The 115,343-nt window shown below is 57.6% G+C and carries 91 protein-coding genes, 2 tRNA genes and 15 pseudogenes (1 of these 108 only partly in view); 65 read left to right on the forward strand and 43 right to left on the reverse strand.

What is annotated here, in order from left to right:
• Window positions 1-2,367, reverse strand: partial view of a glycosyl hydrolase family 18 protein gene (locus QY76_RS17425; RefSeq protein ID WP_158409692.1) — the 5' portion only. 861 nt of this gene lie to the left of the window's left edge; only the first 2,367 of its 3,228 coding nucleotides appear in the window; its start codon is at window positions 2,365-2,367; its stop codon lies beyond the left edge, outside the window.
• A gap of 869 nt (window positions 2,368-3,236) precedes the next feature.
• Here QY76_RS17425 and QY76_RS11830 point away from each other — a divergent pair.
• Window positions 3,237-4,082, forward strand: a complete 846-nt coding sequence (locus QY76_RS11830; protein ID WP_034165868.1) for a MurR/RpiR family transcriptional regulator — start codon at window positions 3,237-3,239, stop codon at window positions 4,080-4,082.
• A 204-nt stretch (window positions 4,083-4,286) separates the two neighbouring features.
• On the opposite strand, the gene QY76_RS18975 is transcribed toward QY76_RS11830, so the two are convergent.
• The 4 genes from QY76_RS18975 to QY76_RS11845 all read right to left on the reverse strand — a co-directional run bounded on the left by QY76_RS18975 (window position 4,287) and on the right by QY76_RS11845 (window position 7,814).
• Window positions 4,287-4,430, reverse strand: a complete 144-nt coding sequence (locus QY76_RS18975) for a hypothetical protein (RefSeq protein ID WP_156119379.1) — start codon at window positions 4,428-4,430, stop codon at window positions 4,287-4,289.
• A gap of 24 nt (window positions 4,431-4,454) precedes the next feature.
• Window positions 4,455-6,497 carry a carboxy terminal-processing peptidase gene (gene prc, locus QY76_RS11835; RefSeq protein WP_034165867.1) on the reverse strand — a complete coding sequence of 681 codons (2,043 nt, stop codon included), beginning with the start codon at window positions 6,495-6,497 and terminating at the stop codon, window positions 4,455-4,457.
• A gap of 19 nt (window positions 6,498-6,516) precedes the next feature.
• On the reverse strand, window positions 6,517-7,221 hold the full coding sequence (gene proQ, locus QY76_RS11840) for an RNA chaperone ProQ (protein WP_034165866.1): 705 nt from the start codon (window positions 7,219-7,221) through the stop codon (window positions 6,517-6,519).
• Window positions 7,222-7,322: 101 nt separating this feature from the next.
• On the reverse strand, window positions 7,323-7,814 hold the full coding sequence (locus tag QY76_RS11845) for a GAF domain-containing protein (RefSeq protein WP_034165865.1): 492 nt from the start codon (window positions 7,812-7,814) through the stop codon (window positions 7,323-7,325).
• A gap of 298 nt (window positions 7,815-8,112) precedes the next feature.
• Here QY76_RS11845 and yebS point away from each other — a divergent pair.
• Together yebS and QY76_RS11855 are read left to right on the forward strand one after the other, a co-directional pair.
• Window positions 8,113-9,356: pseudogene (yebS, locus tag QY76_RS11850) on the forward strand (membrane integrity lipid transport subunit YebS).
• Window positions 9,316-11,954 (forward strand): annotated as a pseudogene (locus tag QY76_RS11855) (MlaD family protein). Before yebS ends, QY76_RS11855 begins: the two co-directional pseudogenes overlap by 41 nt.
• A 16-nt stretch (window positions 11,955-11,970) precedes the next feature.
• Here the strand turns inward: QY76_RS11855 and QY76_RS19710 are convergent.
• From QY76_RS19710 to dsrO, 3 genes and pseudogenes are all read right to left on the reverse strand, one after another.
• Window positions 11,971-14,885 (reverse strand): annotated as a pseudogene (locus tag QY76_RS19710) (molybdopterin dinucleotide binding domain-containing protein); the annotation flags it as partial.
• Window positions 14,886-14,923: 38 nt separating this feature from the next.
• Window positions 14,924-15,886, reverse strand: a complete 963-nt coding sequence (gene nrfD, locus QY76_RS11865) for an NrfD/PsrC family molybdoenzyme membrane anchor subunit (RefSeq protein WP_235439393.1) — start codon at window positions 15,884-15,886, stop codon at window positions 14,924-14,926.
• Window positions 15,883-16,533: pseudogene (gene dsrO, locus QY76_RS11870) on the reverse strand (sulfate reduction electron transfer complex DsrMKJOP subunit DsrO); the annotation flags it as partial. The pseudogene dsrO and the gene nrfD, both read right to left, overlap by 4 nt.
• Window positions 16,534-16,754: 221 nt before the next feature.
• Here dsrO and QY76_RS11875 point away from each other — a divergent pair.
• The 6 genes and pseudogenes from QY76_RS11875 (at window position 16,755) to QY76_RS11905 (ending at window position 21,914) form a co-directional block, all read left to right on the forward strand.
• Window positions 16,755-17,549, forward strand: coding sequence for a PhnD/SsuA/transferrin family substrate-binding protein (locus QY76_RS11875; RefSeq protein WP_045427637.1), 795 nt, complete (start codon window positions 16,755-16,757; stop codon window positions 17,547-17,549).
• A gap of 249 nt (window positions 17,550-17,798) precedes the next feature.
• Window positions 17,799-18,974: a hypothetical protein gene (locus QY76_RS11880; protein ID WP_144418111.1), complete on the forward strand. Its 1,176-nt coding sequence runs from the start codon at window positions 17,799-17,801 to the stop codon at window positions 18,972-18,974.
• Window positions 18,975-19,095: 121 nt separating this feature from the next.
• A pseudogene (locus QY76_RS19715) lies at window positions 19,096-20,123 on the forward strand (transposase); the annotation flags it as partial.
• 144 nt (window positions 20,124-20,267) lie between these two features.
• The gene (locus tag QY76_RS11895) at window positions 20,268-20,546 is read left to right on the forward strand and encodes a DUF134 domain-containing protein (RefSeq protein ID WP_015461422.1); all 279 of its coding nucleotides are present in this window, start codon (window positions 20,268-20,270) and stop codon (window positions 20,544-20,546) included.
• Between the two features lie 10 nt (window positions 20,547-20,556).
• Window positions 20,557-21,033: a NifB/NifX family molybdenum-iron cluster-binding protein gene (locus tag QY76_RS11900; RefSeq protein ID WP_045427630.1), complete on the forward strand. Its 477-nt coding sequence runs from the start codon at window positions 20,557-20,559 to the stop codon at window positions 21,031-21,033.
• Between the two features lie 146 nt (window positions 21,034-21,179).
• Window positions 21,180-21,914: a hypothetical protein gene (locus tag QY76_RS11905; protein WP_045427627.1), complete on the forward strand. Its 735-nt coding sequence runs from the start codon at window positions 21,180-21,182 to the stop codon at window positions 21,912-21,914.
• A gap of 27 nt (window positions 21,915-21,941) precedes the next feature.
• Here QY76_RS11905 and QY76_RS11910 read toward each other — a convergent pair whose 3' ends face one another.
• From QY76_RS11910 to QY76_RS11925, 4 genes are all read right to left on the reverse strand, one after another.
• Window positions 21,942-22,298 carry a YcgJ family protein gene (locus QY76_RS11910; protein WP_034165828.1) on the reverse strand — a complete coding sequence of 119 codons (357 nt, stop codon included), beginning with the start codon at window positions 22,296-22,298 and terminating at the stop codon, window positions 21,942-21,944.
• Between the two features lie 116 nt (window positions 22,299-22,414).
• Window positions 22,415-22,714, reverse strand: coding sequence for a hypothetical protein (locus tag QY76_RS18780; protein ID WP_144418112.1), 300 nt, complete (start codon window positions 22,712-22,714; stop codon window positions 22,415-22,417).
• A gap of 1,233 nt (window positions 22,715-23,947) precedes the next feature.
• A complete protein-coding gene (locus tag QY76_RS11920; RefSeq protein WP_158409693.1) occupies window positions 23,948-27,112 on the reverse strand; it encodes an autotransporter outer membrane beta-barrel domain-containing protein in 3,165 nt (1,054 codons plus the stop codon).
• Window positions 27,113-28,548: 1,436 nt separating this feature from the next.
• Window positions 28,549-30,423 carry a PhoX family phosphatase gene (locus QY76_RS11925; RefSeq protein ID WP_045427621.1) on the reverse strand — a complete coding sequence of 625 codons (1,875 nt, stop codon included), beginning with the start codon at window positions 30,421-30,423 and terminating at the stop codon, window positions 28,549-28,551.
• 849 nt (window positions 30,424-31,272) lie between these two features.
• Here QY76_RS11925 and QY76_RS19365 point away from each other — a divergent pair.
• The 7 genes from QY76_RS19365 to QY76_RS11945 all read left to right on the forward strand — a co-directional run bounded on the left by QY76_RS19365 (window position 31,273) and on the right by QY76_RS11945 (window position 36,099).
• Window positions 31,273-31,881 (forward strand): tyrosine-type recombinase/integrase, encoded by a 609-nt coding sequence (locus QY76_RS19365; protein WP_235439394.1) that lies wholly within the window; start codon window positions 31,273-31,275, stop codon window positions 31,879-31,881.
• 20 nt (window positions 31,882-31,901) lie between these two features.
• Window positions 31,902-32,105, forward strand: coding sequence for a tyrosine-type recombinase/integrase (locus QY76_RS19370; RefSeq protein ID WP_235439395.1), 204 nt, complete (start codon window positions 31,902-31,904; stop codon window positions 32,103-32,105).
• A gap of 579 nt (window positions 32,106-32,684) precedes the next feature.
• Window positions 32,685-33,008 carry an NUDIX domain-containing protein gene (locus QY76_RS19375; RefSeq protein ID WP_235439396.1) on the forward strand — a complete coding sequence of 108 codons (324 nt, stop codon included), beginning with the start codon at window positions 32,685-32,687 and terminating at the stop codon, window positions 33,006-33,008.
• A 575-nt stretch (window positions 33,009-33,583) separates the two neighbouring features.
• Complete coding sequence (locus tag QY76_RS19595) at window positions 33,584-33,775, forward strand: hypothetical protein (RefSeq protein ID WP_371201633.1); 192 nt, start codon at window positions 33,584-33,586, stop codon at window positions 33,773-33,775.
• Window positions 33,754-33,957 (forward strand): hypothetical protein, encoded by a 204-nt coding sequence (locus tag QY76_RS19600; protein ID WP_071844168.1) that lies wholly within the window; start codon window positions 33,754-33,756, stop codon window positions 33,955-33,957. The genes QY76_RS19595 and QY76_RS19600 overlap by 22 nt, the downstream gene beginning before the upstream one ends.
• A gap of 343 nt (window positions 33,958-34,300) precedes the next feature.
• The gene (locus QY76_RS11940; RefSeq protein WP_034165098.1) at window positions 34,301-35,221 is read left to right on the forward strand and encodes a LysR family transcriptional regulator; all 921 of its coding nucleotides are present in this window, start codon (window positions 34,301-34,303) and stop codon (window positions 35,219-35,221) included.
• On the forward strand, window positions 35,218-36,099 hold the full coding sequence (locus QY76_RS11945) for a dihydrodipicolinate synthase family protein (protein WP_181937498.1): 882 nt from the start codon (window positions 35,218-35,220) through the stop codon (window positions 36,097-36,099). The genes QY76_RS11940 and QY76_RS11945 overlap by 4 nt, the downstream gene beginning before the upstream one ends.
• Before the next feature lie 87 nt (window positions 36,100-36,186).
• Here the strand turns inward: QY76_RS11945 and QY76_RS11950 are convergent, their stop codons facing one another.
• Both QY76_RS11950 and purB read right to left on the reverse strand, forming a co-directional pair.
• On the reverse strand, window positions 36,187-37,590 hold the full coding sequence (locus tag QY76_RS11950) for an MmgE/PrpD family protein (RefSeq protein WP_235439397.1): 1,404 nt from the start codon (window positions 37,588-37,590) through the stop codon (window positions 36,187-36,189).
• 109 nt (window positions 37,591-37,699) lie between these two features.
• On the reverse strand, window positions 37,700-39,064 hold the full coding sequence (purB, locus tag QY76_RS11955; protein WP_045427611.1) for an adenylosuccinate lyase: 1,365 nt from the start codon (window positions 39,062-39,064) through the stop codon (window positions 37,700-37,702).
• Between the two features lie 504 nt (window positions 39,065-39,568).
• Here purB and metC point away from each other — a divergent pair.
• The 3 genes and pseudogenes from metC to fumC all read left to right on the forward strand — a co-directional run bounded on the left by metC (window position 39,569) and on the right by fumC (window position 43,992).
• Window positions 39,569-40,737, forward strand: a pseudogene (gene metC, locus QY76_RS11960) (cystathionine beta-lyase).
• A gap of 36 nt (window positions 40,738-40,773) precedes the next feature.
• Complete coding sequence (gene dcuC / locus QY76_RS11965; protein WP_045427608.1) at window positions 40,774-42,138, forward strand: C4-dicarboxylate transporter DcuC; 1,365 nt, start codon at window positions 40,774-40,776, stop codon at window positions 42,136-42,138.
• 442 nt (window positions 42,139-42,580) lie between these two features.
• Window positions 42,581-43,992: pseudogene (gene fumC, locus QY76_RS11970) on the forward strand (class II fumarate hydratase).
• Window positions 43,993-44,123: 131 nt separating this feature from the next.
• Here fumC and QY76_RS18500 read toward each other — a convergent pair.
• The 3 genes and pseudogenes from QY76_RS18500 to QY76_RS19720 all read right to left on the reverse strand — a co-directional run.
• Window positions 44,124-47,008, reverse strand: a pseudogene (locus QY76_RS18500) (autotransporter outer membrane beta-barrel domain-containing protein).
• 149 nt (window positions 47,009-47,157) lie between these two features.
• Complete coding sequence (locus QY76_RS18795; RefSeq protein WP_235439399.1) at window positions 47,158-48,270, reverse strand: hypothetical protein; 1,113 nt, start codon at window positions 48,268-48,270, stop codon at window positions 47,158-47,160.
• 80 nt (window positions 48,271-48,350) lie between these two features.
• A pseudogene (locus QY76_RS19720) lies at window positions 48,351-48,431 on the reverse strand (ESPR-type extended signal peptide-containing protein); the annotation flags it as partial.
• A 213-nt stretch (window positions 48,432-48,644) separates the two neighbouring features.
• On the opposite strand from QY76_RS19720, the pseudogene QY76_RS19385 reads away from it, so the two are divergent.
• A pseudogene (locus tag QY76_RS19385) lies at window positions 48,645-48,999 on the forward strand (IS5/IS1182 family transposase); the annotation flags it as partial.
• A 143-nt stretch (window positions 49,000-49,142) separates the two neighbouring features.
• Here QY76_RS19385 and QY76_RS18040 read toward each other — a convergent pair.
• On the reverse strand, window positions 49,143-49,796 hold the full coding sequence (locus QY76_RS18040) for a LuxR family transcriptional regulator (protein ID WP_034165065.1): 654 nt from the start codon (window positions 49,794-49,796) through the stop codon (window positions 49,143-49,145).
• 302 nt (window positions 49,797-50,098) lie between these two features.
• Here QY76_RS18040 and QY76_RS18045 point away from each other — a divergent pair, with 302 nt between their 5' ends.
• From QY76_RS18045 to QY76_RS11990, 4 genes are all read left to right on the forward strand, one after another.
• The gene (locus QY76_RS18045) at window positions 50,099-50,281 is read left to right on the forward strand and encodes a hypothetical protein (RefSeq protein ID WP_049648823.1); all 183 of its coding nucleotides are present in this window, start codon (window positions 50,099-50,101) and stop codon (window positions 50,279-50,281) included.
• A gap of 310 nt (window positions 50,282-50,591) precedes the next feature.
• Window positions 50,592-50,873, forward strand: coding sequence for a ribbon-helix-helix domain-containing protein (locus QY76_RS18050; protein ID WP_049703772.1), 282 nt, complete (start codon window positions 50,592-50,594; stop codon window positions 50,871-50,873).
• Window positions 50,874-51,436: 563 nt separating this feature from the next.
• The gene (locus QY76_RS11985) at window positions 51,437-51,832 is read left to right on the forward strand and encodes a VOC family protein (RefSeq protein ID WP_034165064.1); all 396 of its coding nucleotides are present in this window, start codon (window positions 51,437-51,439) and stop codon (window positions 51,830-51,832) included.
• Window positions 51,833-51,873: 41 nt separating this feature from the next.
• Window positions 51,874-52,170 carry a putative quinol monooxygenase gene (locus QY76_RS11990; protein WP_034165063.1) on the forward strand — a complete coding sequence of 99 codons (297 nt, stop codon included), beginning with the start codon at window positions 51,874-51,876 and terminating at the stop codon, window positions 52,168-52,170.
• A gap of 609 nt (window positions 52,171-52,779) precedes the next feature.
• On the opposite strand, the gene QY76_RS11995 is transcribed toward QY76_RS11990, so the two are convergent.
• Window positions 52,780-53,091, reverse strand: coding sequence for a hypothetical protein (locus QY76_RS11995; RefSeq protein WP_049648824.1), 312 nt, complete (start codon window positions 53,089-53,091; stop codon window positions 52,780-52,782).
• A gap of 621 nt (window positions 53,092-53,712) precedes the next feature.
• Here QY76_RS11995 and QY76_RS12000 point away from each other — a divergent pair.
• The gene (locus tag QY76_RS12000) at window positions 53,713-53,964 is read left to right on the forward strand and encodes a hypothetical protein (protein WP_045427603.1); all 252 of its coding nucleotides are present in this window, start codon (window positions 53,713-53,715) and stop codon (window positions 53,962-53,964) included.
• A gap of 104 nt (window positions 53,965-54,068) precedes the next feature.
• Here QY76_RS12000 and QY76_RS12005 read toward each other — a convergent pair whose 3' ends face one another.
• On the reverse strand, window positions 54,069-54,263 hold the full coding sequence (locus QY76_RS12005; RefSeq protein ID WP_015461414.1) for a DUF2767 family protein: 195 nt from the start codon (window positions 54,261-54,263) through the stop codon (window positions 54,069-54,071).
• Between the two features lie 293 nt (window positions 54,264-54,556).
• Between QY76_RS12005 and QY76_RS12010 the strand changes: the two genes are divergently transcribed.
• On the forward strand, window positions 54,557-54,991 hold the full coding sequence (locus QY76_RS12010) for a universal stress protein (protein WP_034165061.1): 435 nt from the start codon (window positions 54,557-54,559) through the stop codon (window positions 54,989-54,991).
• 206 nt (window positions 54,992-55,197) lie between these two features.
• A complete protein-coding gene (locus QY76_RS12015; protein WP_034165060.1) occupies window positions 55,198-55,383 on the forward strand; it encodes a GhoT/OrtT family toxin in 186 nt (61 codons plus the stop codon).
• Window positions 55,384-55,389: 6 nt separating this feature from the next.
• Here the strand turns inward: QY76_RS12015 and mrdA are convergent, their stop codons facing one another.
• Both mrdA and QY76_RS12025 read right to left on the reverse strand, forming a co-directional pair.
• The gene (mrdA, locus tag QY76_RS12020; protein WP_034165059.1) at window positions 55,390-57,303 is read right to left on the reverse strand and encodes a penicillin-binding protein 2; all 1,914 of its coding nucleotides are present in this window, start codon (window positions 57,301-57,303) and stop codon (window positions 55,390-55,392) included.
• 220 nt (window positions 57,304-57,523) lie between these two features.
• Window positions 57,524-57,889, reverse strand: coding sequence for a DUF805 domain-containing protein (locus QY76_RS12025; protein WP_034165058.1), 366 nt, complete (start codon window positions 57,887-57,889; stop codon window positions 57,524-57,526).
• 338 nt (window positions 57,890-58,227) lie between these two features.
• Here QY76_RS12025 and QY76_RS12030 point away from each other — a divergent pair, with 338 nt between their 5' ends.
• Genes QY76_RS12030 through QY76_RS12050 form a run of 5 tightly spaced genes read left to right on the forward strand, consistent with a single transcriptional unit; the run spans window position 58,228 to window position 62,989 of the window.
• Window positions 58,228-59,817, forward strand: a complete 1,590-nt coding sequence (locus QY76_RS12030) for an ABC transporter substrate-binding protein (RefSeq protein ID WP_071844170.1) — start codon at window positions 58,228-58,230, stop codon at window positions 59,815-59,817.
• Window positions 59,817-60,791 (forward strand): ABC transporter permease, encoded by a 975-nt coding sequence (locus QY76_RS12035; RefSeq protein ID WP_045427597.1) that lies wholly within the window; start codon window positions 59,817-59,819, stop codon window positions 60,789-60,791. Before QY76_RS12030 ends, QY76_RS12035 begins: the two co-directional genes overlap by 1 nt.
• The gene (locus tag QY76_RS12040) at window positions 60,781-61,593 is read left to right on the forward strand and encodes an ABC transporter permease (RefSeq protein ID WP_045427594.1); all 813 of its coding nucleotides are present in this window, start codon (window positions 60,781-60,783) and stop codon (window positions 61,591-61,593) included. Before QY76_RS12035 ends, QY76_RS12040 begins: the two co-directional genes overlap by 11 nt.
• Complete coding sequence (locus tag QY76_RS12045) at window positions 61,587-62,384, forward strand: ATP-binding cassette domain-containing protein (RefSeq protein WP_034165054.1); 798 nt, start codon at window positions 61,587-61,589, stop codon at window positions 62,382-62,384. Before QY76_RS12040 ends, QY76_RS12045 begins: the two co-directional genes overlap by 7 nt.
• Window positions 62,378-62,989 (forward strand): ATP-binding cassette domain-containing protein, encoded by a 612-nt coding sequence (locus QY76_RS12050; RefSeq protein ID WP_045427591.1) that lies wholly within the window; start codon window positions 62,378-62,380, stop codon window positions 62,987-62,989. Before QY76_RS12045 ends, QY76_RS12050 begins: the two co-directional genes overlap by 7 nt.
• A gap of 82 nt (window positions 62,990-63,071) precedes the next feature.
• Here the strand turns inward: QY76_RS12050 and QY76_RS12055 are convergent, their stop codons facing one another.
• Both QY76_RS12055 and QY76_RS12060 read right to left on the reverse strand, forming a co-directional pair.
• Entirely contained in the window at window positions 63,072-64,355 is a 1,284-nt protein-coding gene (locus tag QY76_RS12055) for a serine/threonine protein kinase (RefSeq protein ID WP_045427588.1), read from the reverse strand.
• A 348-nt stretch (window positions 64,356-64,703) separates the two neighbouring features.
• Window positions 64,704-65,359, reverse strand: a pseudogene (locus QY76_RS12060) (transglycosylase SLT domain-containing protein).
• A gap of 165 nt (window positions 65,360-65,524) precedes the next feature.
• Here QY76_RS12060 and ghoS point away from each other — a divergent pair.
• Both ghoS and QY76_RS12070 read left to right on the forward strand, forming a co-directional pair.
• Entirely contained in the window at window positions 65,525-65,854 is a 330-nt protein-coding gene (gene ghoS / locus QY76_RS12065) for a type V toxin-antitoxin system endoribonuclease antitoxin GhoS (RefSeq protein WP_034165051.1), read from the forward strand.
• Window positions 65,855-65,940: 86 nt separating this feature from the next.
• A complete protein-coding gene (locus QY76_RS12070) occupies window positions 65,941-66,819 on the forward strand; it encodes a fructosamine kinase family protein (protein WP_034165050.1) in 879 nt (292 codons plus the stop codon).
• A 34-nt stretch (window positions 66,820-66,853) separates the two neighbouring features.
• On the opposite strand, the gene QY76_RS12075 is transcribed toward QY76_RS12070, so the two are convergent.
• The gene (locus QY76_RS12075) at window positions 66,854-67,399 is read right to left on the reverse strand and encodes a YniB family protein (protein ID WP_045427541.1); all 546 of its coding nucleotides are present in this window, start codon (window positions 67,397-67,399) and stop codon (window positions 66,854-66,856) included.
• A gap of 189 nt (window positions 67,400-67,588) precedes the next feature.
• Between QY76_RS12075 and hxpB the strand changes: the two genes are divergently transcribed.
• The 3 genes from hxpB (at window position 67,589) to QY76_RS12090 (ending at window position 70,601) form a co-directional block, all read left to right on the forward strand.
• Window positions 67,589-68,248 (forward strand): hexitol phosphatase HxpB, encoded by a 660-nt coding sequence (gene hxpB, locus QY76_RS12080; protein ID WP_045427538.1) that lies wholly within the window; start codon window positions 67,589-67,591, stop codon window positions 68,246-68,248.
• A 157-nt stretch (window positions 68,249-68,405) separates the two neighbouring features.
• The gene (locus tag QY76_RS12085) at window positions 68,406-68,951 is read left to right on the forward strand and encodes a metal-dependent hydrolase (protein ID WP_034165047.1); all 546 of its coding nucleotides are present in this window, start codon (window positions 68,406-68,408) and stop codon (window positions 68,949-68,951) included.
• Window positions 68,952-69,209: 258 nt separating this feature from the next.
• Window positions 69,210-70,601 (forward strand): L-cystine transporter, encoded by a 1,392-nt coding sequence (locus tag QY76_RS12090; protein ID WP_034165046.1) that lies wholly within the window; start codon window positions 69,210-69,212, stop codon window positions 70,599-70,601.
• A gap of 95 nt (window positions 70,602-70,696) precedes the next feature.
• On the opposite strand, the gene kdgR is transcribed toward QY76_RS12090, so the two are convergent.
• Entirely contained in the window at window positions 70,697-71,485 is a 789-nt protein-coding gene (kdgR, locus tag QY76_RS12095) for a DNA-binding transcriptional regulator KdgR (protein ID WP_034165045.1), read from the reverse strand.
• Between the two features lie 191 nt (window positions 71,486-71,676).
• On the opposite strand from kdgR, the gene QY76_RS12100 reads away from it, so the two are divergent.
• Window positions 71,677-73,056 (forward strand): MFS transporter, encoded by a 1,380-nt coding sequence (locus QY76_RS12100; RefSeq protein ID WP_034165044.1) that lies wholly within the window; start codon window positions 71,677-71,679, stop codon window positions 73,054-73,056.
• Between the two features lie 10 nt (window positions 73,057-73,066).
• On the opposite strand, the gene QY76_RS12105 is transcribed toward QY76_RS12100, so the two are convergent.
• Window positions 73,067-73,702 carry a riboflavin synthase gene (locus QY76_RS12105; RefSeq protein WP_034165043.1) on the reverse strand — a complete coding sequence of 212 codons (636 nt, stop codon included), beginning with the start codon at window positions 73,700-73,702 and terminating at the stop codon, window positions 73,067-73,069.
• A gap of 259 nt (window positions 73,703-73,961) precedes the next feature.
• Here QY76_RS12105 and QY76_RS12110 point away from each other — a divergent pair, with 259 nt between their 5' ends.
• The 3 genes from QY76_RS12110 to QY76_RS12120 all read left to right on the forward strand — a co-directional run bounded on the left by QY76_RS12110 (window position 73,962) and on the right by QY76_RS12120 (window position 75,679).
• Window positions 73,962-75,335, forward strand: coding sequence for an MATE family efflux transporter (locus QY76_RS12110; RefSeq protein WP_045427535.1), 1,374 nt, complete (start codon window positions 73,962-73,964; stop codon window positions 75,333-75,335).
• A 170-nt stretch (window positions 75,336-75,505) separates the two neighbouring features.
• Window positions 75,506-75,582: transfer RNA gene (locus tag QY76_RS12115), tRNA-Val, on the forward strand.
• 20 nt (window positions 75,583-75,602) lie between these two features.
• Window positions 75,603-75,679: transfer RNA gene (locus QY76_RS12120), tRNA-Val, on the forward strand.
• A 124-nt stretch (window positions 75,680-75,803) separates the two neighbouring features.
• Here the strand turns inward: QY76_RS12120 and QY76_RS12125 are convergent.
• A complete protein-coding gene (locus QY76_RS12125) occupies window positions 75,804-76,181 on the reverse strand; it encodes a YgiW/YdeI family stress tolerance OB fold protein (RefSeq protein WP_034165041.1) in 378 nt (125 codons plus the stop codon).
• A gap of 630 nt (window positions 76,182-76,811) precedes the next feature.
• Here QY76_RS12125 and QY76_RS12130 point away from each other — a divergent pair.
• Window positions 76,812-78,401: an EAL domain-containing protein gene (locus QY76_RS12130; RefSeq protein WP_235439400.1), complete on the forward strand. Its 1,590-nt coding sequence runs from the start codon at window positions 76,812-76,814 to the stop codon at window positions 78,399-78,401.
• Here the strand turns inward: QY76_RS12130 and QY76_RS12135 are convergent.
• Window positions 78,398-79,953 (reverse strand): annotated as a pseudogene (locus tag QY76_RS12135) (transporter associated domain-containing protein). The gene QY76_RS12130 and the pseudogene QY76_RS12135 overlap by 4 nt on opposite strands.
• 635 nt (window positions 79,954-80,588) lie before the next feature.
• Between QY76_RS12135 and manX the strand changes: the two are divergent.
• The 4 genes from manX to QY76_RS12155 all read left to right on the forward strand — a co-directional run bounded on the left by manX (window position 80,589) and on the right by QY76_RS12155 (window position 83,828).
• Window positions 80,589-81,554, forward strand: coding sequence for a PTS mannose transporter subunit IIAB (gene manX / locus QY76_RS12140; protein ID WP_034165040.1), 966 nt, complete (start codon window positions 80,589-80,591; stop codon window positions 81,552-81,554).
• 56 nt (window positions 81,555-81,610) lie between these two features.
• Window positions 81,611-82,411: a PTS mannose/fructose/sorbose transporter subunit IIC gene (locus tag QY76_RS12145; RefSeq protein WP_012848409.1), complete on the forward strand. Its 801-nt coding sequence runs from the start codon at window positions 81,611-81,613 to the stop codon at window positions 82,409-82,411.
• Window positions 82,412-82,428: 17 nt separating this feature from the next.
• On the forward strand, window positions 82,429-83,292 hold the full coding sequence (locus QY76_RS12150) for a PTS mannose transporter subunit IID (protein ID WP_034165156.1): 864 nt from the start codon (window positions 82,429-82,431) through the stop codon (window positions 83,290-83,292).
• 65 nt (window positions 83,293-83,357) lie between these two features.
• Window positions 83,358-83,828: a DUF986 family protein gene (locus tag QY76_RS12155; RefSeq protein ID WP_034165155.1), complete on the forward strand. Its 471-nt coding sequence runs from the start codon at window positions 83,358-83,360 to the stop codon at window positions 83,826-83,828.
• A gap of 28 nt (window positions 83,829-83,856) precedes the next feature.
• Here the strand turns inward: QY76_RS12155 and rlmA are convergent, their stop codons facing one another.
• The 5 genes and pseudogenes from rlmA to topA form a co-directional block, all read right to left on the reverse strand.
• Window positions 83,857-84,660, reverse strand: a complete 804-nt coding sequence (rlmA, locus tag QY76_RS12160; protein ID WP_045427532.1) for a 23S rRNA (guanine(745)-N(1))-methyltransferase — start codon at window positions 84,658-84,660, stop codon at window positions 83,857-83,859.
• A gap of 186 nt (window positions 84,661-84,846) precedes the next feature.
• Entirely contained in the window at window positions 84,847-85,056 is a 210-nt protein-coding gene (gene cspE, locus QY76_RS12165) for a transcription antiterminator/RNA stability regulator CspE (RefSeq protein ID WP_004094893.1), read from the reverse strand.
• Window positions 85,057-85,097: 41 nt separating this feature from the next.
• On the reverse strand, window positions 85,098-85,214 hold the full coding sequence (locus tag QY76_RS18055) for a DUF2627 domain-containing protein (RefSeq protein ID WP_071818514.1): 117 nt from the start codon (window positions 85,212-85,214) through the stop codon (window positions 85,098-85,100).
• A 778-nt stretch (window positions 85,215-85,992) separates the two neighbouring features.
• Window positions 85,993-86,967 carry an HTH-type transcriptional regulator CysB gene (gene cysB, locus QY76_RS12170; RefSeq protein WP_034165153.1) on the reverse strand — a complete coding sequence of 325 codons (975 nt, stop codon included), beginning with the start codon at window positions 86,965-86,967 and terminating at the stop codon, window positions 85,993-85,995.
• A gap of 214 nt (window positions 86,968-87,181) precedes the next feature.
• Window positions 87,182-89,781 (reverse strand): annotated as a pseudogene (topA, locus tag QY76_RS12175) (type I DNA topoisomerase).
• Window positions 89,782-90,180: 399 nt separating this feature from the next.
• Between topA and QY76_RS12180 the strand changes: the two are divergent.
• On the forward strand, window positions 90,181-90,432 hold the full coding sequence (locus QY76_RS12180; protein WP_034165151.1) for a YciN family protein: 252 nt from the start codon (window positions 90,181-90,183) through the stop codon (window positions 90,430-90,432).
• Between the two features lie 66 nt (window positions 90,433-90,498).
• On the opposite strand, the gene sohB is transcribed toward QY76_RS12180, so the two are convergent.
• Entirely contained in the window at window positions 90,499-91,545 is a 1,047-nt protein-coding gene (gene sohB / locus QY76_RS12185) for a protease SohB (RefSeq protein ID WP_034165164.1), read from the reverse strand.
• A 248-nt stretch (window positions 91,546-91,793) separates the two neighbouring features.
• Here sohB and QY76_RS12190 point away from each other — a divergent pair, with 248 nt between their 5' ends.
• Both QY76_RS12190 and cobO read left to right on the forward strand, forming a co-directional pair.
• Window positions 91,794-92,555 carry a YciK family oxidoreductase gene (locus QY76_RS12190; protein ID WP_371201636.1) on the forward strand — a complete coding sequence of 254 codons (762 nt, stop codon included), beginning with the start codon at window positions 91,794-91,796 and terminating at the stop codon, window positions 92,553-92,555.
• A 50-nt stretch (window positions 92,556-92,605) separates the two neighbouring features.
• The gene (cobO, locus tag QY76_RS12195; protein WP_034165149.1) at window positions 92,606-93,196 is read left to right on the forward strand and encodes a cob(I)yrinic acid a,c-diamide adenosyltransferase; all 591 of its coding nucleotides are present in this window, start codon (window positions 92,606-92,608) and stop codon (window positions 93,194-93,196) included.
• A 15-nt stretch (window positions 93,197-93,211) separates the two neighbouring features.
• On the opposite strand, the gene QY76_RS12200 is transcribed toward cobO, so the two are convergent.
• The 3 genes from QY76_RS12200 to rluB all read right to left on the reverse strand — a co-directional run bounded on the left by QY76_RS12200 (window position 93,212) and on the right by rluB (window position 96,404).
• The gene (locus tag QY76_RS12200; RefSeq protein ID WP_034165148.1) at window positions 93,212-93,811 is read right to left on the reverse strand and encodes an adenosylcobalamin/alpha-ribazole phosphatase; all 600 of its coding nucleotides are present in this window, start codon (window positions 93,809-93,811) and stop codon (window positions 93,212-93,214) included.
• A 9-nt stretch (window positions 93,812-93,820) separates the two neighbouring features.
• Entirely contained in the window at window positions 93,821-94,558 is a 738-nt protein-coding gene (cobS, locus tag QY76_RS12205) for an adenosylcobinamide-GDP ribazoletransferase (RefSeq protein WP_049648826.1), read from the reverse strand.
• Between the two features lie 970 nt (window positions 94,559-95,528).
• Window positions 95,529-96,404, reverse strand: coding sequence for a 23S rRNA pseudouridine(2605) synthase RluB (rluB, locus tag QY76_RS12210; protein ID WP_045427024.1), 876 nt, complete (start codon window positions 96,402-96,404; stop codon window positions 95,529-95,531).
• 346 nt (window positions 96,405-96,750) lie between these two features.
• On the opposite strand from rluB, the gene QY76_RS12215 reads away from it, so the two are divergent.
• The 6 genes from QY76_RS12215 to QY76_RS12240 all read left to right on the forward strand — a co-directional run bounded on the left by QY76_RS12215 (window position 96,751) and on the right by QY76_RS12240 (window position 100,616).
• Entirely contained in the window at window positions 96,751-97,047 is a 297-nt protein-coding gene (locus QY76_RS12215) for a hypothetical protein (RefSeq protein ID WP_034165145.1), read from the forward strand.
• A gap of 105 nt (window positions 97,048-97,152) precedes the next feature.
• The gene (locus QY76_RS12220) at window positions 97,153-97,380 is read left to right on the forward strand and encodes a DNA polymerase III subunit theta (RefSeq protein ID WP_034165144.1); all 228 of its coding nucleotides are present in this window, start codon (window positions 97,153-97,155) and stop codon (window positions 97,378-97,380) included.
• A gap of 33 nt (window positions 97,381-97,413) precedes the next feature.
• The gene (locus tag QY76_RS12225) at window positions 97,414-97,812 is read left to right on the forward strand and encodes a helix-turn-helix domain-containing protein (protein WP_012848395.1); all 399 of its coding nucleotides are present in this window, start codon (window positions 97,414-97,416) and stop codon (window positions 97,810-97,812) included.
• A 5-nt stretch (window positions 97,813-97,817) separates the two neighbouring features.
• A complete protein-coding gene (locus tag QY76_RS12230; RefSeq protein WP_049648827.1) occupies window positions 97,818-98,936 on the forward strand; it encodes an SLC13 family permease in 1,119 nt (372 codons plus the stop codon).
• 142 nt (window positions 98,937-99,078) lie between these two features.
• On the forward strand, window positions 99,079-99,849 hold the full coding sequence (locus QY76_RS12235; protein WP_034165163.1) for an amino acid ABC transporter substrate-binding protein: 771 nt from the start codon (window positions 99,079-99,081) through the stop codon (window positions 99,847-99,849).
• A gap of 164 nt (window positions 99,850-100,013) precedes the next feature.
• A complete protein-coding gene (locus QY76_RS12240; RefSeq protein ID WP_235439489.1) occupies window positions 100,014-100,616 on the forward strand; it encodes an amino acid ABC transporter permease in 603 nt (200 codons plus the stop codon).
• 179 nt (window positions 100,617-100,795) lie between these two features.
• Here QY76_RS12240 and QY76_RS12245 read toward each other — a convergent pair whose 3' ends face one another.
• From QY76_RS12245 to QY76_RS12255, 3 genes are read right to left on the reverse strand one after another with little or no spacing between them, the layout of a single operon-like run.
• Window positions 100,796-101,047 carry a DUF2766 family protein gene (locus QY76_RS12245; protein ID WP_034165142.1) on the reverse strand — a complete coding sequence of 84 codons (252 nt, stop codon included), beginning with the start codon at window positions 101,045-101,047 and terminating at the stop codon, window positions 100,796-100,798.
• A gap of 56 nt (window positions 101,048-101,103) precedes the next feature.
• A complete protein-coding gene (locus QY76_RS12250) occupies window positions 101,104-101,724 on the reverse strand; it encodes an L-threonylcarbamoyladenylate synthase (RefSeq protein ID WP_034165141.1) in 621 nt (206 codons plus the stop codon).
• Window positions 101,721-102,632: a PHP domain-containing protein gene (locus QY76_RS12255; protein ID WP_081854116.1), complete on the reverse strand. Its 912-nt coding sequence runs from the start codon at window positions 102,630-102,632 to the stop codon at window positions 101,721-101,723. The genes QY76_RS12250 and QY76_RS12255 overlap by 4 nt, the downstream gene beginning before the upstream one ends.
• 347 nt (window positions 102,633-102,979) lie before the next feature.
• On the opposite strand from QY76_RS12255, the gene QY76_RS12260 reads away from it, so the two are divergent.
• The 7 genes from QY76_RS12260 (at window position 102,980) to QY76_RS12290 (ending at window position 110,083) form a co-directional block, all read left to right on the forward strand.
• The gene (locus tag QY76_RS12260) at window positions 102,980-104,554 is read left to right on the forward strand and encodes an anthranilate synthase component 1 (protein ID WP_045427021.1); all 1,575 of its coding nucleotides are present in this window, start codon (window positions 102,980-102,982) and stop codon (window positions 104,552-104,554) included.
• Window positions 104,554-105,189, forward strand: coding sequence for a gamma-glutamyl-gamma-aminobutyrate hydrolase family protein (locus QY76_RS12265; protein WP_034165139.1), 636 nt, complete (start codon window positions 104,554-104,556; stop codon window positions 105,187-105,189). Before QY76_RS12260 ends, QY76_RS12265 begins: the two co-directional genes overlap by 1 nt.
• Window positions 105,180-106,196 carry an anthranilate phosphoribosyltransferase gene (trpD, locus tag QY76_RS12270; RefSeq protein ID WP_034165138.1) on the forward strand — a complete coding sequence of 339 codons (1,017 nt, stop codon included), beginning with the start codon at window positions 105,180-105,182 and terminating at the stop codon, window positions 106,194-106,196. The genes QY76_RS12265 and trpD overlap by 10 nt, the downstream gene beginning before the upstream one ends.
• Window positions 106,197-106,221: 25 nt before the next feature.
• A complete protein-coding gene (trpCF, locus tag QY76_RS12275; protein ID WP_034165137.1) occupies window positions 106,222-107,598 on the forward strand; it encodes a bifunctional indole-3-glycerol-phosphate synthase TrpC/phosphoribosylanthranilate isomerase TrpF in 1,377 nt (458 codons plus the stop codon).
• Between the two features lie 38 nt (window positions 107,599-107,636).
• Complete coding sequence (trpB, locus tag QY76_RS12280; protein ID WP_034165136.1) at window positions 107,637-108,830, forward strand: tryptophan synthase subunit beta; 1,194 nt, start codon at window positions 107,637-107,639, stop codon at window positions 108,828-108,830.
• Entirely contained in the window at window positions 108,827-109,633 is an 807-nt protein-coding gene (gene trpA / locus QY76_RS12285; protein WP_045427018.1) for a tryptophan synthase subunit alpha, read from the forward strand. The genes trpB and trpA overlap by 4 nt, the downstream gene beginning before the upstream one ends.
• 135 nt (window positions 109,634-109,768) lie before the next feature.
• Window positions 109,769-110,083: a BON domain-containing protein gene (locus QY76_RS12290; RefSeq protein ID WP_034165134.1), complete on the forward strand. Its 315-nt coding sequence runs from the start codon at window positions 109,769-109,771 to the stop codon at window positions 110,081-110,083.
• 48 nt (window positions 110,084-110,131) lie between these two features.
• Here QY76_RS12290 and ompW read toward each other — a convergent pair whose 3' ends face one another.
• Complete coding sequence (gene ompW, locus QY76_RS12295; protein ID WP_034165160.1) at window positions 110,132-110,770, reverse strand: outer membrane protein OmpW; 639 nt, start codon at window positions 110,768-110,770, stop codon at window positions 110,132-110,134.
• Window positions 110,771-111,308: 538 nt separating this feature from the next.
• Between ompW and QY76_RS12300 the strand changes: the two are divergent.
• Window positions 111,309-112,057 (forward strand): annotated as a pseudogene (locus tag QY76_RS12300) (YciC family protein).
• A 95-nt stretch (window positions 112,058-112,152) separates the two neighbouring features.
• On the forward strand, window positions 112,153-112,743 hold the full coding sequence (locus tag QY76_RS12305) for a DUF1919 domain-containing protein (protein ID WP_045427017.1): 591 nt from the start codon (window positions 112,153-112,155) through the stop codon (window positions 112,741-112,743).
• Between the two features lie 16 nt (window positions 112,744-112,759).
• On the opposite strand, the pseudogene QY76_RS12310 reads toward QY76_RS12305, so the two are convergent.
• Window positions 112,760-114,507 (reverse strand): annotated as a pseudogene (locus QY76_RS12310) (SulP family inorganic anion transporter).
• 245 nt (window positions 114,508-114,752) lie between these two features.
• On the opposite strand from QY76_RS12310, the gene QY76_RS12315 reads away from it, so the two are divergent.
• Window positions 114,753-115,295: a septation protein A gene (locus QY76_RS12315; protein ID WP_034165130.1), complete on the forward strand. Its 543-nt coding sequence runs from the start codon at window positions 114,753-114,755 to the stop codon at window positions 115,293-115,295.
• Window positions 115,296-115,343: the final 48 nt, after the last annotated feature.

The raw sequence follows: 115,343 nt of genomic DNA on the forward strand, positions 1-115,343 counted from the left end.
CGGCGTGATGCCGACCTTGCTGTCCACCAGACCCACACTGCGCATCTGTGACAGGGTGGCATTGGCCGCAGAAATGGCCGCATCCCCCATATCCGGGCGGTTGTTATGCAGGCGGTCGTAGGCGCCGCCGTAATCCATGGCCATTACGTTGACAATATCAATACGGGCATGGTTATCAACGGCGCTCTGCAGCAGATTCAGCCCATCCAGAGTCAGCCCATCCGGCAACACCGGCAGCGTATAGGAGACTTCCAGATTCGGGTTGTTGGCCCCCAGAATGGCAATCGCCTGATTGCGCATATCGACGGATTTTTTGTCATTCAGGGCTGCCCCCTCGATGTCAAAATCGATGGAGTCCACCTGATACTTATCGATGGCACTCTGATAAAGCGCTGCCAGCTCTTCGGCGCTGGAAGCCCCTATCGCAGCCTCAGTGCCGTTGGCGCTGTCCACCAGACCCACACTGCGCATCTGTGACAGGGTGGCATTGGCCGCAGAAATGGCCGCATCCCCCATATCCGGGCGGTTGTTATGCAGGCGGTCGTAGGCGCCGCCGTAATCCATGGCCATTACGTTGACAATATCAATACGGGCATGGTTATCAACGGCGCTCTGCAGCAGATTCATCCCATCCAGAGTCAGCCCATCCGGCAACACCGGCAGCGTATAGGAGACTTCCAGATTCGGGTTGTTGGCCCCCAGAATGGCAATCGCCTGATTGCGCATATCGACGGATTTTTTGTCATTCAGGGCTGCCCCCTCGATGTCAAAATCGATGGAGTCCACCTGATACTTATCGATGGCACTCTGATAAAGCGCTGCCAGCTCTTCGGCGCTGGAAGCCCCTATCGCAGCCTCAGTGCCGTTGGCGCCACCGAAGGAGAGGGTCACCCGGCCACCGGCCTTTCTGAAGGCGGCAATGCCACCGGCAAAGTCGGTCTCGGTTGCCACCGGCACCACCCCGCCCCATGACAGACCACCCACGCCATCAGACACCATAAAGGCCAGGGTAAATTCGCTGGCACCGGACTGCTGGCTGATGGCGAGCAGATCCGGGGTCGGCCAGGCCGTCATGTCCACGTAAGGGGTAAACTCATAAGAACTGCCATCACGGGGCATCACGGTATAATCGCTGGGCACCGTTGAGGCCGGGCTGCCTGACGAGCTCCCCGCCGGGGCGGACGATACCGGGATGATCTCCCCGTTGCCACCGGCGTTGAAGATGGCCGCAGACCATGCGCTGATCGCCGAGCTGTCCAGGGCAGAAATGTCTGACATGTCCATGTCGGCCAGGGAGACGCCATCCAGAATATAGGATTGCTGATTACCATCAATGGCAATGACAACAGAGCCGTTCTCCTCGCTGATGGAAAACTCGCCGCCCTGCATCCAGCCAAAATCCAGACGATCCGTTGCCGGGTTAAACTGAAGGTGCGTGGTGGAGCCCCAATTGTAGGCAATCTGGATTACCGTGCTTTCGCCGCTGACCGCCGGGGCAGGATCACTGCTCCCTACGCTCTCAGGCTGCGGAGCCGGTACGGCCTCTGGCACGGTGACCGGTGCCGGGACACTATCTGCAGCCGGAACAGCAGCGATATCTGCCACGGGAGGCGCGACCACCGGAGCAACCGGTGCGGCGGGTTCGCTGCTGCCACCGGCGTTGAAGATGGCCGCAGACCATGCGCTGATCGCCGAGCTGTCCAGGGCAGAAATGTCTGACATGTCCATGTCGGCCAGGGAGACGCCATCCAGAATATAGGATTGCTGATTGCCATTGATGGCAATGACAACAGAGCCGTTCTCCTCGCTGATGGAGAACTCGCTGCCCTGCATCCAGCCAAAATCCAGGCGATCCGTTGCCGGATTAAACTGAAGGTGCGTGGTGGCGCCCCAATTGTAGGCGATCTGGGTGACCGTGCTTTCACCGCTGACCGCCGGGGCAGGACCACCGCTCTCTGCGCTCTCAGGCTGCGGAGCCGGTACTGCCTCTGGCTCGGTGATCGGTGCCGGGACACTATCTGCAGCCGGAGCCGCCGGAACAACAGCGACGTCTGACATGGGAGGCGCGACCACCGGGGCAACAGATGCGGCGGGTTCGCTGCTGCCACCGGCGTTGGTAATGGCCTCCGACCACACCGCCACAGCAGAGTCGTCCAGCGCAGAGATCCCGGAGATCTGCATATCCGCCAGCGATACGCCGTCCAATATATAGTATTGCTCGTTGCCACTAATCGAAATGACCACCGAGCCATCAGATTCACTGATAGAGAACTCACTGCTCTGCATCCAGCCGAAATCCAGCCGATCGGTTGCAGGATCAAACTGGATATGCGTTGTGACTCCCCAGTTATAATTTATTTTTTGCACTGACATAACGTCCTCAACTATATAAGATATCGTATTGTATTTTTCACACATTTCATTTGGCATCGCTATGCAATAAACGCCACATAAATAATTTAATTAATAATTCAAATACAAACACCGTATAGCATATGTAAATTATTTGAATGATGGCTTTAATTACACGCTATGACATTATTAGCAAACAGAAAAAAGAAACCTAATCTAATAAATGAAGCAAAAAATTTCAAAGATAAAGAGTGCATGATTAAATCAAGCCAGATCATCACGTTACGTGGTGTTTTCTCTAACGTCATAATTTTATCCCCTTTGAAAACATAGATACCTCCATTTTAAATGGAATACAGCAAAAATATTAATGCCCGTGTGGATACAAACCAGATAATCTGGCAACTTTAATGCAAACAGCCAAAACAATGCCCTGCCAAGGTGCAATATCATTACAATGAGCAAAGAGGAATAAGAGCCTAATGGGATAGGTTCTAAAACTGTCATTCAATATTAATATATATAACGCCCACTGCCGTCATGCCCGGGAACAGGCTCACCGGCGCACAATACAGGCAGGGGAAATTCACAACTGAAAGGAAAAACGACGATCACCGCCTCCTACCGACATGGAGAGTCCCCCTGGTTTGGCGGCGTATGGGCCCGCAATGGCAGGAAAAGCCATACTGACCTGCTCCCCGCTGATTAACACACCGCAATGTGAGTAATGTCGTCATCAGTCACATGAGCGCATCCCCATGAAGAGGCGATTTTGGGCGAATCACGACTGAAGTCACTGTTTCATTTTGATCTGTTCTGGATGAGCAATATTTAAAAAATACGCTGTAGCGTTTAGAATCAGAGAACTACGCTATGGGGGTAAAATGACGACAGCATCCAGCCTGAATGAGCTACAGCAACAGATCCGCGACCGCTACGATAGCCTAAGTAAAAGACTGCAGCAGGTATCCCACTATGTGCTGGACAATACCAACAGCGTGGCCTTCGATACGGTTGCCGTCATCGCTGAACGCGCCGGGGTGCCGCCGTCAACGCTTATCCGCTTCGCCAATGCCTTTGATTTCACAGGATTCAATGAAATGAAACAGCTGTTTCGAATGAACCTGATGGAGGAGACCGCCAGCTACAGCGACCGCGCGCGGATGTTCCGTGAAATGGAGAGCGAGGCCGTACCGGAAACGCCGCTGGATATCCTGCAGGAGTTTGCCCGCTCCAACGCCCAGGCGCTGCAGCATTTAGCCGCCCGCGCCGAGCCGGAGATGCTACAGCGAGCAGTGGCGCTGCTGGCAGAGGCCGACACCATCTACATCGTCGGATTACGCCGTTCATTCAGCGTTGCCGCCTATTTAACCTACGCGCTGAGCCACCTCGACTGTCGTCCGATCCTGCTCGACGGCATGGGCGGGATGCTGCGCGAGCAGATCAATCGCATCAAGTCACGCGATATTGTGGTATCCATTAGCTTCTCCCCCTATGCAGAAGAAACCGTGTTAGTCAGCGAGACCGCCGCCAGCGTGGGCGCTCAACAGATAGTCATTACGGACAGCCAGATTAGTCCGCTCGCAACCTTTAGCGATCTCTGTTTTGTGGTGAAAGAGGCGCAGGTGGATGCGTTTCGCTCCCAATCCGCCACGCTGTGCCTGGTGCAGTCGCTGATAGTGGCCCTGGCGTATCAGCTGGGAGGCTCGCAAAACCGGCGCTCTGTATAAAGCCGGACATTTGCATGCGCTACGCTCGCAGAGTCGACATGTCCTTATAAACGTATCATGACGTGATGAGGCTTATTCTGCACATTTTGGAAGCGACATCCTAAGGGATTGTTATCGGCAATACCGTGTTTATTTCGCGAACGATATCAAGAAATCTGGCCGTGAAAAATCAGCGGCGCTGAATTCCATATGATGATATATCGATCAGAAAAAAGCTGTCTTACGCAGAACTACGCCCTCAAAGAAATAGCTTTCAATATATTGCCGCCAGCCTTCCGTTGATTTGGCGAAAGCGACGGTCGATCGCAAGACAAAAAAAGGCGCGACCTGCGGCGCGCCTTTTTCCATCAGACCTTTCAGCCCGGCTTACCCCTACTCCTGAGCCTGCTGTGCGCTTTTCTGCTCCAGCAGGGCCAGGTCTTCGGCGATTTTCACCGTCTCATTCAGGTAGGGATCCGGTTCCTGATAATCCTTAGGAATATCATCCAGCGAGGCGATCGGCTTCTTGCCCTCCAGCTTCAGCCGGGCGTTGATCCGCTGCAGGCGAATAGCGTCGTCGTCCTTGTTCTCCTTTTCACGCTGTGCGTAGTTCAGAGAGACAATGTTACGACGCGCCTTCAGCGCCTTGTAGTGCGCGATATCCTGTTCGATGTACTGGAACTCGGGATCTTTAGCGATACGCGCATCGTGCAGCACAATCAGCTGCGGATCAAAGCGCTGTACATCGCCGGCCTTATTATAGGCGGCGGCGTTGATGCTATCCCACGGCAACGCGTTATCCTCAAAGCTCTCGCCGGTGTCCGCCGGATCGACGCCGGTCGGCATCACGATGTCCGGCGTCACCCCTTTCCGCTGGGTGCTGCCACCGTTGATGCGGTAAAACTTCTGGATGGTGTACTGCACTGACCCCAGATCCGGCCACTCTGGACGCAGCATCTGATCGTAAATGCGGTTCACTGACCGGTACTGCTGTACCGTCCCTTTTCCGAAGGTGGGCTCACCCACGATCAGGGCGCGATCGTAGTCCTGCATTGCGGCGGCGAAAATCTCGGAGGCCGAGGCGCTGAAGCGATCGACCAGCACCACCAGCGGCCCTTTGTAGTAGACGACGCCGTCGGTATCGTCGTCCTCACGCACCTTGCCGACGTTATCGCGCACCTGCACCACCGGCCCGCTGGGGATAAACAGACCCGACAGAGACACGGCCTCCGTCAGGGCGCCGCCCCCGTTGCCGCGCAGATCGATAACGATGGCGCTCACGTGCTGTTTCTCCAGCTTCTGCAGCTGAACCTTGACGTCCTCCGTCAGGCCGACGTAGAAGCCGGGAATATCCAGCACGCCGATTTTATGACCGTCCACCGTTTTGACACTCATCTTCACGGCGCGATCTTCCAGGCGGATGCGTTCGCGGGTCAGGGTGACGATACGGGTTTTGGTGCCTTTCCCCGCCGGCAGGATCTCCAGGCGCACCTTGCTGCCCTTCGGCCCTTTGATCAGGGCGACCACGTCATCCAGACGCCAGCCGATCACATCGACCATCGGTTTGCCCGGCTGGGCGACCGCCACGATGCGATCGCCCACCTTCAGCACCTTGCTCTTGGCCGCCGGACCGCCGGCCACCAGAGAGTTAATCTGGGTATAGTCATCCTCTGTCTGCTGCAGCACCGCGCCGATGCCCTCCAGCGACAGACTCATGTCCGTATTGAACTGCTCGGTATTGCGCGGCGACAGATAGCTGGTATGGGGATCGATCTCACGGGCAAACGCATTCATAAACAGCTGGAAGACATCCTCGCTGTTGCCCTGGGTCAGTCGCTTAATGGCGAACTGATAGCGTTTGGTCAGGATCTTCTGGATCTCCGGCCAGTCCTTACCGGCCAGCTTCAGGTTCAGCGCGTCATACTTCACCTTGGCGTACCAGAGCTTGTCCAGCTCGGCGACGCTGGTCGGCCACGGCGCCTTGCTGCGATCGACGTCGATGGTGTCGCTGCCGTCAAAGTTCATCGGCTTTTTCAGCAGCGTCAGGGCATACTCATAACGCTCCAGGCGGCGCTGCTGAGACAGGTTGAACAGCGCATAGGCCGTATCCAGCTGACCGCTGCGCAGCTCATCGCCCAGCTTGCTTTCGCGATCGCGGAAGCGGGCGATATCCGATGCCAGAAACACGTTGTGGTTATAGTCCAGCATGTTCAGGTAGCGGTTGAAGATTTTCTTCGAGAAGTCTGCGTTGAGGTCAAACTGGCGGTAATGGGAGCGGGTGAAACGTGCGGTAACACGTTCACTGACCGTTGCATGCTGAGGTTCCTGATGCAACTGGGGCAGCTGAACGGCGCCGCTGACGGCGTCATCCGCTGCAAAAACGGTACCTGCAAACAGCGACAGGGCGATTGCCGATACCCGGAAAAAATTGTTCATGCCTGGGTTGGCCTCCGTATCAGAACTGCAAGTGTTCTGTGCGTACAATCATTGCCAGACCGTTAGACAGCTGGACACGTACACCGTCTTTGGTGATCTCGAGTACGGATGCCTCCATGGCATGCTTACCGGCGCTGACCTTCACGGTTTGCCCCAGATGCAGCTGTTCCAGCGAGGTCACCGGGGTGCTGCGCTGTTCCGTGGTCTCGCTCTTGGCGCGCGGTTTGCGCTCCTGCGTAGCCTTGGCGGCACGCGGTTTACGCACTTCTTTACTGCCCTGCTCAGCGTCACGGCGCACGGTGGGCTTTTTACCCGCCGGACGCGGACGGCGCGGCTCGCGCTTTTCGCCGTTTTCGGCGGCTTCGCGCCTGCGGGCGTCACGCTGTGCCTGGACCCGGGCCTTGGCCTCTTCCAGCTGCTGACGGGCATGCTCTACGTGCTGCTCGTCCAGCACGCCGCAGGCGTTGCCATCCAGATCGACACGCTCTGCACCCAGTTTTACCCCGTGCAGGTAGCGCCAGCTGGATGTGTAAAGGCGGAGTGCTGAACGTAGCTGAGTCTTGCTCAGGCCGTTTTCTTCCCCCTGCATCCGCGCAACCAGATCCTGAAAGATGCCGATCTTTAACGGGCGGGCTTCACCCTCGGTGCTGAAGCACTGAGGGAAACGTTGGGCCAAAAAGGCGATGACTTCTTTACTACTGTTCAACTTTGGTTGATTTTCCATGAAATTTCCTGATTACAACGGGTTTGCCAACCAGCGATGGCATGAACAGGCGACATTATAATGAGGCTACCGCCAAATGCCATGCCATCAGCACCACAACCTTAAGCAAAAGTCACAAATTTTGCCCAGTCGCAGTGCTCCAAGTGCTGGCAGAGCGCGTCCACTACGCTTTTCAGGCCTTTTTCATCGTCCTCGTCGAAGCGCTCAAACTGTGTGCTATCGATATCCAGCACCCCGATCGTCCGTCCTCCGACCACCAGCGGCAGCACGATCTCCGCATTGCTCTCGGCGTCACAGGCGATGTGGCCATCGAAACGGTGCACATCCCCAACGCGCTGTATCTGCCCCGTGGCGCACGCCGTACCGCAGACCCCTTTTCCCACGGGAATGCGTACGCAGGCCAGCTTGCCCTGGAACGGCCCCAGCACCAGCGTCTGCCCATCCAGAAAATAAAAACCGGCCCAGTTCACCGCAGGCAGGCGCTCATACAGCAAGGCGCTCACGTTAGACAGCGTGGCAACCGCGTTGAACTCACCGCTGCAAAGCGCGCTCAGATCGCGAGCCATATCAGTATAAAACGTATCTTTACTCATGATTCTCTCAATGACGATAGGATCCCATTAGCCTGCGCGGGCATGCCTCCCATAAAATAAGCATTAAATGCGACAACACACAAGCAAAAAGCCGAATAGCGTCGTCTTATGCGCTAACACCATGTATATTTACGCTCGGGACATGTCCCGTAACGGGCCGTGAGCGTCGTCACCGCGCACCGTTACGGGACACGCCCTAGCCCGCGCTACTGTTGTACACAGCTTCTCAGCCAACCATGGGACGATAGATGCGCTATCCGCTTACCCGGCAACGCCACCCATTTCCGGTATTAATGGCATGACTCGCCGAGCCGGCGTCCTGACGCATCGCCTGCGCTGCCCGGAGTGCGATGCGCTGTGTCGCCTCCCGGCGATCGGTGCGCACCAGTCCGCCTTCTGTCCGCGCTGCGACGCCCGCCTGTATGATGGCCGGGACTGGCCGCTGCCCCGCCTTGCAGCGCTGGCACTCACCCTGCTGGTGCTCTTGCCGCTGGCCCTGTTTCAGCCGCTGCTACAGATCCATCTGCTGGGCGTCACGGTGCAGGCCAGCGTCTGGCAGGGCATCGGACAGATGGCCATGCAGGGCGAGATCCTCACCGCCGGCATGGTCGCCTTCTGCGCCATCGTGGCGCCGCTGCTGCTGCCCGCGCTGCTGCTGGCGCTGTATCTCGGCCAGCGGCTGCGCCTGAACCTGCGTCCGCTGCTGCTGCTGCTCTCCCTGCTGCGCCCGTGGATCATGTTGGATATCTATCTGATCGCGCTGGCCGTCGCCGCCATTAAGGTCCGCGAATATGCCGCCGTCGATCCCGGCCCCGCGCTGTTGGCCTATATCGTCGCCACCCTGCTGACCCTGCTGCTGCTGATCCATCTGAACATCGAACAGCTGTGGCGACGCCTGTACCCGCAGCCGCCCCAAAGCGCGCCGGACAGCGCGCTGCTGCTGTGCCACGCCTGTCGCCATACGGCTCCGCCGGATGCCCACGGACACTGCCGGCGCTGCCGCCTACCGCTGCACCGCCGTCAGCCCCACAGCCTGCAAAAAACCTGGGCCACCCTGATCGCCGCCGTGATCATCCTGCTGCCGGCCAACCTGCTGCCCATCTCGATCCTATACGTCAACGGCGTGCGCATCGAGGACACCCTGCTCTCGGGAACCCTCGCCCTGGCCAAGGGGGGAATCTGCCGATCGCCGCTATCGTCTTTATCGCCAGTATCCTGGTGCCCTTTATCAAGGTGGCGGTCATGCTGTTCCTGCTGCTGGGCATACACCTGCGCCGCGGGGGCAGCCTGGTGCGGCGCATGCGCATGCTGCGGCTGATCACCTGGATCGGCCGCTGGTCGATGCTGGATCTATTTGTCATTGCGCTGATGATGTCGCTGATCGATCGCGACCAGCTGTTCTCGTTTACCATGGGCGCGGCGGCCTTTTATTTCGGCGCCGCGGTATTTCTGACGCTGCTGGCCGTGGAATGGCTGGACAGTCGACTGATATGGGATGCACATGCCACAACCGACGCCAACGACACAGAATACGCCCAATAACGCGATCGTCAGGCACAAACGCCGCCTGTCGCCCTTCTGGCTGCTGCCGCTGGTCGCGCTGCTGACCGCAGGCTGGATGGGCTATACCACCCTGCAAGGGCGCGGTGAAACGGTGCTGATCACCTTTCAATCCGCGCCCGGTCTGGTGGCCGGACGCACGCCGGTGCGCTTTCAAGGGGTCGAGGTGGGCACGGTCAGCAAGGTCAGCGTCACCCCGGATCTGAAGCGCATCGAGGTCTCCGTAAACATCCAGCGCAGCATGAGCAATGCCCTGCGCCAGGGGACCCAGTTCTGGCTGGTCACGCCCAAGGCCTCTCTGGCGGGGGTCTCCGGGCTGGACGCGCTGGTCGGCGGCAACTACATCGCCATGCAGCCGGGCGACGGCGCGCCGCGCCAGCGCTTTATCGCCCGCGATGAGCAGCCCAGCCTCCATCCGGGGACCGATGAGCTGCTGCTGCACCTCCGCGCGCCGGACTTAGGCGCGCTCAGCAACGGCTCGCCGGTCTATTACCGCAAGATACCGGTCGGCAGCGTCTATAATTATGCCCTCGACGACGCGCGGCAGGGGGTGCGTATCGATGTGCTGATCGAGCGGCGCTTTGCCCCGCTGGTCAAGGAGGAAAGCCGCTTTTGGAATGTCTCAGGGATCCGCGGCGACGTCAGCCTGTCCGGCATATCGCTGCAGGTAGAGGGTCTCGCCGCGCTGGTCAACGGCGCCATCGCATTCGACTCCCCGCCGGCATCCTCCCCGGTACGCCCCGGCGCCAGCTTTCCCCTCTACTCTAACCTGGCCAGCAGTCAGCGCGGCGTCAGCGTCACGCTGGCGCTGCCCGGCGGCGAGGGACTGCAGGCCAACCGTACGCCGCTGCTGTACCAGGGCGTACAGGTCGGCATGCTCACCGAGCTGGATCTCAACGCCGATGGGCGAGTCAGCGGCACCCTGGCCGTCGATCCCAGCGTCAGCGACCTGCTGCGCAGCCAGAGCCGCATCAGCCTCAGCGCGCCCGGCCTCACGCTCAGCCGGCTTAATCTAAGCCAGCTGTTCAACGGCAGCGTCCTCGAGCTTCACCCCGGCGACGGCGAGCCGCTGCGCCACTTTACCGTCCTCCCCGCCGCCGACGCGCTGCTGCAGGAACCGGGCGCGCTGCGCCTGACCCTGAACGCCCCCCAGAGCTACGGTATCGACGTCGGCCAGCCGCTGCGCCTCAAGGGGATCCGCGTTGGGCAGGTCACCGGGCGCGAACTGCGCGACGACGGCGTACAGTTTGAGGCCGTCATCGCCCCGCCGTACCGACACGCTATCCATGCCGACAGTCGCTTTGTGGTCAACAGCCGCCTCGGCCTGCAGCTGGGCGTCGATGGCCTGGCGGTGACCGGCGCCGCCCCGCAGGAGTGGCTCGAGGGGGGATCGCGATCCTGCCCGGCCAGCGCGGTAAGGCGCTGAGCCACTATCCGCTGTTCCGCGACGCCGCCGCCGCCCGCGATGATATCCGCGGCGAGCAGCCTCCGACGACCTTGACTCTGCACGCCGCCGCCCTGCCGGATATCCAGCCCGGGTCGCCGGTGCTATATCGCAAATTCCGCATCGGCGAAATCGCCGCCATCGCCCCGCGGCGCGACGGTTTCGATATCGCCCTGTATATCCAGCCCGCCTATCGCCACCTGGTGGGAGGACAAAGCGTATTCTGGGCCGAGGGCGGCGCGCGGGTGCAGCTCAACGGCGGCGGTCTGACGGTCGAGGCCGCCCCCCTTGAACGCGCCCTGAAAGGCGCCATCAGCCTCGATAACCTCAGCGGCGTAACGCCCCCCGCGGGCGACCGGCGCCCCCTCTACCCGAATGAAACCGCCGCCCGCGCCGTCGGCGGCCAGATCGTTCTCTCAACCTATGACGGCACCCGCCTCTCGCCGGGCATGCCGATCCGCTACCTGGGGCTCGACATCGGTCAGCTGGCCTCGCTCAGCCTCAGCGCCGATCGCCGACAGGTATTGGCACAGGCGGTGCTCTACCCGGAGTATGTCGATGCCTTCGCCCGTGCGGGAACCCGCTTTTCGCTGGTGACACCGCATATTTCAGCCGCCGGCGTGAGCAACCTAGAGGCGCTGCTGCAGCCGTTCATCAACCTGGAGCCAGGCAGCGGCAACGCGGCCCGACGCTTTGAACTGCAGGATGCGACGCTGAGCGATGCGCGCTATCTGGACGGGATCAGCATCGCGGTCGATACCCCGGACGCCGGTTCACTGCAGATCGGCACGCCGGTGCTGTACCGCGGCATGGAGGTGGGAACCGTCACCGGCCTGACCCTGGGCAACTTGGGCGATCGGGTGCAGGTGGCGCTGCGCATTGGCCGCGCCTATCAGCGGCTGGTGCGCACCAATAGCGTCTTCTGGCAGGCCTCTGGCTATAATCTGGCGTTCGGCCTGACCGGCGGCGTGGTCAAGACTGGAACGTTCCAGCAGTTCATCCGCGGCGGCATCGCCTTCGCCACGCCGCCCTCAACGCCGCTGGCGCCGGCCGCGCCGGCGGGAACCCACTTTTTACTGCACGAGAATCCCCCCGATGATTGGCAGCGCTGGGGAACCGCCATTCCCCTGCGCTGAGGCGGCCGACCGCCTTAGCCCGCCGGATGCGGGCGGGCAGCCCCTGGCGGGCGGCCGAACCGACCACCCAGTCCAGCAGCAGTCCCGGGCTCTGGCGGGTCGGGTCAACCAGCCCCAGTTGGTTCAGGCTGACGCCCGCCAGCGTCACCGACGGCGCGGGCTGCGCCCGTCCGTCGATGATATGCGACCGGACGCCCAGCTCCCAGTGACCATAGCCGTGCTCCCAGTGACCATAGCCGTGCTCAACGGCGATGACGCCGGGCATCACGCTGTCCAAGATCATCGCCTGCGCCCGCAGTGTGCCGCCCGGCGTCGTCACCTCGACGGCGTCGCCGTTGCCGATCCCCATCCGCTCGGCGTCCGCCGGATGCAGGTAGATCGGGTTATCGCGCTTCACGGCGCACAGACGCGGCGACAGCGCAGACACGGCGCTGTGGATATTGGACTTGTAGCTGGTCAGCTCGAAGGGCCACGCCTCCAGCGGCCAGCGCTCGCGCAGCGGCGTACCGTCCGCTAGACGCGGCGCCATCCAGGTTGGGCAGCCGCAGTAGCGCTCGCCGGTCATGCTGTTGCGCGCCGCCGCCACCTGCGCATTCCACACGGCGAACGGACGGCGGTAGCGGTGAGCCATCATCTCCCCCTGATAACGGTGCGCGGCGTCCTCAAAACGACCGCCGCGCGCCAGTACGCTGGCCACCGCGCCCACCTCGGCCGCCGGCAGCGTCGTCTGCAGCCGCGGCAGCAGACGATCGACCCCGCTCAGCGCCACGTCCTGCGCCGTCGCGGGCGCCACCGGCGTCTCCAGCTGCGCCAGGTTGGCCGCGGCGCGCAGGTAGTACTGCTCTCCGCTGTCGATCGCCAGCCACTCCCCCTGCGCATTCTGCTGCGCCCGGGCGCCAAAGCCAGGCAGCGCCAGCCGCTTGGCCAGATCGATCAGGAAATTCTCCAGGCTGATCGGACGGCCGTCCGCCGTCCGCGCGCTCAGCGGCGTCACCGCCGGCCAGCGCACCGTCGCCGCCCGCATCGGCACTCCTTGCCAGACCCCGGCGATCCCCCAGCTCTCATAGGTGACCGTATCCGGCACCAGATAGTCGGCCAGCGCCGAGGTCTCGTTGATAAAGGCATCGACCGCCACGATCAGCGGCAGCTGTGCCGGGGAGCGCAGGCACGCCTCCAGCAGGGCACGCAGCCCCGGCACCCCGTACAGCGGGTTCGCCATGTGGCTAATCCACGCCTTCAGCCGGTAGGGATAGGGCGAGACACCCGCGGCGACCTTCTCACGGTACTCGCTACTCTGCTCATAGTGCGCCTTGCTGCGCGACAGCATCAGGCCGCGGGGCTTGACCTTGCCCGGAAAGCGCTCGAAGTCATAGCACGGCCCGCGGCCAAAGACGGGATAGGCCGGCGGCTTGGCCATCATTCCTCTCTTCAGATTAATATTCCCGATCAGCACATTCAGCATCAGGATGGCATAGGCGGTATAGAAACCGTTGGCATGCATGGTTCCGCCGTGGGTATCCACCGCCGCGCGGGTGCCGTGGGCGGTAAACTCCCGCGCCAGCGCAACGATATCCGCCTCGGGCACCCCGCAGATTTCGCTGTACTGCGCCAGGGTCAGCTTTTGCGCCTCATCGCGCAGGCAGCTCAACGCGCTTTTTACCCGCAGAGGGCCCTGTGCGCCGCGGCCAGCACCAGCGCCGGAGGATCCTGCGCCTCCACGAGGCCCCCCAGCAGATCCGAGCGGCGCAAAAACTGCCTCTCGCGCGGATGCCCAGGCTGACAAATCACCAGATGCGTCGCATTGCACCAGTGGGCCTGGCCGGCCTGCATCATGGCCGCCTCGCCCGGCTGGCTGAGGTAAGCGGCGTTATAGCGCTGCTGCGCCAGGATCCAGCGGATCACGGATCGGCAGCCAGCGGTTATTCTCCCCGGCCGCCAGGCTGGTGCTCACCGGCTGCGAGGGTGCCACCACCACGTAGCTGAACCCCGTCTGGGTTCGCGCGGCGGCCAACTGGCGTGCCTGGCGCTTAAAGGGGTTTCCCGACTGCGCCGGTGAGGTGCCGATATACAGCACAAACTCCACCGCCTCCAGATCCGGCTTCATGTGCGCGTTCTTGTCCAAGTCGTGCATCAACGCGCCGGAGCCGGCGCGAAACGAATAGTCGCAGTACGAACCGTGATGGCCAAAGTTGCGGGTGCCAAAGCTGTTCAAGGCGAAGCGTTTAATGATGTGGTCGCACCCCTCATCGCTGGCGTTGGTCACCAGCAGCTGGTTGGCCCGCGGCCCGAACTCCGGGTGCGCCGCATCCAGCGGCGTGGTCAGGTTTCGCAGCAAACGCAGCCCCTCCACCGCCCCTTCGCCGAACAGATCGCCGCCGTCGCAGATCTCCTGCAGCAGCTGCTCATAGCTGATGGTTTGCCAGCGTCCCTCGCCGCGTTTCCCCACCCGCTTCATCGGCTGCGTGATACGGTAAGGACTCTCGCGGATCTCCAACATGGCGTTACCGCGCGCGCAGGCGGTCGAACGGCCCGCCAGGGAGCGCCAGGCCTGCGCCAGGCCTGCGCCAGCGGCGTGACATAGGGGATCTGCTGCTGCTGGGAAAGCGGATGGTAGGGATTCCCACCGATGCGCAGGATCCGCTTGCTGTTATTATCGATACCCAGGCGCACCCCACACAGGGTCCAGCAGCCAAAGCACATCCCATTGGCCAGACGCTGCTGCGGATTGATCGTCAGTCGCCCTACGCCGTCGATACGCAGCTCCGGCTGCAGCGCGTTGCCAAACTGAGCGCTGCGCGTCGGCTCACCGGCGCTGCCCTGCGTCACCCCGCGCGCCGCATGGCGTACCGTCGAGGCATAGCCGGCGGCGAACACGGCGCCGCCGCCCGCGGCCAGCCCCAGCTTCAGTAAATGACGTCTGCGTTTATCCATTTTGTTGCTCCACCGCGTCAGCGCGCACCTCAATCAGTTCAGTCAGGATCGCCGCCAGGCAAACCCACAGTCCCACCATGGCCAGGATCCCCAGCCACCCCCTCGCTGCCGATCGCCAGCGTGTAAGGGTAAATCCCCGCGTCATAGCGGGGGACCCGCTGTACGTCGATCAGGGTCAACCAGCGCAGCGAGGCCGCTGCGCCGATGGCCAACAGGGCGACCGGCCAGCGCCGCGACGTCAGCCACTGCGACGCCGCGAGCGTCAGCAGCGCGGCGGGCCACGCCTGCGCGCGCATGAACGAGAGTCCCTCCGCCCCGACCCGCCCCGTGGGCCAGAATAGCCAGCAGGCCAGCAGCAGCAGGCGCCGATCGGTCGCCGTGACCGGCCGATCCAGCAGGCCGCGCACCAGCGCCCACAGCCCCACGCAGACCAACGGCGCGCTGCACAGCCACAGCCACGGCAGCCCCCACTGGTGCCACAGCGGACGCGCCGCTACGATCCCGACCTCGCTGCCGGTATACAGGGCGATGCTGGCGCCGGACAATACGGTCAGCAGGGCGCAGAGACGCACCAGCGCCGGCGGCGCAGACCAGCGCCCGGCGGCCAACAGGATCAGCAGGGGGCTCCAGCGCGTCCGCGCCGCCTCCTGCAGCGCGGGACGCAGGCAGAGCCACCCGGTCGCCACGCCCAGCAGGGAGAACAGCGGCAGCAGCAGCGCGCCGCGCGACATCCAGGAGCCGGGCGTCAGATAGGCAAAAAAGTGCCAGGCACGACCGGGCTGATGCAGATCGGCCGTCAGCGCCAGCGGCCCGACCACGCAGGAGATCAGCAGCACCAACGCCATCGCACGAATAAACGTGACACTGTAACTATCGCTGCGCCGCAGCGCCAGCCACAGCAGCAGCGCCGCGCCATAGGCGCTGCCGATATAAAAAAAGTACTGCACCGCCCACGGCAGCCAGGCAACCGGCTGCGGCGCCACCAGGATCGCTCTTATCATTGGTCAATCTCCTCCTCACCGTACAGCGCCGCCTGCCCGCTGACCTGGCTGACAAACGCGGCGTCGAGCCCCAGGTAGAACACCCGCGGCGCCGTATGCTGCTCCGGTTTCAGTACATAAACCGACGTCCGATGCTGCGCCAGCAGGCGGCTCAGGGTGCTGTCGGGATCGTGCATATCGCCGATGATGCGCGCCCCGCCGACGCAGGACTCGACGCAGGCGGGCAGCAGCCCTGCCTCCAGACGGTGGGCGCAGAAGGTGCATTTATCGGCGGTCAGCGTCTGCTGATTGATAAAACGGGCATCGTACGGGCAGGCCTGAACACAGTAGGCGCAGCCGACGCAGCGCCGGTTATCCACCATCACGATGCCATCGTCGCGCTGATAGGTCGCCTGCACCGGACAGACCGCGACGCAGGGCGGATTTTCACAGTGATTACACAGGCGCGGCAGCATGAACATCTGGCTGACGCCGTTTGCCGCGGCGCCGCTGACCTCATACTGCTTTACCGTGGTGCGAAACTGGCCGAGGGGCGGCAGGTTCTCCATGCAGCAGGCAACCGTGCAGTCCTGACAGCCGACGCACTTACGCAGGTCGATAATCATCGCCCAGCGCTTACCGCGCATCCCCTGTCGCGACGCCGGCGCCGCCGTTGTTGTTGTTTATCATCCGGCATCACACTCTCCCCGCGCAGCGCATCTGCCCCGAAATGTCACAGTTCCGCATATCTTCGCTCGCTTATCGATTGGCGTGATTTATTATGGGCGGCAGGGAACAGGCCTTCCTATTGTGGAAAACCACAATAGCGCTTGATTGCTGACCTATATCAAAATTAACCATCGACTGAATATCTGAGCCTGAACACCCGATGAACCCGCTGATGCGCTACGGCAGCCCATGGCTGGCCCTGCTTTTGCTGCTCCCCGCCCGGGCGGCGCCCACGCCGTCGCAGACGGTGACCATTGGCGTGCTGACCACCCGCGGAACCCAGATGGCCGAGCGTCAGTGGCAGCCGCTGGCCGACTGGCTCAGTCAACGGCTGCCCGCCTACCGTTTCCGTCTGCAGCCCTATGACATCAGCGCGCTGGACAGCGCCGTGCGTCAGCGGCGACTGGATTTCGTGATTACCAATCCTGGGCAGGCGGTCACGCTGGGACGGCACTCCCCGCTCTCCTGGCTGGCGACCCTGAAGAGCCCGCAGCGCCACGGCAATACCAACGTCATCGGATCTGCGCTGATCGTGCGCAGCGACAGCCGCCTGCGTCACCTGGCCGATCTGCGCGGCAAAAATATCAGCGCCGTCTCGCCCCAGGCCTTTGGCGGCTACCAGACGCTGCTCTACCGCCTGGCGCGCGAAGGCTATGACTACCGCCGCTTTTTCGCCCAGACCCGCTTTGCCGGCTTTCCGCTGGATGCGCTGATCTACCGCCTGCGCGACGGTGAAACCGACGCCGCGATCGTGCCGGTCTGCCAGCTGGAGCAGGTCACGCTGGCGCGCGATGAGTTTGAAGCCCTGCGGCTGGTCGATCGCGAGGGGCTACAACAGCAGCAGGCCGCCGCAGAGATGGGCGTCTCTCGCCAAACGCTGGTCAATATTCTAAACATAGCGCCCTTACAGGACGAGCCTCTCGGCTTCGCCGTTCCGATGCTTTGCATGTTCTAAGTCCTACTTTATACTCAGCACCATGTCTATCCCACACCCCACCAAACGGTTGGATTTTGTCACCCGATAAATCCGACGACAGCATAACCCTTTGTCCGCCTCTACGTTGAGCGATTGCCCGCATGGGCGTTCGTCGATACTAATGTTCCCCTCTTCATGGCGCTTTAAACCGCGAAACAAGTACATACTGTGATCGCTTTCGGAGTAAACTCACAGCTTTCTATTAATGACTATAAGGACCTATATTTAATGTTACCCATTAACTCATCTCACTCAGCATATTTTCCTTCAATTACCTTGCCCGATCAGTTACCTCAAGAAAAAATAGTCGCCTCAGATAAAAGGGCCTTCAAAGAAAACATGATGCGCGATATTGCGACACTCGAAATAAATGGCATAAATATTAATGAAAAACTAAACCAGCTACTGAATAGTGACACATTAATGAATATTGACCCGGCTAAGCTGACAAGTATGCAGGACATTGTCACTCCAGGTGAAGAGTATATTTTTGAGGATTTAATAACTGGAAATAAAACAATGGTGGATATTGCTCGGTGTATCATGCTAGCTGAAGAAATCACCACTCAAAAAGGAACCAAAAATATTAATTTTGAATGTAGTACAGTATCATCAGGAAATCTCACAACTTCCCTTCTCACCGCCGAAAATTATCAACAGGGCGAGCCTTTCCTACTGAGTTGCAAGACCAAACATTGCGACTTCCTGGGTGCTGCAGGAGGAAACTACCCGCTAGCAGAATACTTATCAAATGATGGAGTTTCTCTTAAAGTAAACGATAAACATAACAATTACATTGGGCATTTTAATATCTGGAAGCTAGATTCTGGCGATTTTTGCATCGGCACCGTTGCCATGAAAAATAATAGCGGAAACAGCGATTATAGTCCTAAAAACCTTAAACATCTTTTGTTAAATCAGGCGGTTAATCTGCTTGAAAATAATCAAACAGCACAAAGAGTATTAATTGGTATGGGAGGACATAATATGAAAAATATTTTTCCTGACAGCTTTAACCAAAACGGGAAGGGTTATGAGATTTTGGGACGATTACGTCATGCTGAAAACCACAGTTTCCTACAAAGAGACGTAGAAAAATTAGAGAAAATCACAAGTATGACAGTTTACAACAAGGAAATAAAAATTAACAATCAAGAAAATATTGGCATGCAAGGAGATCAAAGGAAAGATTTCAAAAACGCTCTTATTATCCTAGACAGAAAAAATGAAAAGGCCAGTGATGGTGATGGTATCGCACAGGCAAAGCGCATTCTTCAAAATTACGAAAAAAATAATAACATGAGCGACGATCAGAAGTGGTACCGCGAATTAAGAATGATGGAAACAATAGTTCAGAAGCAGGTTCGAGCTCAATTTTGGGCGACTCAGAAAAAATCAGATTAAATATATTATCTCGATGACTATTAATCTCAAGCGCATTTTTTTTGAGCTTCCTAAGAGCGTAACACGCCTGTGGAGCTTCGGGCATTTGCATGACCGAAGCTTCGCTTTATACTCCGCCCCCATGTACATCCCACGCCCCGCCAAACTCCTTTTCACCTTCGATAACGGTTGGAACCGCTACCTCGAAAAACACGGCGACAACGTCAGCCAGTGGACCCTACTCTCCGTTGAGCGCATGCTTGCTTGTGGCACCTGCGTCATGTGCGCTCGCCATTACTGCTGCGGCTCGCCGGACTGCACTCACTCCCGCTTCTTCTGCCAGAGCTGCAAGTCAAAAGCCTGCAGCTCATGCGGCATGCAAGCCACCGAGCAGTGGATTGCCGAACAGCAGCACATCCTGCCCGACTGCGACTGGCAGCACATCACCTTTACGATGCCCCCCGCACATTCACCTGTCCGTCACCTGCGGAGGGCTCGATATCAGGCATGACGTCTGGCGAGACCGAAGCATGCCGTGGAGAAAATCTGGCGTGGTTCATTCGCCTGCTGCGTCACAGCTATAATCTGATCAATCACGGCTTCCTGCCGGGGCTGGAGTATATGCGCGATAACAAGCAGCGGCAGCGATATCTGCAGGCGCAGTACGGACACAACTTGAAGGTCCACTTTGCGAAGAAGACCCAGGGAGCCTGGCACAGCGTCAAATACCTCAGCCGGTACCTGAAACGACCACCGGTGTCAGCAGCGAAGCTCAGGCACTACAGCGGCGGCGCGGAGGTGCATCACTATTACGACCATCGTACACAGCAGCACCGACAACAGACGCTGATGCAGGAAGATATGATCGGCGCTATATCAGTCATATCCCGGCAAAGCATTTTAAGATAGTGCGTTACTACGGTTTTTTATCCAACCGTGAACGGGGCGAACTGCTGCCGAAGGTGTATGAAGCCCTGGAGATTAGAAGCGCGGAAAAAACCGAAGCAGCCGAGATTCGCCGCTCTGACCCGACGACGCCTGGCGCGTCTGACACAGCGGGAGCGGCAGACCTTCGACCTGCTGTGTCAGGGATTAAAAAACCAGGCCGTCGCCGACCGTATGCACGTCTCTCTGCGCACGGTGGAGGTACACCGCGCCAACATCAGCCGGAAGCTGGAAACCGCCTCACTGATCGCCTTTATCTGTCAGCTGAACGCCGAACCGGCGGATGATATCTGTCCATCCGCCTCAAAATGAATATTGCATATGCTAATTACAGGGTGTATATATTGCATATGCCATTTAGGAGAACCTATGCCCAGACCCAAAATCCCGCGCCGGATCTGCAGCCATCCGCAGCACCGCTGTTTTAAACCCAACGGCATGCCGCTGCAGCAGCTGGAGCAGGTCACGCTGGCGCGCGATGAGTTTGAAGCCCTGCGGCTGGTCGATCGCGAGGGGCTACAACAGCAGCAGGCCGCCGCAGAGATGGGCGTCTCTCGCCAGACGCTGGCCAATATTCTCAAGCGGGCGCGTTTTAAGCTGCTGGACTGCCTCAGTAATGGCAAGGCACTGATGATTGATGAGCTGTAAGGAGAAAACGATGCTAACGGCCATTCCCATGCACGGTAACCGTATCGCGGGCCACCTGGCCCGAGCGCCTCAGGTGGCGATCTTTGACCAACGGGGCAGCGAAATCGCCCGCTATGATAATCCCGCCGCCGCCGAACACTGCGCCGGGAAGAAACAGCTGCTGGCCCTGCTGCGCCAGCAGCGGGTACAACGCCTGGTGGTGCGCAACGTCGGCCAGCATATGGCGCAGCGTCTGCTGGCAATGGGTCTGGAGATCCGCCTGGTCAAGGGGGGCGATCTCCAGAGCGCCTGCTGCCAGGATCCCTGCCCGCTACCGGCGCTCACCGATCCGGCGCAGGCCCGTCCGTCGCGCAAGGCGCACGATGGCGCACACGGCTGCGGCGGCGGATGCCACGGGCACAGCGCGACGCCGGCGGCGCCCTCGCTGCTGCAGCCGCGTCACAGCCAGAACGGCGCGCCGCACATCGTGCGCTGCCAGCGTATCTAGCGCCTCACCGCCGGACGCGTCTGCGCCCGGCGGCCCCATGCGGATCTGGCTGCGACAAAAAGTAATTAAATTTGCGCAAGATCACTTTTATCGCGGCCTTACTATAATTAGCCATGCCGTTTCCCCACGATATTCCGAGGCCGATCATGAAACATCACGCACTGTTTGCACTTTGTCTGCTGGGCTGCAGTACCTTCGCGCCGACGTATGCCGTATACGCCGCGGATGCCAGTGGCATCACCCAGCACGCGGTGCAGTTCCCCAAAGGCGGATCCGAGGCGACGATAAAAAGCCGTATTAAAGGCGAAAACGTCCTGGATTACACGCTCATTGCCGCAAAGGGACAGCATATCAGCATCACGCTTAACGGCGCTTCGACGACCTACTTCAACCTGATGGCGCCCGGCAGCACAGGCGAGGCCCTCTTTAACGGCGCGCAGGATGGCGATAGCTATCAGGGCATACTGCCGGCGAAGGGACGCTACACCGTACGGATCTACCAGATGGGCGCTGCCAAGCAATCCAGCGCAGCGCACCCCTTTACCCTGAAGGTCGGTATTACGGGCACCGCGGCACCGCAGACAGAAAAGGCGAGCGCGGCCAGCGGTAAGCTGCCCTGCGCACAGCAGAGCGGCCAGCCGATGGGACAATGCCCCTTTAGCGTCACCCGCACCGCTCCGGGGGAGGCCACCGTCACCATCACCATGCCGGATCATCGGCAGCGCACCCTGTTTTTCGCCCACGGCAAACCGTTAACGGCCGACCTGAGCCAAGCCGATGGCGACATGACCTTTACTTGGCATCGAGAGAGCGATCTGTTCCTGATCCGCGCGGGTCATGAGCGCTATGAGATCCCCGAGGCCATCATCAGCGGTGGGTAACGGGCCGTCGGGCCACCCTGCATAAACTCAGCGGGGAAACAGCAGCGCCGTATATTTTACTGAGACGGCGCCGCTGTGCTTACCGTCGGGGCCATAGTAGCGATCCGCCCGGCACAGGCGCTCGCGGGTATCGCAGAAGATCCCGTTGGCAAAGGTAAACTGGGTCAGGTCGAAATCCCCCTGCGCGAAGAGCCCCTGCGCCACCGCACGCCCCAGATATTGCTCCGTTAGCGTGCGGGAAATCCCCTGACTGTCCGCGCAGAGGTAGCGATCGCACAGCACGCCGACCCGCGGCGATCGCAGCGCCTCCGGGGACGCGGCATAGGCCGCCGCCGGCAACGCCAGCAGCAGCGCGGTAGAAAACCATCGACAGACGCGTCTCATCTCATCCTCCTCACCTTATCAAACGGCGCCCGGCGCTGAGGTAGCCGGTGCGACACCGGCCGCCCGGCGGCCCGGCCTAAAAATGATAGTCGATACCGGCGTTAACCCCCTTCACACTACGGCGCGGCCCCTGCACGCGGGTTTGCGCCCCCCTCATAGCCGAGGTTCGCCGTAACGTGCACGCTCAGGCCGACCAGTACACCGCCACCGCCGGCCAACACATTGAGCATATCGGCATAGTGAATCGGCGCCGCTCCTTCGCAGCTGACGTAGTCCCACGCCATGTGACGCGGGGAGATTCCCGCCGCAACATACCGGCTGACGACCTCATTCAGCCGCCAGGCCGGCCCTATCAGCAGGGAATTATAGCGCGCCCTCACGCGATCCTGCGAGGAGATCCCCCGCCCGTCAGCCATCGCATCCATATCCTTTTGCAATATGCACCGCGCAGCACAGAGTCCCGCGCATCGCGATACTGCAGATTCACGCCGGGCATATTCTTAACACCTTGTCCTTACTCCGCGCATGGCCGGGCGACAGCGTGCTGCGCCCAGCCTGCGCCGCCGGCTGGGGAAATCCCCCTCCGCCAAAGCAGTCCGGGCAGATCACCGCCATAATAGAGCCCTTTCCCTATCGCTCAGGGATATCACCCAGAAGTATCAACCGCTGTGAATATGACATCATACCGGCGAAAATCACGTCTCACCGCGACACGCCCTCGTTATCCGCTGGCGTCACAGCACAAGGTGGGCGGCTAACGTTTAACCGCGGAGCAAAAGATGAAACGGAAATAGAGCGTGATAAGCCGTAAAACGTCGCCCTTCTCCCCCATCGTTTCAACTACGAATACAACGCTATACTGTCTCTCTTTTCTCGTTGCCACGTTTCCTGAATGATTAAAAAACGTCATAATTGCCATTAACATCGCCGGAGTACCTACTCGCGAGGGCCGAGTGAACGAGGATTTAGCGTATTCGAAAAAAGATCGGTAAATAACCAAACAAGGTACAGATAAGCTCTAAAAATATAATCACACCCATGCCAAGCATCGAATAAAAGCCATGCGAGCGCCGCAATGCGATAGATATCCAACATCAGCGCATTGCGTTCATCAATGACAGCATACAGCATCCCGGTGCGTGTTTTTTATCTTCAACGGGCAGCTCAGCGCAGATAAGAAACATTATTGATCATATGTCATCAATAATGTTTTTAACTGTTATAAAAGCGCCTCATGTTTTATGGCCGCGCCCCACCAGATACGGTTAAATGCAGGCGCTACGGCGACAATAACCCATGATGCACGATGTCGCTTAGGTCAGTGGCGCCACAGTAAAGAGAGCGACAAATTTAACAATTCGCTCGGTGCTAAAGAGACCGAGGAGCCGCACAAAACGCGGCATATCTCAGGATGATAGCCATAGAAAAAGTCACCCATGACAATATACCAGGCATCAGCCTCACGTTAGGCCGCATGGAGCTGGTCAATAACGCTGGCTATTTGCCATATCATGCTCACCCCGACTACGCGCCATAGGCGTTACAGCGTAACTGTCTATGCCTATACACGCCGCTGACCGACGATGTAGATCCCGGGTAAGGCGCTCTCCTCGCCCCTGCACTACGCGGCACTACGCGGCAATAAACGACTAAAAACGCAGCGTCCCGTTCACATACCCAATATGATCGGTCATGTTGTTGCCATATTCGCCACGATAGTTAATGCCCATATCGAAACGCGCATTAAGCGCACTACTGATACCCACATCGACCACGCCGCGGGTACGGTCACGGGGCAAGGTCGCCGAAAAGCGCTGACCATTAAATGTCATGGTAGTGTTGATATCCGCACCGCCGATGGCATGTTTGACACCGCCCATGAGCGTCGGCTGATACACGATCCCCCCGATATCCAGCTGACCACGCCAGCGTACTCCGGCGCTGGCATACCAAAACTGATCGTACTGAGTCGCATAGGCATGGTTCAAATCGGCACTGCGATCGTAATTGACCGCCAAGGATGGTCGATATGTCCATAGCGTCGCCACCCCCAACTCGGGCGTGATCGTATTGTGCCGAGCCACACGGTAGTCATAGCCCGCGTACAACGCGCCATATAGCCCCAGGTTGGTCGCCGATGCGCTAGCCCGGCTACCGTCAAACGCCGAGAAGTGATTCTGGTCATGGGACAGAATGCCGCTGATCTGGCTACGCAGATACGCCGCCTCATCGAGGTTATAGCGCCCTTGAACCCCCATAACCGCTGATACCGCGCGGGTGCGCAGCGTATTGCTTTGCGCTTTGAGCCAAGCATGCTCTATACCGCCATGCCACCCCAGGGTAGCATCTGGGGAGAGAGAGTAGTCGGCATAGGCTACCGTACCGACGCTATCGGTATCAGCCGCCCCGACGCCCCGACGCTGCAGATGACCATAGTAGACCTTCATCTGCACCTCGTTCTCCCCGTTCCCCATGCGATGCGAACCGTCCAGCAGAATATGGCCGATACGCTCAACTTGGTTCTCCATGCTGTCGATCACGCCAGCCCCCAGGGCAGAATCATCACTCTTGCCCGCATCTACATCCAGCGATACCCACTGATTATCCCACGTACGGCTGCCAGCCGGATCGCGATAACCATAGTGGGCCACCAGCATCGGTAGCGGTGTGCTGACGCTGCCAATCTTGCCCGATACTTGAGCACCATTGCCATAGTTATAGACCATTTCACTGAGATTAAAGCGCTTATTATCGGCATATCCCTGGGTACTGTCCCCTGGGCGCAGGATCAGATGGCTGCCGTTACCCACCTCATCGCCGAAGTGCAGCCTCGCCCCCTCGGCCACCGCGAAGAGACTCTGTTGACCCGACGAGCGATCCTGCAACGCCACGCTCCAGGTAGCTACCCGCGCCGTCCCACCGCTACCCGAGCTAACCGTCCCCCCATTGCCCTGCTCGCCGCTGACATAGAGCGCATGCGCCGTCGCTCCCGTTACCGTTATCGTACCGGTATTATGAATGATCGCCTGCTGGTCGGCGTCCTGCAGCCGCACATACATGCCATAGGCGCGCCCGCTGTCACCGCCAGCATTGACTGCGATCTCCCCCGCGTTATCCAACCTGACAGCCGGATTCTCCACTCCGTGCTGAGCGCGAAGGTTGACATACAGCGCCGCCAGCGTCTCCCCCGCTATCGTTATATCCAGTGTTCCCTGATTTACCAGCGATAGGCCATGGGTACTGCTGTATAGCGCACACTGGATCGTGGCGCACCGCACCGCGCCTTTACTTTCTGCCCAGCCGTTGTATTGCCATGCACGATCGAGATACAGGTGCTGATTGACATAGCTGGCGTACCCTTCTAGCGTCGCCTGATAGTCGCCTGCTCTCTGTCCATCCTGATCGCCCCCAGAGGAGACGCGCTCAATGCGACCGACGGCGTATCCCCCCTTGATGGCGATCAACTCGCTGACAGCAATGTCGCTGTGACCACTATCGCCTTCACTGCCGGTACGCAGGATCAGGTGACTCCCTATGCCCTGCGCGTCCCCCAAATTCAGGGTTGCGCCATTCGCCACGGCAAATACCCGCTGATCCGCGCTGGCCGCACGGTTAAGCGCCAGGTTCCACTCGGAGACATACGCCGTACCGCTGACATCGCCTGCCTCCATCCGCGTCACAAATAGCTGGTGCGCCGTCTGTCCCCGCGTATCAATAATCCCCTTATTGCTTACGTTCAGCACGCTGGCAATGCCAACGGCGGCCCCCTTCTTCGGGGTATCCAGCAGCGCATAGATCCCATAGGCGATACCACTCTCGCCCGCATCGACGATCATCCGCCCCGCTTCACCATTCAGCGCCTGCCCCATAATGGGCTGATCGCCTCCCCATCCCGTTCCTACGGTGAGGCCCGAAGCATAGCCGTCGCTACCGCGGCTACGCACATCTAAAAGACCGTGATTTTGCAGATCAAAGCTGACGCCTCGCCCTTCGGCAGAGTCCACCGCGCTATACATACCGTGCGCGGCGCCGCTGTTCGCCGTCGCCTCGACGAAAATACTGCCATAGTTATAGCTACGCAGCGTGCTCTGCTCGGAGCCTGCCGTATCGCTGCGTATTCCCATAGCGGCGTTGACGCCACCCGGGAAGTAGAAGGGAACCAGCGCTTGCCCCGATGAGCTGACCCGAATTATCCCCGCGTTGATCACCGTACCCTCCAACGGTTCGCGACGGCTGAACTGGCGTATCCCCCAAGCCTGTCCGCCGCCCGTATGGCTGACGTCGATCGTACCGCCGTTATACAGCATGCTGGTATCGACTCCCGTGGCACGGCCACTGCTTTGAGCCTGTACCTGCATCCCGATCACGGCGATCGCATTACCGCGGCGACTATCTATGCTGGCTTCAATACTTCCAGCATTATTCATACAAATGCTGTGCCCACCGCCATCGTTAGTGAATACGGACATGCCTGCCGAATGATCCCCTTGCGATGCGATCTGCGCGGTGTCATACACGATGATTTTTCCATCGTTTTGCATGGCGATGTTATTATTAGCACCACTCCCTGTATCGACATACATCCCATACGCGCGTACCCGTGTATTCGCCCCGGCGCCGCCGGTAGTGACATGCAGCTCCCCGCCTGCCACATTCCCTAGATAGAAACTCTGCCCCGACGGCGCATTCTCTAACCCCAACCCCACCAGCGTGGTGTAAATGGGGCGGAACACGCCCGTCGCAGTATCCTGGCCCAGCCCCATAATCTGGTCGATATCGCTCTGGTCATAGGCGACCTGCCGCTCATTAATCACACACGCCACCGCCTGCACACAGGAGGCCGGCGCCGGGGGAAGCGGATAGGGTACAGCGGTAAAACCGGTTGCCGGCGGCAATATCCCCAAAGCGCTCAGGATTGCGCAGGTTAACACGCTGCGCGTAGCACGTACCGGTCGCGTTGCCGCTGATGGAATGTCTTGGGTTGTTTTTTTCCGGTGACGTAATGCCATGATTTTCCCTCATTACGAACAAAATCACTTATCTCACAAATTAAAGCAGGCGATAAACCTCATCGTGCGATGGTATTTATGTGACGAGTGATATTGGCGATAACCTAAAATGACTAAACAGAATTAACACAGAAAGGCGAGGCGCCTCCCGTCACGGCAGATCATCTTGGAGATGATTAATAATATTTATCAAGAGGCTGCTCTACAGCCCTGATACGATAGGAGCATCGCGACATAATACAATGGCTCACGCTATACATTATTAAAACCTTCAACCCAAAAATCAAATTATTTTCACACTTCCAGCAAAGAAAACCATTAAATCCATGTTGTTAAATACGAATAACACCAGATAAAAATATCATGCATCTTTTGCTTTTTTTTGCACAATATGCACAGTCAGAAAAATAAAATAAAGTATAATTCGGCAGGCTCATTATTTTACCACGTTAAACTAGACCGACTCGATGACGCCAGGAGATCTGAGCCTATCGCGACCATTGAATTACTTATTGGAGTGATGATACACAGAGTTAATTTGGAATGAGTAAATATAATAAAGTGCGAGCATTATACTAAATAACGGATGGCAGACCCACCGTCAGCGGAAAATGATCTACCCCCTCCCCAGCATCGACCCAACACGCCGCCCACATATCAAGCGTCAGCCTCAGCAAAACGCGGTAGGCGCAAGCATCGACCTCTCGCCTAGTCCCGTAGCGGACTCTGTCGTTCACGCTGAAACTGGCAAAACGGCGCAGATAGGCTACGATTAAAGAGCAAGGCATTCAATGCCTGCATAATGCCAACTTTTAGCGCACGGCTCTCCATAAGAGCCATTCCCCTAGACCTGACACAGGAATCGTGCCAGGTCTTTTTTTATGATAATAAAATCAAGCCATTACAAATATATTTCACATGAATGTATAACGTTTTCCGTGTCGTTATGCTTCAAAACAGCCTGACTAAACCCATAATTATACGCAGTCTAATGAAAAGCAAACCACCAGCGTCACTATTCCGCTTTATATGCCTGTTCCGCCCGCACATATCCAGCCTGCAGACGGCCTGAAAGGCATCGTGCGCAAAGGGTAACAGGCTATCTTCCCGCAGAAAATGGGTTAAAGCGTAGAATATTAGACGCAGCTATTTAGAATCTCAAACGCCCCTTCGCCAACCAAAAATCCCAGGAACCCTGCGGGTGCCTGGGATAACAGGGTCTACGGGAGATACAACGAATATCAAGCCCCGATCACGCCGCCATCGTCACGGGTGATCATCATGACGGTGGAGCGAGGTATGCTGTTGCCACCATTGGGGAAGTGGGATGGAGCGCCGTCTTCGCCGGGATGCTGTACCCCAACAAACATGGTTTTATAATCGGGAGAAAAGGTTAACCCGGTCATCTCGCAGGCGACGGGGCCGGTCAGGAAGCGTTTGACCTCCCCGCTCATCGGATCGCCGCACAGCATTTGGTTATTGCCCTGTCCGGCAAAGTCCCCTTGGTTGGAGTAGTTGCCATCAGTTTGGATCCACAGGCGACCCGCTTTATCGAACCCAATGCCGTCAGGGCTGTTAAACATATTTTCGGCAGAGATATTGTGGCTGCCGGCATAGGGAGTGCCCGGATGCACCGTTGGGTTTCCGGCGAGCAGATAGAGATCCCAGGCGAACAGTTCACTGGTGTGATCGCCGTCGGCAGGCATCCAGCGGACTATCTGCCCATAATGGTTGGTGGCACGTGGGTTGGGGCCGCCGACGGGTTGCCCTGCTTTACCGCGGTTTTTGTTGTTTGTCAGGGTGCAGAATACGTGTTGGTTGTTGGGGTGTATGGCGACCCACTCTGGGCGATCCATGGTTGTCGCACCGACCTGTGTGGCAGCGCGGCGGGCAAAGATCAGGACTTCACCTTGGTCGTGAAAACCGTTTTCCGGGGTCAGGCCATTCTGGCCGAAGGTGAGTGCAATCCAGCGGCCGGTGCCTTTGAGTTCGTTTTCATCCATGTCGAATTGGGCGACATATAACGTGCCATTGTCCAGCAGGCTGCGGTTGGCGGCGTCGTTGCCCGGTTGGTAGCGCTCGTGTGATACAAATCTGTATAGGTGCTCGCCGCGTTCGTCATCGCCAAGGTATATCACGACACGGCCGTCTTTATTGAGGGTTAGCGCAGCGTTTTCATGTTTAAAGCGGCCCAGAGCGGTGCGCTTTTGCGGCACTGATTGCGGATTGTGAGGATCGATTTCCACAACCCAGCCAAAGCGATTGGGCTCCTGCGGGTTTTGGGTAACATCAAAGCGAGCATCATGTTGATGCCACAGATAAATGCTGGGGACGGCGGCGATTCCGTAGCGGGTATGGTCGGCGGTAACATTACCCTGCCTATCGGAACCGAAGAAGTCATTGAAGTTTTCTTCGCACGTCAGGTAGGTCCCCCACGGGGTTTGACCGTTGGCGCAGTTATTACATGTTCCTAGCACATAAAGCCCGGTGGGGTCATCCTGAGTTTTAAGTAAATCGTGCCCCGCCGCCGGGCCGGTCATGATCATTTTGGTATATGCCGTGATACGGCGATTACGCAAACCCTCACGATCTATGGCCCACTGGCCGTTTTTGCGTACGATTTCAACCGTGGTTACCCCAACCGCCGCCTGGGCCTTGCGCACATCTTCTGCGCTCATCGCTTTACCCTGATGTTCGAAGAGATATTCGTAGTTGGTGTATTCATTATTAATGGCCAGAACGGCGCGATCATCGCCGATGGGGAAGAAACTCATCCCATCGGTATTGTCACCAAACTGGCGCTCTTGTGCTGTGGCATCCTGAGCTCCCGGCTGAGAGAACTCCGGTGCATCCGCAAAAATAGGATCGCCCCATGAGATCAGCGGCGTGGCGCGGTAGCCGGGCGGGACAATGATGCTGTCTGCGACAGAGGCGGTAATGGAAGTAAAGTTCAAGAGAGAGGATTGCGTAAGCGCCGCAACGGCGTTAGCGACAGGGTTTAGGGCTAAAAAAGCACCGGCGCTGGCGGCGGCGCTGCTCGCCAAAAAATGGCGGCGTGAAAGCCGGGCGGTAATCATTTCACTAAATTGAGAGTCTTGCTGGTCATCTTTACACATTGACATGCTCCTTTACTGTTTTCATCGCCTTCCTGCGCAACTGCCAGGGAATATAAATGTTACGCAAGGATAGCCTGTTCAGATGACAGTAAAATGAATTTTATATTGCTATACATTCATCCTATCTATTGATTCACTAATAACTAATAAGATCAGAAGAATAAACCCAACTAATTATGCTAAGCTAATCTGTATATTTGCTCTTTTCCACAGCGGTTTTTATTAATTTAATAGATATACAGCGTTGTTGAATAAATCGAACTTTTACTGAATATGACGTGGAAAGACCAGCCGACTTCCGCTAACCGTATCGCACTTCTCAGCTTTGGCGCCGATATAGACCACTGCAACTTGCTCAGACATGTTCACGCCTAAAAGAGAAAGGCCCCGCAGGGCCCGTTGACTTAATAGCCGATCACGCTATAGCGCACCAGCACACTCAGCCTTCCGCTCACCGCCCCGCTCGCGACATTCAACACCAGCGACCCACCCTGCTCACGTGTGGTCAATGGCGCCACGGGATAAACGCCCGATACCCTCTCCGTTAGGGGCAGACTCAATAGCTCAATATCGAGTAAGGAGGGAGACTGGATAGCGAACGTCAGCGTTTTCTCTGCGCTGAGTTCGCTGCCGCAGATCTACAGCGCATTAATACGCATACCCGGCGGGAGCTCAAACAGTCGGATCTGGTCGTCTTTCACCAGATTATCCAACGTCACCGCACTCTCGGAAATCCGCATCGCCAGGCGCAAGAGGCCAACCAGTATATCGCCATCCAGCGACCGATAGAGGAAGCGTGCCCCTGCGTCAGCCAATGGATGGAGGAGTATCTGCGGATCCTCGGCTACCGTGGCCCTGCGCGCCAGGCGCTCACAGATCAAGGCCGTACAAACGGTGATCGGACAGAAGAGTATCGCTCAGATCACCACCCGCGACATCGCCTCGCTGCTACACCACTATGTGCTGATCGGCCAGCTTTCCGCCGCGGGTCTGATGCGCTCCTTTCTCAACGCCCTGTTTCGCGAGGCCATCGCCGCGGGCCTCATCGACTACAACCCGGTGACACAGACCCGTACGCCGCCGATCCGGGTCAAGCGCCGCCGTCTGACGGAGACGATGCTGCTGGCCGTTTACGCGCAGGCGCTCCAGCTGGAGCCGCATAAGCCATGGTTACCGCGCAGCATTGAACTGGCGCTGCTCACCGGGCAGCGGCGGGAAGATCTCTGCACGCTCCGCTGGCAGGATGTCCGGGAGGATAAGCTATGGGTGATCCAGCGCAAGACCGGCGCCAGGCTGGCGATGACCCTCGATCTCCATCTGCAGCTGGGTGACTACCCGCTGCGGCTGCGCGAGGTACTGGCGCGCTGCCGGATACCGGGGCCGAGCGACTACCTGCTCAACTCCCAGCGCCCGCGCCTCAATAGGAGGCCGGGGGATCTCTGGTGCCCGATACCCTGACTAAAGGTTTCTCCCGGCTTATGGATAAGTGCGGACTGGTTCAAGAGATCTCCCCACCCTCTTTTCATGAGATCCGTAGCCTTTCCTCACGGATGTACCAGGCGCAGTATGGAACGGAATTCTGCCAGCGGCTGCTGGGGCATAAAAACCGGCATATGACCGAGAAATACCTCGATCTGAGGGAGGCACTCTGGCAGATGATAGAGCTCCCCAAAAACCGGTGATCGGGAGCCAGAATTGGCGGGAGACGCTTTAATGACTGACACAGGAATCGTGCCAGGTCTTTTTTTATTATAATAAAATCAATTTATTACAAATATATTTCACATGAATGTATAACATTTTCCGTGTCGTTATGCTTCAAAACATCCCGTTCAAACCAATAATTATACGCAGTCTAATGAAAAGCAAACCACCAGCGTCACTATTCCGCTTTATATGCCTGTGCCGCCCGCACATATCCAGCCTGCAGACGGCCTGAAAGGCACCGCGCGCAAAGGGTAACAGGCTATCTTCCCGCAAAAATGGTGCTATTCGCCCTCTTGTTATCCCCGGGACGTAGAGCTTCAGATATAAAAACCCGGCATTTTCCAGGAGCGACTATTCAGGAAAATGGCTAGCCATTACCCCATGAGGTTCATGGTCAGCGTTACAGAGCTATCTCTACTCACGGTAAAAATTTTCTTGGTGCCTAATCGTCCAAATTCCCCAGGGACAAGCCACCTAAATACGACAATCTAGTGCTCAGAATCGGGATTAATTGATAATATGAATTCTCGGACTCATACAGGAGCAGAGGAAACATGTCAGACACCGTTCGACGCGGCGAACGCTTCGTGACCAGGCATGCCGTCAGAGTTATCCTTATCGACAGTAATCAATCCGTGTTGCTGCTCAGCACCAAGGATGCCAGCAACCCAGACTTTATCGAATCATGGGAGGTACCCGGTGGCGGCGCGAATCCCAATGAAAGCATCCATGAAACCGCTATCAGAGAAATCCTCGAAGAAACAGGAATCAAGCTCACCTCTGATGATCTGAGCAATCCCCTCTGGAAACGTGATGTTCTCTACTCCTACCGGGGGAGCGCCGCCTACAGCATGAGACCATTTGTATTGCACACATAAATAAGAGCTCGCCGCGGCTCAACCTGTCTGGACGAGAACCCTTTGAAACAGAAGACCACCAGCGATATAAATGGTGGAGCGTTAAAGAGCTGCAAAATACCCGCGCTACCCTGTACCCAAAATCGCTTGGTACCCACATTACTGCGCTCATCAATCAAAAAACGGTGGAGGAGCCAATAGAGATATGGGACTAGATATTTCTGGCGTTATATTTTAAAAGAGGTTGTCAGGGCTCTGTAGACGGGAGGATGTCATCGTCGATGAAAACAGTGTTCATCTTGGATGCGCTGGTGCAGGCGCGCTGGATCCGTCGCCCCTCAGGCACCATTGGGTCACCTCCACTCCGGCGTATTCCAGGCTGGGATTATACCGCTCAGCGTCACCGCTCGAAAAAACCAGTATTGTCGCGCGTGACGAATCCCCCAAGGCAGACACTTCCGCAGAAGGGCTCGTCGCACTGCGCCGGCTTTTGATAAAACAGGCACCATCACCACAGGGAATGCCGCGAATCTACGATAGCGCGACGGCGCCAGCGGTGATGGAAGAGACTGTCGCTGGCGGTAGGATTAAAACCGCTGGCGTGGATTAGACGCTATGCCAACGCCGACACCACACCAGCATTCATGGGAATGGGCCCCGTGCCGATCACGAAAAAGGTGCTGCAGCGCAATAGGCCACCGTTTTCCGATATCGATCCGATTGAAGCCCATGAAACCCATGAAGCCTTCTCTTCTCCGCACGATTCTTGGCCGTCGGTAAAACACTGAGGGTTGATCCGCAGCAGGTAAACGCTAACGGTGGCGCAATCGCGCTGGGTCACCCATTAGCGCCAGCGGAGCATGAGTTTGGGGGACACGAGTTTATGCACGGCCCGCAGGAGACCAGACGCTGGGGCGGACAGAGAAGGGCCTCCGCTATGAGCATGGGTCCCCTCCTATCTGACAAATAAGCGAAATAGCGCAGCCCGTATTCACCCCATTCATGCTTATCTACACGTCTATAACAGCACGCTACAACAACATACGCGCCAAGGCGCTGGCAATATATCTATGCTGGAGCAGGAGCGGCATTGCTGATAATCTGTTCAACGGGTGTCGTCTGTAAGCATTAACGGCAACCGATACAAAAATGATACACAGAAAAAGTTTGAACAATGCCGTCCGGCATATAACTAACACCCCCCATCCATCGTTAACTGACTGACTCCGGAAAAAATTTATTCAATGCCTGCAAAGAAACGGATTGTTGATTTAGCTTAGCGCGGATAGTGTGAAGAGATGAAAGGTCAAACTATGATACAAATACAACGTCCTATACCCAATTTAGAATTAGATCTGTTACGCACTTTCATTGCGGTAGTTGAGGGAAATAGCTTTGCCGCGGCTGCCGAATCAGTACATCGTACGCAGTCTGCTATCAGTCAACAAATGCAGCGCCTGGAGTCTCTCATCGGTAAAGAACTCTTTGCCCGTAGCGGCCGAGGAAAATCATTGACCGAGCATGGCGTGAAAATGCTGGGTTATGCCCGCCGTATCTTAAACCTAAACGACGAAGCATGCCTTTCATTAATGTACGACGATGTTGATGGCGTGCTGCGTATCGGTTCACCGGATGATACGGCCAACACAATCCTGCCAGAATTACTGGCTCGCTTTTCAAAAGCTTATCCGCGACTGATCATCGAAATCGTGGTTAAACGCAGTCCTTTCCTGATGGAGATGCTCAAAAACGATGAGATCGATATGGCAATCTCTACGGCGGAATGCACTGATTACTCAGGGTTTATTTTACGTTCTTCACCTTCTCTATGGTTCTGTGGCCTCAATTACAAGTTTGTCGCCGACACGCCACTGCCGCTGGTCTCGCTGGATGAACCCAGCACCTACCGTAACATGGCTATCAACCACCTGGAGCGCGCTGGTATTCCCTGGCGGATTGCTTATACCGCGACAACCTTATCCGGTGCCAGGGCCGCCGTTGCGGCCGGACTTGGGGTAATGGCGCGCTCCATTGAGTTATTTGGCGATGATTTATGTATTTTAGGGGAGAGCGAAGGGCTCCCCAAACTACCGAATATTAAATTTAACTTATATATCCGCAGAAATAACCCGCCCAAGGCTGCTAAAGTTTTATTCGAATCTCTGTATCAGGAGAATTTTTCACCTGAGCGACCTTATGCCGATGCTGTGATTTCCAAGGAGGCATTATGCTGACTCAGTTTTCTGGTATTTTTCCCTATCTGGTCTCACCGGTCGATAATCATACTGGTAGAGTATTGGAGCACCCCCTGCGCAAGTTGGTTGAGCATCTGATCCGCTGTGGCGTCCAGGGGCTCAGTCCCCTCGGTAGCACGGGTGAGTTCGCCTATCTATCCCTTGAGCAGCGGGAGGATATCGTGCACATTGTGCTTGATCAGGCGGCGGGAAGAGTCCCTGTGATTGCGGGTGTGGCCGGGTTCTCCACCCATGAGGCCCTGAGACAGACAGAGCGCTATAGCCGCCTGGGGGTTGATGGCATTGTCTTGATCATGCAGAGGATGTTTCCAGTTTCTCCTGCTGGACAAATGCACTTTTTTACCGATGTGGCGGAAAAATTTAGTGAAACCTCAATAACGCTGTATACCAATCCCGGTCTGCTCGGTGCTGACATCCCATTGGAGGTTCTGGATGAGCTTAGTTATGTAAATAATATTGAATATATTAAGGATGCCTCAGGGAATACCGGGCGTATTCTAACGATGATTAATCGTTTCGGTTCACGCTTACGTATATTTAGCGCCTCGGCACATATCCCACTGGTGGTGTTTCAGTTAGGGGGCGTGGGCTGGATGGCGGGGCCAGCCTGTGTGATTCCAAAACAGTGTGTCGAGCTCTTTAATCTTTTTCAGGCTAATCAGCTCGAACAGGCAATGGCACGGCAAAAACAGCTATGGCGAATTAATGAGGTATTTACCCAGTATGCGCTAGCCGCCTGTATCAAAGCGGCATTAAACATTCAGGGGTTTGCCGTCGGGGATCCTATTTCACCGCAGCAACCACTTGGCGCAGATGCCGTTAATGCATTACATCAAGTGCTCGCCGAAATACAATGAAAATGACATTTGGCATCGTTGTTTCGATGCCAAATTCCTTACTTCTTACTTCTTACTTCTTACTTCTTACTTCTTACTTCTTACTTCTTAGCGTGACCCATCATTTAAATTAATAATATCGCTTAACTGCTCGGAGAGCTCGATGATAGGGTTATTATCGAGAGAATTAACTAAATCAATAATCCGATCTGCTGCTCGTGGCTTAAGAATTCCATTGACATTATCACGGAATTTTCTTTCAACATCGCCAGGCAGCATAGGGTTTTCCGGATGGCCATAGTTAATATCGAGGCGCTTAGTCACTTCACGGCCATCGGTTAACGTGACGATAATGCGCCCCGGGAAATATTCCGGGAATGGGATCTCTCCCTCTTCGCAATAACGGAACGAGATCTTTTCGGCCAGCGCGAGAACCTCTGGGCGATCCAGCTCCGTCGCATCGAACGATCGGAGACTGAGCCCGTCATCGATCATGCCTGTTGCGGCTAACCAAGGCAGGCTAAACTTGGCGGCATAAGGGGTCCCGGGAGTAATTTTAGTTTCTGCCGGCTCACAAATCAGAGCCCCCGCCACCGGATCCACGACACACTGGATCTCAACGATGTCTTCGGGAGCAATGCCATCGTGGCGTAACATGCGGACGCAATCGACGCTGGCATGAGCGAAGTGACAGCAGGGGTAAGGCTTAATTGAAACATTCAACAGCTCCCACCGCTGCCCCAACCCCCTGCCGATCTGGCCCGGCACGGAGCTATGATGCAGACCGTGGGTCATGAAGAGGCCAAAGCGCCCTTCGAAAATGGTCAGCGGACCCGTCATGCCCGCCTGGGCAAGGCGCGCGGCCAAGATAGCGGAGTGGGCTGCCCAGCCGGCGTGAAAACACTTGGAGGAAGAGCTGTTGCTCAGGTATTCCGCCACACCGGAGGCTTGGCTACCGGCCAGGCCGATAGCATGGGCACACTCTTGGGCCGAGAGTCCTAACAGGCGGGAGGCCGCGCTGGCGGCACCGAAAATACCGGCGACGGGGGTCGTATGGAAGCCGCGCTTATGGAAACTTCCCTGTGAGGCCAAGCCAACGCGAGCCGCCACTTCCCAACCGATAATATAGGCTGACAGCATCTCTTTACCACTGAGATTCATATCTTCGCTCAGAGCCATCACCAGTGGGACCAATATGGCGCTACCATGGGTGATCGAGTCGGTATGGGTATCATCAAAATCCAGCGCATGAGCCGCGATGCCATTAGCCAGTACAGCATACTCCGGTGAGATCGTAATCGAGCTTGCCCAAACATGGCAGTGGCTTGAGGCCTTCGCCAGGGTACTTAGTACACAGCGGGCGTTAACCGCGGCAGCCTGACGTGTTCCGGCGATGGCAACCCCCAGCGTATCCAACAAATGGAGATGCGCCCGTACAATCACAGCTTCCGGAATAGTATCTAGATCAAATCGAGTAATAAATTCGCTGATCTGCTCGCTTAAGGTCATCATATTCATTCCAAATCAGGACATATTTTCCAGGATAGTCATCTGGAAATTCTCAATGCAGGGATAACGCCCCTGGAGTAATGCGGGTGGCCTCCCCCGCCATCCCCCATGACTAATTCAGCCATCCCTTCGCGTTGACTTGCGCGATAACCTGATCCACCTGCTCTGGCGCGCTACCAATATAGGTGGTGGGATCTAAGGCTGCATTCAGCTCAGACTGACTGAGTATCGCCATGATTCGTGGGTTTTCGGTCAGGGCGTGGGCAAAGGTAGTCCCCTCTTCCAGCCCCTGCATTGCGGCCTCATAGATCAACTCATGGGCTGTCTGCTTGCCTGCCTTCTCGGAGAGAATAAACATGACTCTCTCTGCCAGCATAAAGCCACCGAGGAGATCGAGATTACTGCGCATCTTATTTTTATTTACCACCAGGTCTGACAAGGTAAATTTCATGTTATCCAAAATGATAGATAACATCAGGCAAATCTCAGGCAGAACTTTCCACTCCATTTTCCAGATGGCGCCATCACGCTCATGCTGGTGTTTCATTAGGTCGAGAAGTAGGGAAACGTTACCTTTCAGTGTATTGCTAACACAGGCCGCATTCTCGGTCGTCGCGGGGTTACGTTTATGGGGCATTGTAGAGGAGCCGACCTGCCCCTTAGCAAACGGCTCGGCCACTTCATCCAGCTCATTATGGGCCAGCAAGAGAATTTCATTAGCAATTTTCCCCAGCGTCGCACCGATCATCCCGAGAACCATGCCATATTCACAGAAGCGGTCACGGACCGGCTGCCAAGAGATCTCCGGCACATTCAGCCCCAAACGTGACAGAACGCGCCGCTCCAACTCATCGGCCTGCTCTCCAAATGAGGCTTTAGTTCCCACCGCGCCAACCACACTTCCAACAAAGAAGCGTGGCTCCAGCTGCACCAGACGCTCGTAATGGCGGGTAATCTCAGCGAGCCAGATAGCACTCTTGTGGCCAAAGGTAATCGGAATGGCCTGCAGGGCCAGAGTACGACCCGCCATCGGCGTATTACGGTGAGTTTCCGATAGGGTTAGCAATGCACGGCCAATGGATTTCAGCTCACGTAAAAAGACGTTATGGGCCATTTTAAATTGCAGCATCATCCCGGTATCCATCACATCTTGAGTCGTCGGACCGAAATGCACATACTCGCCGAATCCCTTAGTACAGGCATGCTCTAGGCCGCGGATAGTCGGAACCAGCGGGTGTTTGGTCAATCTGACCTGTTCCAGAATGTAATCCATATCCAAACATTCTACGTTGGCACATGCCACTATCTCCTCAGCGGCTTCGCTGGGAATAATGCCTAGCTCAGCCTGCTCAATAGCCAGCGCGGCCTCGTAATCCAGCCACATCTGTATCCGAATATTGTCAGAGAAGATCTCACGCATTTCTTCAGTAGACCATAGGTTTTTTAGCAACGCTGAGTCAAAAACACCGGTAGACATCGTATTTAATCTCCTGATAGTAGAATCCACCAACCAGAGGAATATAATTACATTAGCCAGGCTTACGCTAATGGAAATGCTTCCTAGAGCAAACAACCTGCCGACCAATACTAAAATAAAACGCACTCTGTTGATACGGATATAGGATTAATAATCCTTAACGACTCTTAAACATTATTTACCTAACACATGAAAATGCACATAATCTTACCTGTGACTTGTCCAACTTTTCTTCAACCCTCTATTTTTTATAAGGTATTTGAAACTCATTAATCTAACCTTGGTTATCTTTAGAATAATTAACATTTCAAGATGAGAACTAGGTCTATTTTTAGTGATGAATGATTTTCAAGCTAATTCTGATTATGCTAGCGTAATTAAGGAAAATAAAACCGGCTAATGCCGCCTCTCCAACTAAAAGTAGTTTAGTATTTGGCGCATACACCTTTCTATAGGTGTATATGCATCATTCCGTTAATATATTTATTATAAGGCATGGACAAAATGACGCAAAACCGTAAAACACAACTAATTCATAGTGGTCGAAAGGCATATCAGGGTATGACGCCGGTAAACCCACCGGTAATGCGCGCGAGTACAATTCTTTTCGATTCATTAGAAATCTGGCGCGATGTCCGCAAGCGTAGAGAAAGCGAACGGTTACTCAGCTATGGTGCTCGAGGTACGGATAATGCGTTTGCTCTGGAGCAATTAGTCACCGAATTGGAGGGCGGATACCGTGCTTGGCTGTTCCCTACGGGACTAGCGGCAATTGCGATGACCATCATGGGCTATGCCCGTTCCGGAGGACACGTTCTGTTTGCAGATTCGATTTATGAACCGGTCCGGAAAATTGCCAACGCCTTCTTGAGCCCCAATAATATCCAATATGATTTTTTTAAAACCGACGGGAGTGATTTTGAATCACTACTACGCCCGGAGACCCAACTAATATTCGTAGAGTCACCGGGCTCCTTGCTGTATGAAATGCTTGATCTGCCTGCTATCTGTCACATTGCCCATCAACGGGGAATTCCTGTTGCAGTGGATAATACCTGGGGATCTGGGTATCTCTATAATCCGCTGAAGCTAGGTGCCGATGTATCCGTCATTGCCGCGACCAAATACCTGTGCGGCCATTCTGATGTCATGATGGGAATTATTGTTGCCAATCAAGACGCATGGGAAAAGATTGGCGCTCTGCCGGAGGCATTGGGCCAGTGCAGTAGCCCTGATGATGCCGCTTTAGTCTTACGTGGGGCGCGAACTCTAGCCCCCCGCCTTGAAGTTCATGGCCAGTCGGCCCTGTGCGTTGCCAAATGGCTACAACAACGTCGCGAAGTCAAAAAAGTATGGTTCCCCGCACTGGAAGATCATCCGGGCCATGAGTTGTGGGAACGTGACTGCACGGGAAGTAATGGATTACTGACCATTGAGTTTAAAACGCAATACAACACGACGGACAGTGATAATTTTATTAATAGCCTAACGCTGTTTGGTATCGGCGCGTCTTGGGGGGCTTTGAGAGTCTCGTATTACCGGCCAATGTGCACGGAGCCCGCAGCGCCTCCGACTGGAGTACACACGGCCCATTCGTTCGTCTACATATTGGGCTGGAAGATGTCGATGACCTTATTAACGATCTAGCACAAGCATTCCGGGTATTTAAATAAAGACTAAACCGTTGCCAACGGTGATGGGAGAAAACTATGCTGGAACTTATTTTGGCAGGACTAGTCACTACACTGGTGGTGTATCTACTGGCTAAAGAATACAAACCCCAACCAGTACTTTTACTGGGAGGGATACTATTACTTACTCTAACGGCAGTATTTGACTTAGGCACAATATTGCCCGCAGAGAAAACCACCCATTTAAAGTATTTTGATATCTTTAAGATATTTTCTGACATTCTTAGCCTAAGATTAGCAGGACTTGGTTTAACATTGATGGCGATAGCGGGTTTTGCCCGCTATATGGAGCACGTGGGTGCGAGCAAAGCATTATTCTCAATTTTTGAAAAACCGCTAAAATCGGTACGCTCACCTTATATGTTGTTAGTCATTTCATTCCTGGTAACCCAGATCCTGGTGATCTTCATCCCAAGTCATGCTGGATTGGGTATGCTGTTAATGGTGACAATGTATCCAATCCTGATCCGTGCAGGGGTCAGTCCACTCTCCGCGCTGGCCGTCATCGGTTGTTGCCAGTTTATTGATCATGGCCCGGGCTCCGGTAACGTCATCATGGCAGCTAAAACGGCTAATCTGGACCCAGCGACATACTTTATAAAATATCAATTACCCGTGACCCTTCCTATCATCTTTGTTGTGGCAATTACTCACTTCTTTATCCAGAAATGGTGGGATAAGCGTGAGGGTTTTGTATTCAACCCAGCACACATTGATAAGATCGATCACCAGGATAACGACTGCCCACCACGTTATTATGCCATATTGCCGATCATTCCATTGATCCTGATTATAGGCTTCAGCCCATTAATGCAGAAGGTGATCAAATTAGACGTTACTACCGCAATGATTATCAGCACTACTATCGCACTGTTCTTTGAATATATCCGCTTACGTAGTGCTAAGGCCGTACTTGATAGTTTCATGCTCTTCTTTGAGGGAATGGGTAAACAATTTGTGGTAGTGGTATCGCTGATCGTTTCCGGTGAGTTATTTGCCAACGGTCTGCTCAAAATAGGTGCCGTAGATCAGCTGATTACTACAGCGCAAAGCGCTGGCCTAGGTATTGGAACCATGATCGTTGTCATGAGTTTTATCCTGGCGCTGGCAGCCTTCCTGATGGGGTCAGGAAATGCGGCATTTTTCTCATTCGCGGCACTCACGCCAAGAATCGCGGCTTTCTTGAAGATCGATGTGGTGACCCTCATTTTGCCGATGCAGGTTATGACCAGTTTTGGTCGAACGGTATCCCCCATTACAGCAGCAATTGTTGCAATCTCTGGCATCGCTGGCGTATCGCCATTCCAGGTAGTGAAACGCACGGCGATCCCTATGGCTGCCGCGGCAATAACCAACCTGGGATTGACCTTTGTCTACCTATGATAATATTATCTCTTATCTATCGCGTCGTGGAAAATAACGATGGCAGCACTTGGTAAAATAGGCCTGCTCGGCTCCCACCAGTATCATCAGGCTGGCGGGAACTCTATTTTCAGAGTGAAGTTATCATTCTACCCTTCATTATTCACATAACGTTTGAGAGCAAAACGGAGCATGGCCTGAGCCCCAAATAAATAACACACCAGCAATAGCAATAGCAATAGCAATAGCAATACACATGTTCATTCCCTCGTGAAGATCATGCCAAAGGCATCTAAAAACCAACGCAAGTCACAGAGAGAATCACCAATGCTGGTATCTCGACATCGATAGATTAACATACAGTATAAGTTAGCGTTCTCCCCTGCTATCAATATACTTTGAGTAAATGTTGGATTACCAAGATGCCCCAGTTATTTATCACAATGTAACTAAGGAATTAATTATGGTAGATCACCGCAGTGAAAAAGACTCGATGGGGGTTATAGATGTAGCGTCTGATAGACTATGGGGGGCGCAAACTCAACGCTCTCTGGAGCATTTCCGGATTTCTACCGAGAAAATGCCGCGGGTGCTGATCCATGCCTTGGCACTGACAAAAAGAGCGGCGGCCAAGGTTAATCAGGATTTGGGACTGTTGGATACGGATAAAGCTGCGGCAATTATGCAGGCAGCGGATGAGGTTCTCGCCGATCGCCATCCCGATGAGTTTCCCCTGGCCATCTGGCAAACGGGCTCCGGCACCCAAAGCAATATGAATATGAATGAGGTATTAGCAAACAGAGCCAGCGAACTGCTGGGTGGGGAACGCGGTATGATGCGGAAAGTTCACCCCAACGACGATGTCAATAAAAGTCAAAGTTCGAATGATGTCTTCCCCACCGCAATGCACATCGCCGCCGTACTGGCGTTACATCGTCATCTCACGCCACAGCTAAACCAGTTGAGAGCAACCTTAGAAAAAAAATCGCAGGCATTTTCCAATATAGTGAAGATAGGCCGGACCCATTTGCAAGATGCCACACCACTAACGCTAGGACAGGAGATCTCCGGCTGGGTGGCAGCGCTAGAGCATAACCTGAAACATATTGAATCCACCTTACCACATCTATCTGAATTGGCGCTGGGGGGACAGCCGTCGGCACCGGATTAAATACCCATCCTGAATATGCCTGCCGAGTCGCCGACGAACTGGCAGCGCTTACCTCAGAACCCTTTGTCACCGCCCCAAATAAATTCGAGGCCCTGGCAGCCTGTGATGCGCTGGTTCATGCACATGGCGCGTTAAAGGGCCTAGCGGCATCATTAATGAAAATTGCCAACGATGTCCGCTGGCTAGCTTCGGGTCCTCGCTGCGGGATCGGTGAGATCGCAATACCGGAGAACGAACCTGGCAGTTCGATTATGCCGGGCAAAGTTAATCCGACGCAGTGCGAGGCGATGACCATGCTCTGCTGCCAAGTCATGGGGAACGACGTGGCCATCAATATGGGCGGGGCATCGGGGAATTTTGAACTCAATGTCTATCGGCCGATGGTGATCCACAATTTCCTGCAGTCAATACGGTTGCTGACCGATGGCATGGACAGTTTTAACCGACACTGCGCGGTCGGTATCGAACCCAGCCATCAGCGGATCGATCAGTTGCTCAATGAATCATTAATGTTAGTTACGGCGTTGAATCCCCATATCGGTTATGACAAGGCCGCGGAAATTGCCAAGAAGGCGCACAAAGAGGGACTCACATTGAAAGCGGCGGCATTGGCACTCCACTACCTGACGGAGGCAGAGTTTGATGCTTGGGTGCGCCCAGAGCTCATGGTTGGCAGCCTGAAACCCACGCTAGACAATGCGTAGTGAATGACCGGTGCCTTATTCGGGGGCAGAAAATATCCTCCGAGAGTGGATTGGATGGACTGACCCTGGATTGCCAAGCGTGGTGGGGTCAGTCCAGAAAAACCGGGGAATAATCCCCGGTCAAGTTGATATCAAAAGTTGTACTTAATACCTACCATTGCACTAGTATCATTGTACCCCTTATCCCCCATCTGAGTGCCGACATTCCCCACAGATTCACTCGTGGATTAATCTGCCCCTCAATACCGACTTTCACTTCGCCGAGATTGCGGGCGCCAGCCTGAGTGATGCGGACGCCATCCATAGTTGTACTGAAGCTACGGGTATTATGCAGCCAGTTAGCTTCAATAAAAGGTTCGAATTCACGCTCTTTACCTGCATCCATCGCATGGTGGCCTTTCGAGTAGAGCCTTAATCCCAAGCGAGTTTGAACGTTACCATCTCCATCATTATTAACTCGGGTACCATTGTTCTCACGATGGTCGTCAGCCCTCACCCCCATCCAGATTGCTTGTGCCTGGGGTTGGATAAACCATTGATTGCGCATACCATGACTACCAGTAAATTCGCCCATTTTAAACGTATAGCCGGTTTCAACTGAAGCCGTAATACCTTTTGAACTGTAGGATTCATCAGAAAGCTCCTGCCCATTTACGTGGTTATTAAACCAGCTGTACTGGAGCCAGCTGTCCACATACAAACCGGCTTTATCAACATCATTTGCAAACCAGGTTCCGTAAGCTCCAACGCTATAACCGCTGACAGATCCCTTTGAACTGTAACTGGTTACTGAAGAATGCGTATTATTTTTGTTATTACCGTAGCCGGCCATCAAACCAAAATGAGCGCGATCAAGACCGTCTGAAGACCACTGAGCGATATCACCGCCCAATTGAGAAACATAACTGTTACTCTGTGTTTTTAATTGACCACTACTGTCGTGCCAGCCATTATGACTGCCAATTTGGCGTAGCCAAAGGCTAGTAACTTTTTTCTCACCAGTAATCGCATCAATATACTGAGTTTCACCGAGACGGTCATGCAGGGTTGTATTAAACATTTTGTTGGCTGCAGCAAGGTTTTCCACATAGCTGCCCCCTTCCGGACGAACATCCGGCTGAGGAACTGGATTTCCATTATTAACTAGATACCAATTGTTACTACTATCGCCTTTCCCTCGCACCAGCGAGTAGTCATATGCACCAGCCACAATTCGCCCATCTTGAGTAAACTCACCTGCCGAACTCCCACCTATAGAAATAATCTCAATACCATTTATGGCCTCATCACCTTTCCCTCCTGCATTGGTTATACTTACCCCAGTTTTCCCTGAAGTGTCGCCGGTTACCACAAGTTTATCCGTCAGCGAACTATCATTTCCGAGCACAGTATTAAACTGCAGATGTCCACCATCACCGATATAATTTCCATTTACTGTCAGAGTGGTACCTGCAACAGGATTGTTATTTGCATCATTATGACCAATAACTATCGTACCGCTATTGGTTAATTCTCCGACCTGGTACTGTGATTGTCGGGCAAGAGTTGTTGCCGCAGGCAGGGCGAATGTAGCATCATTCTGACCAAGATATAAAACGCCTTGATTATTTAATTTTCCACTACCCAGCGCCTGGGTAGCAAGCATTCGGATCATACCATTAGAAGTAATAGTGGTATCTGCAGACATATTTTCATTATTACTGCTTACCGTCAGCGCCCCTCCAGTGACGGTAAGACTTCCTGCTCCAACCAGTGTGCCAGCTACAGAGCCATTATTTACCGTCAACCCGCCCTGGTTAAAATCGAAGGTGCTGCCGGTTTCTGTGTTCAGATTCTGTAGCGTTTGGGTATAGCCGTTCATATCTAGATGGGTTCCATCAGCCAAATTTAGCAATTGGGTATTCCCCAAGACATTATTATTACCCATTTTTAATCCGCCAGCTGTCACCCATGTAACACCGGTATAACTGTTTTCACTATTTGACAATGATACATCAGTATCTGTATTAATGCGTAGATCACCCTTACCGACTACTTGAGCACTTAGGTCAGCTTCATTTCCAATATTACCCTCTGCTGTCAGCGTTAGTGCATTATCACCTTGTGCTAGAAGCTCTACTTTGGTCAGTCCATAATTGATATACAGCCCGTCGTTGTTATCGCTACTGGTCAGTCGATAATCATAGGTACCTTTAGCAATCGTTTCTCCGTTCTGGCTGATATCAGTTATGATGGCATCGGAAATAGCATTACCATTTTCATCTATTAAATTAAGGTTACCACCACTACCCGCTACGCTCCCTTTGCTATCCGCTAGTTTGACCATAACCCCGTTATCATCCTGCTGAAGCAACGGGCGTGAACCATCCGGCGTGTGGGGAGTATTTATAAAGCTATCGCCATTGGTGACCTGGATAGTTCCTGTACCTGTAAGATCAAGATTTGTGCTAGCTTCAATAAATTTGTCACTAATCATACTTCCTGGTGAAACGTGACCAAATACAAGCGTTCCTCCATTGAAGCTAATACTACCAATATTTTTTATTCCATCACCAACAGTTGTTATATTATTATTCCCGATATGTAGCGTGGCGTTTTCAAGTGCGGTAGTGTTATCTCCATCCAGAAGAAATTCATTATTTTCGAGAAGCACATCACCGGTAAATTCATTACCAACTGATGACGCAAAATCAAAGTTACCACCATTATTCATTGCAATAAACTGACCATCACCAGTAAGTTTATTATTAAATTTAAATGAACCACTGGTATCAGCAATGAAAGACCCGGAAGCGAAAATGTTTACATTTCCAGAACCAAAGCCAATATGACTATCCGTCACATCCTTTGCTGTTCTCCCCACACCAACCACATTCCAGTTCCCCATATAACTGCTATTGTCACTGACGATTTTTGCATCACCAGAAATGGTTGTATTTCCATTTCCATTCAATGTGTTAGCAAAATCAGAGCCATCAGCATATGCTATATCTAGCCCCGTAGTAGGGTCAGTCATGTCTGTATTAATAGCAACACGTCCAGCTCCTAACGCTTTGTTATTGGTGATCGATAGTAAACCACCGTTTATTACGGTTCCACCATTATAATTTGATGCAGAACTTAAAGTTGTATGCCCTGTCTGCTGCTCAACATTGCCTATGCCATTTATTGACACATCAAATACATAACTATCCGCACCGATTCCATGTGGTTTGTTATTGTTGAATATGATTTTATTTTTTCCGTCCCCTGACATGGTGATGCTATTTGCAGAAATATCCGCTGGAGAGCCATATTTTGAGTCCCCAATATAAAGATTAACCCCCCTCCAGCTACACTACTGATATTAATATCCTTGGCGCTTTTGACTTTGGCTGCATGGCCAAAAATAACATCAGTCGTATTTCCACTTACTGTGGATGATATATTAAAATTGCCAAGCGTTGTTATCCCAGAACCAGTGCCATTAATAATTTGCAGCCCCTTTCGTCCAACGTTTTGCCCTATTAAATTGATATTGCCATTGACATTTACAACAGTAGAGTAAATAGCAGCATCAGTAGAAACATCGTTTATATTAGATGATAATCTAACATTATTTATCAATGTAAAATCACCACCGACATTAATCCCATAACCTTTATTATCATTGGTGGTAACAAGAAGACGACCATTGGTTGTATCGAGATAGAGATTGCCGCCAACATCAAGAGTTGAACCACCAAGTAACTGAAACGAACCCCCAGATTTATTAATTATAGTCATGTTGTTTTTAACATAAATATCACCAGCCAACTCCGAAGCACCTGCCGAAGCAATATTGAAATTATTTCTATCAGCTTCAAGATCAATACTGTCCGCATATAATTTAGCGGTCGTAGTTGACGAGCCAAACATCCAGATGGTTGCATCCGTTGCGCCAGACGAAGTTTTTAAGTCGCCAACTGACAGAATTCCGGATGAGCCTCCTTGCTGTGTAGCATCAAGACCGCCCAGATGGGCTCCGCCTATTTGCAGCATACTATTGTTTCCCATCAACAAGGTTCCGGTGTTGCTGGCAGTTAATGTTCCCCCATTTATCCACAAAGACGTATTACCACCACCGGCAGGGGCCATATTCAATGTTAAGCTATCTAACGGATTTGAAACAACGACATCTGCTCCGGCATCAACCTGTACCGTTGCCGTAGTATTCCACTGCAAGCCGTCTGAAATTGTTGTTGAAGAATTGAAATCAGTATAGCCATTAACGTCGAGTGCATACGTATTCCCGGCCATAAGAGGTAATGCCAGGGCAACCAGATAAACATTACCTTTGACTTTAGATCCCGACCTGGGGGATGAACTTTTTTTCTCCCTCTCCCCAACTCAGATGCAACAGTCCATTCCATAATTGCATGATTCCATATGACACTATAGATTTTATTCATTTGTTTCATCCCAAGAATTTAAGTAGAGAATAGCCTCGACTTCTAAGCATGCGGAACAATCGATGGTTTCTGTTGCAAAACATTACCAATGGCACTAATGATTATATCAACCATTCCATAAAGCGCGAGAATCCATGAAAGATAACCTTCCCCCTGCATTAAGCAGTATCTTTTCATCACCTGAGTATAGTAATGTCATGTTTTCACAGCAGATTATACTACGGTACACCACAGTGCGATTTTCCTGAACGATACGGACTATGGGAAACCCATTTACAACCGATTTAATCGATAATAAAAATCAGAAGTGATTAATATCATTTTCAATGAATTACGTTTATCTCTTAACTTTCACCGTCTTACCGATGGCCGTAATACCAGTGCACTCAAATGTGCACCTGAGCACAAAAAAACATCCCGATATCACCTGAGATGGCAACCTGGGTTGCTCTCGCGGTGGTTTTTGCACCAAAATCCATCTAGCTATAGACGGAAGATGTCTCCCGTTAAGCATCGTACAGAGCCCGGACAAGCCCACGAAAGTCAGTTGGTACAATCTCTTTTTCCTGATAAAGGTAGTTTGTTGCAAAGCAACCTATCTCAAAGAGGATTTATTCGACAAATCTTGTTAAAAATCGTCTTCGAGGACGTTTTTCAGGAGGATAGGTGAAAAGTCATTCAACCGCATATCAGTACTACATCGATAGCTCCACCTATTTGTCATGTCTGATACGTTATTTTCACGGGGAAAAACACACCTTCCTGGGGGAATATATTGACTAAGCAAAGCCTGAAATGTAGCTCAGATATACTTTTAACCTTTAACTTTCGCATAACACTACGTTTATAACTAGAAATTGACTTCACGCTTCTATGTAATTGCCCTGCAGAAATAGCGGTTCCTTGGCCATCCACGATAGCCCTGAGAACCCGGAATTCTGAGTGATTAAGTGGAGCTAGACAAAGCTTATAACCGGTTGAATTATTTAAAGCGCAGATAAGCGCATCAGGCTCTCTTTGATATCTATCACACTCAAGCACGCCATTGATGACATCATCAATAACGGCGACTATTTTTTTCATATTTTCAATGGAGAGCCCAAGACTAGCAACAATTACCTTCTCATTTAAAAAACAAATACCATCGGCTTCCTGATTTGTTTTTACACCATCAAGTATGATACAAAAATCATCATCAATATTAACAGCTAATTCTTGAAGTATGCAATGCTGACTAGCACTGTAAGGCAATTCAGCGGTAAGTATTCTAATACTGACATCTTTACCTGGCTGAGCAAGACTGTGGTGAGACAAAAAGAAATCAGCAAAACCATATGCAGCAAAGGATTCATTTTTGTTAACGAACCGATACATGATAATATGCTCAGAATAATGAGATTACATGACTATTCACATAATCCTGCTTTTTTATTGAAATTGAAAATTAAAAATTCTAATTGTGATTATTAGCAAATCAACAGTATAAGCGTGCCAGCATGCTTAGTTAATGGATGTGCAATTTCGCCCGGGTATAAGTATTAAAACTGACGTGAACCGACCTGGCTCGTTTACTGACACAGCAGTAATCTGACTGGCTGACCACTCCCCCTTTGTTAAGTACCAACGTAAAGTAGTGCTTTCGGTCTTTCTTCTCCTGAAAAAAGAGGTTTTCTGGCATGGAAAAGATACATTATATCGAGAAACAGGCTGCTTTTGCTCTGAAGCAAACCGAAACCGGCACTCAAGTAGAGGAAGTCTGCAGAAATATGGGAGTTTCCAAGATTAATTTTCACAACCAGGAAAAGTTAAAGCAACATACGAGCAACATTCCTTTAGGATGGACGTCTGAACGCTCATAGGTTACTGTCACTGGACGATATGCAGGAAAATATCGAGCAGTGGCAACATGCATATAACCGAAATAGCCCCATGCATCGTTAACTAGCTAGATCCCAGGGAAATTTATCCCAAGTCGGCAAAATGCCCGGCGCTCTGATGTGGCCAGGTTCTAATATTGTGGGGAACTCAGAGCCGTCATCCACAGCAAACCAACAGAGAAAGAAGCGTAAGGCTATCACCACCCCGTGAGCTATCGCGTAGTACTGGAGTACTACGCGATGGTCTCCATCCATGTTATAGTTAACACTTGTTAGCAATCAGGTATGGTTTATGTGTACAGTTTTTTCTGGGCAAAGCCCTTTTAATTATACCAGTAGTGCCCGCTCCGTACGTATCTGTGGTCACGTCACCAGCATACGCCTAGAAAACAAATTCTGGGAGATATTAGAAAATCTCGCCATATCTCAGGGAAAAACGTTAGGGCAGTTTATCTCCAAGCTCTACATGGAAGCCTTAGATAATAAGATCGATATGAAAAACTTCTCATCATTGCTGAGATGCTCATGCTTGATACACCTCGAAAATACGGTTGCTCAATTTAGTGAGGCGTAACATGGCACACCTAAGACACCGTCATCACTCAAACATATAGCCGCCTCAACATTCATCTGCACCGTGCCGCCTTTTATCTACGGCGAGAGGCTAACCCCGTTTATCTCTCGCGCCGGTCACCCCAGTCATCCCTTCGCTTTTTAATACCGTCTGCCAGTCAGCGTCTCTGGCCGCTTTCTGCCGTTTAGAAAGGAGCGATGACAGACTATCCTGTACGCAGGATGTTCTTCGTTATATTCATATTCAATACACCATGGTCGCGCTGACACACTCACCCACCGCATACCGCTCTGGCGCAGGTTGTCGCATATCAGATCAAAGCAATCCATATGCCGGTGGCTGATTGGCCTGACTATGTGAGCCTACCCTCGGCATATTCCGCGCACTCTCTGGGAAGCAATGTAAAAGAGGCCTGGCAGTACCGATAAGCCGGTGTCCGCGGCCCTCGCGTCCAGGTAACCATCCCCCACCAGGAAAAATACTTCGGTAGTAAATAGCTACTACCCTCAGTCAGCAACAAAACTCTATCTTTATCCTCATTGATAACAGCGGGAAAGCGCACCATGGCCAAAATGATACACTCAATGATTCGAGTTTTTGACTTGGATCGATCCATCAAATTCTACGCTCAGGCATTACAACTCAAAGTGAAGCAACGATGTGACTTTGACGATTTCTCCCTCGTCTATCTTACTAATCAAGAAAGCGCATTTGAGCTAGAGTTAACCTATAACACAAATAGAGATACTCCTTACTCGCATGGCTCCGGCTATGGGCACCTTGCTGTTACCGTTAGTGATATCAACACCACACATGCCGCATTGCTTGTAGCAGGATTAACACCGGGAGAAGTTAAGACATTTCATCATCAAGGAGAGGTACTGGCAACGTTTTTCTTTATCAGTGACCCTGATGGCTATCAAATTGAATTTATCGAAAGAGCCGGAAGATATCAATAAACTGCGCCCATAAACAACTGCGATTTAAAAGAGGAATCACGATGATAAACTTAACCGCCACCTTTACAGCGAAGAAAGGAAAAGAAATCATGCTTCGTGATATTTTGTTGAAGATGGTCAAGGTAAGCAGAGCGGAGCCTGGCTGCGTGCGCTATTTCTTATATGAAGACAGCCTCCATCCCCATGTTTTAGTATTCCAAGAACAATTTATCGATCAGGTTGCATTTGACCACCATTGTAAGATGCCTTACTTTATTTCATTGCTCAACGAAATAACAGGGATCGTGGAGAAAGCCCCTGAAATTCAGTTTTTAAAGCAGATTGAACCAATCTCCTAATCGTCGTGTAATAATCGTAATCGGTCGCGATAGCAAGTAGCATGTGGTTCAATCGGAGTAACGGTAGCGTTTAGCCAATAAACCACTATTCGTCCCTTCAGTCCGTTGCCGTTTAAACCGTAAATCTTCAGTAGTAGTTCATGGAGATGGAGTTTATATCGGTAGCGGTACAGATTCCCACGACGAGCGTCGGGAGTTCCCGGCAGAATTCGGCTATGTATCGCCTCCGTGGACTTTTGACTGGTCGATAAAGATTTAGTTATAAGAATCGCCGCTGATTAGGGCCTTACTCACGATCACCGGCGGTTGTTCCAGCCGTAGCGCCGGGCATACACGATACACTCCCCGGCCGTGCAAAACGATATTCAGCGCGTCTGGTACGGTGGTGCCCAGGGGGACAACGTAGTCGGATCTCGGGGAGCTATCTCCCCAGCGATCCGCCTGGCTGGCCGGCTGACCGGCTGACCAGTGCGCTGACGCCATGGACGTTAGCTACATTCCAACGGCGCCATAGCGCTATACGCCAACGATCTGGCGGGCCTTATCCGGCGCTCTCCTCGCCGCCTGGCCGCCACGCTTCACCGCACGACGTAGCCGCTATTATCTTGATCACGGCAGGAGCAGCTGCTGCTTCAGCCAGTAGTTCTGCTGACACTCACTGATAAAAGATTTGTATCTGGGCGTAATACCGACCTCCTCAGCATTCAGCACCTCCCATTTAATCCAACACTCCGGGCAAACGCTCCCGTTGGAGGGGATCAGGTCATCCTCTCTCATCAATAATAACTTTATCTCTCCATTAATCTCCCATAGATTAATGACGATGCTCACCTCAGCCAGCGGGTCAATTTTTTCAGAATGATAAATGGATTGACATCCGGCGTCATTATTGAGGCATCGCTTTATTATTTCAGCAAGCATAGGACGTAACCTGGCATTAAATCAAAGCGTGACCCTCATTATATCCGCTGGCGGAAAAATAAAAAAACCAGAATAGAGCCATACCGGGTTAGGCGGCGGAGCCTTCCCCCCTTTTCCGCCTTCCGCGCCAGCCCACGGGCCAAGCGCCTCAGATTAAGCGCTCACGCCACCGGTGGCGTCCAATAGCTCTCTCTCCCCTTGAGGCACCGGCAGGGGGATGCCAGGCCGCCTGAATGTATCATCCCCCTTCGCCCCTCGTCGTGCTGAGCACCGTTACGGATTACGGTGCAGGCAACGGGCTGCCACATAGCGAAGCGCCCCCGGATCCTCTGTCATGACTCATCTTATCCCCATCGTTTGTCCCCTCATCGTCAGTGGGGGAGCGATATGGGCGTGCTTGAACACATCGTACCGACGCCCTCTTCGGCCGGATCATCGACGCCCCGCCTTTCTCGGCGGGCTGGCGGCTGACCCCCATCGCACCGGTAAACTCTGCCGCACACACCGGCGGGGGATGTGGCAGGCGTTTGGCTATCTCGCTCATCCTACCAAGCCGCGCCGGATCGGGATCGCGCTTAGCAATGCTCGCAGCCTATTCTCGGGGGGCTCAGTCAGCACGGCATGATCATAGAAAAAAACCTTGTCGCGCTGGAGTGCGACCTGATCGATGACGTTTCGCGCGCGGAAAGCACCGCCCGGGACCGCCACAACATATGGTTCTGGAACACGACGTCAGCGTTTCTCTACAGATGGATCGGCCAGTCCAGTCAGCTGCGGCAGCGCAGGAAGCCGAAACATCATCATGGTGCCAGGGGCAATGCCTTTTCCCACGACGTTACCCCGCGGCAGGTGATTGAGGCGCGCCGTCGCTAATGAAAACGTCCGGTGCAAAACGGGCATCTGAGATGGGATGTGGCGGCAAGAGGCATACGAGTGATAGCGCCGTCATCCTGATGGTATCGGGCGTGGAGCGCGCCCTAGAGATCGCCCAGTATATCGATCGCCGTCTCCGCTATCTGCCTCTGCCGGGGCGCATGCTCCGCCATCGACGCATGGGCCTGCAGGTGCGCCAGAATATTCCCGCTGTTTACTTCCAGCCCATGCTGGTGCAAACGGATCACCGCCAGCCCAATGAGTTGACAGGCTTCATTGAACAGCAACGCGTCTTTCATTACACGACCTCGCCAAAAACAGGAGTCAATCCGGGTGTCTCCCCTCGATCTGGCCTGGCAAACGTCCGCAGCCGCCATCGGGAGACGCTAATCTAACCTATCACACCCCGGCCCACATCGACAGTACCCGCGCCATCCCCGCCGCCGTCATCGGTGACATTGGCTCGACCGTGCGGCGGCGGATCGGCTGCATAGGATTATTTGGGGTGAACTCGGCGCCCGGAAAGGGAAAACGGGCTACACTTAACAGGCAGGGCCATTACTTTACTTTTGCCTAAAAAACAGGAGATTGTATGTACAAGACCATTCTGGTTCCCATCGACCTCACCGAAGATAACATGTCCAGACTGGTGATCCCGCACGTAGAAAACTTCGCCAGACAGGAGGATGCGCATATCCATTTCCTGGCCGTGCTACCGCCGCTGAGCAGTTTTTACGGCATGGGCTCGCTGCCGGTCGGCCACTATCCGTCAGAAAAGGATCGTCTACAGCATGCCGAGGCCGGACTACGGCAGGTGGCCGCCCAGTTTAACCTGCCGGAGGATCGCGTACACTGCACGATCGCCATCGGCGCCCCGCGCGACCGGATCCTGCTGCAAGCTGGGGAGATCGGCGCCGATCTGATCATCGTCGCCTCACATCGCCCGGATATTACCACCTACCTGCTCGGTTCGACGGCCGCTTCGGTCGTGCGGCACGCGTCTACCGCCGTACTGGTCGTACGCTGAGTCCCCTCGCCGCAGGTGTCATGCCGGCTTGCCGCTGAGGCGGCCGGCAATCCTCTGCCGCCGGAGAGGATTCCCCCTTGGCGCAGGGGCGAAAATTTGCCATCATAACTCTCACACACAGCGTTTACATTTTAGCGATACCGCAGGTGTCGCATTGCGTCGGGCTCAGCCCTGCGCCACTTATTTGATTATTTATTAGGTTACACATGCATCCCGAAATCTGGTCGTTTATTAAAACGGCCTACTGCGTCGGCGTACTTTTTTGTGCGTTCGTGACGTTTTTTGCCACGAAAGATCCCTCCATGAAAATACGCCTGCTGTCAGCCGTTATGGTAGGACTAACCTGGCCAATGAGCTTTCCGCTGGTCGTGGTCTTCTGGCTCTTTATGTAGCCCTCATCAAACCGCACGGCGCAGATCCGGCGGGGCGCTTGCCCGTGGCGCCGCTGGCGGCGATACCGCCGCCGGGCGGAAGATATAGTCCAGTATCGCGCGGGTGACCGGTGCCGCCGTCACGCCGTCCCCGCCGCCGTTCTCCAAGATTACCGCCATCGCAATGCGCGGGTGGGGATACGGGGCGAATACCGTATAGAAAATATGGTCGCGCAGCCTGACCGGGATCATCTTGGCGTTATAGACCTGATTCTGCTTCAGACCGAAGACCTGTGAGGTCCCTGACTTACCGGCAATTTGATAGGGCGCCGTATGAAAATACTTATATCCGGTGCCGTTGGGATCGTTGGCCATACCGTACATCCCGCGTTTGACGATGTCCCAGACCGGCGACGTCTGGGTGGCGATTTGCGTGAAGTGGCTCTGGCGATAGGGCACGACCTGCTGGCCGCGGCGGATAGCGTACAGCAGATGCGGCGTCACCACTTTGCCGTTGTTAATCAGGATCCCCAGCGCTTTCACCATCTGAATCGGCGTCGCCGTCCAATATCCCTGCCCAATGCCGACGGATACCGTATCCCCCTGGTACCAAGGCTTATGATGCACCCGCATCTTCCAGTCGCGATCGGGTAAGACCCCACGCGCCTCTTCATCCAGATCGATGCCGGACAGTTGACCATAGCCAAACTGGCTCATCCACTGGTGGATGCGATCGATCCCCATCTCATAAGCAACCTGGTAAAAGAAGGTATCGGCCGACTCCTCAATGGCCTTCACCACATTCAATATCCCGTGCCCGCTCTTCAGCCAGTCTCGGTAACGACGCTGGGTGCCAGGCAGCGTCCACGTCGGGGCGCCGAAGAAGGTCGTCTGCGGGGTGATCACCCCCGCCAGCAGCGCCGCGCTGGCCATATAGGGTTTCACCGTCGAGGCTGGGGGATAGATCCCCTGGGTCACACGGTTAATCAGCGGCAGCGCCGTGTCATGCAGCAGCGCGCTATAGGCCTTATAGGAGATCCCATTAACGAAGGGGTTGGGATCGTAGCTGGGGCTGGAGACCATGGCCAGAATGCCGCCGTCGCGCGGATCCATCACCACCACCGCTGCCCGCTGCCCTTTCAACACCCCTTCAATATACTGCTGCAGCGGCAGATCCAGCGTCAGATACAGGCTGGCGCCGGCGTGGGGCGGCTGCTCTTTCAAATAGCGCACTATCCGCCCGTGGCTGTCAACCTCGACCTCTTGGCTACCGGTCTTGCCGTGCAGCAGCGATTCGTAATAACGCTCGATCCCCTGTTTACCGATATCGTGGTCGGCGGCATAGTTTTCCAGCTGCCCCTCGGCGTCGAGGCGCTGCAGATCGCGATCGTTGATTTTAGACACATAGCCGACCACGTGCGCCAGCTGTGCCCCGTAGGGATAATAACGCTGCTGATAGGTCGAAAGCATCACCCCGGGAAAGGCAAACTCGTTGACCGCAAACCGGGAGACCTCGCGCTCACTCAGCCCCTCCTTCAGGGTAACCTCGGCAAAACGACGGGCGTGCTTCATCGCCTGGTGGAAATCGGCAATCTCCTGAGGCGTCAGATCCAGCAGCGGCGTCAGCGCCGCTAGCGTCTGGTCAAGATGGGGGATCTTGCCCGGCACCAGCGAAATCTGGTATAGCGTCTGGTTTTCCACCAGCGGCGTACCGTGACGATCGTAAATCAGTCCGCGCACCGGCGACACCGGCAGGGTTTTGATGTCGTTCGCATCCGAACGGGTCTGATATTCGGCGTGATCCTGCACCTGAAGGTGGTACAGGTTAGCGACCAGCACGGTGAAGCACAGGATAACCAGTACCAGCGCAATCAGCGTGCGGCGCAGAAACAGCGCCGACTCGGCACCATGATCGCGAATGGCGTCTTTTAACAAATTCATGCAAATGGGGGCACGGGCGGCATGCGCAGACGCCGGGCGGCTGCGATACGGCATAGCAAGTAACCTAAACCGTTAGGTTACGCACAAAACGCAGCCCGGCCAACCGTCCGGTTGCTAATCTTCTAGCTGCATTGTTTCAGAATATAAAATATGACGCAAAATGTGACGGGCGGAGATAACCCAGAGATGGCCCGACCCTCAGGCCATCTCTGGCACAGCGTCAGGACAACGCTTTCGGGTTGGGGCCATAGGCATTGCTGTCGCGTTGGCTGTCCGACAGGGTGAAGATCAGCAGCACCAGCCAGCCGATAAGCGGGATCAGGCCAATCAGCGCCCACCAGCCGGTGCGGCCAATATCATGCAGACGGCGCACCAAAACTGCGATGGATGGAATTAATACCGCCAGACTATAGAGGATGGTCAGGAACCCCTCCCCGTTTTCAAACGTCCAGCCCAGCGCCTTTTGCACCATAGCCAGCACGATGGAGATAATGCAGTTAATCAGGACGAACCACCAATATTCTTTGCGGCGCGCCCGACCGGAAAATACAAAGTAATTTTTGAGAACCTTCAGATACCAGTCCATTATCATTTCCTTTTACGCCAGCTCAACTGCAATGAATTACCATACTCCTTCACTATTATGGAATTGGTAGGGTCATTAATCCAGAATCCCCAGCGTTTTTTCCCGACGGTCCGGCGGCTGTATGCAAAATAAACGCTTCTCTTCCCGGCGATCATTTTCTACACTGCCGTATGCAGAAGTTATGTAAAGTGCATACATTTCCTGTTCTACATCATGTTTACCTGCCGGGGGTTTGCTATAACTCTCCCCGCTGCGCGGTATACCCGATTCACCGTGCGCACATGTCGCGACAGTGACGTCGCGATGATGAAATAAACGACAAAAAGTCTGGGAATATAATGATGAATATCGGCCGAATTACACTACTCTCCTGCGCCCTCACGCTCGCCATGCAAGCCCCGTTGATGGCCGCCGGACCGGCAACGGCGTCCCACACCCTGAAAATGGCCATCGGCGCCGAGCCGACGGAAGGTTTTGACCCGATGCTAGGCTGGAGCCACGGCAGCTATTTCCTGCTGCACGCCCCCCTGCTACGCCAGAACGCCGATATGAGCTGGGGCAACCTGCTGACGGAGGCGATCAGCACCAGCGACGATGGCAAAACATGGGTACTGACCCTGAAGCCGGATCTGAAGTTCTCCGACGGCTCAGCCCTGACTGCCGAAGACGTGGTCTTTACCTACAATAAGGCGGCGCAGAGCGGCGGCAAGATCGATATGGGCAACTTCAACCAGGCGCGCGCGCTGGACGATCGCCGCGTTGAGATCACCTTGAGCGCGCCGCAGAGCACCTTTGTCAACGTGCTGGGCTCGCTGGGCATCGTTCCCAGCGACAACTACAACGCGAAAACCTTCGCCAAGCAGCCCATCGGCGCCGGCCCCTATCGCTTGGTCAGCTTTCAGCCCGGTCAGCAGCTGATCGTCGAGGCCAACCCCTACTATGCAGGGAAGAAAAACGACTTCAATCGCCTGGTCTTCGTCTTCCTGGATGAAGATAACGCCTACGCTGCCGCCCAGAGCGGACAGCTCGATCTGGTGCGCATCGCCCCCTCCATGGCCGTGGCGCCCCAGCAGAAAAACCTGAAGCTGTGGGTGCGCGACAGCGTAGAAAACCGCGGCATCGTCTTCCCCACGGTGCCCGCCGGTAAAAAAGACGCCGAAGGCAATCCGATCGGCAACGATATCACCGCCGACGTCGCGATCCGTCGCGCCATCAACTACGCCATCAACCGCCAGCAGCTGGCCGATACGCTGATGGAGGGCCACGCCATTCCGGCCTACAGCGCCGTACAGGGACTGCCGTGGCAAAATCCAGACATCGCCTTTAAGGATGGCGATCTCGCTAAAGCGAAGGCGATTCTGGATCAGGCAGGGTGGGTGCCGGGCAAAGACGGCGTACGTGAAAAGAGTGGCCAGGCCGCCCGTCTGACCCTGTGGTACGCCAGCGGCGACAGCACCCGTCGCGACATCGCCGAGGCCGTGCGCGCCATGCTGCAGCCGCTGGGGATCTCCATCACCCTGAAGTCCGGCAGCTGGGAAACCGTTGAGCGCCACATGCACGCCAACCCGACCCTGTTCGGCTGGGGTAGCCTGGATCCCATGGAGCTGTATCACCACTACAGCGGCAAAGCCGCCGGCGTGGAGTACTATAACCCCGGCTATTACAGCAATCCGGCGGTCGAACGCCATCTGCAGCAGGCGGTGGACGCCCCTGACTGGCGCAAGGCGCTGCCGTTCTGGCAGCAGGTCGAGTGGGATGGGCAGCAGGGCGCCGGCGTCCAGGGCGATGCCGCCTGGGCCTGGCTGCTGAATATTCAGCACACCTATCTGGCCAATCCCTGCGTCAACCTGGGTAAAGGCGCCCCGGAAATTCACGGCAGCTGGTCGCTGCTGAACAATCTGGATGACTGGACCTGGACCTGCCGTTAATGATGCGTCTGCTTGCCCCGCTGCTGCGGCTGGCTTTGCTTCTGGTGCTGGTGGCTGCCGGCACCTTTGTACTGCTCAGCTTTTCACCGGTCGATCCCATCCGGGCCTATATCGGTAACGATCTGCTGCACGTTCCGCCGCAGCAGTACGCCAGGATCGCCGCCCGCTGGGGGCTGGATCAGCCCCAGTGGCAACGCTTTGGCCATTGGTTTATGCGTCTGCTGCAGGGCGATCTGGGTTACTCCATGCTGTTTAACGCCCCGGTAGCCAGCGTGATCGGCGAGCGCTTTGCCACCTCGTTCTCCCTGCTCGCCGGCGCCTGGCTGCTTTCCGGCCTCTCCGGCATCGGGCTGGGCTGCCTGGCCGGGCGCTACCTGAATCGCTGGCCAGATCGACTGATCTGCCGCCTAAGCTACCTGCTCTCCTCCCTGCCGACCTTCTGGATAGCCCTGCTGCTGCTGGCGCTCTTTGCCGTGCACTGGCCGCTGCTGCCGGTATGCTGTGCCTGGGAGCCCGGCGGCAACGCCGCCAGCGCAGGCTGGTCCGAGCGGCTGCGCCATCTGGTGCTGCCGGTCTGCGCCCTCAGCCTGCTGGGGATGGGGCAAATCGCCCTGCATACCCGGGAGAAAATCGCCAGCGTCATGGCCAGTGACTTTGTCCGCTTTGCCCGCGCCCAGGGCGATCGCGGCTGGTCACTGCTGCGTAGCCAGGTGCTGCGTCACGCGATCACCCCGGCACTGTGCCTACAGTTTGCCTCTCTGGGTGAGCTGCTCGGCGGCGCCCTGCTGGCGGAGAAGGTGTTTGCCTATCCCGGACTGGGGCAGGCGACGATCGACGCCGGTCTGCGCGGCGACGTTCCCCTACTGATGGGGATCGTCCTGTTCAGTACCCTGCTGGTCTTTGTCGGCAATACCCTGGCGGCCTGGCTGATCCGCCGCATGAACCGCGCTCTGGAGCGACCCGATGCTGTATAACCCTGCCCCCACGCTGGCGCGCCTGTTTATCGCCTCATTTTTACTGCTGCTGATCGCCTGGTATGCCTATACCTCCCTGGATCAGGCGCTGGCGATCGATCTGCTAGCACGCCATCAGCCGCCCAGCGCCCTCCACTGGTTCGGAACCGACAATATGGGGCGCGATCTGTGGCTGCGCAGCTTTCAGGGCGCCCTCACCAGCCTGCAAATCGGGACCGGCGCCGCGCTGTGCAGCGGAATTATCGCGCTACTGATGGCGGCCCTATCCCAGCTGCACCCGCGCCTGGATACCCTGATGCGTCTGCTCACCGATACCATGCTCGCGCTGCCGCACCTGCTGCTGCTGATCCTGATCTGCTTTACCCTCGGTGGCGGCAAGAGCGGCGTCATCATGGCCGTCGCCCTGACGCACTGGCCGCGCCTGGCGCTGATCCTGCGCGCCGAAGCCCAGCGCATAGCGCACAGCGACTACCTGACGCTGGCCCGGCGTATCGGCAACGGCCCGGTCTACTGCTGGCGCCACCACTATCTGCCGGCCCTGCTGCCGCAGTGGCTCACCGGAACCCTGCTGATGTTCCCGCACGCCGTCCTGCACAGCGCGGCGCTCAGCTTCCTGGGCTTTGGCCTGGCGCCGCACGAACCGTCGCTGGGGCTACTGCTGGCCGATGCGCTGCGCTTTATCAGCCACGGTAACTGGTGGCTGGTACTGTTTCCCGGCCTGATGCTGCTGATGCTGGTGCTGCTGTTCGATCAGTTCGCCCGCGCCCTGCAGCGGCTGTGGCTAAGGAGTGAGTCATGCTAAGTTTTCACAACGTCACCCTGGAGGCGGCCCACTACCGCTGGTATGGCACCCGCCGCTGGTCTCCCCTGCTACAGGGAATAACCCTCGACGTCGCGCCCGGTGAACTTGTGGCGCTGGTCGGCGGCAGCGGCGAAGGCAAGAGCCTGCTACTGCAGTGTGCGCTCGACCTGCTGCCCGCCAATCTGCGCAGCCACGGCACGCTGAGCCTGGACGGAAAGCCACTCTCCGCCGACGGGCGCCGCCGCCTGCGCGGCCATACCCTGTGCTATGTCCCGCAGGGCGTCTCCGCGCTCAACCCGTTGCTCAATATCGAGCGCCATCTGCAGCGTACCCGCCATCTGGCCGGTCAGCACTGGGACGCCGAGCAGGCCAGCGCAGTGCTCCGCCAAAGCCATCTCGATCCGGCGACGGTGATGCACAGCTACCCGCGCCAGCTCTCCGGCGGTATGGCCAAGCGCGTGCTGGCCTGTCACGCCTCCCTCAGTCATGCCCGCTATATTCTGGCCGACGAAATCACCGCCTGGCTGGATGCGACGCTGGCGCACCAGCTGCTGCGCCAGCTACGGCGCCTGTGTGAGCAAGGCTGCGGCATTCTGTGGGTCACCCACGATCTGATGCTGGCGGCGCAGCACGCCGATCGCATCGTCGCCCTGCACCAGGGCCAGGTTAGCGACAGCGTCAGCAGCGCGCAGCTGCAGCGCGGCGAAATCAGTGAGCGATTAATGCGCCAGTGGCAGGCGCTGCCGGAGCGCGGCACCCTATTTTCTGATCTGGAGCGTACCCCATGCTGATCTGCCAGGATTTAACCGTCCACCAGGGGGGAAAGTGCCTGTGGCAAGGGCTGGAGCTCAGCCTGCGTCCGGGAGAGCGCCTGGGGATCAGCGCGCCGAGCGGCTTTGGCAAAACCACCCTGGGACGGGTATTGGCCGGATGGCAAAAAGCGACCAGCGGGACGCTGCAGGCGGACGGGGAGCCGCTGCCGCGGCGCGGCTACTGCCCGGTACAACTGGTTCCCCAGCACCCGGAGCTGACCTTTAACCCCTGGCGCAGCACCGGCGCCGCCCTGCACGATGCCTGGCGTCCCGATGCGACGGCGCTAAAGCGCCTGCATATCCAGCCCCACTGGCTACAGCGAAAGCCGAGCCAGTTGTCCGGCGGCGAGCTGGCCCGTATCGCCCTGCTGCGGGCGCTGGACCCACGCACCCGCTACCTAATAGCCGATGAGATCACCGCGCAGCTGGATCCGGCGATCCAGCGCGATATCTGGCGCTATCTGCTACAGGAGAGCCAGATCCGTCCGCTGGGCATGATCATCTTCAGCCATCAGCAGGCGTTGCTGGATCAGGTCTGTACCCGGATCATCACGCTGCCGCAGCGAGCGACGGCAACGGCCTAGCCGCATCGGCGCCCTGCCGATGACACAACGCCCGCGCAATGCGGGCGTTGTGCTTTCTGATATTCGCGCGCTTAACCCGACGTTACAGCAGGCTGTACACCAGCGCGGAGAGCGCGATCAGCCCCATCAACAGCACAAAGGGGTTGCTGGGCGAACGGTACTTGCGCATCGCGGGAATGCGATGAATGGCGTACATGGGCAAAATAAACAGGATCACCGCAATCAGCGGCCCGCTGACCGTCTCAATAATGTGCAGCGCGCTCGGGTTCTGGTAGGTCACCAGCCAGGTCACGAGAAACAGCACGATCGCCGCAATACGGTTGGTCACCTGAGAGGAGACAGAGCATCCCACGCTGCGAAATACGCCGTCGATCAGGCTGGTGGCCCCCTCCGTTACCCCCAGCGAAGTACCCAGATAGGACTTGGACATCGCGAGGATCGCCATCACCGGCCCCAGATAGGCAATCAGCGGGTTGGAGAAACGGTTGGCCAGGCTCGACAGCACGGTAATATTCTGCTCCCTCGCGGCCAGCATATCCGCGTGGGATAGGCTCATCACACAGCTGAAGACGAAGAACAGAATGCTGACGCAGATCATGATGTAGCTGTAGCGCATAATGCGCGCGCAGCGGCGCTCCGCCTGCTCGCCGTACAGCTGACGCTGACTGGAGGCAAACGAGGAGATGATCGGCGCATGGCTAAACGAGAATACCATCACCGGCACCGCCAGCCACAGCGAGCGCCACAGCGCGGGATCGCGCAGCGAGGTCTGTCCCAGCCCGGAGAAAAAATGCGCGGGCTGCCAATACGGGATCAGGTACAGCGAGATCCCCATTAAAAACAGGATCAGCGGAAATACCAGCACCCCCATGGCGGCCACGATGGTCTCCCGCCCCGTGCGCAGGACCAGCGCCAGCAGGGCGACCACGCCAAAGCTCAGCCACAGGCGCGGCGGCGGCGTCACATGAAACTGATTGATTAAAAAGCTCTCCAGCGCATTGGCAATGGAGATGCTGTAAACCAGCACGATGGGGAAGAATGCCAGCAAATACAGCACCATGATTCCCTTGCCTGCCAGCGTGCCAAAGTGCTCCTCTGCCACATCGGTAATATCGCCATCGCGGCGGCTGCCGGACAACACTAGACGGCACAGCGCCCGATGGGGCAAATAGGTCAGCGGGTAAGCCAGCAGCGCCATCAGGATCAGCACCAGCGGCCCGTTTAGGCCAGCGTTAATCGGTAAAAACAGCGTCCCCGCCCCCACGGCGGTGGCATACAGTCCAAACATCCAGACAGTATCATTTTTATTCCAGCGGGACAGCCGCGTACCGGCGTTTTGCCCGACATCAGTGGAAAGTACGGTCATTAATTCGTCATACCTTGTTTATACGGACGATAGGCTCATGCAGACATCCTGTTCTGCCCGGAACACTGCCCCCCTGCCGACGCGGCATTACCTTGGTAGCAGGCGTGTTATCCCAGCGGCATTGACACAGCAAATGCGGAGGTAATACGGCAACGAGCGAAGGGTGGCAGAATAAGTGCGGGTGCAATGATATAAAATTTTGCGGGAGAAGTCACAAAAAGCAGGTTTTATAGCATAAAAAACCATCTCCCGAGGCAACCCAAACGGTTTCCTCGGGAGGTTCAGGGGGATGACTGTGGTTAACCTACTACCGAACCGGGGCTAACCACAGTCAGGACTGAGCCTGAATTAACGCGCCATGGCCAGATAGGCGGTATTGACTTTCCACAGATAGCGCGGTGCCTGAGCGGCCGGGTGACGCTTCTGAATATATTGGTAAAACTGCTTTGGCGTCATACGGTTAATTTTGGCAATTGCCGTATCGCGATCGCGGGAGAAGGTCCGCAGCATCGCACCGGCTCCGTTGGCATAGGCCACAATCATCGCATAACGCATGGTCTCGGGATTGGTGATCCCGGCCAGCTGCTGGTTCTTCAAAATATTCAGATAGGCGGTACCCAGGTCAATATTGACCGCCGGATCCTTCAGCTCGCGGGTGGTCGGCTGACCGTAGCGCCCTTTCTTGCGATAGGCATCACGCCCGGCGGTCGAGGGCTTTAGCTGCATCAGGCCGATCGCGTTGGAGCGGCTCACCGCCCGGGGATCGCCGCCCGACTCCACCTGAATGATCGCCTTGATCAGGGTCTCATCCACATTGTAGGTGTTGGCCGCGCTGCGGATATAGGTCGAGAACTCGCCGTCATCCGCCAGATCCATATCGGCCGCATCGCGTAAGAACCCCCGCAATGCTGATTAAGCGTTACTTTGGCTGGCGCCGGCGTATGCTGTTTGGCACATCCGGCCAGCAGCAGCACAGCCAACATACAACCGAGTCGAATCTTCACCGTCACGACACCTCTACTTTTGTGCGTAAAAATTGAATTGGGGAATGGTGCCAGAAAAAAAAGGGGCGTGGCTAGCTGATTTTTACGCTTTGTTGCTCCTTTCACCTTTTTGCACACATTTTTAGTCTATTCTTGAGGAGATTCGCAGATCCTCTGAGGTATGCCATGAGTCAATCCACTGTTGCCTGCTATATCGTCCGCTTTACGGCGCTGCCCAGCGACGACGCGGCGCGCACCGAGCTGCGTCACGCGCTGCAGCATGCCGGCTTCGCCACCACGGTGGCCGATGCCGACGGCATTCCCCACCGTCTCGCGACCGACTGCTATGCCCTGACCAGCGTGCAGGAAAAGTCAGACGTCGAACGTCTGGCGCAGGCGCTGGGGCAGCAGGCGCTGGGGCAGATGCCCCAGGCAGAGGCACTGCTGTGCGACGAATACTTTACGGCGCTGCGTCAGGCCCGGGCGACGGCCCGCGGTCACGGCCATAACGCCTGAACGCACTACTCCGTCCGGTTATCCTGGCGCCGCGTCGCTCGCTGGCGCGGTCAATCGTCTCTCCGCTCACGTCGAGGGGGTAAACCATGTGGCAAGCCGTAAGCCGTCTGTTAACCAGCCATTTCAACGAAACCTTCACACTGCGTGAGCGCCAGGAGCTCCCCGGCGGGGCCGTGCACCGGGCCTGGCGGATCGGCGACGGAGAGCGCAACGTGTTCGTCAAATGCGATACGCCCGACCTCCTACACAGCTTTCAGGCCGAGGCCGACCAACTGGCGCTGCTGGCGCGCAGCGGCACGGTGCGAACGCCGGAGGTCTACGGCGTAGGCAGCACGCGCGACGCAAGCTTTTTGCTGCTGGAGTACCTGCCGGTACGCCCCCTCGATGCCCACCATGCCTACCTGCTGGGACAACAGCTAGCGCGTCTGCACCGCTGGAGCGAGCAGCCGCAGTTTGGCCTGGATACGGATAACCTGCTGGCGACATCGCCCCAGCCCAACGCCTGGCAGCGGCGCTGGGCCACTTTCTTTGCCGAACAGCGCATCGGCTGGCAGCTGCAGCTGGCGGCCGAGAAAGGGATCACCTTTGGCGATATCGATGAGATCGTCGAACGCGTGCGCCGTCGTCTGCAGGATCATCAGCCGCAGCCGTCGCTGCTGCACGGCGATCTGTGGCCGGACAACATGGGACTCAGCGCGCAGGGTCCCGTGCTGTTTGACCCCGCCTGCTATTGGGGCGACCGCGAATGCGATCTGGCGATGCTGCCGCACTTTCCACAGCTGCCGCCGCAGATTTACGATGGCTATCAGAGCGTCTGGCCGCTGCCCGCCGACTTTATCGCCCGCCAGCCTGTCTATCAGCTTTACCACCGGCTGAATCAGTGCAATCTGTACGGCGGATCGCACCTGGCCCAGGCCGAAAAAGCGCTCGAGGCTCTGGTGCAAGAAGCACCGGCATCGCCTTGACCGGCGCGCCCGATCGACGCCGAGCGCGATCGGGCTACGCCATCCCCAGCAGATGCAGCGCCAGGTAGCCTAACGCCAGAATAATCAGCGGTAGCAGATAGAGCGGGAAGATCTGCAGCAGAATGGTATGGCGCGGGATCACAATGCGCTGCTCCAACTGGGTGCGGGTTTGTCCGGTCTCCCCTTTGGCCCGCTCGAGGATCAGGTGATCCTCCAGCCCCTCGCGGATATGGCGAACCTGGCGGCTCATGCGTGCGCCGGAGGTGCACAGCGCCATGCCGACAAAAATCATCCAGTAAATCACGAGAAACAGCAGATTGGCGCCGCTCAGCCCCGCGTCCCAGCGCGGCAACGGCGAGTGCTGCCAGAAAAAATCCAAAAACGTCGTATTAAAACGCACCATGTCGATCATGACATGCATAAAATCCAACATTACCGCATTGATGTCCTGCTGCTTTTCACTGTGCTGGTACAGAAAGCCCAGCAGCGAAATCAGCGTCGACAGCAACGCGGGAATGAACACTATCCAGCCCAAAAGACGCTTGGCGACCGCCACCCAGCCGGCCTGTTGATAGGTCATAAACTCCCCTTAACGCTCTGCAAATTCTCAATAACCGTGCGCAGTCTACGTGCCCGCGTTCGGCGACGCAATCCATCCCCTGCGCGATATGGACATTACCATTCCCGCCACATCATCTGCTTAAACAAAAGAATAGTGAATGATACAGTAACCGTCCTGACTTTCTGTCTGTCACCGCAAGGAGCCCTCATGAGTACCGGACGTATTACCAGCGCCATTTTCGACATGGATGGACTATTGATCGATTCAGAACCGCTGTGGCTGCGCGGTGAGCTGGAGGTGTTCAGTCAGCTAGGGCTGAACGTACACGACGATGTGCCGGAAACCCTGGGGCTGCGCATCGACCAGGTCGTGCGGATATGGTATCAGCGCCAGCCTTGGCAGGGACCCAGCCAGCAGGTGGTCTGCCAGCGCATTCTCGATCGAGTGCTGGAGCTGGTGCGGGAGACCCGTCCGCTGCTGCCGGGCGTCGTCAGCGCGCTGCAGCTGTGCCGCGCCCACGACCTGCGCATCGGGTTAGCCTCGGCCTCCCCCCTCGCGATGCTGCGGGAGGTGCTCTCCATGTTTCAGTTGGAGGCGTACTTCGACCATCTGACCTCTGCCGAACACCTGCCGTACAGTAAGCCGCATCCCGAGGTCTATCTGCGCGCGGCGCAGGCGCTGGGTAGCGATCCGCTGGACTGTGTGACGCTGGAGGACTCCTTTAATGGCATGATCGCCACCAAGGCGGCGCGTATGCGCTCCATCGTCGTCCCCGCCGCCGCCTGCTTTGACGATCCGCGCTGGGCGCTCGCCGACGTGAAGCTAGCCTCGCTGACCCAGCTGAAGGAGCGCGATCTGCAGCCCTGACCCCCGGCGCGGCACGGGGCCGTACCGAACCGCACAGAAAGGCCCCGTTTCTGTATGTTTATACAGCAAACGCGCAAGGGTGACGCTGTCACCTATTGCAGAATTGTCTGACTGATATAATCTGGATAAATCCACAGTATTCAGATTAGGCACTATCATGACGGCGGAAGGCCACCTTCTCTTTTCTGTCGCCTGCATTATCATGGCGAAAAAGGCCGAGCTGACGCCGGTACTGGCGCACGGCGACTGGTGGCATATGATCCCAGGCGCCCTGCTGACCAGCCTGCTGCCGGACATCGACCATCCCCGCTCACTGCTCGGCCAACGTCTGCGCTGGATTTCCGCGCCGATAGCCCGGGCGTTCGGACACCGGGGATTCACCCACAGCCTGCTGGCCGTCGCCGGCGCGCTTTACCTGCTCAACAATGAGTGGCCCAGCGACGCCTGGGGGATCCCGGCCGACGCCCTGCAGGCCATGATCATCGGCTATCTCAGCCACCTGCTGGCCGACATGCTCACCCCGGCCGGCGTGCCGCTGCTGTGGCCGATCCGCTGGCGCTTTCGCCTGCCGCTGCTGGTCACCCGCCAGGGCAATCAGCTCGAGCGGGTGCTGTGTCTGGCGCTGGTGGGATTCTCTCTCTACTGGCAGGGCAGCCTGATGCCGCTGATGGAATGGTTACGCCATCACTCCGCCTACTGGTAATGTCGGCCTCTCCCGACGCAGCCACAGCATGCGGACAGTCACACTGCGCACGGCACGCTGCAGAAAATTCCGAAAATATTGTTATATTTAATTCCATTCAATTCTAAAGCAGGACGTCAGAGTACTGATATTCTGTCGTGCATAACGGCGGCATCACAAGTTGTCGCCCTTAATAATGACAATAACGGGTCACGCCTTTACTGCTGACGCCCCATGGCGCAGCCGGGAAGATGGCCCGAGACTGAAGAGGATTTTGGGATGAATCTATCGCTTACCGGCAACGTCGTCGCGTTTGTCGCCCTGCTGCTGCTGCTGGCCCGCTCACGCCACACCCGCTGGAGTCTGTCGAAAAAGGTCTTGGTGGGGTTGGTAATCGGGGTACTGTTCGGACTGGCGCTACAGCTGATCTATGGCGCCGACAGCCCGGTGCTGAAACACTCGATCGCCTGGTTCAACATCGTCGGTAACGGCTATGTTCAGCTGCTGCAAATGATCGTGATGCCGCTGGTGTTCATCTCGATCCTCAGCGCCGTGGTAAAGCTGCACAATGCCGCCTCGCTGGGCAAGATCAGCCTGCTGGCCATCGGTACCCTGCTGTTGACCACCCTGATCGCCGCACTGGTTGGCGTTGGCGTAACCGATCTGTTCGGCCTGACCGCCAACGGACTGATTCAGGGGGGCCAGGAGAGTGCCCGGCTGCAGCTGCTGCAGGGCAGCTATGCCGGTAAGGTCGCCGATCTGACGGTGCCGCAGCTGGTCCTCTCTTTCATACCTAAAAACCCTTTTGCGGAGCTGACCGGCGCCAACCCCACCTCGATCATCAGCGTGGTGATCTTTGCCGCCATTCTCGGTACTGCCGCGCTGCAGCTGCTCAAAGACGATGCCGAGCGGGGGTCGCGGGTCGTACAGGGCATCGATACCCTGCAGGCGCTGGTGATGAAGCTGGTGCGTCAGGTGATGAAGCTGACGCCTTACGGGGTACTTGCGCTGATGACCAAGGTCGTCGCCAGTTCTAACCTGCAGGACATCATTAAGCTGGGTGGCTTTGTCGTCGCCTCCTACCTGGGTCTGGCGATCATGTTCATGGTCCACGCGCTGATCCTCTCGCTGGTCGGCATCAACCCGCTGCGTTTTTTCCGCAAGGTGTGGCCGGTACTGACCTTTGCCTTTACCAGCCGATCCAGCGCCGCCAGCATTCCGCTCAACGTTGAGGCGCAGACGCGCCGCATCGGCATTCCCGATGCCATCGCCAGCTTCTCCGCCTCGTTTGGCGCCACCATTGGCCAGAACGGCTGCGCCGGGCTCTACCCCGCCATGCTGGCGGTGATGGTCGCCCCCACCGTCGGGATCAACCCGTTTGACCCGCTCTGGATAGCCACGCTGGTCGGGGTAGTCACCATCAGCTCTGCCGGGGTTGCCGGCGTGGGCGGTGGTGCTACCTTCGCCGCCCTGATCGTCCTGCCGGCGATGGGGCTGCCGGTCACGCTGGTTGCGCTGCTGATCTCCGTTGAGCCGCTGATCGATATGGGCCGAACCGCCCTCAACGTCAACGGCGCCATGACGGCCGGCGCCGTTACCAGCCAGCTGTTGCGCCAGACCGATCGCCAGATCTTTGACGCACCGGAAGAGGCCGACCTCTCCCGCCACTGATCCCCGTCCTGCGACCGCTCGTACGACAGCGGGGGCCATAGGCCCCCGCGCTTTCCACTCTCCGCTGACGCGCGGGCCGCCGGATGGCGGCCCGCTCAGAACGGATAGTCGTGACAGCCCATCTGCTCAGAGATCCGCCGCGCCGCCCTGTGCAGCATCGCCACGTACTCCTGCTTCGCCGCCTCTGAAAAGCGCAGCGTTGGGAACGAAATGCTTAGCCCCGCCACGACCACGCCAAAGCGATCGAATACCGGCACGGCGATGCAGCGTAGCCCCTCCTCCTGCTCTTCGTTGTCTTCGCCATAGCCCTGGGCGCGCACCTGCTCCAGCGCTTGCATCAGCTGCGCGGCGTCGGCGATGGTACGCGGGGTGCTGCGGGTAAATTCAATCTGACTGACCAGCGCTCCGACCTCGGCGCGATCGCGCCAGGCCAGCAGTACCTTACCTATGGCGGTGCTGTGCAGCGGATTGCGGCGCCCGATGCGGGAATACATGCGCAGGTTGTACATCGAGTCAATCTTGTGGATATACACGATGCCGTCTTCGTCCAGCGCTCCCAGGTGGATAGTCTCTTTCGTCAGACGCGACAGCTCACGCATTTCAATGTCCGCCAGGCGGATCAGATCCACGTTCTGCAGCGCGTGGGCCCCCAGCTCGAACAGCTTCAGCGTCAGGGTATACTTTTCTGTCCCGCTGTCCTGCGCCACATAGCCCAGCGACTTCATGGTCTGCAGAAAACGGTAGACGGTGCTCTTGGACATCAGCACGCGCTGGGAGAGCTCGGTGATACCGATTTCGCGCTCCTCGCTCAGCGCCTGCAGAATGCCAAAAACTTTAAGGACAGAGGAAACGGCGTCGGGCTGTTTATCTATTTCTGTTGTCATGGAGTCGGGTTACCCTTATCAAAAAAAACGAACCTCTGTTTCAGTATAGTAGGAACACTCCCTGAATAACAGCCGGATACGTTGCTGCAACCGCGTGACAATCAAGGCGATGCAAAGATTGCCAGCGCGCGCTTTTACGCGCACAGTGAGATCCATCATAACAACCAACTATATCCACGGACACGCCCGCTATGACTCCAAGCCTCAGCGATGGGCTGCCGCCGCGCCAGCGCTATGGCGCCATGCTGGCCATCGCGCTGGGTATCGCTATTGCCGTGCTGGATGGCGCTATCGCTAACGTCGCGCTGCCGAGCATCGCCCGCGATTTGCACGCCAGCGCGGCGGATGCCATCTGGATCGTCAACGCCTATCAACTGGCGGTGACGGTGTCACTCCTTTCGCTGGCGGCCCTGGGCGAACGCATTGGCTATCGACGCATCTTTCTCAGCGGCTGCCTGCTGTTCAGCCTGACCTCGCTGGCCTGCGCCCTCTCCGACTCCCTGCTGACCCTGACCCTTTCTCGCGTACTGCAGGGGTTTGCCGCCGCCGCGCTGATGAGCGTCAATAGCGCGCTGATACGCCTGATCTACCCTCAGCATCAGCTGGGGCGCGGTATGGGATTAAACGCGCTGGTGGTTGCCGTCTCCTCCGCCGCCGGCCCGACGATCGCCGCCGCCGTGCTGGCCCTGGGCGACTGGCCGTGGCTGTTCGCCATCAATATCCCCTTCGGCCTGGCCGCCTGGCTGATTGGCCGGCGCACGCTGCCACGCAATCCGCCTGCCGCGGCTCGCCCTCCCTTCGATCGCCAGAGTGCCCTGCTCAACGCCCTGACCTTCGGTCTGCTGCTCTCCCTGATCAGTGGACTGGCGCAGCATCAGTCGCCCGCGCTGCTGTGGCTGGAGCTGGTCGCCCTACTATGCAGCGCGACGCTGCTGATTCGGCGCGAACGTCGGCAGCCGCAGCCGCTACTGCCGATCGATCTGATGCGCATTCCCATTTTTACCCTCTCCATCACCACCTCCATCTGCTCCTTCTGTGCGCAAATGCTGGCGCTGGTCTCACTGCCGTTCTTTCTACAGCGTACGCTGGGCTATGGCGAGGTGATGACCGGCCTGCTGCTGACGCCCTGGCCGCTGGCCACCATGGTGATGGCCCCCCTCTCGGGGCGCCTGGTTGAGCGGTTCAATGCCGGTCTGCTGGGCTGCGTGGGAATGGCGCTCACCGGCGTGGGCCTGCTGGCGCTGGCGCTGCTGCCGGCCCAGCCAGACAGCGCGGCCATTATCTGGCGTATGGCGCTGTGCGGCGCCGGCTTCGGCCTGTTTCAATCGCCGAACAACCACACCATGATCGCCTCGGCGCCGCGTCAGCGCAGCGGGGGCGCCAGCGGCATGTTGGGCACCGCCCGCCTGTTTGGCCAGACCCTGGGCGCCGCGCTGGTCGCGCTGATGTTTAACTGGCTGGGGGATGACGGGGGAACCCACGGCGCCCTGCTGCTGGGCGCCGTCTGCGCTGCGCTGGCCGCGGCGGTCAGCATGATGCGCACCCGCGGACTCACCCACGCAGAGCGCTAGCCCGCGAAGCTCAGGCCGGCTGGGCGCCGTCAACGGCGGCGCGGCTGGCCAGCACCCGCTCAACGGTATCGACGACCGCCTGCGTCTGCGGATCGATCTCAATGTTCACCCGATCGCCCAGGCGCTTATCACCCAACGTGGTACGCAGCAGGGTCTCCGGGATCAGATGTACACAGAAACGGTTCTTGCTCACCTCACCGAGGGTCAGACTGATGCCGTCGATGCCGATAAACCCTTTATGCAGCACATATTTCATCATCTCGCTATCGCTGATGCGAAACCAAATCTGGCGGTTGTGCTCTGAGCTGAGGATTTTGACGATCTCCGCCATGCCCATAACATGACCGGACATCAAATGGCCGCCGATCTCATCATTAAACTTAGCCGCCCGCTCCAGGTTGACCCGATCGCCCACCCGCAGGCTTCCCAGATTCGTCACCCGCAGCGTCTCTTTCATCAGATCGAAGCTGACCCGATCGCCTTCAATCCCGGTGACGGTCAGGCACACGCCGTTATGGGCCACCGAGGCGCCCAGCGCCAATCCCGGCAGCATCTCCGGCGGCAGCTGTACTACGTGGGTACGGAAATTGGGTTTTTCATCGATCGCCACCACCGGCGCGGTGCCCTGAACAATACCGGTAAACATAATGCCTTCCTCTATGAGATATTCCGTTAGGATCACTGTCTGTGAGTTTGCCCTAAATCACTCGCAAACCAAAGTATTACGCTATAAAACACCCTTATATACGCACCCGACTCAACATTCTACCTGTGCATATTTCCATATCGCCAACAAGTCGGTAGAATCACCCGTTCGTCCCCCTTATTGCAAGCGACCCACCATGGTGTGCCGTGGGGATAGGCGCATCCCTATTTTGTGTCACAAAAACCATAAAGGTGTATCCGTGCAGAAGTATTGGCGCGAAGCGCGTAGTTTATTGGCGTTGGCTATTCCCGTTATCATTGCCCAGATTGCCCAAACGGCAATGGGCTTTGTCGATACCATCATGGCCGGGAGCGTCAGCGCTACCGATATGGCCGCGGTGGCCGTCGGCACCTCTATCTGGCTGCCGACCATCCTGTTTGGCCACGGCCTGCTGCTGGCCCTGACGCCGGTCATTGCCCAGCTCAACGGCGCAGGCAAACGGCCCAGCATCCCCCACCAAGTCAACCAGGGCTTCTGGCTGGTGGCCGGGCTTTCCGTACTGATCATCGCCGTCCTGTATAATGCCGGACACATCATCAACATGATGGACAATATCGATCCGCTGCTGGCCGACAAGGCTATCGGCTATCTGCACGCGATTATGTGGGGGGCGCCAGGGTATCTCTGTTTTCAGGTGCTGCGCGGGCTGTGCGAAGGGCTGAACAAGACCAAGCCGGGGATGGTCATCGGCTTCGTCGGTCTCCTGATCAACATTCCGGTCAACTACATTTTTATCTACGGTAAATTCGGTGCTCCGGCGCTGGGCGGCGTCGGCTGCGGCGTCGCTACCGCCAGCGTCTACTGGATCATGTACCTGCTGATGCGCAGCTACGTCGCCCGTGCGCCGTCGCTGAAGGATGTCCGTCGATCACGCGCGTTTGAGGCGGCCGACTGGGCCACGCTCCGCCGCCTGATCGCCATCGGGATGCCTATCGCCCTGGCGCTGTTTTTCGAGGTCACCCTGTTCGCCGTGGTCGCCCTGCTGGTCTCTCCGCTGGGGATCGTGGCGGTCGCCGGGCACCAGATCGCGCTGAACTTCAGCTCGCTGATGTTTGTGCTGCCCATGTCGCTGGGCGTCGCGGCCACCATCCGCGTCGGCTATCGCCTGGGGCAAGGCTCGACGGAGGACGCCCGCGTCTCGGCGCGCACCGCGATCGCGGTGGGAATGGCGATGGCCGCCTGCACCGCCATTTTTACTATCGTCCTGCGCAAGCCCATCGCCCTGCTGTATAACGACGATATCCAGGTGCTCGCCATGGCGACCCACCTGATGCTGTTGGCTGCGCTGTATCAAATCTCCGACTCCGTACAGGTGATCGGCAGCGGCGTGCTGCGCGGCTACAAGGATACCCGCTCCATCTTCTTCATTACCTTTATCGCCTACTGGCTGCTGGGGCTGCCGATCGGATATCTGCTGGCGCTGACCAATCGGGTTACCCCGGCCATGGGGCCGAGCGGCTTTTGGATCGGGTTTATCATCGGGCTGACCTCCTCGGCCATCATGATGGCGCTGCGCATCCGCTGGCTACAGCGCCAGCCGGAAAGCTGGATCCTACAGCGCGCCGCACGCTGAGCGCGAAAAATACCCGCAGGAGCGGCGCGACGGCGCCGCTTTTTTCACCGCGCTGCGCACTCTGTCAGCAATCGTGTGAATTTCTGGGAAAAAAGTGATAATCCCCCCTTGCCAGCCCGGCCATGTGCCGCTAATATTCGTCCCCGTCGTCAGCCACGACGACACCGGATGCGTCCGTAGCTCAGTTGGTTAGAGCACCACCTTGACATGGTGGGGGTCGGTAGTTCGAGTCTACTCGGACGCACCATTTCACAGTATGCGCTCAGTGCGTCCGTAGCTCAGTTGGTTAGAGCACCACCTTGACATGGTGGGGGTCGGTAGTTCGAGTCTACTCGGACGCACCATTTCTCTTTCGCCTTATATTCCCTAGCGTCATCAGCCCCGATCGCCAACGTCCGTGACGTCGCGCAGCCACGCCCACGCGAGAGAGAGCCCATGACCGGGACGCGCCCGGCCATGGACTGCGCCTCAGTCGAGACGAATCGCGACGGTATACAGCTTCACCCCATTAAACTCTTTGACGATGCGCCCCTGCACGCTGACCCGCTGCTGCGGCGTCACCACCCGGCCAGCCCAGGCGCTGGCGGGAACGATCAGCGTCATGGCGCCGCTGTCATCGCGGAAGCGGTAGTCCTCGCCTCCCAGCGCCTGAACAATGTTCCCACGCAGCTGCACCATCTGCCCCTCATCGATCACCGTCGACTTCTGCACCTGACTGACCGTCATGACATTCTGCTGATGCGGGCCATCAAAACCGCCGCCCAACGAGGTCTGCGGCGGCGTACTACAGGCGGCCAAACCCGCCACCGACAGCGCCAGGATCGCCGCCTTTACTGCATTATTCATATCACCACTCCTTATCCACTCGGTATGCGGTCCGCCGCAGCCATGCTGAGCTGCGCCTGTGTGGACCTGATTTATATCTATTTGTTTATCCAGATTATTATATCAAAGTATCCTATCGTTTCACCTTAGGCAACCGCCCCGCGGGCGGCGCGCAGAAAAATCCCAGCGCAGATAGACATTCCGGTTATTCTGAAACGCCAAAATAACGCCTTTGCGTACGGGGCAACGGCGCAAGTGCGTAAAAACAACGCCCATCCTCCCGACAACGGCGCGATCTACAGTCCACTCAAAATGTAAAAATTGGGCTTTATCCTAATTATACGCCATTGGACAGCGCCATTATTGCTGGCTGACGGTAAATATAGATACCATGAGGATGGTCGGACAACATGGCTTAGTCGACTGAGTTATTATCTTATGAATTATTTGGATACGCGATAATATCGGGCCGTTATGGCGGGCCAGCTTATCGCGCTGCTGGTGCGGAGCGCCGCCCGTCTGCCGTTGGCCCGTGCCACGCCAAGCCGCAGCGTGCCGCCGCCCGTTAGCAATAGTCGATCACTCGCGGATACTGCACAGCTTAAGGGCGCCATGATGCTTTTTTCACCTATCACGATGAAACGCTATCGTTTGTATCGTGCCCTACTGGCTATCACCATCGGCGCACTCGTCTGTATCGTTTCCCTCGCCAGCCGCTATCAGCAGGAGCTGGCAACGGTGCAGCAGATGCAACGCAACGCCGCCGCGATTGCCATTACGCAGTTGGAAAGGATCCTATCCCGCGCCGAAGCCGTCAGTAAAAATAATATCGACTGGGTAAATCAGCGCTGCGAAGAAATCAGTCCGCACCTGACCAGCATGGCGATACACCTGGAAACGATCCGCGCCGTGTTGCTGGTGAAGGATGGCATAGTGACCTGCTCCAATCTGATCAATCAGCCGATCAAGTCGCTGCGGGCCATTTACCCCGAGATGCTATCGGCCAAAGATACGCTGGTTCTGCGGGCGGCGCGCTTGCTTAACCGCGGCAGCCCTATCCTGCTGTTCTGGCGACCGGATCTGGCCAGTCCTACCAGCGGCATGGTGTATATTTTTAATATTGCCACCCTCTCCGCCTTTATCCTGGCGCCGCGTCCGCCCTATGTCGACTATATGGCCCTGAATGTGGCCGGCCACACGCTGCGCTTCAACGATACGCGGATACGGACGCCGACCGACGCCGCGGATGCCGAGACGCCGCCGCGCCTGGAGCTGCACTCTAGTCGCTACCCGTTCTCGATCTCGCTGTTCTCCCCCGCCGCGCGCGATCTGGCGCTGCAGCGCCTGCCGCGCCATATCCCATTGGCGCTGCTGCTGTTCCTGCTGGCATCGATCCTCACCTATCTGGCATCGGCCAATCGTATGAGCCTGGCTTATCCGATCGCCCAGGCGATCCGACGCCGTCAGTTTCAACTGTACTGTCAGCCCATCATCCACACGGAAAGCGGCCGCTGCGAGGGAGTGGAGATCCTGCTGCGCTGGTATAATCCGCGCCATGGCTGGACCTCGCCGGAGATCTTCATTCCCCTGGCCGAGCAGAATGGGCTTATCGTTCCGCTAACTCGCTACCTGCTGGAAATGCTGGCGGCGCAGCGCCACCATTTTCCAAACGATCGCGATTTTTACTTCAGTATTAACGTTGCGGCAGAGCATTTCGCCCACGGCAAACTGGCCCTGGATATCCAGAATCTGTGGCTGCGCCACCGGCCCCGACAGCGCCTGATGCTAGAGCTGACGGAGCGCACCCGCCTGTCCAGCCAGGACTACCCACAGCTGCATATCCTGCGTGAAATGGGGCTGTCCCTGGCGCTGGATGACTTTGGCACCGGTCACAGTTCGCTGAGCTACCTGCAGGATCTGCAGCCTGAAATGCTGAAAATCGATCGCGCCTTTTGCGCGACCATCGGCAGCGACGCGATTAATGCCAGGGTCTTAGATCTGATGATCGATCTGGCGCACCAGCTACGGCTACGCCTGGTCATGGAGGGCGTCGAACAGCCACAGCAGGCCGACTATCTGCGCCAGCGACAGGTTTACGCCATGCAGGGATATCTCTTCGCCCGGCCGATGCCGCTGCGGGATTTCCCAGACTGGCATGCCCACTACCAGAGGCGGTGCGACGATTCGACGCAGGCGGCGCACGGCGCGGGAGAGTACGCCCGCGCCCCGGCACAAACTTAGACGGACGGATCCGGCGCGCAGCCGACGCGCTCTACCTGAACCCGTTCGATGCGGTACTCTTCGACCTCGACGACGGTAAAGCGCAGGCCGTTCAGCGTCAGCGCCGCCCCCACCGCCGGCATCCGGTCAAAATGCGCCAGCAGCAGCCCGGCCAGCGAGGCATATTGCGTACCGCTGCCCAGCACCAGCCCGTGAACGTCCAGCGTCTGCTCTAGGGTGTGCAGATCGGTGCTGCCTTTGACCAACCACCCCGGCTCATTGCTCACGATATCCGGCGTCTCGTCCTCATCCGGGAACTCACCGGCGATGGCCTCCAGCACATCCAGCGGCGTCACCAGCCCTTGAACGACGCCAAATTCATCGCTGACCATCACCAGCCGCCCCCTCGCCTGACGCAGCACATCCAGCACGTTGATCACGTCCAGGCTCTCGAGTACAACGATCGGCGTATGCTGGGCCGCAAACTCGGCCAGCGGCGTATTCTGCTTCAGCGCCATCAGCAGATCTTTCGCCCGCACCACGCCCAGCAGGTGATCCAACGATCCCTCGCACACCGGGAACAGGCTGTGCGGCGTCTCCATCAGCTGGCGACGGATCTCATCCGCCGGCTGGCGGCAGTCGATCCACGAGATTTCATTACGCGGCGTCATGATCGTACGCAGCGAGCGCGAGGCCAGGGTGAGCACCCCGCTAATCATATAGCGCTCCTCGGCGGCAAAGGCGCCCGCTGCGCCCGGCACCAGCGCCACATCCGCCTGCGCCGCCGCGCCTTCCCCGCGACCGTCGCCCATCAGGCGCATAATGGCCTCGGCGGTGCGCTGGCGCATCGGCCTGCGCTGCTCATGGCGCAGATAATTCCGCCGGGCTATCTGGTTGAACATTTCGATCAGGATCGAGAAGCCAATCGCCGCATACAGGTATCCTTTGGGAATATGCAGACCAAAGCCTTCGGCCATCAGCCCCAGCCCGATCATCAGCAGAAAGCTCAGGCACAGCACCACCACGGTGGGATGAGCGTTAACGAAACGCGTCAGCCTCTTCGAGGCCAGCAGCATGATCGCCATCGCGATCACCACCGCCAGCATCATCACCGCCAGGTGCTCGACCATCCCGACCGCCGTGATCACCGCATCCAGTGAAAACACGGCGTCGAGAATGACGATCTGCGCCACCACCGACCAAAAGCTGGCATAGCCTTTATGGCTGACCTCGTGCACCCGCCCTTCTAGGCGTTCATGCAGCTCCATGGTGGCCTTAAACAGCAGGAACAAGCCCCCAGCAGCAGGATCATATCGCGCCCGGAGAAGGTAAACATGGCGATACTGAACAGCGGGCGGGTCAGCGTCACCATCCATGAGATCAGCGATAGCAGCGCCAAGCGCATGATCAGCGCCAAGCCGAGCCCAATCAGCCGGGCCTGGTCACGCTGCTGCGGTGGCACCTTATCGGCCAGAATGGCGACAAACACCAGGTTATCGATGCCCAGGACAATTTCCAGCACCACCAGCGTCAGCAGGCCGGCCCAGATAGAGGGATCCAGTAACAGTTCCATCATGGGTTATCCTGCCCCCGTCAGCGCACCGGCGATCGGGCCGGATGACAACAGGCTGCAGCACAGGCGTAAAGCAGGCCAAGGCACGCGCCGCGCGCCCCCTGCAGGAGTGGCAGAACATGGGCGACGCCCAGCGCGAAAAAAGGAATGGAAAGAAAGCGGGATGGTAAAACGGCGTCGGTGACGATCCATAGGTCGGGTTGAACCCAATACTCCTCATATTAATCAGGCCGCCTACTGTAGCAAGAAATCCACAGAATAACCAAGGGGAAGCCCGGCAACATTCCTCTTTCATCCCGCGGCAAAATCGTAAAATCAAATGTACAAAAAAGCGCCATCACGGCTACATTTGTTCACGTCATGTACCAATTAACGATGGGCGTCACATAAAAATTTTTTTTACTGACTAAAATAAATCCTGCTGAAACCGATTGAAGGCGATACCTGAATCGATTCATAAAACTAAGTGATTGATTTGGAATGGCTGAATCTTACGTCCGTAAGATCAAAGAAATTTCAGCGAGCAGTGACTCGACATGGATGTTTCGTTAAACAGTTCGTATCTTTAATTGCATACGGTACGCCGTGTTTATTTTACGGCGTGAAAGTATCAAGGAAAGCAGAGGAGGTAGCGAGTGAGTATTGCTATTATGATCGGTACTCACGGGGCCGCGGCGGAGCAGTTGCTAAAAACCGCCGAGATGTTGTTGGGCGAACAAAGTAACGTTGGCTTTATCGACTTCGTGCCCGGTGAGAATGCCGAGACCCTGATCGAAAAATACAGTCAGAAACTGGCGCAAATGGATACCGGCGAAGGGGTACTCTTCCTGGTGGACACCTGGGGCGGCAGCCCGTTCAACGCGGCCAGCCGGATCGTATTGGACAAAGAGCACTATGACGTGATCACCGGCGTCAACGTACCGATGCTGGTCGAAACCTTCATGGCCCGCGACGATAACCCTACGTTTGATGATCTGGTCGCCTTGGCCCTGGAAACCGGGCGTGAAGGCGTGCGCGCGCTGCGTGCCAAAGAGGAGGCCCCTGCTGCCAGCGCACCGAAAGCAGCTGCGCCGGTACAGGCGAAACCTGCTGCGCCGCTGAACCCGGAGGATCACATGAAGATCGGCCTGGCGCGTATTGACGATCGTCTGATCCACGGCCAGGTTGCCACCCGCTGGACCAAGGAAACCGGCGTCTCCCGCATCATCGTCGTCAGTGATGAGGTCGCCAACGACCACGTTCGCTCTACCCTGCTTAAGCAGGTGGCGCCGCCGGGCGTGACCGCCCACGTCGTCGATGTAGCCAAGATGATCCGCGTCTACAATAACCCGAAATACGCCAACGATCGCGTGATGCTGCTGTTTACCAACCCGGCCGATGTCGAGCGTCTGGTGGAGAACGGCGTCAAGATCACCACGGTGAACATCGGTGGTATGGCATTCCGCCAGGGGAAAACCCAGGTCAATAATGCCGTCTCCGTCGATGAAACGGATATCGAGGCCTTCAAAAAGCTGGATGCCCGCGGCATTGAGCTGGAGGTTCGCAAGGTATCCAACGATCCGCGTCTGAAGATGATGGACCTTATCAGTAAAATGAACTGATATGCCGTAAGGCATTGATTTAACTAACTCAGCTCTTTGGTCAAAGGAGAAGTACAATGGAGATTACCACTCTTCAGATTGTGCTGATATTTATCGTGGCATGTATTGCGGGGATGGGTTCTATCCTCGATGAGTTTCAGTTCCACCGTCCGCTGGTCGCCTGTACCCTGATCGGTATCGTACTCGGCGATATGAAGACCGGCATCATCATCGGGGGTACCCTGGAGATGATCGCCCTGGGCTGGATGAACATCGGCGCTGCCGTCGCACCCGATGCCGCCCTGGCCTCCATCATCTCGACCATCCTGGTCATCGCCGGTGGACAGAGCATCGGCGCCGGTATCGCGCTGGCGATCCCGCTGGCCGCCGCCGGTCAGGTGTTGACCATCATCGTACGTACCATCACCGTAGGCTTCCAGCACGCGGCTGACGGCGCCGCTGAGCGTGGGGATCTGCGCGCCATCTCTTACCTGCACTGCTCCGCCCTGCTGCTGCAGGCAATGCGCATCGCCATCCCGGCCGTTATCGTTGCCGTCTCCGTCGGTACCGATGCCGTTCACTCCATGCTGAGCGCCATTCCTGAGGTCGTCACCACTGGTTTGGGTATCGCCGGCGGTATGATCGTCGTCGTCGGTTACGCCATGGTCATCAACATGATGCGTGCCGGCTACCTGATGCCGTTCTTCTACCTGGGCTTTGTCACCGCCGCGTTCACCAACTTCAACCTGGTTGCACTGGGTGTGTTGGGTCTGGTCATGGCCATCCTGTATATCCAGCTCAGCCCGAAATACAACAAGGCGCAGGTGGTACAGTCCGCTGCCAACGGCAATAACGATCTCGACAACGAACTGGACTAAGAGAGAAGGTGAGAAAAATGGTTGATACGACTTCATCTGTAACCCCGACTCAGGGTGAGAAGAGGCTGACCGCCGGCGATATTCGCGGTGTATTCCTGCGCTCTAACCTTTTCCAGGGCTCATGGAACTTCGAACGTATGCAGGCGCTGGGTTTCTGTTTCTCCATGGTGCCAGTGATCCGTCGCCTGTACCCGGAGAACAGCGAAGAGCGCCGCCAGGCGATCCGTCGCCATCTGGAGTTCTTTAACACCCAGCCGTTCGTCGCGGCGCCGGTCCTCGGCGTCACCATGGCGATGGAAGAAGAGCGCGCCAACGGCGCACCGATCGACGATGCCGCGATCAACGGTATCAAGGTCGGTCTGATGGGGCCGCTGGCCGGCGTCGGTGACCCGATCTTCTGGGGTACCGTCCGTCCGGTCTTCGCCGCCCTCGGCGCCGGTATCGCAATGACCGGTAGCCTGCTGGGCCCGATCCTGTTCTTCGTGCTGTTTAACCTGGTGCGTCTGCTGGTTCGTTACTACGGCGTCGCCTACGGCTATAAGAAAGGGGTCGATATCGTTTCCGATATGGGCGGCGGCTTCCTGCAGAAACTGACGGAAGGGGCGTCTATCCTCGGCCTGTTTGTCATGGGGGCCTTGGTCAACAAGTGGACCCACGTCAACATTCCGCTGGTGGTCTCCAAGGTGACCAACCAAGAGGGTCACACCACCGTCACCACGGTCCAGAATATTCTGGACCAGCTGATGCCGGGCCTGGTGCCGCTGCTGCTGACCTTTGGCTGTATGTGGCTGCTGCGCCGCAAGGTGAACGCCCTGTGGATCATCGTGGGCTTCTTCTTTATCGGTATCTTCGGTTACTGGATCGGCCTGCTCGGTCAGTAATCTCCCCAGCACCGGACGGCCCAAGCCGTCCGGTGCCGTTTTACCCCCAGCCTGCGGAGTTGTTCATGTCTTTAACCGATATCGCCCTGTTGGTCTTTATCGTGCTGTTTCTGCTGTACGCTATCTATGACGAAGCCATTATGCCGCGCCAACGCAGCGCGACCCTGCTGCGGGTGAACCTGAAGCGGCGCAATAAGGCCGATAGCCTGATCTTTATCGGGCTGCTGGCGATCCTGGCCTACCGCAACATCAGCGATCAGGGCGCCCCCTTTACCACCTGGCTATTGGCGACCCTCATGGTGGTCGCCATCTACACTTTTTACCTGCGCTGGCCCAAGCTGCTGTTTAAACAGCAGGGGTTCTACTATGGCAACGTGTTTATCGACTACGCCCGCATCCGTGGTATGAACCTGTCCGAAGATGGCTTTCTGGTCATCGACCTGGAAAAGCGGCGTCTGCTGATCCAGGTGGCCAACCTAGACTCGCTGGACGAGATCTTTAAGTTTATGCTGGAGCACCAGCAGAAGCCCGCGTAGGGAAGCCGTCCCCCTCTCCGCCGCCGCCTCAGTCGCGGCGGTAAACCCGGATCAGGAAGTCAGTCTCACACTCAAACGCCGCGCGCGCCTGCAGCGCCTCTGCAACCCCCTGCGGCGCCCGCCAGGCAAAGGGCGTCATCTGCAGCAACGCGGCCGCCTCGCTCCCGTTCAGTGTCATGGCATAGCCCAGGCGCTGGCAATCGACCAGGGTAAAGCCCGGCAGCGTCTCCGCCTTCTGCGCATGCAGATGCACCTCGGGGTAGACCAACGCTTTCATCTGATACAGATGGCGTTCCGCCGGCGTCACGGTCACCAGACAGCCGCCCGTCACCACCACTCGCGCCAGCTCCTGAGCATTGCACGGCGCGTAGATGCGTACCACACCGCCGATGCTGGCATCGGCGAACGGCAGGCGCAGACTGGACGCCACGCAGAAGTGAACCTGCGGATAGCGCCGCGCCGCATAGCGAATGGCCACCTTGGCGATATCCAGTCCATAGACCTGCGCCCCCCGCACACCGACCCAGTGGGCGGTGTAATACCCCTCGCCACAGCCGATGTCCAGGACGTTACAGCCGTCACCGGGTAAATAACGCGCTAGCAGGCCCTGTACGGCGTCGCGCAGCGGCAGGTAATGGTCCGCCTGCAAAAAGGCCCTGCGGGCCTGCATCATCTCACTGCTGTCGCCTGGCTGACGCGAGTGTTTAAACTGCACCGGCATCAGATTGACATATCCCTCTTTAGCGCAGTCAAAGCGATGGTTGTTAACGCAGCACCACTGGTGCGCATCGTGGCACAGCGGTGAGTGGCACAGGGGACATTGGTACGGCATGGCGTTTACTCTTATCGTGGAGGAATCGCGCCGCCGGCGATGGGGACGGACGCAACACAGGACGGGTATTATCAGGGGCGACGGTGCCAGGCGCAAGGCAAGCGCGCGGAGCATCGGTGCCCAGGCTGGCAACGGGCATAAAAAAAACCCGCCGGCGGCGGGTTTTTAACCACTAACGCAGCTAACTTAGATAGCAGTTACGTTAACAGCAGACGGGCCTTTTTGGCCATCCTGGATTTCGAACTCTACGTGCTGACCTTCAGCCAGAGTTTTGAAACCGTTGCCCTGGATTGCAGAGAAGTGAACGAACACGTCCTTGCTGCCGTCAGCCGGGGTGATGAAACCGAAACCCTTCGCTTCGTTGAACCACTTCACTTGACCTTTGATCTTAGCCATCTTACGTATTTCCTTACTATTGATTAAACCGCCCGAGGGCGTTACACAGACAAACTAGAGTCGTTACTGCTTGAGGCACTAAGATAAGGTTCGGCAGAGAAGTAGTAAGCAACGCAAACGTTTTTACTCGGAACTTCTTTACTGAAAATGCCACACATAGACAGAACTGTACCTCGTTTTACTCCAATGCGTTATCACATACTCTCAATTCAATGGCAAGCCATTTTTATTCAGTGAACGACATGTCGCACAGAAATAAAACGGTCGGCGGAAAACTGGTCATGTTTATGCTGAAATAAGTTGCCATGCGTAGCGTTTTCTGCTGCCGCAGCGGCGTTCATTTTTCCAGCACTCACCCTTTGGTTTTCCTTGACTCTCATGTCCTCCTTTTTACGCTATTCTGACGCATTCGTCATCCTCTTATCCGCGAAAAAAGCGAAATAATAAGTTTAAAATGCGATGTATTATACATTTTGAGCCGATAGCATCCTGACTTTAGGCCAATCGCGCCATATTATTCATACTACAAATTGTTTTTTTAGCGCTTTTCAAAAAAAGTGCCAAATAGATCGCTCAGCCCCATAGCCCCATGCCATGTCGTGATATCACTCACAGTACTTATTGATAAGGTGTTGATTAAAATCGATATATTCTTACAGGATAATTATTTATATAATTATTCTGAAAAAAGGGTAATTTGTCGCCAGCCTGCGCCGGCGATGTAGCGAACGTCAAAGGGGAGAATGTCTCTGCGCGCCGCTGTTTATATGACCTATCTGATACCAGTGCAGCTTATATCACCTATCGCATACCAATAAGCCTGCAGCGTGAGCAGACAGGGCCACAGAGGAAAGGCAACGGAATAAAAAAATACCCGACGTCGTTGCACTGCGCGACGTCCGCAGCAAAGACGGCAACGGACGTCGAATGCGCCGATTATTTTACCGGTAGCGCGATATCCTGAAACATCGCCTCTATTTCCTCATTACTGCGCAGCGCCAGCGCGGCATCGACCACCTCCCGCGTAAGATGAGGAGCAAAGCGAGCAATAAAATCGTACATATAGCTGCGCAGAAACGTACTGCGGCGAAAACCTATCTTCGTGGTGCTGTAGCCAAACAGGTGGCTGGCGTCCAGCGCGACCAGATCACCATCAATCTGCGGGTCCAGGGCCATTCCGGCGATCACTCCTACCCCCAGCCCCAGCCGCACATAGGTCTTAATCACATCCGCATCCGTTGCAGTAAAGACGATACGCGGCGTCAGCCCCGCCTGATTGAAGGCGCTGTCCAACGCGGAGCGCCCGGTGAAGCCAAAGGTGTAGGTCACCAAGGGGTACTCCGCCAGCTCTTCAATGCTGACCTGATCGCGTCCGGCCAGCGGATGGTCCGGCGTAACCACCAGCGCCCGGTTCCAGTGATAGCAGGGCAACATCACCAGATCGGCATACAGGTGCAGCGCCTCCGTCGCGATGGCGAAATCGGCGTTCCCCTTACAAACGGCCTCGGCAATTTGACTCGGCGACCCCTGATGCATATGCAGCGATACCCGCGGATAGCGCTTGATAAAATCCTGGATCACCGCAGGAAGGGCATAGCGGGCCTGCGTGTGGGTTGTCGCGACATACAGCGATCCCTGATCGGGATAGGTATGCTCGCCGGCTACAGCCTTGATGGCATCGACTTTGGACAGCACCTCGCGAGCAATCCGAATGATCTCCTGTCCCGCCGGCGTCACCTGAGTCAGGTGCTTGCCGCTGCGCGAAAAGATCTGAACCCCCAGCTCATCCTCCAGCATACGCACCTGCTTGCTGATACCGGGCTGTGAAGTGTAAAGCCCCTCGGCGGTAGAGGAGACGTTAAGGTTGTGGTTAACAACTTCAACAATATAACGAAGCTGCTGCAGTTTCATAGCCTGTGCCATCCTAAGTTGTTATTGGTTATTGCGACGCATGGCATGCAAATAACATTAAAAACCGGAAAACGGATTTAATATAACCACTATATCATTATGTTACTGAACGTATAAACAGATAACAAAGCAATAGCACTTGTTATTGCTCGGCCCGATGAGCCCCATAAAAATGCCGGCCCAAAGGCCGGCATAGAAGCATCTCCCTACGGGATTACTTTTTCTCTGATACGACCCACTTTCCATCGATAAAGAACGCGGTCCAGCCCGTCGCCTTACCGTCCTTCTCGCTGGAAACGTACTGCTGCTTGGTTTTCCGGCTAAAGCGCACCAGCGTAGCATTGCCCTGGGCATCCTGCTGCGGAGCCTCCGCCAGATAGCGCAGTTTTTCCGGCAGACGATCGCGGAAGCGATACAGCTCCTCCACCAGCGGGGCACGGGTTTCTCGTGATTTAGGGAAGGTATTGGCGGCCAGAAACACCCCCGCGGCGCCGTCACGCAGCACGAAATAGGCATCTGACTTCTCACACGCCAGCTCCGGCAGCGGCACAGGATCCTCCTTCGGCGGCGCGACCTCACCGTTACGCAGGATCTTACGGGTGTTTTTACAGGCTTCGTTGGTGCATCCCATATACTTACCAAAGCGCCCCATCTTCAGATGCATTTCGGCGCCGCACTTATCGCACTCCACGATCGGGCCGTCATACCCCTTGATACGAAACTCGCCCTCTTCCACCTCATAGCCATCGCAGGCGGGGTTATTGCCGCACACATGCAGCTTACGGTGGTTATCGATCAGGTAGCTGTCCATCGCCGTACCGCATTTCGGGCAGCGTCGCTTCGCGCGCAGAGCGTTGGTTTCCGCATCATCGCCCTCCAACACGTTAAGCACCTCGGCTTCTGGCACCAGATTGATGGTGGTTTTACAGCGCTCTTTGGGCGGTAGCGCATAACCAGAGCACCCCAGGAATACCCCGGTGCTGGCGGTGCGGATCCCCATCTGTCGCTCACAGGTCGGACAGGCGATGCTGGTCAGCACCATCGGGTTGGGACGCATCCCCCCTCTTCCGGCGGCTTCTCCGCCACCTCCAGCTGTTGGCTGAAGTCGCTGAAAAAGCCGTCAAGCATCACTTTCCAGTCTGCCTGAGCGCTGGCGACGCGATCCAGGCCATCTTCCATGTGCGCGGTAAAGTCATAGCTCATCAGCTCGCGGAAGTTCTCTTCCAGGCGATCAGTCACGATCTCCCCCATCTTTTCCGCGTAGAAGCGACGGTTATCGGTGCGCACATAGCCGCGATCCTGGATCGTCGAGATAATCGCCGCATAGGTCGACGGGCGGCCGATGCCGCGCTTCTCCAGCTCTCGCACCAGCGAGGCTTCGCTGAATCGGGCCGGAGGCTTGGTAAAGTGCTGGCTGGGCTGCAGCTGCAGCAAATCCAGCGCCCGCCCGCTCTCCACCGCCGGCAGGGCGCGATCCTCATCGCCCTTACGCAGCTGTGGCAGCACCCGGGTCCAGCCATCAAAGCGCAGAGTACGCCCGCGCGCCTTCAGGGTATAATCCGCGGCCTGTACAGTAATGGTCGTGGCATCATACTTGGCCGCCGTCATCTGGCAGGCGACGAACTGGCGCCAGATCAGCTGATACAGCTTCAGCGCATCGGCCTCCATCCCCTTGAGATCGTCGGCCAGCACGCTGACGTCCGATGGGCGAATCGCCTCGTGAGCCTCTTGGGAATTATCCTTGCTGGCGTAGACGTTGGCCTCCGCCGGCAGGTACTCCGCGCCAAAATTATCGCCGATATAGCCCCGCACCATATTCAGGGCGTCCTGGCTCAGGTTGGTCGAGTCGGTACGCATATAGGTAATGTACCCTGCCTCATACAGACGCTGGGCCATCATCATGGTTTTCTTCACCCCAAAGCCAAGGCGGGTACTGGCCGCCTGCTGCAGGGTCGAGGTGATAAAGGGTGCCGACGGCTTGCTGCTGGTCGGCTTGTCCTCGCGCTCGCGCACCGCGAAGCGGGCGTGCTCCAGCGCGGCAACGGCCGCCTGACTCTGGGCGGCGTTGACCGGCTTAAACGGTTTATCGTTGCAGTGGGTCACCTGAGCCTGGAAGCTGACCTCTGCGCCAACGGCGAGATCGGCCCGCAGCTCCCAATACTCTTCCGGCACGAAGGCCTTGATTTCACGCTCCCGCTCAACGATCAACCGTACGGCGACGGACTGGACTCGGCCGGCCGAGAGGCCGCGAGCGACCTTTTTCCACAGCAGCGGCGACACCATATAGCCCACCACGCGATCCATGAAACGGCGCGCCTGCTGGGCGTTGACCCGATCGATATTCAGTTCACCGGGCTGACTGAATGCCTGCTGAATGGCGTTTTTGGTAATTTCGTTAAACACCACGCGACTGTAGCGGCTGTCATCACCGCCGATCACCTCGCGCAGATGCCATGCGATGGCCTCTCCTTCGCGGTCAAGGTCGGTTGCCAGATAAATGTGATCGGCTTTCTCGGCCAGGGACTTTAGCTCAGACACCACCTTCTCTTTGCCCGGCAGAACTTCGTAATGCGCCTGCCAGCCGTGATAGGGGTCGACCCCCATACGATTGACCAACGCATCGCGCTCATTCTTTTTGGCCTTCGTCTTCGCTTTATCGTCGGTCGAGGCCGCGCCCTTCTTACTGGCTGAGCCACTGGTCGGCAGATCGCGGATATGACCGACGCTGGACTTCACCACGTAGTCATTGCCGAGATACTTATTTATGGTTTTGGCCTTTGCCGGGGACTCAACTATAACGAGAGCTTTACCCATAATTCTCTTTACCTGAATGCATCCTTCTGTTGCCAGAAGCCTTTAATTCGCCATTAAGCCGGCACTGTATAGAACTCTTTTGTATATTGCGACAGGCGCCGTAGAGGTCAAGGCAATTGTGTCCAAACGCGCTATCGTTGCGCAAGTGCTCCACAATTTACTGATCTATCGCAATATTTCGCCCACACGCTCCGCGGCAGATTAGCCGACGCGCGCAGAGTGTAAACAATAGATTCCGTACGGATCAAGAAGTGCCTCACTCTACCCGATCGCCAGCGCCACGCAACTTAATTAGCACGCGCCGCACATTTTTACCAATTTTCACCTCGCGTGTCCCCCTCTTTGCCCTGGGGGGAAGACAGGGTAAAATAGTGGAAAAGTAACAGTTGGAGAGAGAAAATGTTCAGTGAAACCACCCCCATCACACGTGAACAGCTGCTGGCCGAAGCCAACCAGATCATCCGCGATCATGAAGATTATATGAAAGGTATGGTCGCAACCGACGTCGAACAGAAAGGCAACGTGCTGGTTTTCCGCGGCGAGTTTTTTCTGGATGAAGACGGCCTGCCGACGCCGAAGAGCACCGCGGCCTTCAACATGTTTAAGCATCTGGCCCACAGGCTGTCAGAGAAATACCACCTGGTCGACTGACGCTGGCCACCCTGCATGCGCCGGATACTGCGAAGGACGCGACGACACGCGTCCTTCGCGTTTTCCTTAGGGCAGCGGGCGCTGGCTGCGTTGCCACCAGCGCAGCAGCAGCGTATCGGCCCCCTGCGCCGCCGCCATGCCCATTCGGGCCATGAGCCCCTTACGGCGCACGTAGCGCACGCCGATCACGTCGGCCTGCTCCATCTCCGCGATCAGCAGATCGTCACTGGTGCTCAGCGCATCCACCAGCCCCTTCTCCAGCGCCTGCTCGCCGTACCAGTGCTCGCCGGTCGCCACGCTATCCACGTCCAGCGACGGGCGCTGACGCTGCACAAACTGCTTGAACAGCAGGTGGGTTTCATCCAGCTCCTGACAGAACTTTTCCCGACCGGCATCGGTATTCTCGCCAAACAGCGTCAGCGTACGCTTAAACTCGCCGGCGGTATGCAGCTCCACGTCGACATCGTTTTTCTTCAGCCAGCGATTAAAGTTGGGGATTTGGGCCACAACCCCAATGGAGCCGATAATAGCGAACGGCGCCGCCACAATACGATCGGCGACGCAGGCCATCATATAGCCGCCGCTGGCCGCTACCTTATCGACCGCCACCGTCAGGCGCACCCCGGCCTGACGCAGACGCTTTAACTGCGAGGCAGCCAGGCCGTAGCCGTGCACTACGCCTCCCGGACTTTCCAGACGCAGCAGTACGCTATCCTGCGGACCGGCCACCGCCAGCACCGCGCTGATCTCCTCGCGCAGCGAACCCACCTCGCGAGCATCCATGCTGCCGGCAAAGTCGAGCACATAGACGCAGGGCTTCTCTGCCGCCAGCAGGCCGCCGCGCGCCTCTGACTTACGCTGTTTCTCCTCTGCCTTGGCCACCTTCTTCTGTAGACGGCGCCACTGCTTCAGCGCAGCCCCCTGCAGGCGAGCGCTGCGCATGCTGCGCTGCATGGTTCGGTACTGTTCGCCCAAGTCCGTCAGCAGCAGCTCTCCGCCGCCGTTACCCTGACGCTGGCGCAGTCCAACCACCAGTAATACAACCGCCGCAGCGACCACGACCAGCGTCGCCGCCTTGGCCAAAAACAGGCTATATAAAGATAACCACTCCACACTCACCGCCTTGTTGCTCGTTATGTTAATGCCATCGGCCAAGGCCTCCTCATCTCCGGAGGCGATAGCCCTGCGTCAGACAGCCTAAGGCCATGTCACAAAATTTCAAGCGTTGTCAGGTAAACCGGCGGTAAAACCGCCAGTATGACGCCATTCGTCATATTCCCGTTGACCGGGGCGCAGGCGACGGGCTATAGATCTGCCCTCGGAGAATTTCCCCCCTACGCGAACGCTTTGGGAGTGTTATGGTGCAATATCAAGCCCCCGCAGCCCTATTACAGGGCCGCACTATTCTGGTCACCGGCGCCAGCGCCGGCATTGGCCGCGAGGCGGCCCTGAGCTACGCCCGCCACGGCGCACGGCTGATCCTGCTAGGTCGCGACGCCGGGCGATTGGACGCCGTCAGCCGCCAGATCATCACCGATGGCGCCCCGAGCCCCCACGTCCTCTGCTGTGATCTGATGACGCTGTCACCGGCGCAGAGCCAGGCGCTGGCGGACGATCTCGCCCGGCGATTCGGTCATCTGGATGGTCTGCTCCACTGCGCCGGTCTGCTCGGCAGCATCACACCGCTGGCGCAGCAGGCCTATAGCGAGTGGCAGAGCGTGATGCAGGTCAACCTTAACGCCGCATTTCTGTTGACTCGCGATCTGCTGCCGCTGCTGCGGCGAGCCGAGCGAGCCTCGATAATCTTCACCAGCTCCAGCGTCGGACGAGCAGGGCGTGCCGGCTGGGGCGCCTATGCGGTCTCCAAGTTCGCAACCGAAGGACTGATGCAGGTATGGGCCCAGGAGCTGGCGGGCAGCGCGATACGGGTCAACGCGATTAACCCGGGCGCCACGCGTACCGCGATGCGAGCCAGCGCATTTCCCGGCGAAGATCCGCAGACGCTGCGCACTCCGGCGCAGATTATGCCGCTGTATCTCTATCTGATGGGAGACGACAGCCTGGGGGAAAATGGGCGCAGCCTGGATGCCCAGCCGGGGCGGCGCCCCGGGACAGCCGGTTAACCCATCGACATGACGCGCGGCGCAAGCGCCGCGCTCTGCAGGAGAAAATCATGGATCGGCAACGCCATCAGCAGCGCCAGCAGCGTCTGAAGGACAAAGTGGATGCACGCATCGCCGCCGCCCGCGAGGAGCGCGGCATCATCATAATTTTTACCGGCAACGGTAAGGGGAAAAGCACCGCCGCCTTCGGTACCGTGGCACGGGCCGTCGGCCACGGCAAGCAGGTCGGCGTCGCGCAGTTTATCAAGGGCACCTGGGAAAACGGCGAGCGTAACCTGCTGGAGCCCCACGGCGTCGAATTTCACGTCATGGCCAGCGGTTTTACCTGGGAAACGCAGGATCGCGAGGCAGATATCCAGGCCGCGCGGCTCGTCTGGCAACAGGCGCAGCGAATGCTCGCCGACCCGCAGTACGATCTGGTGGTGCTGGATGAGTTGACCTACATGATCAGCTACCGCTATCTGGCGCTGGAGACTCTGCTCGCCGCCCTGCGCGACCGACCGCCGCACCAGTCGGTGATCATCACCGGGCGCGCTTGTCACCGCGATCTGATCGCCCTGGCCGATACCGTCAGCGAAATCCGCCCGGAAAAACATGCCTTCAACGCCGGCGTCAAGGCGCAGAGAGGCATCGACTGGTAATCTCGCGCCGCGGCGCTAGTTCACCGCGCTGCGATCGTTAAGGCTGCGGATCACCGCAAAACCCTGTCGGACCGCGATCAGACTGTGGCTGCCCTGGCTGAATGAGAAGTGCCACATACTCTCCGCCGCCATGCCCAGCAGGCGGGCGCACAGCAGAGAGAGCACCCCCTGATGCGCGACCACCAGCACCCGCTGCCCCTCGTGACGCGCCAGCAGCTCTGCCAGCACCGCCTCCACCCGGGCGCTAAAGCCGACGAACCCCTCGCCGCCCGGCGGCACAGCACTGCGCCAGTCGTCGCACCAAGCGCGATAGGCTGCGCTCTGCTGGCGTGCCAGATCGCGGTGATGGCACAGTTCCCATTCACCAAAGTTGATCTCATCGAGCCCCGCATGGACGTGAAACGGCCCCTGCGCGCCGATGATGGGGCGCAGGGTCTGCTGGGTACGCCGCAGGCGGCTGGCGTAGGCGGCGTCGAACGCGATCCCCTGCAGTTGATGCGCCACGGCCTGCGCCTGCTGGTGTCCCTGCGGCGTCAGCGCCACATCGCTGCTGCCGCAGTAGACGCCATCCCGATTGGCCTGCGTCTCACCGTGACGAACCAGATAGAGCTCCATGGGGCATCCTCAGTACAGCGACAGCAGAAACACCAGCGCAAACAGCTCGTTTGCCGCGCCCAGGGTATCCCCGGTCTGCCCCCCCAGCCGCATGTTGATAAAAGCCCGGTACATCAAGGCAAAGAGGTAGGTAATAAACGCGGCCAGCACGGCGTGCCAGTGCAGCAGGCCAAACACCAGCAGCAGGCCGATAACCAGGGTCAGCGCGTAGTGGCTGCCGCTGATTTTACCAATATACAGATTGCCCATGCCGCTCTCGCGCGCATAGCGCTGACGGAACATCATGACGGCCAGCAGCGTGCGGCTGAGCACCGGCATCGCCACCAGCACAGCGTAGATATGCAGGCTACCGCCTGCCAGGTGCTGGATCAGTAGCACCTGCAGCAGGATCACAAAGATCAGCGCCAGGGTTCCGTTGGTACCAATGCGGCTGTCGCGCATGATCTCCAGCATGCGATCGCGCGGACAGGCGGAGAACAGCCCATCGCAGGTGTCCGCCAGGCCGTCGAGGTGAAAGGCGCCGGTCACCAGGGTCGTCGCCAGCACCGCAGCGACCGCCCCCAGCCAGCTGCCGTAGGTGGTCGCCAGTACGCCATAGGCCAGCGCGCTGATTACCCCGATAACCAAGCCCACAAAAGGAAAATAGATGATGCCGCGCGGATAATCATTCAGGGTCAGATCATCGCTGCAGCGCGGCGATACCGGGATCCGGGTCATAAACTGCAGGGTCGCAAGAAAGAGTTTCATTGTCCGTTAAGCCATCCATAAAAAAGTGCCGCACCGTCCCCGCGGCCTCCATCCAGGCAACGCGCCGTGATACGATCCAATAAGGTACTGATACCCCTATAGTAATACCACTTTCTGTGCTGGATTCCAGCCTTGGCAGAGGAAAATACCTGAGACAGGCCGTCCGTTCGACTAACCCACTAACTGGACGCGAGACATCGAAATCTACAGCCTCACCCTTTTGCAACGCGGTTTGTTGATGCATGTTGGCTTGCCTAAACCTATCCAGCATCACGATGGACATAGAGCCCCGCACCTCGGTGAGCTCCGCGCCCGATGGGGCCTTAAAAGCCGCACGGCCGCAGTGCACCATTTTTATGTTAGCGTTTCATCAGGCCGATATGCCGTTCATGCCCTCAATCGTCAGCCTCCGCCAAACCCGATTGGGCGCTGCTTACAGCGCATTCTCTAGGCGTTTTATCACGGCGACGACGATCGGCCTACGGATGCCAAACGCCGGCAAAAAGCCTACCTCTGATCGGTCCTGTTAACGTTATCTCGGACCCGCGACGCCCTGCCCCGCAGAGGTGAGCATGGCTCGCTGAGCTTCGGTTCGTGGCTGCGCCAGCCGCATGACGGGAGCGGATACCGCTTCGTAGACCGCGGCAGCGTCGACAACGCCGTGCCGATCGCGGTTCACCAAGGGGCGGGCGCTCTGCGGAGGCACCAGCGCGGCCCCATGACCTCAGCCGACGCTCCGCCGCGCCATAGCCTGGGCGCAGGCCACCATCCCCCGTGACGGATAGCGCTGCCGCTAAAACGCCAGCCGTCTGGCAGCGGGGGCCTTTTTACGCGGCCGCTCCCTGCCCGGTTTATCCTGGCATTGAACCTAGCGCTCAGGCTTGCCGCGATCGCTGCCACTCAGCGTAGCGCTCACAGGGTGGTGGGGACCATCTCATTAACCGCCGTCAGACGGTCTAGCGCGACAGACTCAGCCGCGCTTCGTGGCCGGCGCACGACGGCTGCCGCCGCTGTGCTGGCCGTGGCGTTTAACCGCACGCCGGATTTGGTTGGCCTTCATTCGGCGACGCTCACGCTCAACCGGCAGCTTACTGGCGGTCTCCGCCTGCAGCTCCACCAGCTCACGCAGATAGTTAATATTTTCCAGCGGCAGCTCCTGCCAACCGCCGCGCGGCAGCCCCTTCGGCAGGGGAAGATCGCCGTAGCGTACGCGGATCAGGCGGCTCACCTGTACGCCGACGGATTCCCACAGGCGACGCACTTCGCGGTTACGCCCCTCGGTCAGAGTGACGTTGTACCACTGGTTCAGACCCTCGCCGCCCTGGAAACTGATGCTCTTAAAGCTGGCGGGGCCATCCTCCAGCTGTACGCCGCGGCGCAGCTGGCGCAGCTTGTCTTCGTCAACCTGGCCGAAAACGCGCACCGCGTACTCACGCTCGACTTCCCGGCTCGGGTGCATGAGACGGTTGGCCAGCTCACCGTCCGTAGTAAACAGCAGCAAACCCGAGGTGTTAATATCCAGGCGTCCCACGGCGATCCAGCGCGAACCGCGCAGACGGGGAAGACGATCGAACACCGTCGGGCGTCCTTCTGGATCGCGGCGGGTGCACAGCTCGCCTTCCGGCTTGTAGTAGGCTAGTACGCGGCAGATCTCCTGCTCGGACTCACGGATGGAGACCACCCGGCCATCAACGCGGATTTTCATGTTGGGCATCACCTCAACACGATCTCCCAGCGTAGCCAGCTTACCGTCCACGCTGACCCGCCCCTCTTTGATCAGCGCTTCGATTTCACGGCGTGAGCCATGACCGGCGCGGGCAAGAACTTTCTGTAATTTTTCGCTCATTGAGCAACCTCAGCTGTCGCCTTCACAGGCGTCGTTATTGTTGACCGGCCGCCGCGGCGACCGGTGCTAAAACAGGCGTCGCTATCCGCCGGGCATGGGCCCGACTCAACGCGGGCGCTTATTTTACACGAAATCAATGCATATGCCGTGAATAATTTACAGGCCGCGCCCACGGCGATACCGTAAGCAATTCTTAAGATCTTTCTGCTGTAATGCGCTGCGTCCCGATAGCCGTGTCAGCTTTTGTCAGGGGCGTAAAATTGCCTAAATCCACTGGGCCAGGGGCCTGGGATCCCGTAGGCTGCCACTATCCCGCGCGATCCCGCCGGGTTTTAAAGGAGTTTCTATGACCGACGTTTCTTCTGCCACTTCGACCACCGGCCGCCTGCGTAGTTTTCTGCAGCAGCAGATGCAATACTGGCGGATGTATCTGTCGCGCCAGTCGCGCAAAATGGGGCTGGAGGGCAAACTGCGCCAGGCGCTGATGCTGGTGAGCGCCGTCGTAATGATGACCCTGCTGATGGCCGGTTTCCTGCTGTTTAATCTGGTGGTCTTAAGCGTCGCCATCGTAGGCGGCCTGCTGGCGCTGCTGCGCCCGCGCCGCCCGATAACCCAGGGGCCCCGCCACTCTAATCCCTTCTGATTTTCCAGCCGCCGCCCGGTGCGCTTCAGCCATCAGCGCGGCGGCCTGCCCTTTTTCCCTCCGCCAAATTCTGAAATAATAGCCCGATATTCAACGGAGGCTATTATGAGTTTTAATCTGGCAACGCTGCCCCAGGCACAGATGGATCGCATCAATGTCGATCTGGCGGCTAGCGGGGTATCCTATAAAGAGCGTTACCGTATGCCGGTGATCGCTGAACAGGTCGAACGCGAGCAGCCCGAGGCGCTACGCGGCTATTTCCGGGAACGCCTGCAGTATTACCGCACCCTGACGCTGCAGACCCTTCCCTATGATATGGACGGTCACCGCTAAGGTGTCCAGGCCATTTTCCACCGCGGAGAGCCGATGACCCAGCAACAACGCAATGCCGCACTGGTCTGCGCCCTGAGCGAATGGATCGAGCGACATCTGGGGCGCGATATCTACCTGGATGAGCTGGCCCGTTATTCAGGCTATTCGCTATGGCATATGCAAAAGATCTTCCGGGAAACCACCGGTATGTCGCTGGGGCGCTATATTCGCCTGCGCAAGCTCACCGGCGCCGCCCGGCGCCTGCGCCACAGCGATGAGGGGATCATCGATATCGCGCTGTGCTACGGCTTTGCCTCTCAGTCCCACTTTACCTATATGTTTCGTAAACACTTTGGCATGACGCCAACCCGCTACCGTCTGCAGGCCGAGCAGCCCACCACGCCGGCGCCGGCGCTACATCACCAGTACGCCGCCGCGGCGCAAAGCGCCTGACGGCCATGTCTCGCCGCTACCGTGCCACCGCACGCCATCTGGCATCCCTGCTGCGCGATCCACTGCTGCTGCTGCCGCTGCTGCTCGCCATCGCCCTGTTACCCTTTACGCCCCTGCCGCTCAGCAGTCTGCCCGCCGCCATCGACTGGCATACGATTATCACGCTGACCGGTCTGCTACTGTTGAGCAAAGGGGTAGAGAACAGCGGCTACCTTGACTGGCTGGGACAGCGTATCATCGCCCGGCTGCACAGCGAGCGCGCCACCGCGCTGCTGCTGGTCATCGCCTCTCTGCTGCTTGCCGCCGTTTTGACCAACGATGTCGCGCTGTTTATCGTGATACCGCTGACCCTGGCCCTGAAAAAGCTGGCCAACGTGGCGGTCACCCGGCTGATCGTGCTCGAAGCGCTGGCGGTCAACGAGGGCTCGCTGCTCACCCCCATCGGCAACCCCCAGAACATCCTGCTCTGGGGGCGCTCGGGGTGGGGGTTCTGGCCGTTTATTGCACAGATGCTGCCGCTGGCGGCGACGCTGAGCGCCCTGCTGCTGCTACTGACCTACCTGTCGACGCCGCGCCGCCGCCTCAGACTGCCCAACGCCGCCGCGCCGCCCGATCGGCGACGTCGCCAGCTGTGGAGCTGTCTCGCGCTGTATCCCCTGTTTATCGCCGCCATCGACGCCGGTTACCCCGCGCCGGGGCTGCTGCTGCTGGCGGCGGTGTTGCTCTACCTGGCACCGACGACCCTTCGCCGCATCGACTGGCCTCTGCTAGCCGTCTTTATCCTCATGTTTATCGATGTCCGTCTGCTGATAAGTCTGCCGCCGCTGGAAGGCCTATGCCAGCGGGCGGCGCAGATGCAAGGGGGGGCGCTGTACCTGGCGGCGATAGCCCTGAGCCAGCTCATCAGCAATGTTCCCGCCACCATTCTGCTGCTGGGCATTCAGCCACCCAGTCTCCCCCTGGCCTATGGCGTCAATATCGGCGGCTTTGGTTTTGCGCTGGGCTCCATGGCCAACCTGATCGCTCTGCGTATGGCTGGCGGGCGCCGTATCTGGGGCCTATTTCATCTGTACAGCCTCCCCGCCCTGCTGCTGGCGGCGCTGCTCGGCGGAGGGCTACTGTAGCCTGCGGGCGGCTTATTCCTTCTGGTTATTAATAATCCCACAATGTGATTTAGTAAAGATCACACTATCGGTTAGCCTGCTCTCATCGGCCACCTGCGGCCGCGTCCGAACAACACCAAACCATAAATGAGGCGGGAATATGATGAAAAAAACAGCCCGAGCTCTGCTGGCCCTCACCCTGCTTAGCGGCGGTGCGCTGGCCCAGAGCAGCGACGATTTCACTGCGATACAGTCCGCAGGCAGCATCAAGTTTGGCACCGAGGGAACCTATCCGCCCTATACCTACCACGATGCCAGCGGCAAGCTGGTCGGGTTTGATGTCGATATCGCCCGCGCCGTGGCCGCCAAGATGGGACTGAAGCCCGTCTTTGTCGAGGGGCGCTGGGACGGTCTGATCGCCGGGCTGTCGGCCAAACGCTACGATGCGGTGATCAATCAGGTGGGGATCACCCCAGAGCGCCAGGCTAAATTTGACTTCTCCGACCCCTATATTGGTGCGAAGGCGGTGCTGATCGTCCGCAGCGACAATACCCGGCTAAACAGCTTTGACGATCTGCGCGGGCAGAAAGCGGCCCAGAGTCTAACCAGCAACTATGCCAAGCTGGCGGAGCACTATGGCGCAGATCTGGTGCCGACCGATGGTTTCAACCAGTCGCTGGAGCTGGTGATCAGCGGCCGGGCGGCGGCCACGCTGAACGATAACCTCTCTTACCTCGACTTTCGGCAGCATAAGCCCAATGCCCCCCTCAAGGTGGTGGCCGTAGCGGATCAACGCGCCGACTCTGCGATTCTGGTGCGTAAAGGCCAGCCCCAGCTGGTCGCAGCGCTGAACCGCGCACTGAGCGAGATCCGCGCCGATGGTACTTACCAGACCCTATCTCAGCGCTACTTCGGCAGCGACGTCTCACAATAATCGCCGCCGCGCATTTCCGGCGTTATCCCGCCGCCCTGGCGGCGGGTGCCCAGATACGGAGTCTCCATCATGCCCCACTGGCTGTCCCCCTGATCGCTATCCTGCCGCATCCCGACTGGCTGCAGCCGGTCGCTGACGCCTTCTAGCCGCTACTCTCCGCCGCGCTGCGCTTCTCCCTACCGCTGGCGCTGCTCTCCTTCTGCGGCGGCCTACTGGTGGGGCTGGCCACCGCGTTAATCCGCCTGTACGCCATTCGGCCGCTGAAGCTCTGTGCCGACTTCTATGTCTGGGTTTTCCGCGGAACCCCGCTGCTGGTACAGCTGTTCCTGATCTTTTATGGTCTGCCGAGCGCCGGGATCACGCTGGATGCCTTTCCCGCCGCGCTGATCGGTTTTACCCTCAACGTCGGCGCCTACAGCTCAGAGATCGTACGCGGCGCCATCCTGTCGGTTCCTCAGGGCCAGTGGGAGGCGGCCAGCGCCATCGGTATGAACAGCGGTCAGGCGATGCGCCGGGTGATCCTGCCGCAGTCGGTCTTTGTCAGCCTGCCGCCGCTCTCCAACGCCTTTATCTCGCTGATAAAGGACACCTCTCTGGCCGCGGTGATCACCGTGCCGGAGATGTTTCTCGCCGCCCAGCGCATTGTGGCGGTCAACTATGAGCCGCTGATCATCTACAGCGAAACGGCGCTGATCTATCTGGCCTTCAGCACCCTGCTCGGTAAGCTGCAGCTGCGCCTGGAGCGCTATTACCGTCGCTACGAGTAAAGCATCGGCAACAGAAATCGCCCCATCGCCGGGGGGAAGAGACAAAAAAAAACCCGCAGGCAGCGCCTGCGGGCTCAAATGCAATGAGAAACTCTATGTCGAAATTATTCAACAACCACAGGCTATCACACTACATTTTTTTAACAATTTATTTTCGTTAAACTGTGCAGAGCATCACCTTAATGCGCAGCGCTTTCCGCCTCGCGAGAGAACTTCAGCTCGATCAGCGCGATGGCTTTCTGCACCCCGCGCCGGGTCACCTCATCGATGTCCCGCTGGTTAAAATCGATGCTTTTCAGCTGCTGCGCCATTTTGGCTCGCACCTCGGCCGAGGCGATCAGCTCGATCACATCCAGGATCTGTTTGATCACCAGTTGACAGGCCACCAGATCGGAGGCCAGCTCATCGCGCTCACTCAACATCTGCGACATGGAGTTTCCTTAATTAACACGGCAAATAAACAGGGCATGCGGCTACGCCGCCGACCTCACTGAAAGGGCTTGGGATCGCCGGCGCCGACGCGTACCACCAGCGGCGTATCGTCGGTCAAGTCGATCACCGTCGTCGGCTGCTGCCCCAGGTAGCCACCGTGGATCACCAACTCCACCTGTTTCCCCAGACGCTCCTGGATCTCCTCCGGATCGGACTCGGCAAACTCGCTGTCCGGCAACATCAGGGTGGTGGACATCAGCGGTTCGCCCAGCTCGGCCAGCAAATCCTGCGCAATTGGATTGGATGGCACCCGCAGGCCGATAGTCTTGCGCTTCTCGCTCATCAGCCGACGGGGAACCTCTTTGCTCGCCTTCAGAATAAAGGTATAGCCGCCCGGCGTATTGTTTTTCAGCAGACGGAAAGCCGCATTGTCCACAAAGGCATAGCTGGAGAGCTCGGAGAGATCCCGGCATACCAGGGTAAAGTTGTGATTGCTGTCGATGCGCCGGATGCGACAGATCCGCTCCATGGCATTTTTCTCTTCCAGCATACAGCCCAGCGCATAGCCGGAGTCCGTGGGATAAACGATCACCCCACCTTTATGCAGCACCTCCACCACCTGCTTGATCAGGCGCGGCTGCGGATTTTCTGGGTGAATATAAAACAATTGACTCATAACGCCTCCAGTAGACTCGCGCCGGGTTGGGAAGCCTGCGGCACCGAAGCCCAATGCGTCCAGACGGGGAGCACCCCATCGGGTAAGGAAAGGCCCCGTCCCAGATCCAGATAGGGCGTAGGCTGATGAAAGTCAGACCCCTGCGAGACCGATAGCGCAAACTGGCGAGCCAGCAGCCCCAGTTGGTGACGCTCATGGGGCGGCTGCTGGCATTGGGCAACCTCCAGCGCGTCGCCGCCGGCGGCGCAGAACGTCGTCAGCAGGCGTTTCAGCCATTTGCCGCTCAGACGGTAGCGCCCGGGGTGCGCCAGCACCGCCACGCCGCCCGCCTGATGGATCGCCGCCACGGCATCGGCTATCGTGCCCCACTGCGGGGGAACATAGCCGGTCTTACCGCGCGCCAGAAAATGTTTAAACACGTCTGCGCTGCGGGTCGCGTAGCCGCGTTCAACCAGGTAGCGGGCAAAATGTCCCCGGGTCAGCTGTGCGCCCTGCGCCAGGCGCTGCGCCCCCTCCAGCGCGCCCTCAATCCGGGCCCGCGCCAGGCGGCGCCCGATCTCCGCGGCGCGCTCGTCGCGCCGCTGCGCCTGCAGCGTCAGAAAGGCGCCCAGCGCCGGGCTGTCCACATCCACATTCAGTCCCACTACGTGAATTTCATGATGCTCCCACAGCGTAGAAATCTCTACGCCGGCGATCAGCGCCAGGGGCAGCGACTGATCGGCGATCGCCTGACGGGCGGCGGCGATGCCGCCTAACGTATCGTGATCGGTGATCGCCAGGGCCGTAACGCCCCGCTCCACGGCCCGCGCCACCAGCGCCTCAGGGCTCAGTAGCCCATCTGACGCCCGGGTATGGCTGTGTAAATCAAACAGCGCCGGGCGTTCCTCTGGGAAATACGCTAACACCATGGATCTCCACTGCAAATCGGTTATGACCCTCATCATAGCGTTTTACGCCCTGTGGCACTAATGCGGATAGCGCCCCAACGCCACAGATGATGAAAAAATGCGCCGCGGCATTGACATGACACCATGAAACTAGTTTACTAGTACGCAAGTTCACTCAGGAGCTAATTGGAGCGCGTCATGCAGAAAACACCGAGCCTCTCTCTCGACACCACCATCGTCCACGGATGGCGTCCTCATCGCACTCGGGCGGAATAAACGCGCAGAAACCGTACGCCTGCGTTATTACCGCCCGCATAATGCGGGCTTTTTTATGTCCGCGCCGTGTATGACCGTCAGGGAGCTATTCTATGCCTCAGGCCAAAACCGCCGTGACCGTATTAACCCGCAGCGCCGCTTACTCCGCGGATCCGACGCTGCTTTTTGAACAACTGTGCGCCCAGCGCCCGGCGACGCTACTGCTGGAGTCTGCCGATATCGCCAGTAAGCACCACCTGAAAAGTCTCCTGATCATCGACAGCGCCCTGCGTATTACCGCGCGCGGGCGGGAGGTCACGCTGGAGTCATTAAGCGCTAACGGCGCGGCCCTGCTGACCACCCTGCGTCATGCCCTGCCCCCAGACGTAGCCTGTACGAGCCAGGCCCACGGCTGTACGCTCACCTTTCCCGCGCCGGACAATGAGCAGGATGAAGACAGCCGGCTGCACACCCCGTCGGTATTCGACGCGCTGCGTACCCTGCTCTCCTGCCAGCCAACGCCTGACGCCGAGCCGGAGGCCATGTTGCTCGGCGGCCTGTTCGCCTATGATCTGGTCGCCGGCTTTGAACCCTTGCCACAGCTCAGCGCAGGGCCGCGCTGCCCCGATCTCTGCTTTTATCTGGCCGAAACCCTGCTGATCCTCGACCACCGTCAGGGCAGCGCCCGCCTACAGGCCAGCCTCTTCAGCACCGCGGCGGATGAGCATCAGCGCCTGCAGCAGCGCCTGGATGACCTGCTGACGGAGATGCAGCGCCCCTTCACGGCGGCGCCCGTTGCGCCCTGTCCGCCGTTAACGGTCGAGGTCGATCGGGATGATGAGGCGTTCGCTGCGATCGTCCGCGACATGCAGCGCGCCATTCTCGCCGGTGACATTTTTCAGGCGGTGCCTTCACGCCGCTTCACGCTACCCTGTCCCGCGCCGCTGGCCGCCTACCGTCAGCTGAAACAGAACAACCCCAGCCCTTACATGTTCTTCATGCAGGATCAGGCCTTCACGCTGTTCGGCGCCTCGCCGGAGAGTGCCCTGAAATACGATGCCGACAGCCGGCGGGTCGAGATCTACCCCATCGCGGGTACCCGGCCGCGCGGACGGCGCGCCGACGGCAGCATCGATCGCGATCTCGATGGCCGACTGGAGCTGGACATGCGCAGCGATCCCAAAGAGCTGGCCGAACACCTGATGCTGGTCGATCTGGCGCGCAACGATCTGGCGCGGATCTGTGAGCCGGGCTCACGCTACGTCGCCGAGCTGACCAACGTGGATCGCTACTCCGTGGTGATGCACCTGGTCTCCCGAGTCGTCGGCACCCTACGCGCCGATCTCGACGCGCTGCATGCCTACCGTGCCTGCATGAACATGGGCACCCTGAGCGGTGCCCCCAAAGTGCGCGCCATGCAGCTGATCGCCGCCAGCGAGCGGCGGCGGCGCGGCAGCTACGGCGGCGCCGTCGGCTATCTGACGGCCCGCGGCGATCTGGATACCTGCATCGTTATCCGCGCCGCCTACGTAGAGGACGGCGTCGCCAGCGTACAGGCCGGCGCCGGCGTGGTGCTGGACTCCCTGCCTCAGGCGGAGGCCGATGAAACCCGCAGCAAGGCCCGGGCGGTGCTGAACGCCATCGCGGCGGCGCACGCGAATTTCCCCCAGCCGCAAGGAGCGATCTGATGGCCGATGTCTTACTGCTCGACAACATTGACTCGTTTACCTACAACCTGGTCGATCAGCTGCGCAGCGGCGGTCATCGGGTGGTTATCTACCGTAACAGCGTCGCGCCGGATACGCTGCTGCGGCATCTGGATAGGCTGCACCAGCCGCTGCTGATGCTCTCCCCCGGTCCCGGCGCACCGGCTGACGCAGGCTGTATGCCCGCGCTGCTGCAAACGCTGTGCGGGCGCCTGCCCATCATCGGCATCTGTCTGGGACACCAGGCCATCGTCGAATACTATGGCGGCCAGGTCGATCGGGCGGAGGAAGTTCTGCACGGGCGGGTCTGCGCCATCGAGCACGATGGCGAGGCCATGTTTCGCGGCCTGCCGTCGCCGCTGCCGGTAGCGCGCTACCACTCGCTGGCGGCCCGACGCATTCCGGCCGATCTCTGCGTCAACGCCCACTTCCAGGGCATGGTCATGGCGGTGCGCCACGATCGCCAGCGCGTCTGCGGCTTCCAGTTTCACCCGGAGTCGCTCCTCACGCCACAGGGCGCCCGGCTGCTGGAGCAGAGCATCGACTGGGCCCGCGCCGCGCCGCCCCAGCCCCGATTGCCCTCCCTCAGCGCAGCGGAGGCCCCATCATGTCACTGACCTCTGAGCATCTGACCATATTGGATAAGCTATACCGGGCGCAGGTGATCAGCCGCGCGGAAAGCCAGCGGCTCTTTAGCGCCATCGTGCACGGTCATCTGGAGCCGAGTCAGCTGGCAGCCGCGCTGATCAGCATGAAGATCCGCGGCGAACATCCCGATGAGATCGCCGGCGCCGCCAGCGCGCTGCTGGAGGCGGCGCAGCCGTTCCCTCGCCCGGCGTATGAGTTTGCCGACATCGTCGGCACCGGCGGCGACGGCAGCGACAGCATTAATATCTCGACCGCCAGCGCCTTTGTTGCCGCGGCCTGCGGCGTACGCATCGCCAAGCACGGCAACCGCAGCGTATCCAGCCGTACCGGATCGTCGGATCTGCTGCAGGCGCTGGGGATCCGTCTGGACATGAGCGCCGAGGCGTCGCGCCGGGCGCTGGATGAGCTGGGGCTCTGCTTCCTGTTCGCCCCCCAGTACCACAGTGGCTTTCGTCATGCCATGCCGGTGCGCCAACAGCTCAAGACCCGCACCATCTTTAATCTGCTTGGCCCGCTGATCAACCCGGCCCGACCAACCCGCGCGCTGATCGGCGTCTACAGCCCCGATCGGGTGCTGCCGCTGGCGCAAAGCCTGCGCGGCCTAGGCTACCAGCATGCGGCCGTCGTGCACGGCGGCGGGCTGGATGAGGTCGCCTTGCACGCCCCGACACAGGTGGCAGAGCTGCACCAGGGCGAGATCCGCCACTATCAGCTGACGGCGCGCGACTTCGGCCTGCCGGACTATCCCCTCAGCGCGCTGCGCGGCGGCGCGCCGGAGGAGAACCGTACCCTGTTGACCCGCCTGCTCCAGGGGGTGGGCGCGCCCGCGCATCAGGGCGCCGTCGCCGCCAACGTGGCGCTGTTGCTGCGCCTGTTCGGCCAGCGCGATCTGGTTGCTAACGCCCGCCAGGCGCTGGATGTCCTGCGCAGCGGACGTGCCTATCACTATGTCACCGCCCTGGCCGCCCGCGGCTAACCTTATACAGCGCAAGGAACCTATCATGACACAACCCTCGCCATCGCCCGCCAGCCTGCTGAACCGCATCATCGCCGATAAACGGCGCTGGATCGCCGCCCGGGAGCAGCAGCAGCCGCTGTCAGGCTTTCAACCAACCCTGCGACGCAGCGAGCGCGACTTTCACCGGGCGCTCAGCGAGACGCCGCGCGCGCTGATCCTAGAGTGTAAAAAAGCATCGCCCTCGCGCGGGCTGATCCGGGCGGACTTTGACCCACAGGCTATCGCACGGATATATCGCGATCATGCCGCCGCCATCTCGGTCTTAACCGACAGTGACTATTTTCAGGGTGACTTCCGCTTTCTGCGCACAGTAAGTGACGTTGTCACGCAACCGGTGCTGTGTAAAGACTTTATCCTCTCGCCTTACCAGATCTATCTGGCGCGCCACTACCGCGCCGATGCCATCCTGCTGATGCTCTCCGTATTGGACGATACCCAGTATCGCCAGCTGGCCGCCGTGGCCACGACGCTGAACATGGGGATCCTCACCGAGGTCAGCACCCCCGCCGAAATGGCGCGCGCCGTCACGCTGGGCGCCAGGACGATCGGCATCAATAACCGTAATCTGCACGATCTCAGCGTCGATCCCGAGCGTACTCGGCATCTCGCGGCGCTGGCACCGCCGGGCGCGACGCTTATCGCCGAGTCCGGTATCCGCAGCCACGCCCAAATCCGCGATCTGGGCCGCCTGGTGCAGGGCTTTCTGATCGGCAGCGCGCTGATGTCCCAGCCCGATCTGCGCAGCGCCGTCTGTCGTCTGCGCTTTGGCGACAATAAGGTCTGTGGCCTGACCCGCCCTGAAGACGCGGTCAGCGCGCTGTGCGCCGGCGCCGTCTACGGCGGCCTGATCTTCGTGGCCGACTCGCCGCGCTACGTCGATATCGCCACCGCCCGCGGCATTATCTCGGCCGCCCCGCTGCGGTACGTCGGGGTCTTTCGCAATGCCAAGCCCGCCAGCGTTGCGCTGGCCGCGGAACGCCTGGCTCTGCACGCCGTTCAGCTGCACGGCGGCGAGGATCAGGCCTATATCGATAGCCTGCGTCCGCTGTTACCGGCGGCCTGTCGGATCTGGAAGGCGCTGCCGGTCAGCGATGCGATGCCCACAGAGCGCCTGCGTCACGTCGATCGCTACCTGCTTGATGGCGCACGCCCCGGCAGCGGACGCCCCTTTGACTGGCGCCTGCTGGACGGACATCCCCTAGGCGACATCATGCTGGCCGGCGGGATCAGCGCCGATAACTGCCGCGCAGCGGCTGACCTCGGCGCGCAGGGTCTCGATTTTAACTCCGCCGTGGAGTCCTCTCCCGGGCGTAAAGACCCCGGCAAACTCCGTGCGGCCTTCCAGGCGCTGCTCGCCTGAGACGCTACCACCGTTTTTATGACTGACAGGAAGATGACATGAGCTTACTGAATCCCTATTTCGGCGAATTTGGCGGCAGGTTTGTGCCGCAAATTCTGATCCCGGCCCTGAACCAGCTGGAGGCCGCCTTCGTCGACGCCAGCGACGATCCCACCTTTCAGACCCAGTTCAATGACCTGCTGCACAACTATGCCGGGCGACCGACGGCGTTGACCCTCTGCCGCAACCTCACCACCGGTACCCGCACCCGCCTGTACCTAAAGCGTGAGGATCTGCTGCACGGCGGCGCGCACAAAACCAATCAGGTACTTGGCCAGGCGCTGCTGGCCAGGCGCATGGGTAAGACCGAGATCATCGCGGAAACCGGCGCGGGTCAGCACGGCGTCGCAACGGCGCTGGCCTGTGCCTTACTGGGTCTGAAATGCCGAGTCTACATGGGGGCCAAGGACGTTGCCCGCCAGTCTCCCAACGTGTTCCGCATGCGGCTGATGGGCGCCGAGGTGATCCCGGTGCACAGCGGCTCGGCCACCCTAAAAGATGCCTGCAACGAGGCGCTGCGCGACTGGTCCGCTAACTATGACCAGGCCCACTATCTGCTGGGCACCGCCGCCGGCCCCCATCCCTATCCGACCATCGTGCGCGAATTTCAGCGGATGATCGGCGCGGAGACACGCCGTCAGATCCTGCAGGCCGAAGGCCGCCTGCCCGATGCGGTATTGGCCTGCGTCGGCGGCGGCTCCAACGCCATCGGGATGTTCGCCGACTTTATCGATGATGCGTCGGTTCAGCTTATCGGCGTCGAACCGGCCGGGCTGGGCATTGAGACCGGGCAGCACGGAGCGCCGCTCAAGCACGGCCGCGTCGGCATTTACTTCGGCATGCGCTCTCCCATGATGCAGACCGCCGAGGGGCAGATTGAGGAGTCCTATTCCCTTTCCGCCGGGCTGGATTTTCCCTCGGTAGGTCCCCAGCACGCCCACCTGAACAGCATTGGCCGGGCTGACTATGTCTCCGCGACCGACGACGAAGCGTTGGCCGCCTTTATGCAGCTCTCGCGCCAGGAGGGCATTATTCCGGCGCTGGAGTCCGCCCATGCGTTGGCCCACGCCCTGAAGCTCATTCATCAGCAGCCGGAAAAAGAGCAGCTGCTGGTGGTGAATCTTTCCGGGCGCGGCGACAAAGATATTTTTACCGTTCACGACATTCTGCAGTCCCGGGGAGAAATGCAATGACACGCTACCAGACGCTATTTACCCATCTACAGCGCCGCCAGGAAGGCGCGCTGGTTCCCTTCGTCACGCTGGGCGATCCCACGCCGGCGCTGTCGCTGCAAATTATCGACGCACTGGTTGAGTCCGGCGCCGATGCGCTGGAGCTGGGGATCCCCTTCTCCGACCCGCTGGCCGATGGCCCGGTGATCCAGAATGCGACCCTGCGCGCCCTGCAGGCGGGCGTCACCCCTGAGCGCTGCTTTACGCTGCTGGCTACCCTGCGGGAAAAATATCCCCAGTTGCCCATTGGGCTGCTGATGTACGCTAACCTGGTGGTTAACCCGGGGATCGACGCCTTTTACCGGCGCTGTGCCCAGGCCGGCGTGGACTCTGTCTTGATTGCCGATGTACCGCTGGAGGAGTCCGCCCCCTTCCACGCGGCGGCGCAGCGGCACGGGGTCGCGCCGATCTACCTGTGTCCGCCCAACGCCGATGATGCGCTACTGCAGCAGCTGGCGGCGCGCAGTCAGGGGTACGTTTACCTGCTGTCACGCGCCGGGGTCACCGGCAGCGATCGCACCAGCCTGCCGCCACTGCGCCATCTCACGACGCGGCTGGCGGCGCTGGGTGCCGCGCCGGCGCTGCAGGGATTCGGGATTCGGACGCCCGATCAGGTGCGCAGCGCGCTGGAGGGTGGCGCCGCGGGCGCTATTTCCGGCTCGGCGGTGGTAGACCTGATCGCCCACCATCTGGATAACCCGCCCCAGATGCTGCAGCAGCTGCGCGCGTTCATCCAAACCATGAAGGCCGCAACCCGCGCCTGATGCCCTCCGCGGCGGTCGGTATCCCCCGCCGCGGATTTTGACTTGCCCTCTGCTGACCTATTGATATGATTATTGATAGATCGGGACACCGTTCATGGCGGCTGCCCTTTCGCGTCACCGCATAAGGAGAAAAGCATGAAATGGTCGAAACAGATCCAGGCGTTAGGACTGGCCGCCGTTCTGGCGGCATCGCTGGCGGGCTGCGCCGGATCCACCACCCAGGAGAGTACCGGTAACTACATTGATGACACCGTGGTCACCACCAAGGTGAAAAGCGCGCTGCTCAATGCCAAGAGTATTAAATCTACAGAGATCAGCGTGGAGACCTACAAAGGACGGGTACAGCTGAGCGGATTCGTCTCCTCACGGGCCGATGCCCAGCGGGCGGTTGAGGTTGCCCGGGGCATTAAGGGCGTCCGCTCGGTCGAAAACGATATGCGCATTAAATAACGCGCTCAGGCTGCCCGCCCGGGGCAGCCTCTTTACCGCCATAGCCGATCAGAAACGGTAGCCGGCACCGAACATAAATACCCACGGATTAATGTTGGTATTTATGCTGTGCTGATTATCCGAGCTATCGCGGAACTTCACCTTGGTATCAATGTTGATGTACCACACCGAGGCGTTGATCATCCAGTTTTCGCTGACCATATAGTCTAGCCCCGCCTGCCCGGCAACGCCCCAGGAGTCCGTCGCCTTCAGATCGTGCAGCCCCAGCGACGTCGCATTCTGATCGAAGCTGTTGTTGAAGAAGGTGGTGTAGTTCACCCCGACCCCAAGATAGGGGCGCAGCTTGTCTTCCGCACGGCCAAAGTACCACTGGGCCATCAGGGTGGGCGGCAGCTGATGCACGGTCGCAATATTTCCCAGCCCCCCCAACGAGACCTTGTGGCGGAACGGCGTTGCCGCCAGCAGCTCGATGCCGATGTTATCCGTTGCCATGTAGCCGAAGGTCAGCCCCAGCTGGGTATTGTTGTCCACGTTAAACTCGCCCAGCCCCAGCACATTATCAGAGCTGGTGGTCGGACGTACGGTGGCCGCGCCGGCGCGGACAATCACATCACCGGCCTGATGAGCCGATGCTGCCGCAGGCGCCAAAACGGCGGCCAGACACAGCGCAACGCTACACTTTTTCATCATCATCCCTTTCCTTTATATGGTTATCGTTCGCTTGCAATATAACCATATTGAGTGATTATTGATCCCGTCGGGATCACATCTTTTACATATAAACTGAACTAAATGATGCCAATCATATTTCTTGATTTGAAATGAAATGGCGAAAATTGATAAGCATCAATCAAGCGTCATTCCACTGAATTAAGAAGGCGTGCATCCCCTGCGGCAACGGCGCTCCGCACTTAGCGCAGGCGCTAACCTGAACGCGGAGGGCACCGCAAAGCCGGATGGAGACACAGCGCGTGGTTCGACGCAGCATACCCGCGGGGAATTCTCCGCGCCAGGGAGAAAGCCGCGCACAATCGGCCTGCGTCGCCCATCGGCGGCGCCCCGATACCGCCGCCGCGGAGCACAGGAAAAAACGCGGAGCGCAGAAGAAATCACCACCTGGCCGATTGCGGGGTGCCACAGCGGCCGCTAACGGGGTACAATCGCCGCACATCTGTTTCCACCCCGGGCGGCCGGTGCCGCCCGTCGACATGCCAAGGAGCTATGCATGCCCATCACGGCCCGGAGCCTTTACCGTGACAGCGTTAACTTTTTCCGCCATCAGCTGACGCCCATCGTCCTGCTGGCGCTACTGACCGCCTTTATTAGCGTGATGCTGAACCAGGCCCTCAGCCCCAGCGCACAGGCGATCAGCCAGCTGAGCAGCGGCGACGGCGTCAGCGCCGCCCGAGGGCTGCAGGAGATGATCCGCCAGATGACGCCGGAGCAGCAAATGACGCTGCTGAAAGTCTCTGCGGCCTCCAGCTTTTCGGTGCTGATCGGTAATGTGCTGCTGCTGGGGGGATGCTGACGCTGATCCCACAGGCGTCCACCGGCGTACGCCTCAGCGCGCTGCGCGCCATCGGCCTCTCTGCGCCCATGCTGCCGCGTCTGCTGCTGCTGATGCTGCTGTGCACCCTGATGGTTCAGCTGGGTATTACGCTATTTATCTTGCCGGGGATCATCCTGGCCGTCGGTCTCGCCCTCTCCCCGATGATCATGACCACAGAGCGCTGCGGCGTGATCGCCGCCATTCGCAGCAGCTTTCGGCTCTCCTTCGCCAGCGTACGGCTCATCAGCCCGGCAATCCTGCTGTGGATGCTGATGAAGCTGGTGCTATTGCTGTTGGTCGATACGCTGGCGGCGCTGCACCCCAGCCTGGGCATGGTCATCATGGGAACACTGAGTAATCTGATCTCCGTCGGTCTGATTATCTATCTCTCCCGCCTGTATATGCTGCTGCGGACCCCAGCCTGATCCGCAGACCCCGCCCGCAGGGCGGGGTCGCCACGCCTCCCGCGCTCCCGCAGACAGAGCGCCGCGCCCCCGATTCACCCGCGTAAGAGACAGCCATGCTGAGCCGACTCATCATCAAATACAGAATGACCGATATCTTAGACAAGATCATATTACGCAATAAAGATTTCGCAATTATATCAAATAACTGCTGGGGATTTCGTGCGTATAAAATAGCCAAGAAACCGTACAATACGCCATTCATCGGGCTGTATATTGTCCCTGCCGATTTTATTAAAATGTGCGCTAACTTAAGCCGCTACATTGGCTGCACAATCGATAAAGACAGCTTTATTAAAAGCGACATGCCCTTTCCGGTTGCCCAGATACAGGAGATTACGATTTACTTTATGCATTACCAGAATGAGGAGCAGACCATCCGTAAATGGAATGACCGGATGGCCCGGCTGGTAAGCTATATCGCGGCGCGGGGCGTCGATAACATCATCTTTAAGATGTGCGAAAGAGATGGTGAAAAACAGCATGTTAGCGAATTCAACGCGCTGCGCTTCCCACGGAAAATCAGCTTTGAAAAGGCCGGCAGCGACAAACGTCTGAAGGATAAAAATGGCGACCTGCTCACCGGAGATCAGCTGTTCAATAGCCGATTTATTTACTATAGAAAATACATTTCTCTATATAAGTGATGATTAAGCAGAGGCGTCAGCGAGGCGCAGCCGTCCCGTTCTGAGCGGCTCCCGGAGAGTCGTCCGCGCCGTCGGCATGGGCGCACCGACTGCTTTGGATCAGCTTCAGTGCCAGATACAGATCGGCGACAAACAGCAGCCCCTTCTCCTCCCCGGCGGCTCGACTGCGGCCAAACCAGCGCTTCAGGTCGGTCTTACGCCCGGCCAGCACCAGATGAACTCGCCGCTGGCGCAGATCGCGCTTCAGCTCATCGATCCCCGCCAGCACGCTAATGTCGGGGTAGGTAAAGCAGGATACCGCATCGATCACCACCCACTCCGGCTGAAACGGCATCCCGTCGACCAGATTCAGGACTCGGCGCTTAAAATAGGCGATATTGAAATAGGTCAGCGGCGAGTTAAAACGGTAGATCAGCACCCCCTCGACTGCCCGCACCTGATTCCCGTTGCCGAGCGAGTGGATCATCCCCTCCTCATTCACCCCCAGCAGCTGTTCGCTGGGGCGAAACACCGTGCGGAAAAACTGCAGCAGTCCCAGCAGCACGGCCAGCCCGATCCCCGGCATAACCCCCACCAGCAGCACGCTGGCAAAGGTGAACAGCGCCAGGCGAAAGGCCGACGGATTGTGTTTCCGCAGGTTCACCAGCGAGCGAATGTCCAGCAGCAGCCAGGAGGCGTACACCAGCACCACGCCGAGCGCGGCCACCGGAATATAGCGCAGCAGCCCCCCAGCAGCAGCAGCACCGCCGCGATAGACAGCGCGGCCACGATGGAGACCAGCTGGCTTTTACCGCCGTTGGCATCGTTGACCGCGGTACGGGAGCTGGCGCCGCTGATGGCGAACCCCTGCGAAAGCGCCGACACGATGTTGGCGACGCCCAGCGCACGAAACTCTGCATCCGGATTGATTTCATAGCCGTTTTTAGAGGCAAAGCTGCGCGCCGTCAGCATCAGGCTGACAAAGCTTATCAGCGCCAGGTTCAGGGAGGGCATCACCAGATCGCGCAGCAGCGCAGGCTGAAAGTTGGGCCACTGCACCACCGGCAGCGTCCCGTCGAGGCCGGTAATCGTCTGAATGCCAAAGCGCTGCAGCCCCCCCAGCCAAACCACCAGCATCGCGAGGATGATCACCAGTAACGCCGCAGGCCAGCCGGGACGTAGACGGCGCAGCCCCAGCAGGCTCAGCAGGGTCAGCAGCGACAGAAGCAGCGTCGGCCAATGGCTGGAGAGCAGGTCGTGGGGCAGCGAGAGAATGCGTTCGATCACCTCGCGCGAGGCGGGCTGATAGCCCAGCATCTTCGCCAGCTGATCGATCATGATGGTGATGGCCAGGCCATTGAGCAGGCCGGTCAGAATGGGGCGCGACAGCAGATCCGCCAGCGCCCCGAGGCGAAAGCGGCTGGCAACGAGGCACCACAGGCCGGTCATCAGGGTCATCATTACGCACAGCTGCCACAGCCGCTGCGGATCGCCGGCCGCCAGCGGAGCCACCACGGCGGCAATCACCGCACAGGTGGCCGCATCCGGCCCGACGATCACCTGGCGTGAGGAGCCAAACAGCGCGTAGGCGATCATCAGCAGGATACAGGAGTAAATTCCCACCACCGCCGTGACCCCGACCAGATCGGCATAGGCCAGCGCCGTCGGCAGCGCCACGGCGGCGACCGATAGCCCGGCGCGCAGATCATCGGCCAGCCACTCCCGCCGGTATTTCGTCAGTTGATACAGCCCTGGCATCCAGCGGCGCAGAAAATTCCATTGCATAACGTCGTAACCCTAAGAGGCGTCCTCCTCCATCATGGATAGGCCGAAGCACTTGGTCAAGTCGGCTGATGGGCGGGTTCGCGTGTAATTTTTTGCAAAAAAATAAAGCTGGGAGAAATACGGCGGCATAATGCAGGATCACAGAGAATCAACGGGCGTGACCGTGCGGCCCGGCAGCGACAAAGATACCGCCGCTGCGCCGAATCAGGTATAGTCGCCCGGTCGATGAAAGGATGGACTGCCGAATGAAGCAATTGTTAGATTTTTTACCCCTGGTGGTATTTTTTGTCTGTTACAAACTGTATGACATCTATGTCGCCTCCGGCGCGCTGATCGCCGCGACCGCCGTCGCACTGGTGTTAACCTGGCTGAAATACCGCCGGGTAGAGAAAATGACCCTGATCACCTTTATTATGGTGGCCATTTTTGGCACCCTGACGCTGGTCTTCCATAACGATCTATTTATTAAATGGAAGGTGACCGTTATCTATACGCTGTTTGCCCTGGCGCTGCTGATCAGCCAGATGGTGCTGAAGAAGCCGCTGATCCAGCGGATGTTAGGGAAAGAGCTACAGCTGCCGGACAGCGTATGGTCCCGTCTGAATGCGGCGTGGGCGCTGTTCTTCCTAGGCTGCGGCCTGGCCAACATCTATGTCGCCTTCTGGCTGCCACAAAGCGTGTGGGTCGATTTTAAGGTCTTTGGGCTAACGGCGCTGACGCTGATTTTCACGCTGCTGAGCGGAGTTTATATTTACCGCAATATGTCCGAAGAGCAAAAGCATTCATAAGACTGTGCGCCGGCCTCTGGCCGGCGTTTCTTTTGACACTGAGACATC

Origin of the sequence: Edwardsiella sp. EA181011 (assembly GCF_000800725.1) — a bacterium.
Taxonomy (GTDB): Bacteria; Pseudomonadota; Gammaproteobacteria; order Enterobacterales; family Enterobacteriaceae; genus Edwardsiella; species Edwardsiella anguillarum.

Bases quoted from the DNA above. Each gene is read 5' to 3' on its own strand.
- QY76_RS19370 (WP_235439395.1), top strand. From the start codon at position 31,902: ATGGATAAGTGCGGACTGGTTCAAGAGATCTCCCCACCCTCTTTTCAT.
- QY76_RS18795 (WP_235439399.1), bottom strand. From the start codon at position 48,270: ATGGCCGGGAATACGTATGCACTCGACGTTAATGGCTATACTGATTTC.
- QY76_RS11880 (WP_144418111.1), top strand. From the start codon at position 17,799: ATGTTACCCATTAACTCATCTCACTCAGCATATTTTCCTTCAATTACC.
- QY76_RS12010 (WP_034165061.1), top strand. From the start codon at position 54,557: ATGTACAAGACCATTCTGGTTCCCATCGACCTCACCGAAGATAACATG.
- QY76_RS12040 (WP_045427594.1), top strand. From the start codon at position 60,781: ATGCTGTATAACCCTGCCCCCACGCTGGCGCGCCTGTTTATCGCCTCA.
- nrfD (WP_235439393.1), bottom strand. From the start codon at position 15,886: ATGATAAGAGCGATCCTGGTGGCGCCGCAGCCGGTTGCCTGGCTGCCG.
- QY76_RS12225 (WP_012848395.1), top strand. From the start codon at position 97,414: ATGACCCAGCAACAACGCAATGCCGCACTGGTCTGCGCCCTGAGCGAA.
- ompW (WP_034165160.1), bottom strand. From the start codon at position 110,770: ATGAAAAAGTGTAGCGTTGCGCTGTGTCTGGCCGCCGTTTTGGCGCCT.
- QY76_RS12155 (WP_034165155.1), top strand. From the start codon at position 83,358: ATGTCTTTAACCGATATCGCCCTGTTGGTCTTTATCGTGCTGTTTCTG.
- ghoS (WP_034165051.1), top strand. From the start codon at position 65,525: ATGAGTCAATCCACTGTTGCCTGCTATATCGTCCGCTTTACGGCGCTG.
- QY76_RS12105 (WP_034165043.1), bottom strand. From the start codon at position 73,702: ATGTTTACCGGTATTGTTCAGGGCACCGCGCCGGTGGTGGCGATCGAT.
- QY76_RS18040 (WP_034165065.1), bottom strand. From the start codon at position 49,796: ATGTATCGGTTCGTTAACAAAAATGAATCCTTTGCTGCATATGGTTTT.
- QY76_RS12230 (WP_049648827.1), top strand. From the start codon at position 97,818: ATGTCTCGCCGCTACCGTGCCACCGCACGCCATCTGGCATCCCTGCTG.
- QY76_RS11830 (WP_034165868.1), top strand. From the start codon at position 3,237: ATGACGACAGCATCCAGCCTGAATGAGCTACAGCAACAGATCCGCGAC.
- hxpB (WP_045427538.1), top strand. From the start codon at position 67,589: ATGAGTACCGGACGTATTACCAGCGCCATTTTCGACATGGATGGACTA.
- QY76_RS12290 (WP_034165134.1), top strand. From the start codon at position 109,769: ATGAAATGGTCGAAACAGATCCAGGCGTTAGGACTGGCCGCCGTTCTG.
- QY76_RS12085 (WP_034165047.1), top strand. From the start codon at position 68,406: ATGACGGCGGAAGGCCACCTTCTCTTTTCTGTCGCCTGCATTATCATG.
- QY76_RS12000 (WP_045427603.1), top strand. From the start codon at position 53,713: ATGATCATAGAAAAAAACCTTGTCGCGCTGGAGTGCGACCTGATCGAT.
- QY76_RS11905 (WP_045427627.1), top strand. From the start codon at position 21,180: ATGAAACATCACGCACTGTTTGCACTTTGTCTGCTGGGCTGCAGTACC.
- QY76_RS12150 (WP_034165156.1), top strand. From the start codon at position 82,429: ATGGTTGATACGACTTCATCTGTAACCCCGACTCAGGGTGAGAAGAGG.
- QY76_RS12125 (WP_034165041.1), bottom strand. From the start codon at position 76,181: ATGAATAATGCAGTAAAGGCGGCGATCCTGGCGCTGTCGGTGGCGGGT.
- purB (WP_045427611.1), bottom strand. From the start codon at position 39,064: ATGTCTACCGGTGTTTTTGACTCAGCGTTGCTAAAAAACCTATGGTCT.
- QY76_RS12090 (WP_034165046.1), top strand. From the start codon at position 69,210: ATGAATCTATCGCTTACCGGCAACGTCGTCGCGTTTGTCGCCCTGCTG.
- trpB (WP_034165136.1), top strand. From the start codon at position 107,637: ATGAGCTTACTGAATCCCTATTTCGGCGAATTTGGCGGCAGGTTTGTG.
- QY76_RS11900 (WP_045427630.1), top strand. From the start codon at position 20,557: ATGCTAACGGCCATTCCCATGCACGGTAACCGTATCGCGGGCCACCTG.
- QY76_RS12070 (WP_034165050.1), top strand. From the start codon at position 65,941: ATGTGGCAAGCCGTAAGCCGTCTGTTAACCAGCCATTTCAACGAAACC.
- QY76_RS12180 (WP_034165151.1), top strand. From the start codon at position 90,181: ATGTTCAGTGAAACCACCCCCATCACACGTGAACAGCTGCTGGCCGAA.
- QY76_RS12305 (WP_045427017.1), top strand. From the start codon at position 112,153: ATGCTGAGCCGACTCATCATCAAATACAGAATGACCGATATCTTAGAC.
- mrdA (WP_034165059.1), bottom strand. From the start codon at position 57,303: ATGAATTTGTTAAAAGACGCCATTCGCGATCATGGTGCCGAGTCGGCG.
- QY76_RS12050 (WP_045427591.1), top strand. From the start codon at position 62,378: ATGCTGATCTGCCAGGATTTAACCGTCCACCAGGGGGGAAAGTGCCTG.
- QY76_RS12220 (WP_034165144.1), top strand. From the start codon at position 97,153: ATGAGTTTTAATCTGGCAACGCTGCCCCAGGCACAGATGGATCGCATC.
- QY76_RS12235 (WP_034165163.1), top strand. From the start codon at position 99,079: ATGAAAAAAACAGCCCGAGCTCTGCTGGCCCTCACCCTGCTTAGCGGC.
- QY76_RS18975 (WP_156119379.1), bottom strand. From the start codon at position 4,430: ATGGAAAAAGGCGCGCCGCAGGTCGCGCCTTTTTTTGTCTTGCGATCG.
- QY76_RS11950 (WP_235439397.1), bottom strand. From the start codon at position 37,590: ATGATGACCTTAAGCGAGCAGATCAGCGAATTTATTACTCGATTTGAT.
- dcuC (WP_045427608.1), top strand. From the start codon at position 40,774: ATGCTGGAACTTATTTTGGCAGGACTAGTCACTACACTGGTGGTGTAT.
- QY76_RS12055 (WP_045427588.1), bottom strand. From the start codon at position 64,355: ATGACCGTACTTTCCACTGATGTCGGGCAAAACGCCGGTACGCGGCTG.
- QY76_RS18055 (WP_071818514.1), bottom strand. From the start codon at position 85,214: ATGTGTGGCATTTTCAGTAAAGAAGTTCCGAGTAAAAACGTTTGCGTT.
- QY76_RS12005 (WP_015461414.1), bottom strand. From the start codon at position 54,263: ATGAAAGACGCGTTGCTGTTCAATGAAGCCTGTCAACTCATTGGGCTG.
- QY76_RS11925 (WP_045427621.1), bottom strand. From the start codon at position 30,423: ATGTGTAAAGATGACCAGCAAGACTCTCAATTTAGTGAAATGATTACC.
- cspE (WP_004094893.1), bottom strand. From the start codon at position 85,056: ATGGCTAAGATCAAAGGTCAAGTGAAGTGGTTCAACGAAGCGAAGGGT.
- QY76_RS11940 (WP_034165098.1), top strand. From the start codon at position 34,301: ATGATACAAATACAACGTCCTATACCCAATTTAGAATTAGATCTGTTA.
- cysB (WP_034165153.1), bottom strand. From the start codon at position 86,967: ATGAAACTGCAGCAGCTTCGTTATATTGTTGAAGTTGTTAACCACAAC.
- QY76_RS11995 (WP_049648824.1), bottom strand. From the start codon at position 53,091: ATGCTTGCTGAAATAATAAAGCGATGCCTCAATAATGACGCCGGATGT.
- QY76_RS12265 (WP_034165139.1), top strand. From the start codon at position 104,554: ATGGCCGATGTCTTACTGCTCGACAACATTGACTCGTTTACCTACAAC.
- trpA (WP_045427018.1), top strand. From the start codon at position 108,827: ATGACACGCTACCAGACGCTATTTACCCATCTACAGCGCCGCCAGGAA.
- QY76_RS12250 (WP_034165141.1), bottom strand. From the start codon at position 101,724: ATGAGTCAATTGTTTTATATTCACCCAGAAAATCCGCAGCCGCGCCTG.
- QY76_RS18045 (WP_049648823.1), top strand. From the start codon at position 50,099: ATGGAAAAGATACATTATATCGAGAAACAGGCTGCTTTTGCTCTGAAG.
- cobO (WP_034165149.1), top strand. From the start codon at position 92,606: ATGGATCGGCAACGCCATCAGCAGCGCCAGCAGCGTCTGAAGGACAAA.
- QY76_RS18050 (WP_049703772.1), top strand. From the start codon at position 50,592: ATGTGTACAGTTTTTTCTGGGCAAAGCCCTTTTAATTATACCAGTAGT.
- QY76_RS12255 (WP_081854116.1), bottom strand. From the start codon at position 102,632: ATGGTGTTAGCGTATTTCCCAGAGGAACGCCCGGCGCTGTTTGATTTA.
- QY76_RS12215 (WP_034165145.1), top strand. From the start codon at position 96,751: ATGACCGACGTTTCTTCTGCCACTTCGACCACCGGCCGCCTGCGTAGT.
- QY76_RS18780 (WP_144418112.1), bottom strand. From the start codon at position 22,714: ATGGCTGACGGGCGGGGGATCTCCTCGCAGGATCGCGTGAGGGCGCGC.
- QY76_RS19375 (WP_235439396.1), top strand. From the start codon at position 32,685: ATGTCAGACACCGTTCGACGCGGCGAACGCTTCGTGACCAGGCATGCC.
- rlmA (WP_045427532.1), bottom strand. From the start codon at position 84,660: ATGCCGTACCAATGTCCCCTGTGCCACTCACCGCTGTGCCACGATGCG.
- trpCF (WP_034165137.1), top strand. From the start codon at position 106,222: ATGACACAACCCTCGCCATCGCCCGCCAGCCTGCTGAACCGCATCATC.
- QY76_RS12145 (WP_012848409.1), top strand. From the start codon at position 81,611: ATGGAGATTACCACTCTTCAGATTGTGCTGATATTTATCGTGGCATGT.
- QY76_RS12075 (WP_045427541.1), bottom strand. From the start codon at position 67,399: ATGACCTATCAACAGGCCGGCTGGGTGGCGGTCGCCAAGCGTCTTTTG.
- QY76_RS12030 (WP_071844170.1), top strand. From the start codon at position 58,228: ATGATGAATATCGGCCGAATTACACTACTCTCCTGCGCCCTCACGCTC.
- prc (WP_034165867.1), bottom strand. From the start codon at position 6,497: ATGAACAATTTTTTCCGGGTATCGGCAATCGCCCTGTCGCTGTTTGCA.
- QY76_RS12035 (WP_045427597.1), top strand. From the start codon at position 59,817: ATGATGCGTCTGCTTGCCCCGCTGCTGCGGCTGGCTTTGCTTCTGGTG.
- trpD (WP_034165138.1), top strand. From the start codon at position 105,180: ATGTCACTGACCTCTGAGCATCTGACCATATTGGATAAGCTATACCGG.
- QY76_RS11985 (WP_034165064.1), top strand. From the start codon at position 51,437: ATGGCCAAAATGATACACTCAATGATTCGAGTTTTTGACTTGGATCGA.
- QY76_RS11895 (WP_015461422.1), top strand. From the start codon at position 20,268: ATGCCCAGACCCAAAATCCCGCGCCGGATCTGCAGCCATCCGCAGCAC.
- proQ (WP_034165866.1), bottom strand. From the start codon at position 7,221: ATGGAAAATCAACCAAAGTTGAACAGTAGTAAAGAAGTCATCGCCTTT.
- QY76_RS12025 (WP_034165058.1), bottom strand. From the start codon at position 57,889: ATGGACTGGTATCTGAAGGTTCTCAAAAATTACTTTGTATTTTCCGGT.
- cobS (WP_049648826.1), bottom strand. From the start codon at position 94,558: ATGAAACTCTTTCTTGCGACCCTGCAGTTTATGACCCGGATCCCGGTA.
- QY76_RS11990 (WP_034165063.1), top strand. From the start codon at position 51,874: ATGATAAACTTAACCGCCACCTTTACAGCGAAGAAAGGAAAAGAAATC.
- rluB (WP_045427024.1), bottom strand. From the start codon at position 96,404: ATGAGCGAAAAATTACAGAAAGTTCTTGCCCGCGCCGGTCATGGCTCA.
- QY76_RS12015 (WP_034165060.1), top strand. From the start codon at position 55,198: ATGCATCCCGAAATCTGGTCGTTTATTAAAACGGCCTACTGCGTCGGC.
- QY76_RS12100 (WP_034165044.1), top strand. From the start codon at position 71,677: ATGACTCCAAGCCTCAGCGATGGGCTGCCGCCGCGCCAGCGCTATGGC.
- QY76_RS12045 (WP_034165054.1), top strand. From the start codon at position 61,587: ATGCTAAGTTTTCACAACGTCACCCTGGAGGCGGCCCACTACCGCTGG.
- QY76_RS11910 (WP_034165828.1), bottom strand. From the start codon at position 22,298: ATGAGACGCGTCTGTCGATGGTTTTCTACCGCGCTGCTGCTGGCGTTG.
- QY76_RS11875 (WP_045427637.1), top strand. From the start codon at position 16,755: ATGAACCCGCTGATGCGCTACGGCAGCCCATGGCTGGCCCTGCTTTTG.
- QY76_RS12200 (WP_034165148.1), bottom strand. From the start codon at position 93,811: ATGGAGCTCTATCTGGTTCGTCACGGTGAGACGCAGGCCAATCGGGAT.
- kdgR (WP_034165045.1), bottom strand. From the start codon at position 71,485: ATGACAACAGAAATAGATAAACAGCCCGACGCCGTTTCCTCTGTCCTT.
- QY76_RS12315 (WP_034165130.1), top strand. From the start codon at position 114,753: ATGAAGCAATTGTTAGATTTTTTACCCCTGGTGGTATTTTTTGTCTGT.
- QY76_RS11845 (WP_034165865.1), bottom strand. From the start codon at position 7,814: ATGAGTAAAGATACGTTTTATACTGATATGGCTCGCGATCTGAGCGCG.
- QY76_RS12260 (WP_045427021.1), top strand. From the start codon at position 102,980: ATGCCTCAGGCCAAAACCGCCGTGACCGTATTAACCCGCAGCGCCGCT.
- QY76_RS12245 (WP_034165142.1), bottom strand. From the start codon at position 101,047: ATGTCGCAGATGTTGAGTGAGCGCGATGAGCTGGCCTCCGATCTGGTG.